Raw genomic sequence first — 110,879 nt, forward strand, 5'->3', positions numbered from 1 at the left:
GATCGACAAGCGCCGCATCCGCGACGTCGAACGGCTGTTCCAGGTCGGGCTCACCTTCTTCTGATGCTGTTCGTCCCGATACCGTTCGTTCTGGTGCCGCTCGTGGAGATGGCGGTCTTCAAGAGGGTATTTGCGATCTCTTCACACCGGTCGCGGCGGCCGTTCGTGAGCGTGTGCGCATGAATCTGTTCGTGACCCTGCGCATCGTCGGGCTGCTGCTGATGTTGTTCAGCCTGACCATGGTGCCGCCGATGGTGATCGCGCGGATCTTCCATGATGGCAACTGGCACGCCTTCGCCATCGGCATGGCGATCTCGGTGGTCACCGGCGCCCTGCTCTACTGGCCCAACCGGCGCGCCCGGCGCGAGCTGCGCACCCGCGACGGCTTCATCATCACGGTGCTGTTCTGGGGCGTGCTGGGGCTGTTCGGTACCGTACCCTTCATGGTCTCCGAAGCACCGGCGATGAGCTTCACCGATGCGGCGTTCGAATCCTTCTCCGGGCTCACCACCACCGGCGCCACGGTGCTCCACGGCATCGATCAACTGCCCGCCTCGATCCGCTTCTACCGCCAGCAGCTCCAGTGGCTCGGCGGCATGGGGATCGTGGTCCTGGCGGTGGCGATCCTGCCCACCCTGGGCATCGGTGGCATGCAGCTCTACCGCACCGAGATCCCCGGGCCGCTGAAGGACTCCAAGCTGACCCCGCGGATCACCGAGACCGCCAAGGCGCTGTGGTACATCTATGTGATCCTCACCGTGGTCTGCGCGTTGGCCTACTGGCTGGCCGGCATGGACTGGTTCGATGCCATCGGCCACAGCTTCTCGACCATTGCGGTGGGCGGCTTTTCCACCCATGACGCCAGCATCGCCTACTTCGACAGTCCCACCATCGAGCTGATCTGCGTGCTGTTCATGATCGTCTCGTCGATCAGCTTCGGCCTGCACTTCGCGGTATGGCGTGAAAAGCGGCTGCTGCAGTACATCCGCGATCCGGAGTTCTGCTTCTTCGTCTCTTTCCTCGGCCTGCTGGTGCTGATCACCGTGATCACGCTGTTCGCCACCGGCACCTACCACGACGCCACCGGCCTGCGCCACGGGCTGTTCGAGTCGGTCTCGGTGGCCACCACCTCCGGCTTCAGCGTCGCCGACTTCACCCTGTGGCCCGGGGTACTGCCGATCATGCTGTTCATGGCGGCCTTCGTCGGCGCCTGCTCCGGCTCCGCCGGCGGCGGGATGAAAGTGATCCGTATCCTGCTGATCCTCAAGCAGGGCATCCGCGAGGTGCACCGCCTGATCCATCCCAACGCGGTGTTCGCGGTCAAGGTGGGCAAGATGCGCATCTCCGAAGGGGTGGCCGAGGCGGTGTGGGGCTTCTTCTCGGTCTATCTGATGCTCTTCGTGCTGATGCTGCTGGCGCTCTCGGCCACCGGGCTCGACCAGGTCACCGCGTGGTCGGCAGTGGGCTCGGCGCTCAACAACCTGGGCCCCGGGCTGGGCGCGGTCTCCACCGATTACGGCGACATCCCCGATCTGGCCAAGTGGATTCTGGTGCTGGCGATGATGCTGGGGCGCCTGGAGATCTTCACCGTGCTGGTGCTGTTCACCCCGGCGTTCTGGCGCCGCTGAGATCGCCGCCCCGCGGTCACCGATACGGTCTTCCACTAAAGGATGACAAGCGCGCCTCCGCCAGGGGGGCAGCCCGGCGGGTGGCGGTGATAGAATGCGCGGCTTTCCGGCGCCGCCAAGAGGCTCACGAGGCAGCGGTAGTGCCGTCCCCTACCTTTCGCATCACGAGAGAGTCATGTCCGTCAATTCGCAACGCAGCGCTTCCTCCCGGCCGTTCCCGCGGCTGGGGCTGATCCCGCAGATCGTCATCGGTATTCTCCTCGGCCTGCTGGTCGCCCAGCTGGCGCCGGCGCTGGCGCAGTCGTTCGAGATTCTGGGGCAGGTGTTCATCAGCGCGCTCAAGGCGATCGCACCGATCCTGGTGTTCGTGCTGGTGATGGCCGCCATCGCCAGCCATGAGCGCGGCCAGCCGACCCAGATCCGCGGCGTACTGGCGCTCTATCTGATCGGCACCCTGGTGGCGGCGCTGGTGGCGGTGAGCGCGAGCTTTCTGTTCCCGGCCACGCTGATCATCGATGCGCCCCAAGCCGACGGCACGCCGCCTTCGGGGATCGCCGAGATCCTGCGCAACCTGCTACTGAACGCGGTGGACAACCCCGTGGCGGCCCTGACCAACGCCAACTTCATCGGCATTCTGGCCTGGGCGGTGGGCCTGGGGCTGTTGCTGCGGCGCGCCAGCGACACCACCCGGCGCGGCCTCGCCGATATCTCCGACGCCGTCTCGGGGCTGGTGCGCTGGGTGATCCGGCTCGCCCCGCTGGGTATCTTCGGGCTGGTCGCCAACACCTTCGCCACCACCGGCATGAGCGCGCTGGCCGACTACGCCCATCTGCTCGGACTGATCGTCGGCTGCATGGCGTTCGTGGCGCTGGTGACCAACCCGCTGATCGTGTTCCTGTATACCCGTCGCAACCCCTATCCGCTGGTCTTCACCTGTCTGCGCGGCAGTGCCATCACCGCCTTCTTCACCCGCAGCAGTGCCGCCAACATCCCGGTCAACATGGAGCTGTGCAAGCGCCTCGACCTGCACGCCGACACCTACTCGGTGTCGATACCGCTGGGCGCGACGATCAACATGTCCGGCGCCGCGGTGACCATCACCGTGATGACCCTGGCCGCCGCCCACACCCTGGGCCTGAGCGTCGACTTTTCCACCGCGCTGCTGCTGTGCATCGTTTCCGCCCTCGCCGCCTGCGGCGTCTCCGGGGTGGCCGGCGGCTCGCTGCTGCTGATTCCGATGGCGGCGAGTCTGTTCGGCATCTCTGCCGATGTCGCCATGCAGGTGGTGGCGATCGGCTTCGTCATCAGCGTGCTGCAGGACTCCACCGAGACCGCGCTCAACTCCTCCACCGACGTGCTGTTCACCGCCGCCGCCTGCCGTTCGCCCAAGGCTCGCGCAGCGCAGAAGACAGCCAGCCCAGCGGACGAGACAGCCCGCACCGCAAGCGAGGCGAACTAGCCAGGCTCGGCGCGACAGCCGACTTGCCAGTCTCCGGCCGACCGGTTTTTCACCGGTCGGCTTGGCATCGCCGCCGTGACGTGCAATATGGGGCGATGACTTTTCTCTAGCCTTGGAATATCCCCCCGATGTCTGACTCCACAGCCGGCCCCCGCGAGGTCGTCGCGCTCGCCGAGCACGAGCTGACCCTGCTCGGCACCGCCCATGTCTCCCAGGCCAGCGCCGACGAAGTGCGCGAGCTGATCGACTCCGGCGAGTTCGACGCCGTGGCGATCGAGCTCTGCACCTCGCGCCACCAGAGCCTGACCCAGCCCGACGCCATGGCCAAGCTCGACCTGTTTCAGGTGCTCAAGCAGGGCAAGGCGGGCATGGTTGCGGCAAGCCTGGCGCTCGGCGCCTTCCAGCAGCGGGTGGCGGCCCACTCCGGCATCGAGCCGGGGGCGGAGATGCGAGCCGCGGTCAAGGGTGCCGAACGTGCCGGCCTGCCGCTCTACCTGATCGATCGTGAGATCGGCGTCACCCTCAAGCGGATCTACCAGAACGTGCCCTGGTACAAGCGCTTCGGGCTGATCTCGGGGCTGCTCGGCAGCGTGCTGTCGCGGCAGACGGTCTCCAGCGAAGAGATCGAGAAGCTCAAGCAGGGCGACGTGCTCGAATCCACCTTCGCCGAGTTCGCCGAGCAGTCGGAATCCCTCTATGTGCCGCTGATCGCCGAGCGCGACCGTTTCATGGCGCTCAAGCTGGTGGAGTCGCTGCCCGACGGCGCCGCCCGCCGGGTGCTGGTGGTAATCGGCGCCGGCCACCTCAAGGGCATGGGCGAGCATCTGCAGGCGCTGGACGCCCAGCCGCCGGCCGCGCAGACGCTGCGCGAAGAGCGCACAGCGCTGGAGTCGACCGCGCCACGCGCGCGCTGGTGGAAGGCGCTGCCCTGGATCATCGTCGCGCTGGTGCTCACCGGCTTCGCCATCGGCTTCAGCCGCGACACCGCCTTCGGCTGGTCGCTGGTGGCCGAGTGGGTGCTGATCAACGGCAGCTTCTCGGCGCTGGGGGCGCTGATCGCCCTGGGCCATCCGCTGACCATCGCCGCCGCCTTCTTCGGCGCCCCGCTCACCTCGCTCAACCCCACCATCGGTGTCGGCTTCGTCACCGCCGGGGTCGAGCTCTACTTCCGCCGCCCCACGGTGGGTGACTTCTCGCGCCTGCGCGGCGATGTCAGCCACTGGCGCGGCTGGTGGCGCAACCGGGTCGCACGCACCCTGCTGGTGTTCCTGCTCTCGAGCCTCGGCTCGGCGATCGCCACCTGGGTGGCCGGCCTGCGCATCGCCGGGCAGCTATTCGGATAGCCCAGAGCCCTCGGCTGATTCAGAGCCCTCAGCTGATTAAGAGCCCTCAGCTGATTCAGAGCCCTCAGCTGATTCAGAGCCCTCAGCTGATTCAGAGCCCTCGGTTCGCCATGCGCGAGCCGAGGGCGCGTGTTCAAGGGAAGCCGTTCGGCTGTCGTTAGATGGCTGATTCGGGCCTGCGCCCATAACCGCTTTCACGCACTCCCTGACTTTCTCATCCCGCCTCTTGAAAGCCCTCCAACTGCCACCATTGTCTGCTCCGGGTACCGCCGAGGCCGCTGATAGCAGGGCTGAGAGCCGGGGATGAAAAAAATCGCGGCGTGATTCACTTCCCCTCTTGAAAGCTGCTTGAACGACCCTATTTAACATAACGTCGAGAGAGCGCCAGTTGGCAGACGGCATCTTGCATGCGTCATCTCCTCGACAGCGGACGCCGCCAAGCGGGTCCGTGACCGGTGACCCGGGGTGGGCCCGGGCACCTCAAGACTTCGCTGTCATTCAGGAGGTTGCACCATGAATACTCTGTCCCTTTCTCCGCTGTTCCGCCGTTCCATCGGTTTCGACCGGCTCAACGATCTGTTCGAGACCGCGATGCAGAACGACGTACCCAGCTATCCGCCCTACAACGTCGAGAAGTATGGCGAGAACGACTACCGCATCGCCGTCGCAGCCGCCGGCTTCAGCGAGGGCGAGCTCGATGTCAACGTCGAGAAGCGCGTGCTGACCATCAGCGCCGGCAAGGGTGAGCGCGATGGCCAGCAGCAGATTCAGTACCTGCACCAGGGTATCGCCCAGCGCGCGTTCAAGCTCTCGTTCCGTCTCGACGAAAACATCGAGGTCCAGGGCGCACGGCTGGAAAACGGCCTGCTGATCGTCGACCTGCTGCGCGTGGTGCCCGAAGAGCAGCGTCCGCGCCAGATTCCGATCAACGGCCAGCAGCAGCGCCTGAGCGACACCTCTCTGAGCGGTGCCGACCAGCACGACACCACTCAGGCCGAGACGCTCGAGACCACCCACGCCTGAGCATGAGCCAGGCACCATGACGGCCGCGATGGCCGCCAAGCACCGTCGCCCTGGCAGCCCGCGCTGCCGGGAGGGCGGGTAGCAAAAGGCCCGGCGGGGTAACCCGCCGGGCCTTCTTTCGTCTGGGCGTCGACTTTGTAAACACCCTCTGACGTTGGGTCTCAGAGCACACCCTGCTCCCTGGCCATGGCATACGCCGCCCGCGGCCCGTGCCACAGGGTGGGAATCAGCAGGAAGGCCACCGGCACCGCCGGGATCACCAGGAACTGCTGCAGTACGCTGACCTGGCCCGAACCCATGTAGAGCAGGATCGCCGCCATCAGCGCGAAGGTGACACCCCAGAAGGCGCGCAGCGCCACGCCCGGGTCGTCGTGCCCCGCGCACACCACCGAGACCGCATAGCTCATCGAGTCGCCGGTGGTGGCGACGAAGATAGTGGTGAGCACCAGCACCGCCAGCGCCATCCAGGTACCGCCGGGCAGCGCCTGCGCCACCGTCAGCGTGGCCACGTCGAACTGGAAGTTCTTGAGCGGCTCGGCCAGATCGATCACCCCATGCAGCTGGTAGAAGATGCCGGAGCCGCCGAGCAGGGTGAACCACACGGTGGTCACGATCGGCGCCAGCACCGCGGTGGCGATGATCATCTCGCGGATGGTACGCCCGCGGGAGATACGGGTGACGAAGATCGCCATCGGCGGCGCAAAGCCGACGAACCAGGCGAAGAAGAACACCGTCCACCACTTCAGCCAGCCCAGCGGCGCGGTGACCGTGGTCAGGGTCGAGAGCTCGAAGAAGTGGCTGAGATAGGATCCGAAGCCCTGGAACCAGCTATTGACCAAGAACAGGGTCGGCCCCAGCACCAGGATCACGCCCCCCAGGACCATGGCCCAGATCACATTGAAGCGGCTGAGAAACTGGATACCGCGGTCGATCCCGGTCACCGCCGAGGTGACGTAGATCGCCCCCAGGCCGACGAGGATCATCAGCTGCACCTCGTAACCGCGGGGAAAGCCGAACAGATCGTGGAGCCCGAAACTGACCTGGGTCGCCAGGAAGCCTAGCGGCCCCACCGTGCCGGCGGTCACCGCGATGGCGCAGATGGCATCGATGACGCCACCGAGGACACCTTTCATCCGCTTGTCGCCGATCACCGGCGCCAGCAGCGTGCGCGGCTGCAGCGGCAAGCCACGCTGATAGTGCTGGTGCGAGAGAATACACACCGGCAGCGTGCCGAGAATGGCCCAGCCGGTGAAGCCCCAGTGGAAGAAGGCCTGGGCCAGCGCGTTCGGCACCGCCGCCGGCGTACCCGCCTGGGTATCGAACGCTGGCGGCGTGACCACGAAGTGATAGATCGGCTCGCCGGCGGCGAAGAAGACCCCGCCCCCCGCCAGCAGCGTGCACAGGATGATCGACACCCAGCGGAAGGTGCTCATGTCCGGCTTGTCGAGCCCGCCGATGCGCGCGCGGCCAGCCGGAGAGAGCGCCACACCGATGGCGATGAAGAAGGTCAACAGCATCAAGAGCTGGAAGGTGCTACCGAACAGCCGCGCGGACTGGGTGAAGCCGACGTCGATCAGATGCGCCACGGTGTCCGGAGCAATCGCCGAAGCGGCGACGAACAGCACGATGAAACCCACAGTGAGCACGAGTACGACGGGGTCGCCAAAACGGCCACCTTTGGACGATGGCGCGTTGGGATCGGAAGTCATATGAGGGGAGCGTTCGTTAGGCATGAAGCGCGCCACCCTACCGATCCGCGCTACGGACGGCAAGCGCCAAATACTCCGACGTGCTCGCTATATCCCCGTATTCGCCTGCGTCTTCACCGGCTTGCGCTCAACCTTGCAGCGCCCGGCGATAGCGCTTGAAACGCTTGCCCAGGGCCTTGGGCGACTCCGCCGCCAGCCGCGTGCCGAGCGGCATGGCGGCACCCTGCAGTCTCAGGCGGCGACGCGCCACCAGTGAGCCCAGCGCCTGGCGCCGCTCGGCAGAGAGGCGCTGCATGTCGTCGTCGTCCAGCGCCGCCGCCAGCATCGCCAAATCGTGATCCTCGCCGAGCAGATCCGACAGCCGATGCGCCTCCTCTGCTCTCACCGTCAGCTCTGCCCGCCACAGCGGACGCAGCAGCTCGCAGTGGTAGCGGTGGTACTTCACCCGCTTGCGCCACTCGTGGAACGCCGCCACGCTGCCCTCCTCCGCGGCGCTCTCGCCCGCCTGCCCCAGGCGCTGATAGGTTGCCACGAGCCCAGCCTGCCAGGCGGCCAGATCCACCCCCTGTAGACGCCAACTGGTCACCGCCTGGCTCGCCTCGTCGAGGGCGGCTTCCAACGCGACGTTATCCACTGCGCCCTCACCGGCCAGGGTGCGTTCGCGGCGCGCCTTCAGCCGCCCTCGAATCGCTGAGTAGTGGCGGCGGTCGACATCGCTACGGTAGTGCGCCAGCAGCGCATCGAAGGTCTCGAGCAAGACCTGCTCGTCACGCCGGCCCGAAACCTGCCGTGCCAGATCGCGAAAGCGCCGATTCTCGCGGGCGTAGCGCTTGCCCAGCGCCGGGCGCACCAGACGCAGCAGTGCACGAATCTTCTTGCAGCGCTTGCGCAGCTCGTGGATCGCCTCCACCGGCGGCTCCTCGGCCAGCGCACGGCGCGCCCGGGCTATCTGCTCGAGGGCAACCCGGCGGATTTCGTCTTCCAGCGGCTGGGAGAGATCGAGGCGATAAGGCATGGAGATCTCCACTTCTGGCAGTCACGAGATACATCGCCTCATAGCCTAGACCAGGTGGGCGCGACGGGGGAGGCGGGTCGCAGAACAAGGGGCGGCAGGTGTGACAGGGCTTCTATTCGCCCAAATGGTAATGGAGAGAAGTTCTCACTCGGTTCTAGTCTCAAGGTGGACCTGACCGAGGGGGATCGATCCCGTGAAGAGTACACCGTTCATCACCGAAAGCCTGCTGACCCGCTGCCGCAAGGAGCAGATCCTGCAGCAGCAGCGTGCCCGGCAACCCTTCGACCCCGCGTCACTGAACGACCGCAAGGAGCTGTCGCTGATGGTCGAGGAGGCAATCCGCGAGGGCGAGACCTATGTCTCCATCGCCCGCGGGCATACCCATATTGGCCTGACGGAAAGCGACCTCACCGATCTGGTCGGCCCCGAAGTCGCGATCCGCGATCGTATCGAGCGCTTCCAGCAGATTTGAACCGCACCTCCGCCCGGCCGCCGCTGTGGCCGGGCGAGTCGGCAGTCAGGCGGCGCGTCAGCGCACCGTGATACGGTTAGGTGTCTGCGCGACGATATCGAGCGACGTGCCCGCCAGCGCCTTCTCCAGCGCCTGTCGAATGCTCATGGCCTCGCTGACAGCGTGGACACGGACCGCCCCGGTGCGGGCCAGATCGGTGTCGATGAAACACCCTGTGGCGTGCGCCAGTTGCTGTACGGTCTCATCGAAGCGCTGAGACGGGATGGGGTTTGCCGCCGGCTTGTCGCAGGCGCCCCTCGGCGTAGCTGCCGCCGATGCCTCCGGCGCAGCCGAGGCCGACGAAGCCGTTGGCGCCGGGGCGCAGCCGCCGAGTAGCGTCGCGCTCACCAAACCGGCTGCCAGTACCGCAAGACGTCTGCGCATCGTGATCTCCATGACTTGAACTGCACCTCTCGATATCCGCTTCTCGATTTACATCTCTCGATCCCGATCTCTCGCTTCGGGTCTTTCGATCCACGCTTCTCGACCGGCAATGCGACAGAGCCATTGGGTCATCAGCTATCGCCATGTTCTCCGCACTGGGCTCAGCGGCTGCAGTACTTCTGGTAAGACTTGGCCTGGGTGTCGAGCGTGACCCGATCATCCACCTGGCTGTAGTAGAACGGCGCATAGGCCGTCTCCCCCGCTACCCGGTACTGGCCGCACAGGCCGTAGCCTTTCTGCACCGAGTCGAGATCCTTCACCTCGACCTTCTCCACCCCGCGTTGGGTGGCGATCAGTTGCGCCACGTTGTCATCGACCTGGCTATCGTTAAAGGCCTGATAACCGAAGATGGCACCAAAGACGAGGAGGATCCCCACCACGGGAACGTAGACGTTATGCATATCCGCTGCCTGTCAGAGAAAGAGAAGAACGCAAGAAAGCGCGACGATGATACCGGATCGGCGCTGACGAACGTAGGCGGGTGACTCGCCCAGATAACGGCAGGTCGCTGAGGCGTCATGGGACAGTCTCGTCCTGGCGATGCCATGGCTACAGGAACGGGGGCGCCGCTGATGGCAATCCCATCCCTGCAGACTCACCGGCTGGACTCGCCTGCTGGACTCACCTACACAGCTATGTGATAACATAACACTATTGGATCAGTGACCCAGATCTCATTGACCCAGCCATCATCGCTACAGGAGAAAGAGCATGAAAGACGGTATCCATCCCGAATACCGCACGGTGATCTTCCACGACACCAGCGTCGACAAGTACTTCAAGATCGGCTCGACCATGAGCTCGGACGAAACCATGGAGTGGGAAGACGGCAACACCTACCCGGTGGTCCGTCTGGATATCTCCTCCGCCTCGCACCCCTTCTACACCGGCAAGCAGCGCGAAGTCGGCAGCGAAGGCCGCGCCGCCCAGTTCCAGCGCCGCTTCGGCAGCATCGCCGCCGCCCGTCGCAAGTGATGTCGAGCCCGGCCATCGCGCCGGGCTTTTCATTGCGCCCGCTCAGCGCGAGGCGTTGTCCGCCTGGCGCACCGGAACGCCCGCCAGCGCCGGCTCCGCCAGCCGCGCATTGAGCGCGATCAGCGGATCGGGATCACCGGGCAGCGTGCGGTAGTGGCTGACACAACCGCAACGGGCGCAGCGCACGAACTCGATCTCGCGGTCACCGCGCTGCCACAGGGCAACCCCCGCCTCGTCGACCTGGAGGGTGACCTCGCCGGGGGAGTAGTAGGCCCAGAGCGCAGCGTAGCGACGGCAGATCCCGCAGTTGCAGACGGTCACCTGCGCCGGTATCGGCGCAGTGATCTCGAGATTGCCGCAGTCGCAGCGCAGCGTCAGTTGCCCTGGCGTGGTCATGAGCCCTTCTCGGGGGAGCCGATCAGCGCCTGCAGCGAATCGATCGGCGAGGTGACGATATTCCCCAGCGACTCAGAGATCGCCTGCCAGATCACCACGCTCATATCCACCTGACTGCCGTTGACGGTGGTATCGATCGGGATGTTCAGATTGATCACCCCGTTCTCTGCCTGCAGCAGCGCCACCAGATTCTTCAGCGGCAGCGAGCTGGCGTCCGGGTCGATCTCACGACCGAGGTCGAGCTGCTTGAGGATAATGTGGTTGCGCGCTGTCAGCGCGCCATCCTCCAAGCGATAGTGGAGATCGAGATCGGCGCTGCCATGCTCGATACGATAGCCCGCGAAGCGCCGGATATAGGGAGCGAACTGGGACAGCGCCAGCCGCTCGGTGGTCAAATGCATACGCGCGCCGAGGGTGTCGCCAAAGCTCACGTCCCCTTCGATCATCACCGGGGTACCATCGCTCACGCTGCCGTTGACATGGTACTGGGCGGGCTTGGCGGTGCGGGTATCGAAGCCCGTCAGTTGGCCCTGCAACTGGCCGATATCCAGCGACACCACCGGCGACATGCGGCGATCCTCGAACGTCATCTCGCCCTGCTCGATATGCATCTGGTTCAGCGCCAGCGCCATACCGCCGGATTGACGATCAGCTTGGCTATTTGGGTTCTGATGCCCGTTGCTTGGGTCCTGGCCGCCCTGTTTCTGGCTGCTCTGGCTCTGGCCCCCATCGCTTGGGTTCTGGCTAGTCCGAGTCTGTTCCTGGTTGCTCTGAGTCTGGGCCTGCCCCGCCTGTGCCTGCTGGCCGCCGAACTGCGCCGTCAGATTGAAGCGCCCCTGATCATCCACCAGCGCATTCAACTTGGGCGCCGTGAGTGCCAGCGAGCCGACGACGAGGTGGTCGCCGCTGGCGAAATCGACCTGCTTGGCCACGCCCTGTTGCACCGAGAACAGCGGCTGGCCCTGCGACCCCTGGGTCTCGAAGCCATTCAGCGTCACCCCGCCCTGATAGGCCACGGCGGTAGCCACCGCCTGCCCGAAGCGCAGCCTGCCATCGAGCGAGAACTGACCGCCCACCACTCGCGCCGGCAACGCCCGGGTCAACCAAGGGTCGAGCGCGGCGGCGTTGACCTGCCGCGCCTTCAGCGTGAGATCGCCGCTCAGCGGCAGCAGGCCGAAACTCCCCTCGAGATCGAGCTGGCCACCACCCAGGGACGCCGTGGCCTGCCCCTGCATCGGGCCGCCACCCGGCCGCTGAAATCCATGGAGCGTGAGATCGACCTCGTCCGCCTGAGTCTTGGGCTGCCCCGTGGCCGCCTGATCGACCCAGGCGATCCGCCCATGCTCGGCGCTGATCCGATCGATGGTCAGCGGCATCGGCTGCCCGGCACCGGCCGATCCAGACGTCGCTCCCAGCGTCGTCACGTTGAGCGGCCCGGAAGGGGGCGAGACCAGATGCAGATGCGGCGAGCCCAGGATGACGGAATCGATATGAATACCCGGCTGCCACAGGCTATCCCAGGCGAACGCCACCCGGCCCGACGCGGCCGAGAGCATCGGCGTCTTGTCGCTGCCGATACGCAGTGACGAGAACGACGCCGTGGCGGTGAAAGGATTGAAAGAGAGGCGCTCCAGCGTGACCGACTCACCCAGCGAACGGGAAAAGTGACTCTCCGCCCACTTCGTCAACGCCCAGGGCCCGACCACGATGGCAAGAAACAGCAGCACGAGCGCCACGGTAAAAACGCCGACCCAGCGGCGTCGAGTCGCGCTAGCCATGAACACGCTCCCTTGCGTCGGTGAAACCACTCGATTGCCTATTGAGCGTAGCAACCCACAGCGGAAGCGCCGGAGAGGATTTCACACAGCCCGGCGGCAGGGAGATCAGAGGGGATAGACTTTCTCGAACTGCTCCAACAACAGCAGATCCTGCGGGCTGAAGGAGATACCGAGCTGGCTGGCCGCACGCTCGAAATAGCGGCGGTGGGTCTCCCGCCACTGCGCGAGCGAGCGGTCACCCTCTCCCTCGAGATAAGCGAACTCGGCGGAGACCTGATCGAAAGGCGCGATCTCCACCTGGGTCGTCACGATCACGCATACCGGGTTCTGGGCCCAATCGACCACCAGCGTGAAGGCGCCGGGCGCTGGTCTATCGACACCCTCGATCTCGTAGGCCGCCAACAGACTACAGCTCGCACGCTTGATCCCTTGATCGACCAGACGCGCGCACTCATCCGCGTCGGCCCGATTGTCACAGAACATATCGGGCTGAATCGCAGATGCCCGGCGCCGCTCCGGTTCCTCAAGCGTGGCCAGAAAAGCCGCCACGAACGCCTGCTGACGTGGTGTCATCTCCAAAGTCTCATCGTATTGCCTTGCTGCCATGCCCTTTGCCAGGCCAACGCCATCCACAACCCGTTATGCCACCGGCCGCTTCATCGCCACGATGCCCACGCTGAACGCCAGCATCAAAGCGCCGCTGACCCGGTTGAACCACTGCAAGGTGCGCCCACCGCGCAGATAGCGGCCGATGCGGCTACCCAGGATGGCATAGACCGCCACGGCGACCAGTTCCATCAGCAAGAAGAGCGCGCCCAGCAGAGTGAAGCTCGCCGCATAGTGCTCTGCCACCACGAACTGCGGCAGAAAGGCGGTGAAGATCAGAATCGCCTTGGGGTTACCGGCCGCCACCAGGAACTCCTGGCGCATGAGCCGCCAGAGCGACTGCGGCGCCCCACTCGCGACCTCGACCGTCTGCGGCCGGCTCATCAGCAGCTTGATCCCGAGCCAGGCCAGATAGGCGGCGCCGGCCCATTTGACGATCAGAAAGAACCATATCGAGGTCGTCAGCAGCGTCCCCATTCCGACCCCGGCCACAGCGATCATCGGGATGAACGCCGCGATCCGCCCCAATGAGGCCAACACCGCCTTCAACGGCCCGACCCGTGCGGCATTGGTCGTTGCCAGCAGATTGTTGGGACCAAAGGCCATATTCAGCGCGAAGCAGGCCGGGAGAAAGAGCCAGAGTTGGTGGAGGTTCATGGGAAGCTGCCCTACGGATATGGGTTCGAGCCGCTGGGTGTCGAAGCGGCCTACTGGGACAAGTCGTGATAGCGGCTGATTTGGCCCAGGCTATCGCTTTTGAAGCGAATGCAATACTGCCCGACACCACCGCAACGCCTATGTTGGTTTCAGCTTTCTCGAGACGGTAACCCACCAGACCAATGCGACAGCCCCGCTGGCGCTGCGGTAAGCTCGATTCGAAGGCCTGCTACGCGGCCCGCCTCAATCGATGCCAAGAGGAAGAGACCCGGTGGACGTCGCCATCTGCTAACGATGGCTGTGGCGGTGCTGGCCACCCAACTGGTGAGGCATTGGCAGCCCAGGAGTACTGACATTGGGTCCGTTCGCGTGCTGTAGTCTCTATCCCCATCGCCCCATGTGCATTATAACGCGAGGACCTATGCCCCCGACCGTCAGACAGGCGTCCGAACAAGACATCGATGTGTTGGCTGCCATTGGTAGAGCCACCTACACCGAGACGTTTGCGCCTCACTACCCGGCCCAGGTCATCGCGCAGTACCTCGAATCCGCCTTCGCGTCTTCGAACCTGGCGACCGAAATCGCGAACGGCCAGTCCGAATTCTGGCTGCTGGAAGTCGACGGCGTATGCGGCGGCTACCTCAAGGTGAACTGGGGTGAGGCGCAAACCGAGCATCACGATAAGGATGCGCTGGAGATAGAGCGAATCTACCTGCTCGCGTCACTACAGGGGCAAGGCTACGGCCGAATTCTTTACGACAAGGCGCAGGAGATCGCCGCGCGGCGTGACGCCACCCTCCTGTGGCTGGGGGTGTGGGAGCACAATCTCACCGCGATCGCGTTCTATAAGAAACTCGGTTTCGTGATCGATGGCGTTCACGAATTTCGCATGGGCGATGTGGTGGATAACGACTACATCATGAAGCGCCGCCTGAACGGCGCTGTCGCGTCTTAGCGCCAGCCCGCACTTATCGAGACGATCACTCAGGTAGCGCTTGGCGCACGTTTTCAAGACAAGGAATCACACGATGGACCTCGCCCTCTGGATCACCTATCTCGGCGTCATCACCGCGCTGATTCTGTTCCCCGGGCCGGTCGCCCTGCTCTGCATGCATCACGGGCTACGTCACGGGCGCCGCCGTGCCCTGGCCACCGTGGTGGGTGGCGCGCTGGCATCGCTCGCCTTGATGGCGCTCTCGTCGCTGGGCCTCGGGGCCATTCTGGCCACCTCGGAAACGGCTTTCCTGGTGCTCAAGGTCGTCGGTGCGGCCTACCTGATCTATCTCGGCGTGCAGGCGTGGCGGGCCCCGGCGGCAGCGCCCGCGGTACCACCCGGAGACAGCGCGTCACCCACGCTTGGGCAGAGCCCAGGGCGTCTGTTCACCAAGGGTTTTACCGTGGGCATCAGCAATCCCAAGGATCTATTGTTCTTCGGCGCGCTCTTTCCCAACTTCATCGACCTTGGCCAGCCACAGTGGTCGCAGTTCGCGATCCTGGCGTTGACCTGGCTCGTCGTCGATCTAGCCACCATGACCACCTACGCCTCGGTCGGCTCCAGCGTGAGCCGCTGGTTCGCCACACCGCGTCGCGTGCGGCTGTTCAATCGCACCACCGGTAGCCTGTTCGTCGCCGCCGGGGGAGCCCTGGCCGTGTCGCACCGCTGAATTCATCGTTATGGGAACCGTTCCATGCCAGAGAGCGCCTTGAATCGCCCTATCGCCGTCTTCGATGCCGGTATCGGCAGCTATGCCATCGTCGCGGAGATTCAGCGCCGCCTGCCCCGGCAGGACGTGATCTACTTCGCCGACCGCGCCAGCTTTCCCTACGGCAGTAAAGAGCCAGACGAACTCGCCGAGGTGATGGCACGCACCCTGCGCTTTCTGGAAGGCTTCTCCCCTTCGGCCATCGTGATGGCGTCGAATGCACCCTCAATCACGGTATTGGAGCGAGTGCGACCGCTCACTACGCTGCCGCTCTTCGGCGTTTTTCCGCCCCTGGCCGAGGCATTGGCGCTCGCCCCGCATGGCAAGGTCGGCATCATGGGTGTGCGCTCGCTGATCGAGAGTGACGAACTGCGCAGCTTCGTGGCCAGGCAGACGTCGGCGCCGGAGGCCGTGAGCCTGATCGATGCCTCAGCGATGGTGGAACTGGTGGAGAGTGGCGCCTTTCTGTTCGACCCCGAGGGGACGCAGGCGCAGGTGAACGAGTTCGTCACAACGCTGCATCGCCGGGTGCCGGGGCTCGAGGTGCTGACACTATCGAGCACGCACCTGCCCTGGCTCAAGGGGTTCTTCGAGACCGCCAGTCCCGGCTGCCGCTTCCTCGATCCCGCCGAGACGATTGTCGCCGGTCTGGGCGAAGGCACGCCGGGCAGCGGCCGCATCCGCGCCCTGGTAACCGAGGATGAACGCTACAGCCTGGCGGATTTTCAACGCATGCTGGCCCGCCTGGGCGTCGAGCTACCGCTCGAGAAGGTGGCGTGAGTACGTCTCGAGTGCCCGGATCAAGGAGGCGAGGCAGGTAACGCGGAAGGAATGGCGCCCGAAGCAGGACTCGAACCTGCAACCCACGGCTTCGAAGGCCGGTACTCTATCCAATTGAGCTATTCGGGCGCACGGCGGAGACGATAACACCCAAGCCCCCCTCAAGCGAGCCGCCTGCCGGCTCGAGCCGAAGGCGGCGGGCTCAGCCGCGCGGATTGACGAGGTGGGCGCTGCCGGCCATGCGGCGGTCGAGCAGCCGCTGCATGGGGGCGCTGGGCTTGTCGATCTTGTGGTAGAAGCGGCTCGCGGCGTAGCTTTCGTTGAAGGCGTCGAAGTAGTCGTCGAGCACGTCGGCGGCTACCCCGTCACCGGTCTTGCGCAGCAGCTCGGCGGCAACCTCGGCGGTGCACAGATGCGAAGCAGAGGCGGGCTTGCGCAGGCGGTAGCGGGTCAGGCGGTCGGTGTGCAGCGGTAACACCGGCAGGCCGTCCAGATAGGGGCTCTTGCGGAAGATCCGCCGCGCCTGGCGCCAGGTGCCGTCGAGCAGGATGAAAACGGGAATGAAGCCATCCTGCTTGACGCCGACCACGGCGCGCTCGTCGACCACCCGGTGCTGGTAGTCCGGCTGGTCGTCGGGAAAGATCACGAAGGGCACGTAGCGGCGGTCGGCGAGCAGTGCGAGCAGCCCCGCGTCCGGCGCCGTACGGTGCCAGTCGAACACCTGGGTCTGCGGCAGCACGTCGGCGATCAGCCGGCCGGTGTTGGTCGGCTTGTTGTGCTCCAGCGGGTGCGTGAGCAGCCACACCTCGGCCTCGCTGGTGGTGCTCACCCGGTAGGGGCAGAGACAGTTGAGCACCGGCAGGCGGCAACCGTCACAGCGCTCGACGAAACTGCCACGGGCCTTGAACTCGCGCCGCGGCGGGCGCGGGTGGCCGGTCGCCGGGTCCTGCGCCGCGTGGGTCGTCTCGGGATCGCGCGCTTGGGGCGCCATCATCGTGTCGGCATCGTCTCGCATCGGGTGCCGCTCTCCAGCCAGTCTGAAAGGCCGCGCAGTCTATCACTTTGCGCGGCGTACCAAGCGCAGCAATCAAGGAAAGTTATGCGACCACAGGTGATGCCATCACCCCGTCCTGGGTGCAGCGGGATAGCTCAGGGTGTCGGGATGTCGAGCCCTTCGCGTGCCAGAGCGCGGCCGACGGCGGGTCGGGCGAGCATGCGCCGGGCGTGCTGGCTCCAGGCGGGGAAGTCGCTGGCCATGTCGTAGCCGAGCACGGCGCCGGCGCCCCACTGCCAGAAGACAAAGAGGTAGGCATCGGCGACGCTGTAGCGCTCCCCGAGTGCCCAGGCGTCCGGGCGCTCGGCCAGGCGCGCCTCGATCATCTCGAACAGCTCGCGGGTGCTGCGGCGGGCGGTCTCGACCACATCGGCCTTGGCCGCGTCACCCGTGGCGTAGCGCTCGGGACGGCGCACGTGGGCGTAGATGGGGTGCACGCCGGAAGCGAGAAAGGCGAGCCACTCGGCACAGCGGGCATCTTCCAGCAGCGTGCTCGGCCACAGCACCGACTCGGGAAAGCGCTGCGACACATAGCGCAGGATCGCCGGGTTCTCGGTGATCACCGTCTCCCCCACCGCCAGCGCGGGCACCCGCCCCTTGGGGTTGATGCGCAGATAGTCCGCCGAGCGCTGCTCGCCCGCGGCGGTGTCGATGCGCACCGCCTCGAACTCGGCGCCCACTTCCTCCAGTGCAATGTGCGAGGCGAGCGAACAAGCGCCAGGTGCGTAGAAGAGTTTCAGATCCGCCATCTCGAGTATCTCCTTGGGTGAGCCCTCGCCCCGAGCCGGAGGGCCCGGGGCTTTGGTTATGAGTACGAAACCGCGTGGGGACGAACTCGCGCGAGTATGAAGCCGCGCGAGGACGAGACCGTATCAGGCGCTCAGCCCTGTGTGCGCTCGGCCTCTGGCTGCTTCGCCGCGGGCACGCCGCGCTGTTTCCAGTAGCCGGCCAGCAGCGAGCCGGAGACGTTGTGCCAGACCGAGAAGAGCGCCCCGGGGAGTGCCGCGCCAGCGGTGAAGAACTGGTTGGCCAGGGCCACCGCGAGGCCGGAGTTCTGCAGCCCGACCTCGAAGGCGATGGTGCGCGCGGTGCGGATATCGAAGCCCAGCGCGCGGCTGAGCCAGTAGCCGCCCGCCAGCCCGATGGCGTTATGGGCGATCACCGCCAGCGCCACGATCGGCCCCAGGGTCGCCAGATTGCCGGCGTTGAGCGCGACCACGATGGCGATGATCATCACGATCGCCGCCATGGCCAGCGTCGCCAGGGCCGATTCGATCTTGCGGATACGCGCGCCCAGCAGATGGTGGAACACCACGCCGAGGGCGATCGGGGCGATGACCAGCTGGGCGATGCTCAGCAGCATGCCGAGTACCGGCACATCGATGCTCTGGCCGACCAGCAGCCAGGTGATGAAGGGAGTGGCCACCACCGAGATCACCGTGGAGACCATGGTCATGGTCACCGAGAGTGCCACGTGCCCACCCGAGAGCCAGGTCATGACATTGGACGAGGTGCCGCCGGCGGTGGCGCCGACCAGCACCATGCCGGTGGTGAGTTCCGGCCCCAGGCCGAGCACCCGGGAGACCAGCAGCGCGGCGAGCGGCATGATCAAGAACTGCAGGACGACCCCGACGGCGACCGGCTTGGGTGCCTTGACCACGCGGGCGAAGTCCTCGCGGGTCAGGGTCAGACCCATGGCGAACATGATCACCACCAGCAGCATCTTGATATCGGCCTTGAAGCCGACGAAGAGCTGCGGCTGGAAGGCAGCGAGGGTGGCCAGCAGGATGGCCCAGACCGGGAACAGCCGGTTGATGCGTTCGAACATGACGATGTGTCCTGGCGTTGAATGATCGTGGTGGCCGCTTCGCACGGCTCTTGGCGTCTGTTTTGGCGCCTATTCCTTAGCCGGCTATCATGCCGCAAGGCCCGGGCCGGCGAAAGCCGAACCCGCTCGGCGGGCGCCGATGCCAGGCATCGCTGGCCTCAGCGCTTCGGGAAAGCGCTCATCGAAGCGTCTCGTCGACATGCCTGCTCGAAGTCCTCATTCAAAGCCCTCAGTCGAAGCTTCTCATCGAGAGCCGCGACTCGGCCCCACTACTCGAACCCGCCCTGGGCCTTCCAATGCGCCACCAGGGTCGGCACGCCCTGGCTGGCGGGTTCAGCGATGGGCGCTACGCCCGGCGGGGCGAGGTCTCGCGCCTGGGGGTCGACCAGCCAGCAGGGGGCGTCCAGCGGTGCCTGTTCGAGCAGCAGCGCCGCCGGCATCACTGCCAGCGAGGTGCCGACCACCAGCAGCGCATCGGCCTCGGCGACGATATCGCAGGCTTCGGCGTAGCGCGGCACCGACTCGCCGAACCAGACCACGTCCGGGCGCAGCTGGCTGCCCTTGTCGCAGAGATCGCCCAGGGCGATGCCGCCGCGGGTGAGCGGATAGCGCAGGCCATCATCGACCGAGGAGCGCGCCAGCAGAATCTCGCCATGCAGATGCAGCACCTGGGTCGAGCCCGCGCGCTCGTGCAGGTCGTCGATGTTCTGGGTGATCACGTCGACCCGGAAGCCGGCCGCTTCCAGCTCGGCCAGTGCGCGGTGGGCGGGATTGGGCCGGGCCCGGCGGGTCTGCTCGCGACGCTCGTCGTAGAAGCGCAGCACGCTGGCCGGATCGCGCGCCCACGCCTGGGGCGTGGCGACATCCTCGACCCGATGGTTCTCCCACAGGCCGTCGCCGTCACGAAAGGTCTTGAGCCCGCTCTCGGCGCTGATGCCGGCACCGGTGAGCACGACGAGGTGAAGGGAGCGAGTGTCGGTCATGGAAGATCCCTGGGTTGGCGCATCGCTTGTCTGGGCACCCTAGCACGGCACCGCCGTGGCGACACTTGAGATCGCCCTGCCCAGCCCCGACAATAGCGCCCCACGCCACGACCCCGACAATTTCGATGACCGCCGCCACGCCGCCCCTTCGAGTGATCTATCGCGACGCCCAGCTGATCGCGGTGGCCAAGCCGCCGGGGATGCTGGTGCATCGCACTGCCCTGGCCCGCGGCGAGACGCGTTTCGTGATGCAGACCCTGCGCGACCAGATCGGCCAGCACGTCTTTCCGGTGCACCGGCTCGACCGCCCCACCGGCGGCGTGCTGGTGTTCGCGCTCGACTCCCAGGCCGCCGCTGCACTGACCCAGGCGTTCACCGACAAACTGGTGACCAAGCGCTATCTGGCGGTGGTGCGCGGCTGGGGGCCGGAGGCGCTGAGCGTCGACGCCCCGCTGCGCGAGGAGGATGGCATCCGGCCCAAGGCGGAAATGCCGGCCCAGCCGGCGCTGACTCACCTGCGCCGGCTCGCCTGCGTCGAGATTCCAGTGGCGATCGAACGTTATCCGCAGTCGCGCTACGCGCTGATGGAGGCGCGCCCGGAGACCGGCCGGCGCCACCAGATCCGCCGCCATCTGGCGCGCTGCGGGCATCCGATCATCAACGATGCCAAGCATGGCAAGGGTATCCACAATCGCTATTTTCGCGATCATCTAGGCTGCCCGCATCTGCTGCTGCACGCTGCCGAGCTGCGCCTGTGGCACCCTTATGCCGAGCGCTGGCTGACGCTGACCGCGGCGCCGGATGCCGCCTTCGCCGCGCTGCTGGCGCGCTTCGGCTGGCAGGCCCACACCGGTAGCGACAGCGCCCGCTTCGACCCGCCCAGCGTCGCCCAGGCCGCCACCGCGACGCTGGCAGAACCGAACCCCGAGAGCCCATGACCGACGACTACGACTTCCGCTTCGGCGGTATCCGCCGCCTCTATGGCACCCGCGCCGCCCACGCCTTTCGCTACGCCCATGTGGTAGTGGTCGGGGTCGGCGGCGTGGGTAGCTGGAGCGCCGAGGCGCTGGCGCGCTCGGGCATCGGCAAGCTCACCCTGATCGATCTCGACGATGTCTGCGTCTCCAACGTCAACCGCCAGCTCCACGCCCTCGACGGCGAGATCGGCAAGCCCAAGGTGGCGGTGCTGGCGGAGCGCTGCCGCGCGATCTGGCCAGGTATCCAGGTGGTCGCCGATGAAGCCTTCATCACCCCGACCAATCTGGCCGAGCGCATCCCTGCCGACGCCGACCACGTGATCGATGCCATCGACCACGTCGGCGCCAAGGCGGCGCTGATTCACTACTGCCAGCGGCGCAAGCTGGCAATCACGGTGACCGGCGGCGCCGGTGGCCAGAGCGATCCGAGCCGTATCCAGGTGGCGGATCTCACCCGCACCGAGCACGATCCGCTGCTGGCCAAGGTGCGCTCGAAGCTGCGCCGGGATTACGGCTTCTCGCGCAATCCCAAGCGCCGCTTCGGCATCGAGTGCGTCTACTCCGACGAACAACTGGTCTACCCTGGCAGCGATGGCGAGGTGTGTCAGCACAAGCCGGCACCGGGTCAGGCCACCCGGCTCGACTGTGCCGCCGGTTTCGGCGCGGTGAGCGTGGTCACCGGCAGCTTCGGCTTCACCGCCGCCGCGCGGGTACTCAGCCGGCTGGCGCGGCGCGCCCAGGCGGCGCCCGAAGCTGGCGCCGAGAGCCCCCCGGTAGCCGAGCCGGACGCCACCTCGCCCGCTGCTTCCCCCACGCAGGAGTCCGCATCGCATGAGTGATTCGAGCCGCCCGGTTCCGGGCATCTACCGCCACTACAAGGGCCAGCTCTACGAGGTGCTGGATGTCGCCCAGCACAGCGAGAGCGAAGAGCGTCTGGTGATCTACCGCGCGCTCTACGGCGACTACGGTCTCTGGGCCCGGCCGCTGGAGATGTTCTGCGAACAGGTCGACGTGAGCGGCGAACCGGTGCCGCGCTTCGCCCTGGAGAAGGCGTTCCGCTGACCGATCGGTCAAGTCCTGCCCGCATTTCTCCGCCCGAGAGTGGCTGTCTGCGCGGCCCCATGACGGGTATAATGCGCCGCTTTCCAAACCGTATCTCGACGCCGCCTGACAACCCACAAGCCGCGGCGGTCGAGCCTTTCCCCCGGGAGGAAGCATGAGCGTACGCGTCGGCGTCATCATGGGGTCCAAGTCGGACTGGTCGACCCTTTGCCATACCGTCGAGACCCTGGAACAGCTCGGCATCGAGCATGAAACCCAGGTGGTCTCCGCCCACCGCACCCCGGATTTGCTGTTCGAGTACGCTGAGACCGCGGCCGAACGTGGGCTCGAAGTGATCATCGCCGGCGCCGGCGGCGCCGCGCACCTGCCCGGCATGTGCGCGGCCAAGACCCGCCTGCCGGTGCTGGGCGTGCCGGTCAAGTCGAGCACGCTTTCCGGGGTCGACTCGCTGCTCTCGATCGTGCAGATGCCGGCGGGTATCCCCACCGCCACGCTGGCGATCGGCCGTGCCGGGGCGATCAATGCCGCGCTGCTCGCCGCCGCCATGCTGGCCAACCACGACCCGCAAGTCCGCACCGCGCTGGAAGCCTACCGCGCCGAGCAGACGCGCAAGGTGCTCGAGTCTCCCGATCCGCGCCCCAGCACCCCCGACCACGACCAGAGCGAGAGCTGATCATGCGAATCGGAATCGTCGGTGGCGGCCAGCTCGGCCGCATGCTCGCCCAGGCCGGCGCCCCGCTCGACCTGCGCTTCACCTTTCTCGATCCGGGCAGCGAACCCTGCGCAGCGGTGCATGGTGAGCATCTGCAGGCCGACTGGCAGGACCCGACGGCCCTCGAAGCGCTGATCGCCAGCTGCGATGCCATTACCTTCGAGTTCGAGAACGTGCCGGCCGAGGCGGTCGCCCGTCTCGCCGAGCAGCGCCCGGCCTTCCCCCCGGCCCAGGCGCTCTCCACCGCCCGCGATCGCTGGCTGGAGAAGTCGCTGTTCCGCGAGCTGGATATCGCCGTGCCGCCGATCGCACGCATCGACAGCCAGGCCGATCTCGACGCCGCGGTGGCCGAGATCGGCCTGCCCGCAGTGGTCAAGACCCGTACCCTGGGCTACGACGGCAAGGGCCAGAAGGTGATGCGCGACCCCGCCGATGTCACCGGTACCTTCGCCGAGCTCGGCGGCGTGCCGCTGATTCTCGAGGGCTTCATCGACTTCGATCACGAGATCTCGGTGATCGCGGTGCGCGCCCGTGACGGCGAGATCCGCCACTGGCCGGTGGTACGCAACGCGCATCGCCAGGGCATCCTGCACTGTTCGGTACCCCAGGTGTCGCACCCGCTGCAGGCCCAGGCAGAGGATTACGCCAGCCGGGTGATGCGTGAGCTCGACTATGTCGGAGTGATGGCGTTCGAGTTCTTCGTCACCGACGCCGGCCTGCTGGCCAACGAGATCGCCCCGCGGGTGCACAACTCCGGCCACTGGAGCATCGAGGGCGCGGTCACCAGCCAGTTCGAGAACCACGTGCGCGCGGTGGCCGGACTGCCGCTGGGCGAAACCGCACGTCTGGCGCCCTGCGCCATGCTCAACGTGATCGGCGCCTTCCCCGAGCGTGACGCGGTGCTCGCGCTGCCCGGCACGCGCTGGCACGACTACGGCAAGGCGCCCCGGCCGGGCCGCAAGATCGGCCATATCACGGTGCTCGCCGCCGACGACGAGACGCTGGCCGGACGTGTCGCCGCGGTGGAGGCGCTGCTGGTCAACGATCTGGGCTAGCCACACTCCTGAGGTGGCTGGCGCGCGCTGCGCCCACGTCAGCTACCGCGCCCTTGCCCGCAGCCAAGACGTGAGCAAGCAGAATGAAAAAGGCCCCGCTGTNNACAGCGGGGCCTTTTAGGTTCCAGCCTCTTGCTGGCGCTGGCGGGGTCAGCTCAGACCCGGCCCGCGGAGCGCGTGCAGACTGCGCTCACTCCTTCTCGTCGCCGAACATGTGCTTCTGCAGATAGTTCTGGATACCGACCTTGTCGATCAGGCCCAGCTCCGCTTCGAGCTTGTCGATGTGCTCTTCTTCGTCGTCGAGGATCTTGATGAACAGATCGCGGCTGACGTAGTCACGCACGGATTCGCAGTAGGGGATCGCTTCCTGCAGGTCGGCACGCGCCTTGTGCTCGATCTTGAGATCGCTCTCCAGCATCTCCTTGGCATTCTCACCGATGTTGAGCTTGCCCAGATCCTGCAGGTTGGGGATGCCTTCGAGGAACAGGATGCGCTCGATCAGCTTGTCGGCGTGCTGCATCTCCTCGATGGATTCGTCGTACTCCCACTTGGCGAGCACGTTGAAGCCCCAGTCCTTGTACATCTTGCTGTGCAGGAAGTACTGGTTGATCGCCACCAGCTCGTTGCCGAGGACGGTGTTCAGATAGCTGATGACCTTCGGGTCGCCTTTCATTGTCGTGTTCTCCTCATGGGTAACTGGCGAGGGGAGGCAGCTTCGCGCGCTCCCTGACGGAGTACGCTACCACAGGGTGGCGCTGGTCCGATGGTGGCAGTATCCACAAGGCATCGAGAAATTACAACTATTACAGTAACTTACGAAATTTTCTCATCTGCCAGCGATTGGCAGGTGATAACGCGGCTGATAACGAGTCGCGCTGCGCCCGGCGCGCATCGCAGACACACCGGCTCGCCTACTCTTAGGGGATAGCCGGCAACTTGGACTACTTAGCGGAATTTCAGCAGCAGGAAGCGTTGGCATCACATGGAAAGGCAGGAATAAAGACTACCCGTGATGCGGAAAGGCAAAAGCGCGAAGGCGGGGAAAGCTGTCGATACGACCTGTCGTGGAGACGCAAAAAGTGGATACGCAAAAAGAGGAGGCGAACAACAGGCGACACACGCGGCGAGGCTGGCGCCCGAGAGGTCACACCGCGTAGGCGAGGTCCGGGTCGAAGCTCAACTGCTCGCTGATCGCGTCACGCATCACCCGTTTGCCGGTGCAGGCGCACTTGCCACACTGGCCGGCGCAGCCGGTGACTTCGCGCACTTCGCGCCAGCTGCGGGCGCCATCGCTCACGGCGTTCTCGATATCGCGGTCGGTGACACCCTGGCAGAGACAGACGTACACGGCAGATCCTCGCACTCAACGTAGGAGTGAATGTAAATGATTCGCATAGGCACTTTCAAGTCCGAATCACAATCATCTCGCTCACGTTAGCGCCGCTTCCTTAGCGCAGACTTAGCACAGGTATCAGCCGCCCTCTTCCGCCCTCTCTCTCGCTCGGACCGACCACCGCATCCCGGGACTCAGATGCCATCCGACGCCCCCGAACCCACGCTAAACGACCCAACGTGAAACGCCCTCACGTGAAACGCCCCAACGCAAGACGCCGCACTCCAGGAGTGCGGCGTCGTCTTGTGCGATGAGCGGGGAAGCGAAGCGCTCGGGCAGGATCAGCCGGTGCGGCGCAGCAGCCAGAAGCCGAGCAGATAGCAGACCGCGGTAGGCACCACCACCGCCAGCGACGGGGAGAAGCCGAACAGCACCGAGGCGGGCGCCAGCAGATCCTGCAGGTACTTGAACGACAGCCCCACGATCACGCCGTAGAAGATCCGCGTGCCGGCAGCGACACTGCGCAGCGGGCCGAACACGAACGACGCCGCCAGCAGCACCAGCCCCGCCAGGGTGACCGGGAGCAGGCTCTTCTGCCAGAAGTAGAGCAGCGGCTGGGTCGCCTCCTGCCCCTGGGAGCGCAGATAGCTGGCGTACTGCCACAGGCTGCTCATGCGCTGACTGTTGAGCGGGCGCAGCAGGCGGTTGAGCTGGGCCGGCGTGAGATCGGTGTGCCAGATGGCGGTGGGCTGGGACTCGACCCGGGTGCCGTTGGCGTCGAAGTAGGTGGTCTTGACGTTCTCCAGCGTCCACGCCTTGCCGTTCCACACCGCGCGTTGGGCCTCGGAAGCTTCCACCAGACGCTGGCCGTCGTACTCGTAGCGGCGCACGTTGATCACGGTGTCGTCGGCGCGGATGGTGCCGAAGCGGTAGAAGTTGTCACCTTCACGCTGCCAGCCACCGCCACGTTCGAGCACCGCATCGGCGCCCTCGGACTGTTCCAGGCGCCAGGCCGCGGCGTGCTGCTCGGTGGCCGGGCTGACGAACTCGCCGATGCCCATGGTGATCAGGATCACCAGCAGCAGCGGCTTGAGCACCCCGATCAGAATGCGTCCGAGCGAGCGCCCGGCGGCGCGCATCACGGTGAGCTCGTTGCTCGAGGCCATCGACCCCAGCCCCACCAGCGCACCGATCAGCACCGCCACTGGGGCGTATTCGTAGAAGCGCCACGGCAGCCGCATCAATAGATAGAGCAGCACGTCGAAGGCGGAGTAGTTGCCGGAGACATCACCGAGGTCGTTGATGTAGGAGATCACCAGGTCGAGCCCCAGCACCATCACCTGCACCACCAGCATGGCGCCGAGGACATTGCGCGCGATGTAACGGTCGAGACGATCGAGCAGCATCAGCGGCCTCCTTGGCGCTGGTCGCGGCGCAGCAGAATCAGGCCGAGCAGCAGATAGACGCCGTGGATCGGCCACATGCCGACGCCCGCCGGCAGGCTGCCACGGGCGATCGCGTCCTGGGCCGCGAGCAGCAGACTCAGATAGCTGACATGCAGGAACAGCGCCGGCAGCAGCTTGGCGAAGCGCCCCTGACGCGGATTGACCCGCGATAGCGGCAGTGCCAGCAGGGTCAGGATCGGCACCATCAGCGGCATCGACAGGCGCCACTGCAGCTGGGCCATCGACTCGTCGTCGCCCTGATCGATCAGCTTCGCGGTGCTCATCAGCTCGGTGTCGTCGCCGATATCGGTCTCGCCGTCGGTGGAGAGACGCACCGCATAGCTGCCGAAGGCGAGCCGCTCGGCCACCGGGCTACCCGGGTCGACGCTGTAGCGGGTACCGTTGGAGAGCACCAGAAAACGGCTGCCGGTCTTGGGATCGACGGTCTGGTAGCCGCTCTCGGCGCGGGTCACCACCTGCTGGCCGCCATCACTGCCCTTGCCCTGTTCGCTGATGAAGACATCCTCCATGCGCGAATGGTCGTCATTGAGTGACTGGGTGTAGGCGGTACGGCCGCTGCCGAAATCCTGGAAGCGCCCGGGGGTGAGCAGCGAGAAGTCGAGCTGGCTCTTCTGCTGCTCGATCAGACGCTCGTTGTGCAGCGCACCGTAGGGGGTCAGCCACAGGCTGCAGGCGCCGACCACCGCGGCGATCAGCAGTGCCGGCAGCAGCGTGACCTGGAGCAGGCGGTTGGGGCTCATGCCGCAGGCCACCAGCACGGTGATCTCGCTGTTGAGATAGAGCTGTCCGTAGGCGAGGAGGATGGCGATGAAGAACGCCAGCGGCAGTACCAGCTCCATGAAGCTGGGCATGTGGAACAGCATCAGCGAACCCAGGGCGCTGAGCGGCAGCTCGCCCTGGGCGGCGTCGGTGAAGTAGCGGATGAACCGGCTGCCCATGATCACCAGCAGCAATACGCCGGCGACTGCTGACATCGTCAGCAGGATCTCGCGGGTCAAATAGCGGAATACAATCAACATCGACTCCTGATCTGGCTTCCTGCCAGCGCACGGCGTGCGTTCCGGCGGCGGGTGGGCTTGTGCATCGCCCCCCCGCTTTGCGTAAACTGAGGCGTCTTGCGGGCTGCGCCTGCAACACCGGGCGCTGCGCCGGGCACTGGCGCGGCCCCGGCCATTATCCCGATTCCCCGCGCACTTGTCTCGTTGCCGAGACCTGTGACGCGAAGCCAGCGCAATCGTTCATTGGAGACGACATGGAATTTTCCGTACTCAGCGTCAACCCGGCCAAGGTCGAGACTGCCTGTCTGGTGGTGCCGCTGTTCCAGGATGGCGAGTTGCTGCCCACCGCGGCCAAGCTGGATGACGCCAGCGAGCGGTTGATCGCGCAGCTGCTGGAGCGCGGCGACTTCACCCCCAACCTGGGCGACGTGCAACTGATACCGTTCGCCCCGGGACTCTCCGCCGAGCGCCTGCTGCTGGTGGGTCTGGGCGAGCGCGCCAAGTTCAACGAAGGTGGCTTGCGCAAGGCGCTGGATGCAGCCTTCGCCGCCGTTGCCAAGCTGCCGGCGGACAGTGTCGCGGTGGGCTTCAGCGATGCCGTCATCGCCGACCGCGATATCGCCTGGAACACCCAGATGACCCTGGATGCCGCGACCCAGGCGGTCTACCGCTTCAACGCGTGCAAATCCACCCCGAGCCCGCTGCCGGCCCTCGCCCGGGTCGAGCTGCTGATCGCCGACAGCGGCCAGAGCGAAGCCGCCGAGCGCGGCGCGCGTATCGGTGCCGCTCTCGGCGACGGGGTCAACCTGGCGCGGACCCTGGGCAACCTGCCAGGCAATATCTGCACCCCCAGCTATCTCGCCGACCAGGCCGAGACGCTGGCCGGTGAAGCCGGTGGCAGCCTCGGGGTCGAGGTGCTCGACGAAGCCGAACTCGAAGCGCTCGGCGCGCATTCCCTGCTCGCCGTGGGCCGTGGCAGCGCCGAACCCTCCAAGCTGATCGTGATGAAGTATCTGGGCGCGGAGGACGCCGAAGAGGCGCCCCACGTGCTGGTGGGCAAGGGCATCACCTTCGATACCGGCGGCATCTCGCTCAAGCCGGGCGCCGGCATGGACGAGATGAAGTTCGACATGTGTGGCGCGGCGAGCGTGTTCGGCACCATGAAGAGCGTGATCGCGCTCAAGCCCAAGCTCAACGTGATCGCCATCGTCGCCAGCGCCGAGAACATGCCGGATGGCCGCGCGATCAAGCCGGGCGATATCGTCAAGACGCTCAAGGGGCTTACCGTCGAGATCCTCAACACCGACGCCGAGGGGCGCCTGGTGCTGTGCGACGCCCTGGCCTACGCCGAGCGCTTCCAGCCGGCCAGCGTGGTCGATATCGCCACCCTCACCGGTGCCTGCGTGATCGCCCTGGGCGACCACGCCAGCGGGCTCTTCTCCAACGACGACGACCTTGCCCTCGACCTGCTCGAAGCCGGCGAAACCGCCTGGGACCGCGCCTGGCACATGCCGATGTGGGACGACTACCAGGCCCAGTTGGAGTCCAACTTCGCCGATCTGGCCAATATCGGTGGGCGTCCGGCGGGCAGCATCACCGCCGCCTGCTTCCTCTCGCGCTTCGCCGACAGCTACCCCTGGGCGCATCTGGACATCGCCGGTACCGCCTGGCACAGCGGCAAGCAGAAAGGCGCCAGCGGGCGTCCGGTGGGCCTGCTCACACGCTATCTGCTCGACCGCGAGAGCGAGCACGTGGTGACCGACGAGACCTGAGCGCGGTGTCTTTGAGCCACAAAGGCGCCCAGCCGCCGCTCACCGGTCGTGATTGACCGATGACGCCGGACCGGTGGTGACCCACCGCTGCAAACCAGAGCCCGTCGAGACGCCCCGCCCGGGGCGTCGCGGCGGGTTCTTTTTGATTTCCCCCTCTCGGGGGCTCATGACCCGTATCGACAAACCGACAAGGAGTGCCGCGGCATGTTCATCGTCTCACTCACCTACAAGGTGCCTCTCGAGCGTATCGAGGCGCATATCGAAGGCCACATGGCGTGGCTCGAGGACGCCTACGCCCGCGGGCTGCTGATCGCCTCCGGGCGCAAGGTGCCGCGCAGTGGCGGCGTGCTGCTCTCCCACGCCGAGCGCCCGGCGCTGGAGGCGTGCCTGGCCACCGATCCGTTCCACAGCCACGATCTCGCTGACTACGAGATCATCGAGTGTGCCATCACACTGACCGCCCCCGGCTTCGAAGCGCTCAAGGGCTGAGCCGATGATGCCTTGGCCGCCCCGGCGGCACGGCCAAGGCCCCTCTTCGCAGAATACGCTTTGCATGCTAATTTGACCTTTCCGCCAGCGCCGCCCCGCGTTGACGCAGCCTTGCCGGCGCGTCTTCGCCCGAGCGCGTCGTGCGGACCCACCGTCACCGATCGTATGCCCGTCGGCCGGCGCGCGAATGCCACCGCGCCGCCATCATTCGGGGCCGCCAGGAGAAGTCGCAGTGTCCACGTCAGGATTCGAAGTTCGCCTCTCGTCCAACCCGCTCGATGCCAACCTGCGCAACGAGATTCTTGCCAATCCGGGCTTCGGCCGCTTCTTCACCGATCACATGGTGCACGTACGCTGGACCAAGCAGGGCGGTTGGCAGCGCGGCGAGATTCGCCCCTACGGGCCGCTGCTGATCGACCCCGCCTCGCCGGTACTGCACTACGGCCAGGAGATCTTCGAGGGCATCAAGGCCTACCGCCACGCCGACGGCTCGGTGTGGACCTTCCGCCCGCAGAAGAACGCCGCGCGCTTCCGCGCCTCGGCGCGTCGCCTGGCCCTGCCGGAGCTGGACGACGAGACCTTCCTCGGCTCGCTCGAAGCGCTGGTGTCCCAGGACGCCGCCTGGGTGCCGACGCCGCAGAACGATAGCGAAGAGTGCAGCCTCTACCTGCGCCCGTTCATGATCGGCAACGGCAAGTCGCTGGGCGTGAAGCCGGCCGCCGAGGTCGACTACTACCTGATCGCCTCGCCGGCGGCCTCCTACTTCAAGGGCGGCGGCAAGCCGGTCTCGATCTGGCTCTCCTCCCACTACAAGCGCGCCGCCCCCGGCGGGACCGGCTTCGCCAAGTGCGGTGGCAACTATGCCGCCTCGCTGCTGGCCCAGGCCGAAGCCGAGGAGCACGGCTGCGCCCAGGTCGCCTTCCTCGACGCCGCCGAGAACAAGTGGATCGAAGAGCTGGGCGGCATGAACCTGTTCTTCGTCTACCGTGACGGCCGCCTGGTCACCCCGGCGCTGAGCGGCACGATCCTCGAGGGCGTGACCCGCGACTCGATCCTCGAACTGGCCCGCGATGCCGGCCTCACCCCGGAAGAGCGTCAGATCAGCATCGACGAGTGGCGTGACGGCGTCGCCAGCGGCGAGATCACCGAAGTGTTCGCCTGCGGCACCGCCGCCGTGATCACCCAGATCGGCGAGCTGGTGAGCGAAGACGAGCGTATCGCCACACCACCGGTGGCAGGTGAAGCGGTCAGCGCCCAGCTGCGCAAGCGCCTGCTCGATATCCAGTACGGCCGCAGCGAGGACACCCGCGGCTGGCTGATGCGTCTGGCCTGATCGCGTCCTGACGCGAAGCGGGCTCGGTATCCATTTTCACTATCGACAAGGTCCTCAAGGGGAGCCCCTATGTTCAGCCACATCATGATCGGCAGTAACGATATCGAGCGCGCCAAGCGCTTCTACGACGAGGTGCTCGGCGTACTCGGCGCGCAAGCCGGCCAGCGCTTCGAGTACGACGGCCTCCAGCGTCTCTCCTATCGTCATGACGGCAACGCCTTCGTCGTCACCGAGCCGATCAACGGCGAACCCGCCACCGTGGGCAACGGCGACACCCTGGGCTTTACCTGCAGCTCCCAGGAGCAGGCCCAGCGCTTCCACGATACCGCGGTCGCCCAGGGCGCCACCTCGATCGAGGACGAGCCGGGCGTGCGCCATACGCCGATGGGCGACCTCTTCCTGGCCTATGTGCGCGATCCCGACGGCCACAAGCTCTGTGCCGTGTATCCGCTCGAACCCGCAGCCTGATAGGCTGCCTGTCGACGCCGCGCGCCTGCGTGGCGTCGACTCTCTCACCCCGCTATCGGAGGAGTGCATGAAACCAGTCATGATCGTGACCGGTGCCGGCCGCGGCATCGGCGCCGCCACCGCCCGCATGGCGGCCCAGAAGGGTTACGCCGTGGCCGTCAACTACCGCAGCGACAAGGCCTCTGCCGACAAGGTGGTCGCCGAGATCGAGGCCGCCGGCGGCCGCGCCATCGCGGTTCAGGCCGATGTGGTCGATGAAGGCGCCATCGTCGCCATGTTCGAGACCGTCGACCGCGAGCTGGGTCGGGTCGACGTGCTGGTCAACAACGCCGGGGTGGTCGACCAGATCAGCCGCGTCGACGAGATGAGCTTCGAGCGTGTCGATCGGATGATGAAGATCAACGTGGTCGGCCCCTTCGTCTGCGCCCGCGAGGCAGTCAAGCGCATGTCCACCCGCCACGGCGGCAACGGTGGTGCAATCATCAACGTCGGCTCCGCCGCCTCACACCTCGGCGGTGCCGGTGAGTATGTCGACTACGCCGCCTCCAAGGGCGCCATCGACACCATGACCGAGGGTCTGGCCAAGGAAGTCGCCGGCGAGGGCATCCGCGTCAACACCGTGCGCCCCGGGGTGATCCGCACCACCATTCACGCCAGCGGTGGCAACCCGGACAAGCCCGATGTCGCCGGCGAGGTGATTCCGATGGGGCGTATCGGCGAGCCGGAAGAGATCGCCAACGCGGTACTGTGGCTGGCCGAAGCCGGGTTCACCACCGGCGCCCTGATCGATGTCGACGGCGGCGTCTGAGCCCGTATCGACAGGTACCGCGCCTGGTGCAGGCGCGAATGCCGAGCGCGGCGTCAGGCCTGTCGCAGGGGGAGCGGTCGCGGTTTGACAGCCGCGTCGATCCCGTGGATGACTAGAGAGCCATGGCACTGGCAGGAGACGCCCCCATGCCTCTCGAAATGTGGCTCGCCTTCGTGGCGGCATCGACCCTCATGTTGGCGATTCCCGGCCCGACCATCCTGCTGGTGATCTCTCACGCACTGAATCACGGACGTCGCGCCGGCGCCGCCACCGTGGGCGGCGTGGCGCTGGGTGATCTCACCGCCATGACCGCCTCCATGGCAGGCCTGGGGGCACTGCTGGCCACCTCGGCCACGCTATTCAGCGTGTTGAAATGGATCGGCGCCGCCTACCTGATCTACCTGGGCGTCAAGGCGTGGCGTACGCCGACGATGCCGATCGCCGACGAGGTGACGAGTGCCGCGCCAGACACCTCCCCAGCCAGCGCCAACCATCGGCTCTTCTGGCACGCCTACGTGGTCACCGCACTCAACCCCAAAAGCCTCATTTTCTTCGTCGCGTTCGTGCCGCAGTTCCTCACCCCGCATGCCCCGCTGCTCCCGCAGATTGCGCTGATGGAGGCGACCTTCGTCATCCTGGCCACGCTGAATGCGGCGCTCTATGGGTTACTCGCAGCGACGGCGCGTGACAGAATCCGCAGCCCACGCGTTCAGCGGGTCGCCAATCGCATCGGTGGCACTCTGCTGATCGGCGCAGGCGGTGTCACCGGCATCTACCAACGGACCCAATGACAGACGGGCGCTCATGACCAAAGTCGACTTCTACATCCTTCAGGACACCACGCTGGAGGCGCGCTTCGATTTCGCCTGCCGCCTGGCGGAGACGATCTACCGCAAGGGGTATCGCCTGCATGTCCATACCCAGGACGAGGCGATGGCGCGCCAGTTCGACGAGCATCTGTGGAAATTCCGCGACGAAAGCTATGTGCCACATGCGGTGGTGGGCGACGCGGTGGAACCGGCACCGCCGGTGAGCATCGGCTGGCAGGCCGCCCCGGAACCCGGGGTGCAGGCGATGCTCAATCTCCACGACGACATTCCCGAGTGGTTCTCCCGGGTCGAGCGCGTCGCCGAGATCATCAACCAGCACCAGGACGTGCTGCGCTGCAAGCGCGCCTGCTGGAAGACCTACAAGGATCGCGGCTACCGGGTCGAAGCGCACAAGCTGTGAGGGTCACGCCCGCCCCCCCTCGCCCGACGCGAACCTGACGCGCTCCGCCCTCAGCAGGTATAATCCTCGCCATTTTCGTCACGCCGCCCGCCTCCACAGGCGCCGCGTGCCCGCCATCGTTTGCCGAGTCAAGAAGCCGCCATGGACAAGACGTACCAACCCGATCAGATCGAAACCCGCTGGTATCAACGCTGGGAAACGGACGGCCACTTCGCCCCCAGCGGCCAGGGCGAGCCGTTCTCGATCATGATCCCGCCGCCCAACGTCACCGGCAGCCTGCACATGGGCCACGCCTTCCAGGACACCATCATGGATACGCTGACCCGCTGGCGGCGGATGCGCGGCAACAACACGCTGTGGCAGGTGGGCACAGACCACGCCGGCATCGCTACCCAGATGCTGGTGGAGCGCAAGCTGGCGGCGGAGACCGGCCAGTCGCGCCACGACCTGGGCCGCGAGGCGTTCACCGACAAGATCTGGGAGTGGAAGGCAGAGTCCGGCGGACATATCACCCGCCAGCTGCGGCGCATGGGCGCCAGTGTCGACTGGAGCCGCGAACGCTTCACCATGGATGACGGCTTCTACCAGGCGGTCCAGGAAGTCTTCGTGCGCCTGTTCGACGAGGGGCTGATCTATCGCGGCAAGCGCCTGGTCAACTGGGACCCGACCCTGCACACCGCGATCTCCGATCTGGAGGTGGAGAACCGCGAGCAACAGGGCCAGTTCTGGCACTTCCGCTACCCGCTCGCCGACGGTGTCACCACCGCCGACGGCAAGGATTACCTGGTCGTCGCCACGACCCGCCCGGAGACCCTGCTGGGTGACACCGGCGTGGCGGTCAATCCGGAAGATCCGCGCTACGCCTCGCTGGTCGGCAAGTTCATCGAGCTGCCGCTGGTCGGCCGCCGCATCCCGGTGATCGCCGACGAGCACGCCGACATGGAGAAGGGCTCGGGCTGCGTCAAGATCACCCCGGCCCATGACTTCAATGACTATGAGGTGGGCAAGCGCCACAACCATGCGCTGATCAACGTCTTCTCCCAGGACGCCACCATCCTCGAACGCGCCGAGGCATTCGATCTCCAGGGCCAGCCGCTGGACGACATCGATGTCAGCCTGCCCGCCGCCTACGCCGGGCTCGGCCGCTTCGAGGCGCGCGAGCGCATCGTCGCCGACATGGAGGCCGCCGGGCTGCTCGAGCAGATCGAGACGATCAGCAACACCCTGCCCTACGGCGACCGCTCCGGCGATGTCATCGAGCCGCTGCTCACCGATCAGTGGTTCGTCGCCGTGGAGCAGCTGGCCAAGCCGGCCATCGCCGCGGTGGAGAACGGCGATATCCAGTTCGTGCCCAAGAACTACGAGAACATGTACTTCGCCTGGATGCGCGACCTGCAGGACTGGTGCATCTCGCGTCAGCTGTGGTGGGGCCACCGTATTCCGGCCTGGTACGATGCCGAGGGCAACGTCTACGTGGCGCGCACCGAAGCGGAGGCCCGCGACAAGTACGCCCTCGGCGCCGAGGTCGCGCTCACCCAGGACGAGGACGTGCTGGATACCTGGTTCAGCTCGGGCCTGTGGACCTTCGCCACCCTGGGCTGGCCGGAACAGACGCCGGCGCTTTCGACCTTCCACCCCACCAGCGTGCTGGTGACCGGCTTCGACATCATCTTCTTCTGGGTCGCCCGAATGATCATGATGACGCTGAAGTTCACCGACGAAGTGCCGTTCAAGACCGTCTACGTTCACGGCCTGGTGCGTGACAGCCAGGGCCAGAAGATGTCGAAGTCCAAGGGCAACGTGCTCGATCCGATCGACCTGATCGACGGTATCGACCTCGAAACCCTGGTGGCCAAGCGCACCGGCAACATGATGCAGCCGCAGAAGGCACGCGCCATCGAGAAGGCCACCCGTGCCGAGTTCCCGGAGGGCATCGAGGCCCACGGCACCGACGCCCTGCGCTACACCTTCCTCTCGCTGGCCACCACCGGCCGTGACATCAAGTTCGACATGGGCCGCCTGGATGGCTACCGCAACTTCTGCAACAAGCTGTGGAACGCCTCGCGCTACGTGCTGATGAACGCCGAAGGCGAGGATGTCGGTCTCGACGACGCACCGGTGGCGCTGTCGCTGGCCGACCGCTGGATCGTCTCGCGCCTGCAGCAGACCGAGACCCAGGTCACCAACGCCCTCGACGAGTACCGCTTCGACCACGCCTCCCAGGCGCTCTACGACTTCGTCTGGAACGAGTACTGCGACTGGTACCTGGAGCTCTCCAAGCCGGTACTGTGGGACGACGCCGCGACGCCGGAAGCCAAGCGCGGAACTCGCCGTACCCTGGTTCGCGTGCTGGAGACAGTGCTGCGTCTGGCGCATCCGATGATGCCGTTCATCAGTGAAGAGATCTGGCAGCGCGTGGCACCGCTGGCCGGCACCGTGTCCGGCGAGAGCGCCAGCCTGATGACCCAGCCGTGGCCGGAGGCCGACGCCTCGCGCATCGACGAACAGTCGATCCGCGACATCGAGTGGCTCAAGGGCGTGATCGTCGCCGTGCGCAATATTCGCGCCGAGATGAATATCGCCCCCGGCAAGCCGCTGGAGGTGCTGCTGACCAAGGGCGACGCCGGCGACCGCGAGCGTCTCGAGGCCAACCGCCTGTTCCTGGCCAAGCTGGCTAAGCTGGCGAGCGCCGACTGGCTCGACGATCCGGCACAGGCGCCGCTGGCCGCGACCCAGCTGGTGGGCGACATGGAAGTGCTGGTGCCGATGGCCGATCTGATCGACAAGGAGGCCGAACTGGCACGGCTGGCCAAGGAGATCGACAAGCAGGACAAGCTGATCGTCGGCATCGAGAAGAAGCTCTCCAACGACAGCTTCGTAGCCAAGGCGCCGGAGGCGGTGGTCGAGAAGGAGCGCGGCAAGCTCAAGGAGTATCTGGCGGCGCGCCAGCACCTGGTCGAACAGCGCAACAAGATCGCCGAACTCGACGGCTGATCGCCTCGCCCTGACCGCCGCCCTCGCCGGCGGCCTGCGGTGACACCAGCGGCCCCGTCAGATGACGGGGCCGCTGGCTGTATAGCGGTGCTATACGTCGCCTGACACCGACGTCTGCCATAGAAAGATGTCAGGGGTGAGTCTGCGAAGTTAAGAAACATTGTTTCTTATGTCCAGCTTAACTTAAAATGGCGCCTTACCGTCTCTTGCAACGCCGTTCGGCAAGGCTCCTTATGACCCGCCCCCGTCTCGATCTCAAGCGTATCGTCGCTTTCAACGTTACCGGCCTGCTGCTGCTGTTGAGCTGGGCCTGGCCCCACGACGTGCTGTGGAGCGATCTCGACGATCGTATCTTCTGGTTCTTCAACGCCCTGATCACGCCCGAGCCCAACTGGTGGGACGATACTCTGGCGATTCTCAACCATCGCGCCTTCGACATGATCTCGCTGGCGATCATGGGCCTGCTGTTCCTGTGGGCGATGCTTCGCGATCCGCATCCCGAGCGCCTGACCCGCTGGATCGGTATCGGTGTGACCATGGTGCTCACCGCCGGCGTGCTGGCGCTGTTCACGACCAAGGGCATCAGCTATGGCCACCCCAGCCCGACCCGCTTCTTCGCCAACGCCATGCGCCTGACCGACGTGGTCTCGATTCCGACCAAGGATTCGGCATCGAACAGCTTCCCCGGCGATCACGGCCTGATGCTGATGGTGTTCGCCGGCTTCATGCTGCGCTTCGCCGCGCGCCGCATCGCCCTGCTCAGCATGGCCTTCGTGGTGCTGCTGAGCGCCCCGCGCATCATGGTCGGCGCGCACTGGTTCAGCGATGTCTACATGGGCGCGCTGAGCATCGCCCTGATCGCCCTGCCCTGGGTGCTGTGCACGCCGCTGGCGGCGGCTGCCGCCGGCGGCATCCAGCGCGCGCTGGCACGCTGGATGCCGCAACGTCTGCACCGGGGCTGAGCAGCCTGGGCTGCGCACGCCAGGCCCGTCGGGACGCCCCGCGCTGGGCTTCTCGACAGTGACTTCTCGGCAGCCCCTAGCCACCTTCCGACTGCAGCGCATCCTTCACCCCGCGCGACAGCCGCCCGGCGTTGCGCGAGTTGGCGCTCTCGACATGCCCTTCGGCCACCACCTGATTGCGCCCGGCCGACTTGGCGGCATACAGCCGCCGGTCGGCGAGTTCGATGATGCTCTGCAGCTTGTCGCCCTCGTCGGCACAGGCGATCCCCATCGACAGCGTCACCGGCATCAGCTGACCGCCGAACTGACACGGGCGCCGGGCCAGCCGCACGCGGATACGTTCGGAAACCGTCACCGCCTCTGAGATGCTGGTTTCCGGCAACAGCAGCAGGAACTCCTCACCGCCGACGCGACCGACGTCATCCTCGCCGCGCAGCGCATCCCTGAGCACGCCGGCCAGATGGTGCAGCACCGCATCCCCCGCGGTATGGCCGAAGTTGTCGTTGATCTCCTTGAAGTGGTCGGCGTCCACCAGGATCATCGCGAACGCTGTCTGCTGACGCCAGTAGGCCGAAGCTTTGTCGAAAATGGCACGGCGATTGAGGACCAGGGTCAGGGAGTCATGCATGGCATCGCGGCGGTAACGGTACTCGTGACGGTCGGTGATCGTGAGCATGCGCAAGATCACCATGCACAGCATGACGAAAACCGCCACCAGCACGAAATTCTCCAGCAGATGCGCCTCGAACCCCAGCGGCGGCGAGTTCAGCCTGGGCAGGTCCGCCAGGCCCAGGGCGAGCGTCGCCAGTCCGGCCGTCAACAGCAGCTTGGTGCGTCGACGCAGATCGGCGAGCATCAGCTCCACCTCGGCGAACAGCAAGCAGTAGACGACCCCGCTGTCGCTGCCCAGTACCAAGGCGCCATAGATCAACAGCAGGAGAAAGGCGCCCAGCTTCACCCCCAGGGCCAGCGCCACCCATAGGTGCCGGTGCAGGCGCAGCGCCACCGCGTAAGCAAGCACACAGACGAGATTCAGATGTCCCATCACGCTATAGCCAAGCAGATACAGGACAGGGGCGATGAAAATCTGCAGGCAGAGGGCCAGCAGATAGATTTCGGCCATGATCTCGAAACTGCGGCGACGCTCCACCGATAGCCTATCGGGGGGACGCGTAACGCGCCGCCAGAGATGAAAGAGATAGCGGCTAGGCATGGTGATCGGCTCGCAATCTTGTTATTACCTCGGCGCGGGCACGGCGCGCCCTCAGGCGTCGGTATCGGCCGAGTTTGAGGCGCGCTGAGGTGACAGCACAAGAGTATCGCTTGTTTTAACTTCAAATAACATTCAAATTTGCCGATTTACTTTGTAAGCCCATGACGACACTGACTTTCTATTAACAAACTCTGATAATCTCGGCGCACGACGTATAATGTCGCCGTCCCGAAGAAACGTCATACGCCCGAGGGAAGTGTCATCCATCCTCGTATCCGTCACCCACTCCACCCCCTTATCGACCCAACCACAAGGACGCGCTGGCTCATGCGTTTCATGCACAACGACGACTTAGGCAAACTGCTGCTGCGACTCTGCGTGGGGATTCTGATCCTGCTGCACGGTCTGCACAAGCTGATGGACCCCGCCAGTCTCAACGGTATCGCCCATCAGCTCGCACAGATGGGCGTCCCCTCCTTCGTCGCCTACGGCGTGCTGGTGGGCGAGATCATCGCCCCGCTGATGGCGATCCTCGGCTGGCAGGCCCGCCTGGGCGGACTACTGATGGCGATCAACATGCTGGTGGCCATCGTCCTGGTGCACCTATCACAGCTGTCGAGCCTGAACGGCCAGGGCGGCTGGACGCTGGAGCTGCAGGGCATGTTCCTCGGCGCGGCGCTGGCGGTGATGTTCCTGGGCAGCGGGCGGATGGCGGTCAAGCCAGACTAGCCCGCCACAGCGAGCGCCTGGACTGGCAGGCGCTCGGGCGGATCTGATTGCCGGACTTTTTAGTTAAATTTTTACTAATATTAAATAAGGGCTCGCTTTCATCCCCCGTCGAGGGCCTCCAGACGCTGGGCCATGAGCTCGGGAAAGCGCTTGAACCAGCGCTGATTGAGCGGTGAAGGATGCGGCAGCGGCGCCAGCGTGAAGGTGCGTTCCCGGCCATCCGGCAGGCGCAGCCGGGTAGCGTGCAGCGCCGCGAAGCGATCCTCCCGGGCCCAGAACGCGTCGAGCGCCGCGCGAACCTCGCGCGGCTGATCGATACCGAACCATAGAAACGCTTCCCGCCCCAGGGTGATGATCCGCTCGCCCTGCCAGCAGGCGTCGAGCAGTTGCGCCACCAGCGGCTGAAAGCGACGCTTGACCGCCATCGACCAAGCCTTGTTGCCCTGGGGCTTGTAGGGCACGGTATTGATCCAGAACAGCTCACGCCCGATCGCGAGGGCGGCATCGAAGTCCGGCGGCGGTTTCTGGTGGCGGTGCCGGTAGAGCTCGGTCCGCACCTTCTGCCCCCCGGCGCCGACGAATGGCTCCCCGGTCTCGACCTCGCGGGTGCCTGGATCGCGGCCGAAGATCGCAAGCCGGGCGCTGCGCGGGCCGAGCCCTACGATCGGCTCGCAGGGATCGCGTCCAAAGCGCGCATAGGTATCGCGATCCAGGCGTTCCAGCCCAGCCGCTTCCCGACGCAGGGCAGCCTCGAGGGTCGCCGGCAGCGATACTGGCCGATCGTTATCTCCCATGCAGTCTCCTGGCTCGTTCCTGTCTGTGCCCCGGCGGGTTCAATGCTCAACCGGTGGAAAAATTGAGCACCAACAACCCGGCGTTGAGATAACCCGCGAAGCTGACCCAGACCAGATAGGGCAGCAACAGCAGCACCGCCAGTCGCGAGTAGCGCGAGAACGTGACCAGCGTCCACACGATCAGCCCCCACATCAGCAGAAGATCGAGCAGCCCCACCAGCATCCAGTGGGCAGCGAAGAACAGCCACGACCACAGCGCGTTGGCGAGCAGTTGAGCGAAGAAGGGGGTCAAGGCCCGGCGTCGCTGCCCAGGTGGTGCCACCAGCGTGACTCGCCAGGCGGCCACCGCCATCAGCAGATAGAGCAGTGTCCAGGCCACCGGAAAGAGCCAGTCCGGAGGCGTCAGCGGCGGTTTGGTGAGCGCGGCGTACCAGGGCCCCGGTGGCGCCAGGATGCCGCTGCTGGCGGCGAGCGCCACCAGCAGCAGCCAGCCGAGAAAGATCGCGAACGAGCGATTCATGCGACTTACCAGGAGCCGGTGTTTTCCATCGACGCCCAGGGCTCCTGCGCCGGCTTCGGCTCGCCCTTCTGCAGCAGTTCGATGGAGATACCGTCAGGCGAACGCACGAAGGCCATATGGCCATCCCGCGGCGGGCGATTGATGGTCACGCCATTGCTCTGGAGCTTGTCGCACAGCGCATAGATGTCGTCGACACGGTAGGCCAGGTGGCCGAAATTGCGCCCACCGGTGTAGGTCTCCGGGTCCCAGTTGTAGGTCAGCTCGACCATCGGGGACTGTTCCGCTTCGGCGCGCGGCCGGTCGTTGGGGGTGGCGAGGAAGACCAGCGTGAAACGGCCCTTTTCGCTCTCCTTGCGCGATACCTCCTCGAGGCCGAGCAGGTCGCAATAGAAGTGCAGCGACGCATCGAGATCCGACACGCGCACCATCGTGTGCAGGTATTCCATGGGAATCTTCCTGATTCGTCAGTGAGTTGAACCGTTTCATGGTAGACCAGGAACGCGCGACGGTGAATGTCGGCTAGCACGGGTGGTCGATCTGCGGGTGGCACCGCCCCCCTGCCATCACGAGAATCGCCCGCCACCTGTCGGTGGCGGGCGATTTTCGTCGCTACGGCTGTAGAGCTTCGGCAGCAAGCGCCGGCAGGCTCAGTCGGGCTTGAGCGCCAAACGCCCGCTGCCCAGGAACATCACCGCCAGCGCGGCAAACAGATACATGCCTTGCAGTTCGAGCGCCCAGCCACCCTGGCTGGTGAGCGACCAGAACTGCGGCAGATGCACCAACAGCACCGCGACGACCATGTTGCCAGCCATCAGCAAGCCGCCAATACGGGCCCGCCAGCCCACGATCGCCATCAGCGGACCGACGATCTCGCCCAGCAGCACGCCATAGGCGATGAAAGTCGGCAAGCCGACGCCGGACAACGTCTGCGCCAGCCAGTCGAAAGCGGCCGGATGGAGCACCTTGTTGATGCCGTGGAACAGCATGAGCACACCGACACACAGGCGCAGGACCAGCTTGCCCATATCGTCGTTATGGAAAAACCTTGGCATGGGATCGTCTCCCGCCCTCGATATCAAGTGCCGGCATCCGGCGTGGCCGCGTCAGCGCAGCGGGAAATCAGCAGTGGTTGGCCACGTACTCGGCAATCGCCTGCTGGGCTTCAGTCATGGCCGCCTGCTTCTGGGCGTCGCCCATGTTGAGCCCTTCGGCGTAGATGGCATGGACATCCTTGATCCCGATCAGCCCCAGCATGTGGCGCAGATGCGGCGTCTGCGAGTCGAGTTCAGTACCGGCGTACTGGCCACCGCGCGCCGCCAGGATCAGCCCGGACTTGCCCTCGAGCAGGCCGACCGGACCGTTTTCGGTGTACTTGAAGGTCTTGCCCGCACGCAGGATACGGTCGAACCACGCCTTGAGCTGGCTGGGGATGCCGAGATTGTAGAGCGGCACCGCGAGCACGATCAGATCGGCGGCCTCGACCTCGGCCAGCAGCGCTTCGGAGTGGCTCGCGAGTGCGACCTGCTCCGGAGTGCGCGCGCTGGGCTCGGTCATCCAGCTCCCCATCTCTGCACCGCTCAAGTGCGGCAGCTCGCTTGCGACCACGTCACGCTCGACCAGCGCGACGTCGCGCCCGGCGAGTTCGGACTTGAAAGCCGCGGCGAGAGCGCGGGACTGGCCATTCTCGCCGAACAGCGAGCTGGTGATCAGCAGGATGCGTTGTGTCATGGACGAAGCTTCCCTTGCAGAGGGTGAAGGTTGGAGCGTAGAGGTGAAGCCCGCCGCCCAAGGCGGCGGGTGAACGCTGACTGCCATTATTCGTTGTGGTTTTTGAAATAAAAACCGCGAATATTGGCACAAACCATTCGATAGATTCGTTTGAATATCAGCGTTTGGCCTCCACCCCCTGCCCGCAGCCGTGCCAATCGTGGCGCCCGTAGCGCAGGGTCACCTTCACCGGCCACGGCTGCCCGCTCATGTCGTCGAAACAGGCGCCGGCGCGCAGATCCATCTCCAGCGGCTGGCGCCCGCTGTCGCTGACCAGCACCATGCGCGCATCGCTGCCGTTCTTCACCGAGGCCACGCGGTAGCGGAAGGTGTCGATCGCCTGACCGTAGTCGGAGACCAGCGTCAGGGTGGTGGTCTGGCGGTCGAGCGAGACGTTCCAGCCCGGCTCGTTGCCGCTGGCGTAGAAGATGCTCTGTGGATGCGCCTGGCGCGTGGTGGTGGCGCGCTCGCTGGCCAGCGCGCAGACCAGCTGGCCATTGTCGCTCTCGACCCGGGCGTCGCGGCCGTGGCGCTCGAAGGCGACACCGCCGAGCACATAGCGGTCACCGTCGGCGGCCACTGCACGCTGCAGTTCCGTGCTGCCGAGCGCGGTCCACAGGCGCAGGCGCTTGGCGTCCGGCGTCGTGGTCACCAGATTCTGCGACGGCGTGCAGCGCCAGGCGCTGAAGCGCTCGCCGCCATCGGCGAAGAAGGCACTCGGCAGCAGCGGCGACTGCGGCGCGCCGGCCGCCTTCGGGCTATCGCCACCGGTCCCCCCGCCAGCGCCTGACCCGCCCGAGGTCGGCTGGGCACCACCGGCACAGCCGGCGACCAGCGAGGCGAGCAGAAGCGTGGCGGCGAGCCTGGGCGCGCGGGGCGACGTCAGAGCACGACGAAGAGCGGCAAGAGGCACGGAAGACATGAGCGAGTTCCCGAATGTTGTTGGCTGACAGCAGCTTGCGGTTGGACGACAAAACGTGCGGTTGGACGACAAAAAAGCGCCGCGAGCGAACTCGTGGCGCGTGACGAAGACTACCATGTGCAGCGCGGCCGACGCAGGCTCGGGCGCGCGCCGCGCTGCGCCGCTCAGACAAGACTCAGGCGAAGCGCTGGCGCAGCAGTCGCGCGGCCTCGACCAGGTTGGCGAGCGCCGGCTCGACCTCGGCCCAGCCGCGCGTCTTGAGCCCGCAGTCCGGATTGACCCACAACCGTTCGGCCGGAATCTTCTCCGCCGCCTTGTCCATCAGGTCGACCATCCACGTCACCGTGGGGATGTTGGGCGAGTGGATGTCGTAGACCCCCGGCCCGATCTCGTTGGGATAGTCGAAGTCGTGGAACGCATCCAGCAGCTCCATGTCCGAGCGCGAGGTCTCGATGGTGATGACATCGGCATCCATGGCCGCGATCGCGCCAATGATGTCGTTGAACTCCGAGTAGCACATGTGGGTATGGATCTGGGTCTCGTCGCGCACCACCGCGGCACTCAGCTGGAAACACGCCACCGCCCAGTCGAGGTAGTGCTGCCACTCGGCCTGGCGCAGCGGCAACCCCTCCCGGAAGGCCGGCTCGTCGATCTGAATGATCGAGATACCCGCGCGTTCGAGATCGGCAACCTCGTCGCGCAGGGCCAGCGCGATCTGGCGGCAGCTCACCTCGCGTGGCTGGTCATCACGCACGAACGACCACTGCAGAATGGTCACCGGCCCGGTGAGCATGCCCTTCATCGGCTTGTCGGTCAGCGACTGGGCGTATTCGCTCCAGCGCACCGTCATCGCCTGCGGACGCTCGACGTCACCGAAGATCACCGGTGGCTTGACGCAGCGCGAGCCGTAGCTCTGCACCCAGCCGTTCTGGGTGAAGGCAAAGCCATCCAACTGCTCGCCGAAGTACTCCACCATGTCGTTACGCTCGGCCTCGCCGTGCACCGGCACATCGAGGCCGAGGGCTGCCTGGCGTGCGACCACCTGGGCGATCTCCTCGCGCATGCGTGCTTCGTACGCCTCGCGGCTCAGGCTGCCCTGCTTGAACTCGCGCCGGGTCTGGCGGATCGCCTGGGTCTGCGGAAAGGAGCCAATGGTCGTGGTCGGGAACAGTGGCAGCTGCAGATGGCGGCGCTGGGCCACAGCGCGCACGGCATAGGCGCTATCGCGCCGGGTGTCGGCGGCCTCGAGCCGCGCGAGCCGTTCGCCGACCCGGGGGTTATGGATGCGCCGGGAGGCCCGCCGGGCGGCGAGAGCGCTGTCGGCCTCTTCGAGACGCTGACGATCGGCGGCACCTTCGCTGCCATCCACCACCCGTGCCAGGGTGGCCACCTCGTCGAGCTTCTGGCGAGCGAAGGCGAGCCAGCGCTTGAGCGCCGGATCGAGCCAGGTCTCGTGCGCCAGGTCCACCGGCACGTGCAGCAGCGAACAGCTGGGCGCGATCCACAGGCGCTCGCCGAGACGCGCCTTGGCCGGCGCCAGCGCAGCAGCCAGCGCACGCAGATCGGCACGCCAGACGTTGCGCCCGTCGATGGCGCCGAGTGACAGCACCTTGTCCTGCGGCAGGCGCTCGAGCACCGGGTCGAGCTGCTGCGGGGCCCGTGCCAGATCGATGTGCAGCCCAGCCACGGGCAACGCCAGCGCCAGTTCCAGGTTGTCGCCGAGCGCCCCGAAGTAGGTCGCCACCAGCAGCTTCACCGGGGCCGATTGCAGCTGGCGATAGGCGGCCTGGAAGGCACGCTGCCAGGCGCTGGGCAGATCCTGCACCAGCGCCGGCTCGTCGAGCTGGACCCACGCCACCCCAAGCGCCCCCAGGCGTGCCAGAATCTCGCCATAGGTGGCGACCAGCGCGTCGAGCAGCGCCAGCCGCTCGAGCCCTTCACTCTTCACCTTGGCCAGCCACAGCCAGGTCAGCGGCCCGGTCAGCACGACCTTGACCGGGTGCCCGGCGTCGTGGGCCTCCTGCACCTCGTCGAACAGCCGCTGGCTGGCGATGCGGAAACGCTGCCCGGTATGGAGTTCCGGCACCAGATAGTGGTAATTGGTGTCGAAGTACTTGGTCATCTCGCAGGCCGCCGCGGGTTCACCGCTGGGGGCGCGGCCCCGGGCCATGCGGAAGCCGGTATCCAGGTCGACATCGCCTGCCACCTGGCCGAAGCGTGGCGGTACGGCACCGACCAGCACAGAGACATCGAGGACCTGATCGTAGAAGGAGAAGTCACCCACGGTGACCACATCGAGCCCGGCATCGCGCTGCTCCTGCCAATGCGTCAGACGCAGGCGCTTGCCCGCCTGCTCGAGCGCATCGCGGTCGAGTTCGCCTTGCCAATAGGCCTCGACGGCCTTCTTCAACTCGCGGTGGGCGCCGATACGCGGATAGCCGAGCGTGTGAACCAGGGTCGTCATAGGTAGGGTCTCTGTGCATTAGCGGGTAACATCGGGGCCGACGGCCAGACGAGCAGTCTCGCCACGCCCTTTCCCTGAATCAAACGCGTTTTCCTAATCCCTGACGTGAACAACATTCATAGCATGCTCGAACTTCGCCATCTTCGTACGCTGATCGCCCTGCGAGACACCGGCTCGCTGGTCGAGGCGGCGGAGCGTGTTCATCTCACCCAGTCGGCGCTGTCGCACCAGATCAAGGATCTGGAGTCGCGTCTGGGCATGCCGCTGTTCGCGCGCAAGACGCGCCCGGTCGCCTTCACCCGCGCCGGAGAGCGGCTGCTGGCCCTGGCCGAGCAGGTACTGCCGCAGCTGCGCCTGGCGGAACGCGATCTCGCCCGCCTCGCCGGGCACGAGCAGGGGCGCCTGCACATGGCGATCGAGTGCCATAGCTGCTTCCAGTGGCTGATGCCCACGGTCGACCACTTCCGCGATCACTGGCCCGAGGTGGAGGTGGACATTCCCAGCGGCCAGAACTTCGACCTGCTGCCGGCGCTGGTGCGCGAAGCGCTCGATCTGGTGATCACCGACAATCCCGAGCCGCTGCCCGGCATCCACTACGCCCCGCTGTTCCGCTACGAAGGGCTGCTGGCGGTGGCCAAGCAGCACGCCCTGGCGGGACAGAGCTGGGTCGAGCCGCCGGATCTGGTCGAGGAGACGCTGATCGTCTACCCCATCGACCACTCGCGGCTGGATATCTTCACCCAGTTCCTGGAGCCGGCGGAGATTCGCCCGCGCGAGATTCGCAGCGCCGAGCTGACGGTGATGATGATGCAGCTGGTGGCCAGCGGGCGTGGCGTCTGCGCCCTGCCCAACTGGGCTCTGACCGAGTATCTGGAGCGCGACTACGTCAAGGCGCTGCCGCTGGGCAAGGAGGGGGTGTGGAGCACGCTCTACGCGGCGATCCGCGACAACGACCGGGCGCTGCCGTGGATGGAGGATTTCATTCGCACCGCGCGGGATACCTCTTTTGCGGTACTGAGCGGCATCAAGCCGGCCTGAGCGCCAGCGACGGCGCTCAGTGGGCGCCGCCGTCGAAGTTGAGCGGGCTGATCGATTCGCGCGCGTGCAGCGGCAGCAGCAGGCTGAAGCGTGCCCCGCCCAGGCGCTCGCTGCGATCCACCACCACGTTGCCGCCGTGCCACACCATGATCTTCTGCACGATCGACAGCCCCAGACCATAGCCGCCTGAGCGCCGCGTGCGGCTGTCGTCGAGCCGGGCGAAAGGCTTGAAGATGGCGATGCGATCCTTCTCCGGCACGCCGGGGCCGTCGTCCTCGACATCGATACGGATCGCCCGCGGCTCGCGGTGGATGGTGATGCAGACCTGGGTCTCGGCGTGGCGGCAGGCGTTGGCGACCAGGTTCTGCACCGCACGCTGCAGATAACGCGGCTCCGCCTCGACTTCCAGCTCTTCGCCGTCGGCCACCGTCAGCGTCAGATGCGGATGCAGCGGGCTGAGGATCTCCAGCACTCGCCACGCCAGCGCGCGACACTCCAGGCTTTCGGTCTTGAGCGTGACGCCCTGGGCGTTCTCGCTGTCGAGCTTGGCGTACGTGAGGATCTCGTCGATCAGACGATCGAGCTCGGAGATATCTTCGTCGATGCCCTCCAGCTGCTTGCGCGCATGGCCCTCGCCGTAGAGATCCTCGAGCATCTGCACCGCGAAGCGGATACGCGCCACCGGCGTGCGCAGTTCGTGGGAGACCGCGCGGATCATCTCCTGCTGGCTGCGCAGCAGCGACTGCACCTGCGCCGCCATGCCGTTGAGCGCCATGCCCAGGCGGCCTAGGAAGTCGTTGCCGTCGACCCGCACACGGGCATTGAGATGGCCGGCGGCGATCCGCGTCGCCGCACGCTCGAGCCGGCCGACCCGCCCCTCGACGCTCCAGACGATCAGATAGATCGCCCCCGCCAGCGTGATCAGCACGATGATCAGCAGCGCCAGCGCCAGTGACAGCGGCATCGCCTCGAAGCTGGGCAGCGGGCCGATACGCAGCCAGCGATCGGGGCCGACCCGGGCGTGGATGTAGAGCGCACTCAGGCTGGAGTCGAGACGCACGACCACCTCGCCGGCATCGAGCCGGGTCGCCTGGATCGGGTCAACGTGGGACGGCGGCTCGGCGTAGAGGCCCACCGGCACCTGGAACTGCTGCTGCACCCGATGCAGGCGCTTGGCCTGGACCTTGTCCGACTCACCGCTGAGCCAGCTGCGCAGAACCTCGGTGATGCCGCGCAGCTGCATCTCGTTGAGCGAGTTGATGCGCGCCGCCAGCACCCAGTCGGACTGCGGTACCTTATAGAGCGAGCGCCAGCCGTCGTCGGCGGCCTCGATCACCGGGCGCTTCTCCTCCAACCGGGCGCGCTCGAAATAGTCGAGCGACAGATCCTCGAGCCGAAACAGCCCCAGGGGCATGCCCAGGGTCGAGGCCATCGAGGCGAGCCAGTCGTCGCGCCTGTCCAGCGGCTGCCGTGAGACCAGATCGGCGAGCAGCGCCAAGGGGCCGCTGACCAGGCTTTCGCGATAGTGCTCCTGACGCACCTTGTCGACCATCAGAAAGCCGAATAGCGCCAACCCGAAGGTGATCACCAGTGCGGCCAGCAGCGCCAGGTAGAAGCGCAGAAACGTGCTGTCGGTAAGCGAACGCCGCATCGCTGCTCTCGCGGGGAATAAGGGGGTGGGTCGGCAAACGAAGGCGACCGCGAGCGCGGTCGCCGTCGTGGCTCAGCTATCCCTGACGAACAGGTAGCCTTTGCTGCGCACCGTCTTGATGCGGTGGGGATGATTGGGATCGTCGCCGATCTTGGGACGAATACGCGATACGCGCACGTCGATCGAGCGATCCTGGCCGTCGTACTTGATCCCGCGCAGCTGCGAGAAGATCTCCTCGCGGGTGAGCACGCGCCCGGCGTTGTCGGCCAGCAGCCAGAGCAGATCGAATTCGGCACTGGTGAGGTCGATACGCTGCTCCTCGAGCCAGGCTTCGCGGGTGGCGCTGTCGATCACCAGGTTGTCGAAGGTCAGACGCGTGGCACCGCTCGACGACACCAGACTGTCGGCGCGACGCATCAGCGCGCGCATGCGTGCCAGCAGCACCCGCGGCTGCACCGGCTTGGGCACGTAGTCGTCAGCGCCCATCTCCAGCCCCAGCACCTGGTCCATGTCGTCGGTGCGCGCGGTCAGCATCAGAATGGGACCGGCATAGTGTGGCCGCGCCCGGCGGCAGATGGAGAGTCCATCCTCACCGGGCAGCATCAGGTCGAGGATGACCATGTCCGGCTGCTCCTCGATGATCCGCTCCACGCCGTGGGCGCCATCATGCTCCAGTCCGACCTGGAAACCATTGGCTTCCAGATATTCGCGAGTCAGATGCGCCAGCCGCTCGTCGTCTTCGATGATCAGTACGCGATCTTGATGTGCAGTGCTGTCCAAGCTGTCTTCCATCCCTTTGAGTTGGCCTCGAAACCCGGCCCTGCATACCACCGATTCATTTATTGTGTGACGCGCTAAGGCATCGACCGATTGATAGTGAACGGTGAACCAAGGTGGCGCATAACGCAACGAAATCTTTAGAGACGCTATGCTACGCCAAGTTCAATCAACGCCGATGGTATCCGAGCGATCATGATACCTCATATGACACCTTTGTAACCCACTAACCCATCTGGATAATCTGGTGTTACTCACTATCCATCACACTTTCTCGAGATAGGCTTCAGAGCGGATGTGCGAGATAACTCGCCACCCTTTCACTCATTAGACTTAGGAAAAACCGATCCCACTGGGCGACCTGCGCCCCCGCTCGGCCGCTTCATTGCACCGCGATCAGCGGCTCAGCTCGACCTCACGGGTCTTGCCATCGCGCAGCGTCACCTGCTTGATGATGATCGGGCTGCGCGACTCTCCGCCGGGCAGCAGCACGCTGCCGGCCACGTAGAAGACCCCGGCGGGAATGCCGCGCACCACGAAGTAGCCATTGGCATCGGTCTTGGCATAGTGGGTGTAGTCGCGCGCCCGCGGGTCGGCGGGCTCGATCCGGCGCCCGGAGAGCGCGACATCGGCTGCCTCCGCAGCGTAGCGCGTCGCCGGCGCCACCGAGATCGTCTCGTTGGCGCCGACGATCGTCCGCCCACCCGGCATGGTGTAGCTCAGCCGCCCCTGCACCGCCGCCGTACCGTGCTTTTCGAGCTTGGCGTACTCCTCCGCCGGAAACGCGATCTGACGCTTGACCACATTCTCGTCCCGGGACTGGCTGCCGAAGATGTCAGGCATCTCGAAGCTGCTGGTGGAGAGGTTTTCACATCCCGCCAGCCCCAGCGTGATCAAAAAGGGCAGCAGCCAAGGCCGCCAGCGTGTCAGCGTCATCTTCGACTCCTTGAATGCAACCACGCGTTCATGGCCGACCGGGCCTGACACGCGACAATTCCCTGCAGTGCACTGCGGCGAGAGCTCATATTAGGTCACGCAGCGCTGTCGAGCTGTCCGACAGTGTCAGCGTGAGTCACCCGAGAGAACAATTGTAAACGACAATCACGCAGAGATTACGCAAGTGTTGTCGCTACCGGGCGACACTTCTTTAGATATATCCGTGTCAGGGCTTGCGTGGACTCAGCGTCAGGTGATCGGCGCGGATCTGAATATCGAAGCGGCCGAGAAAGCTCATGCCGAGCAGCACCATGTCATCGCCGATACCGGCATGTATCGACCCCGCCACCCGACGCGCAGAGAGACCACCCAGGCGCACGCTGTCGAGGGTGGTGAGGCGCCCTTCGACGCGTCCATTGGCGGTGGTGAAGGTGGCCGCAGGGCCGGGTTGCAGACCCAGGCGCTCGGCCAGCCCACGCGACAGTGAGACATAGGTGGCGCCGGTGTCGAGCAGGAAGGTGACCGGCTGGCCGTCGATCTCGCCCGGCGCGACGAAGTGGCCTGCGGCATTGCGCGCCAGGGTGACCGGCGCCCCGGGGGCGGCGTGGCGGGAGAGCTCGAGATTGGGATTGGCGCGACGGCTCTCGACGCCGCGAAACCACCACACCGCCAGCGCCAGCATCACTACCCAGCACAGCAGCATCATGCCGAGGCCGAGACGCCGGGTAGTGCGTTGCGTATCAGCCATCGGCTCGGCCACCGTGCGAATTCACCCCGTCGGCGGCGGCGCTCAGCGCAGCGCCAGGTCGAGGGTGTAAGTGCCGGTCACGCTGGCCTCGGCCAGCACGTGGCCGCGCATCGCCTCGCGCACCTGGCCACCGGTGAAATCGCCCTCCAGCTCGAGCGACGGCACGTCGAGGGCGAACACGCTATAGATGTAGCGGTGGACGATCTCATCGTTCCACGGCGGGCAGGGACCGTCGTAGCCGCCGTAGGTGCCGGCCAGGTCCGGGTCACCGGCGAGAAAGCCGGTATAGCCGTTGATGCCCTCGATGCCCTTGCGGCGCTTGCCCGGGGTCTTGCCCCGCGGCACCACGCCATCGGCGAACTCACCCTCCTCGAGCAGGGTGACATCGGCGGGAATATCGATCAGCACCCAGTGGTAGAAGTCGACCCGTGGGAGATCGGCGGGCACACGCTTGCCCTCCTGATTGACGTCGTCAGCCACGCTGGGCACGTCCGGGTCCATCACCAGCACCACGAAACTCTGGGTGCCCTGCGGCGCGTCGAGCCAGCGCAGCTCTGGATTGCGGTTGTCACTGAAACGCATGTGCTGTTCGGGATCGGGCACCGCGAAGGCGAATTCGGCCGGGACCGGCTGGCCCTCGGCGATACCCTTGACGCTGAAACGCATGACTCTCTCCTGTCTCTCCGATGGGATCTTCCGTTGACCCGGGGTGCTGCGAGCGCATCCGCGACCCACTGCGCAAGCGCATCGCAGGGTGCTACAGTCGCCGTCACGACGCACCCACGCTGTACTCTCGACGCACCCACTACCGTTCACCGATAACCTTAGGGTTCCCGCAGGCGTTTGTCATGACCGATCTCGCTCCCCCCTCCCAGACGCCCGCCCAGTTGGGCTTTCGCATGCCGGCGGAGTTCGCTCCCCATGACGCCTGCTGGATGCTGTGGCCACAGCGTCCGGACAACTGGCGCCTGGGTGCCAAGCCGGCGCAGCGCGCCTTCGTCGAGGTCGCCCGCGCCATCGCCGAGAGCGAGACCGTGATCGTCGGGGTCAACGACGAGCAGTACGAGAACGCCCGCCACCAGCTGCCGGAGCACGTCCGGGTGGTCGAGCTCTCGAGCAACGACGCCTGGATGCGCGACGTCGGCCCGACCTTCGTCACCCACCCCGACGGCCGCATCGCCCTGGTCGATTGGGACTTCAACGCCTGGGGCGGGCTCAAGGGCGGGCTCTACTTCCCCTGGGACAAGGATCGGCGCATTCGGCGCAAGATCGCCGAGATGCTGGGCATCCCCTGCTTTGCCGCGCCGATGGTGCTCGAGGGCGGCGCCATCCATGTGGATGGCGAGGGCACGCTGATCACCACCGAAGAGTGCCTGCTCAACCCCAATCGCAATCCGGAGCTCAGCCGCGAGGCCCAGACTCGACTGCTGGCCGACTACCTGGGCATCGACAAGGTGATCTGGCTGCCGGCGGGCTGCTATCAGGACGAGACCGATGGCCACGTCGACAACCTCTGCTGCTTCATCGCCCCCGGGGTGGTGGCGCTGACCTGGACCGACGACGAGCGCGACCCGCAGTACGCCATCTCGCGGCAGGCGCTGGAGATTCTGGAAAGCGCCACCGATGCCCGCGGCCGCCGCTTCGTGGTGCACAGACTGCCGCAGCCGGGCCCGCTCTATCTGGGCGAAGAGGAAGCCAGTGGCGTCGACCGCCTGTCGAGCTCGCGTCCGCGGCGCCCGGGGGATCGCATGGCGGCTTCCTACGTCAACTTCTATATCGGCACCCGCGTGGTGGTGATGCCGCTGCTCGATCCCAGCCACGACGACAGCGTGCGCGAGACGCTGGCAGAGCTCTTCCCGGGGCGCCGGGTGATCGGAGTACCGGCGCGGGAGATTCTGCTCGGCGGTGGCAACATCCACTGCATCACCCAGCAGCAGCCCAGACCCTGAGCGCCCCGTGGCCCTACCTCATCGGCATCGCACATCCCGGGGGCGCTGGCGCCTGTCATCACCCGGGCTATGCTGAAGTCATGGCCTTTGGCGCCAAGGAACCCGATGTCGATTCAGGAGATTGATCATGCTACGTACGATTCCCTTCATGATGGCCACCGCTCTGCTGCTCAGCGCTTGCGGCACCACTACCGGTGAACGCGCGGTCAGCGGTGCCGGTGTGGGTGCCGCAGTGGGCGCCGGCGCCGCCGCGGCCACCGGCGGCGATGTCTCCGACGGTGCCGTGATCGGCGGTGGCGTGGGTGCGGCCACCGGGGCAGCGACCGACTCGAACGACATCAACCTCGGCAACTGAGCGCATCGCAACCGCTATCTGCCGTCAGCGGCAGAAGGCAACGCCGCGCATCCCCAGATGAAAGTGATTGGCGTGCGCGGCGTTGTAATCGGGGCCGATCACGGTCCCGAAATAGCCACAGGCCGCCGCCTGGACCTGGCGCAAGAAACCCGCCCGCACCCCGTCGCCCTTCCAATCCTCGAGTAGATCGATGCGCTCGCCATTGGCCAGTGTGAAGCTCGCCACGTCCAGCGCCGACGCCGTGGCGTGCTCGCTGCGTCTGGCGTTTTTCCGGTGGTAGATATTACGGCAGGCGAAGGAGCCGAAGTGGCGCACCGCGGCGACGCGGCTGCCGAAGCTACGCTCGGCCAGGGGCTGAAGCTCGTGGCGTTCGAACATCGTCCACGCCAGGGCCAGCGGGCAGGTGGCGACGAAGCTGGAACTGAAGCGCACTCCGGTGCCCTGGAGGCGTACCACATCGGTCAGCGGACAGCCCGCCGCCGGGGTGTAGTCCGCCAGCGGCGTGAAGCGCACCTCCGGGGCCGTGCGCAGCGCCGCGCGGCACGCCTCGGGGTCGCGTTCGACGCGGGCGTGCTTGAGCCGGGTGACCGGCGTCACCGGATCGCCCACCACCAGCGGCGCGAACGGATTCCACGCCCGCGGCACCTCGATGCCACCCTTGTCGAGCGCAACACCCAGCGCGATCAGCGCCAGCCATCCCAGCGTCGTTGCGCGCATGCGCCTCCCTGCCTCATGCCACCGAATCCAGCTCTTAGCTTAGGTGGCTGCGTCACATTCCGCCCCTGACGATGGCGCCATGCGGGCATCTCGCCGCCACGGCGATAACATCGCGACTATTCGTCGGCGCCGATCTCTTCTAGTCTGGATGCATGGGGCATGCTGGGTGCTGCGTCGACGCCGCCCAACCGCTCCATCACCTCGATTACCCCAGATTGTCGCGTCAGGGAGGACCACAATGCCGGGATGCGCGAGACACGAATCGGTATGCCGGCGCTGCGATGCTCCGCTGCCGTTCGACTTCACCATGGCTTTCCAACCGCTCGTGGATCTCGAGCATGGCGAGATCTACGGCTATGAGGCGCTGGTACGCGGCAGCGACGGCGGCTCGGCGTTCAGCGTGCTGAGTCGGGTCGACGACGACAACCTCTACCGCTTCGATCAGGCGTGCCGGGTCAAGGCGCTGGAGCTGGCCCATCGGCTCGGCAACCAGGGCCTGCTCTCGATCAACTTCCTGCCCAACGCCGTCTACGAACCCGAAGCCTGCATCCAGGCCACACTGGTCACCGCCGAGCGGCTTGGCTGGCCGGTGGACCGGCTCTGTTTCGAGATCATCGAGACCGAGCATGTCCGGGATCGACGCCATCTGCAGAACATCGTCGACACCTATCGCGACATGGGCATGACCGTGGCGCTGGATGATTTCGGCAGCGGCCACGCCAATCTCGATCTACTGGTGGATATCACGCCCGATCTGCTCAAGATCGACCGCCGTCTGGTGGATGGCGTCGACAGGGCCCCGCGTCAGCAGATCCTCATCGACCAGATCGTGAACCTGGCTGAGAAGCTCGATATCGCGCTGGTCGCAGAAGGCGTGGAGACCCTGGAAGAGGCGCGTTGGCTCTACGGGCGCGGTATCACGCGTCAGCAGGGCTACTGGTACGCACGCCCGGAAACCGAACGTCTGCCCCAGTGTCAGCCGGCCCAGCTCGCGCTGGTCCGTGGTCAGCACTGAGCGCCAGCGTCTCTTGTCATCTTACCTGGCTGCTCTCCCCATGGACGCTCCGCAGGCACTTCCCGACGGCGACGCCGGCCAGCCGCCGCGTCAGCCGACCCTACAGGCCACCCTGGATGGGCTCGACCAGCTCGGCATTGCCGCGCTGGTCTACCGCGTCGAAGGCGACGAAAACTGGGTTGCCGGCGCTAACGCGCTGGCGTGCCAGCAGCTCGCGCTGGATGCTCGACCGCCCCTCGCCGATCCCTGGCAGTGGCTCGATGATCAGCACCAGCCGCTGGCGGCCGACGATCATCCCGCGCGACGGCGGGCAGACAGCGCCCCCCAGGGCTGGCGCCGCTGCCATCTGCGCGACCGTCACGGATCGCTGCGCGCACTGTGGCTGCGCTGCCGCCGGATCGAGGCCGACGCCGGCCGCCAGGTGCTGGTCGCCCTCGATGAGATCACCCCGCTCGATCCGCATCCAGCCGATCTGCCGGCGCCCACACCCCGGCTGCCGGCATCGCTGCACCAGTGGATCGGCAGCCTGCCGATCAGCGCCTGCGTGATCGACGCCAAGGGCTACCTGCGCCTGGTCAATCCGACGCTCTGCACGCTCGTCGGTTACGCGGCCAGCGAGCTGCTGGGGCGCCCCTATGGCGAACTGCTCGCCCCCGCCTCGCGCGAGCGCGGCGAGCGCCACCACCAGGCGGTGCTCGCCGACGGCGGCGGGCAGCACCGTGTGGAAGTGGTGCGTCGCGACGGCTCGCTGTGCTCGGTGCAGGTGGCGGATAGCCTGGTGAACGACGCCGATGGCCAGCCGCTGCGCCTCGCGTGTCTGGTCGACCTCACCGCCCAGCGCGAACAGACGCGCCAGCTCGAGGCACGCAACCGCCGGCTGGAGTATCTGGCCACGCGTGACGAGATGACCGGGCTGCACAATCGGCGTTACGGCCAGCAACTGCTGGAGCAGGCGATCCGGCGCAGCCGCCGCTATGGCGAGCCGCTGGCCGTGGCCATGCTCGATCTGGATCACTTCAAGACGGTCAACGACGAACACGGCCATGCGGTCGGCGACGAGGTGCTGCGAGAGTTCAGCGATCTGGTCGGCACCATGCTGCGTCAGAGCGACACCCTGATCCGCTGGGGCGGCGAGGAGTTTCTGCTGCTGTTGCCGGGAGTTGACCGCTTCTCCGCTCATGCCACCCTGGGCCGGGTCCTGGCGCGCCTGGTACAGCAGCCACTGAGCGCGTGCGAGCTGCAGCTATCGTTCTCGGCGGGAATCGCCGAGCCGCGCCAGACCAGTTCGCACAGGCTGCTCGAACAGGTGGATACCGCACTCTATCAGGCCAAGCAGGCCGGCCGCGGCTGTATCACCATGGCCGAGGAGACGCCGCAGCTGCCGGCCCTGCGCGAAGACACGGCACGGCCCGGAAACTCGGCGAGCCCTACAGGCCCGGCGCCCCCCGAAGGCCCGGCGCTGCCGCTGTAGCTAGCAGGCGCACCGCCGGGTCTGCGTCGCGCCACCGCGGGTTCAGAAGAGCGCGCGCACGGCCAGGAACAGCACCGTCGGTGCCAGCAGAATGCCCAGGCCGGTATAGAAGGTCGCGGTCATCGCGCCATACGGCACCAGCCGTGCGTCGGTGGCGGCGAGCCCTGCCGCGACCCCGCTGGTGGTGCCGATCAGGCCGCCGAAGATCATTGCCGAGCGCGGGTTGTCGAGCCCGATCAGCCGCGCCGTGGCCGGGGTCGCGATCATGGTCAGGATCGACTTGACCAGCCCGGCGGCGATCGACAGCGCGATCACTTCCGAACTCGCCCCGAGGGTGGCGCCGGTCACCGGCCCGACGATATAGGTCACCGCACCGGCGGCGATGGTGGTGATGTCCACCGGGTCGGTGTAGCCGAAGCCCACCGCGACCACGGCACCGGCGACGAACGAGACCAGCACACCGAGAAACAGCGCGATCACGCCGCGCAGCCCGGCTTTCTTGATCTCCTGGAAGCGCACGCCATAGGCGGTGGCGATGATCGCCAGATCGCGCAGCATGCCGCCGCCCATCAGGCCCAGCCCCGAAAACAGGGTGACATCGGAGAGCCCCTTGCTGCCCCCGGTGGAGATACCGCCCACGTAGGCCAGCACAAGGCCGATAATGATCGCGATCGCCGAGCCGTGCAGACGACCGGCGGTGAGATGGCGGCTGAGCCAATAGGCCACATACATGGTCAGGCCGACCACGGCGAAGGCCGCGATCAGATGGTATTTGTCGACCAGCGACACGATGGAGTCGTTCATGCGGGCACTCCCCCTGTTGTTGTTAAAATTCGTTGTTAAGAAACGTTGTCAAAAGATTCAGTAGCCGCGCGGTCAGGAACGATCGGAAGTGGTCGCCCGGGAGGGCGGCATGGCGGCGCTGGCAGGCGGGTCCAGCGGGCGCGCATCATCCCCCTTCTTGCCGGTGAGCACCGGCACCAGCGCCAGCCCCAGGGCTACTGCCAGAACCCCGGCGACGATCGCCACCAGGCCACCGCTGAAGGCCGCCGCCACGTTCTGGCTGGCAGCCATGGCGACCACGATCGGAATGTACATCGCATTCCAGAAATTGATGCCGCTCTCGGTCGCCTCCGGCAGCTTGCCGCGGTCCTTGAGATAGCCGGTCACGAAGATCAGCAGCAGCATGGCGATACCCACGCCGCCAAGGTTGGCGCTGATGCCGAGCAGCTGGCCCAGCACGTCGCCGATGATCAGCCCCACCAGCATGCAGCCGGCGAGTAGTGCAACACCGTAGATCACCATCGTCATTCACCTCATCGGGGCATTGTTGTTGCGCCGGCGAGCCCCTGATCACCAGCGCTTGTGATGGCATGAACGGAGGTAGTGCCTCAGCGCGACGCCGCGGCGGGTGCCTGATAGATGTCGGCGTAACGCTCGCGCAGGGCGTTCTTCTGAACCTTGCCCATCACGTTGCGCGGCAGGCTATCGATGAAGAACACCCGCTTGGGCTGCTTGTAGCGCGCCACCTTGTCGCTGAGCGCGGCGAGAACCTGTGCCTCGTCGAGCGTGGCACCCGGCTTGAGCACCACCGCGGCGGTGACGCCTTCGCCCAGATCCGGATGGTTGACGCCGATCACCGCCGACTCGACCACCTCCGGCAATTCGTCGATCCACTGCTCGATCTCCTTGGGATAGACGTTGTAGCCGCCGGAGATCACCAGATCCTTGTCGCGTCCGACGATCGACAGATAGCCGTCGGAATCGATCACCCCCAGATCACCGGTGATGAAGAAGCCATCCTCGCGGAATTCGGCGGCGGTCTTCTCCGGCATGCGCCAATACCCCTTGAACACATTGGGGCCGCGTACCTCGACCAGCCCGGTCTCCCCCGGCGCCAGTACCGTGCCGCTGTCGCGATCAGTGATCCGCACCTCGCTGCCGGGCAGCGCGAAGCCGACCGTACCGGGGCGGCGCTCGCCGTCGTAGGGGTTGGAGGTGTTCATGTTGGTCTCGGTCATGCCGTAGCGCTCGAGGATGGCGTGACCGGTGCGCTCGAAGAAGTCGTGGTGGGTCTCCGCCAGCAGCGGCGCCGAGCCGGAGACGAACAGGCGCATGTTGCGCACCGCCTCGCGATCGAGACGCGGACTGGCGAGCAGACGGGTGTAGAAGGTCGGCACCCCCATCAGCACGGTCGCCTGCGGCATCAGCGTGATCAGCTGCTCCGGATCGAGCTTGGGCAGGAAGGTCATCGAGGCGCCGACGGTCAGGATGATGTTGCACGCCACGAACAAGCCGTGGGTATGGAAGATCGGCAGCGCGTGGAGCAGATGGTCATCGCTGCTGAAGCGCCAGGTCTCGGCCAGCGCTTGGCTGTTGGCAGAGAGGTTGGCGTGGGTCAGCATCGCCCCCTTGGAGCGGCCGGTGGTGCCCGAGGTGTAGAGAATCGCGGCCAGGTCGTCTCCCGCCAGCTCGGCGATCTCCGCATCCGCCTCGGCCGCCTCGGCGAGGGCCATCAGCGAACCGTCGGCCGCCGCCCCCAAGGTCTCGACCGCGGCCACGCCGCAGCGCTCGGCCAGCCGCTCGGCGCTGTCGCGGTCCGCCGGCCGGCAGACGTAGAGGCGCGGCTCGGCATCACCGAGGAAGTATTCGATCTCGGCCTCGGTGTAGGCGGTGTTGAGCGGTAGATAGACGGCGCCGACCTGCAGGCAGGCGAGATAGAGCATCACCGTCTGCGGGCTCTTGTCGACCTGCACCACCACCCGCTCGCCGGGGGTCACTCCGCGCTCGCGCAGCACCCGGGCCAGACGCCGCGAGGTGTCGAGCACATCGCGGTAGCGGTAGCTCGTCCCCTCGGCGGTATCGATCAGCACCTTCTCCGGCTGACGTGAAAAGTTGTCGAAGAACTGAAGGTAAAGATTTTGGTTCATGCCACTCTCCTGCGATTCATGCCACGCGCCATGCCACTGCTCATGACACGCGCCCACCGCGGCGGGGTCGCCCGCCGGGGCTCATGCGTTGGCCTTGGGATTGCTCTTGGGGTCGGTCTTGGACGGGTTCTTCGACGCGCCGCGCAGACGACCACGCGCCTGCTTGGCGTCGCGCCGGATCTCCTGGGTACACACCACGCTGCCCTCGCGGCTGAACGCTTCGTGGTTCTGCTCGATCCGCTCGAGCTCATAGAGGTAGTTGACCATAAGCGCGTGCGACTGCTTGAGCCCTTTCTCCGACACGTCACCCGGCCAGTTGAGGCGATGCAGGCTGGCGCCGTTGCCGAGGTGGAAGCGTGCCACCGGGTCGAGCGGCATGCCGCTGCCGCCACGCTTGACGTCGATCAGGTAGTGGGCGGCCAGCGCACGCACTTCGGGGGCGAGCTTGTCGCGCGCCTTGCCCGGCTCGCGCCAGTGCCCGGCGTCGAGCTCGGCGACGAGATCGTCGCTGAGGTTGAGTTCGCCCTGGTCGCGGGTCTGCTGCAGCCAGGCGGCGAACCCCGGCACCGGCGACAGGGTGACGAAGTTCTCCAGATTGGGCAGCTCGCGCTTGAGCTCCTGCACCACCTGCTTGATCAGGAAGTTGCCGAAGGAGATGCCCTTGAGTCCGGACTGGCAGTTGCTGATGCTGTAGAAGGCGGCGGTGTCCGCCTCCTGAGGCGGCACCTCGTCGCCGCTCTCGAGGATGGTCTGGATGTTGTCGGGAATGCCGCGGCACAGCGCCACCTCGACGAAGATCAGCGGCTCGTCGCCGGTGGCCGGGTGGAAGAAGGCGTAGCAGTGGCGGTCATCGGGATCGAGCCGCCGACGCAGATCGCCCCAGTCACGAATCGCGTGTACCGCCTCGTAGCGGATCAGTTTTTCGAGCACCGCCGCCGAGGTGTTCCAGTCGATGCTCTCCAGCATCAGAAAACCGCGGTTGAACCAGGAGGCGAACAGGTGCGCGAAATCCGCATCCAGCGGCGCCAGCTCCGGATGGGCCTTGAGCAGGCCGAGCAGATCGGCGCGCATCTTCACCAGCTCGTAGGTGCCACCGGGGCAGAGATTGAGCCGCCGCAGCAGATGCTGACGCCGCGGTTCGCACACCGCGAACAGCTGCGCCAGGCTGGCGTTGTCTTCCGCCTCCTGATAGGCCGCATAGGCGGCATGGATCCGCTCGGGCTCGGCGGCGTAGTGCTCGGCGAGCAGCTGAAAGAAAGCCAGGCGGCCGGCGTCATCGAGGGAGGCGTAGCGCTCCAGCGCCTCCTGGGCGATCAATATCTGCGACGCCTCGCCACCGGGCTGCATCAGCGTCTCGCACACCGAGGTCAGGCGCGCGAGACTGCTCGGGGTGTCGCGCTTGTCGGCGTGACCGGTCTGCCCGCGGGTGCGGCGGCCGATGCTCGACAGGAGTTCCTGCAGAAAATTCATGTTGACGTTCATGCCGGCCCTCTCGGGTATGGAGTGTGGGTGCGCTCGCCGACGTGTCAGACCCGACGTTCAGACCTGATTTTTAGACAAGGCCTAGCGAGATCACTCGGACACGGGTGTTAACATACATGTCACCGTTCTGTTATATACAACAGTCACGGCTAGCGGGTTGACTGTCAACTTGGGAAAAAGTCTAAGAAGGCGCGGCAGCATAGCTGCCTGGATAGGCCTGGAAGACTGAAAAGACAGGGAAATCTGGACAGATCACGGAAGCGGAAAGCAGAGGAGAATATCGAGCATGGCCAGCGTCCCCCAGGCCCAGCGACTGCGCGACCTACTCGAGGACGCGATCGTCGAGGGCCACTTCGCCCCCGGTGACCGACTCGACCCCGAGGCGCTGGCACGCGACTACGCCTGCTCGCGCACGCCGATCCGCGAAGCGCTGCAGCAGTTGGCCGCCTCTGGCATGGTCAAGGTGCTGCCCAAGCGCGGCACCTTCGTAGCCCAGCTCGGGGTAACCGAACTGGTGGAGCGGTTCGAGGTGATGGCAGAACTGGAGGGCATGTGCGCACGCCTGGCGGCGCGGCGTGCCACCCCCGAGGAGCTGGCAGGCCTGCGCCGGGCGCATCAGGCCTGCCACGCCTGCCTCGAAGCGGGGGACGTCGATGGCTACTACTACGAGAACGGCGCCTTTCATCATCGGATCTACGCCGCCGGCCACAACGATTTCCTGACCCAGGAGGCGACGCGACTGCACGCCATCCTCAAACCCTACCGGCGCCTGCAGCTGCACGTGCGCCAGCGCATGCAGAGCAGCTACGCCGAGCATCAGGCGATCATCGCCGCGCTGGAGGCCGGCGATGCCGCACGTGCCGAACAGGCGATCCGCGATCATGTGCAGATTCAGGGCGAGCGTTTCAACGACCTGGTGGCCTCGATGCAGCGGCTACAGGCCATGCGCCGCTGATGGCACACAGCAAGACGGCGTGAGCACTGCGGTAATATCCGCCTGTCAGCGCACCAGTAGCGTCAGCAGCAGAGCCACGGCGCCCACCACCAGCGCCACCGACACGCTCACGCTGACCAGCCGGTTGAGCCAGCGGTCGAAGCGTGACAGCGCCATCGGCGCGGCTCGCCGGGTGGCGCCCTGCGGGGCACGATGGGAAGATCGGTCAGGCATGGGCAGTCGGCAATCGGTTAAAGGTGGGTGATACCAAGGTTAACGGCCGTGACTCCCGTTACATTAGGCCCCGCGGGGATTTTTCTCCACTGCCACGCGATCTTGCCACGCACCACCTCTCTCCCACGCTATCTTTCGCCTCGACCTCCCCTTCCCGGTCTGATCACACTCGCTGGCTATCGGCGCCCGGAGACGAAAAAGGGCCCCGCCGAAGCGGGGCCCGATAGCGTACCTCGCCCGCCAGCGATGGCGGGCGGAGCGGTTCAGCGCGGATTGATGCGGCGGTTCTTGACGTCCGGCGCACGGCGGTAGCGGTCCTCGTCGACCAGCTCCTCGGCCTCGAACGCATCCGCCCCCACCGGGGTCTCGCTGTGACGGCGGTAGAGCGCGGTGAGCATCGCCTTGCGGTCGCTTCTGAGCTCCTTGATCATCACCGAGATCATGCCGTAGAGGATGAAGGTGAACGGCAACGCCGACAGCACTGCCGCCGACTGCAACCCCTTGAGGCCACTCTCGCCGCCGGCGGAGAGCAAGGTCAGGCAGATCGCGGCAATCAGCACACCCCAGATCACACGCTTGAGCAGCGGCGGATTGAGCGAGCCGTTATCGGTCATCTGCGACACGATGTAGGTCGCCGAGTCCGCCGAGGTCACCAGGAAGATGAAGATCAGGCACAGCGCCACCACCGACAGCACGTTGGAGAACGGCATCAGGTCGAACATGCGGAACAGCGCCGAGGTGATGTTGTCCGCGGTGGCCTGGGCAAGACCTGCGTCGCTGTGCAGCTCCATCTGAATCGCCGCGCCACCGAATACCCCAATCCACAGACACGCCAGCAGCGGCGGCACGACCAGCACGCCGAACACGTACTGCTTGATCGTGCGCCCGCGGGAGATGCGCGCCACGAAGGTGCCGACGAACGGCGACCAGGCGATCACCCAGGCCCAGTAGAAGATGGTCCAGCCGGCGGCCCAGTCGCTGCCGTTGTAGGGCGACATGCGCAGGCTCATGCCGATGAAGTTCTGCAGATAGTCACCGATCCCCAGGGTGATCGTCTCCAGGATCTGGACCGTGGGCCCGGTGAGCAGGACGTAGAACATCAGCGCGAAGCAGATGATCAGGTTGAGGTTGGAGAGGTTCTTGATCCCCTTGTCCAGCCCGGAGGTGGCCGAGATCATGTAGCAGACGAACATCGCCCCCATGATGATGAACTGCCAGGTCATGCCCTCGTCGACCCCGAACACTGCGTGCAGGCCGCCGTTGATCTGCAGCACCGCCAGGCCGATCGAGGTGGCCACCCCCATCACCGTGGCGACCACCGCGAAGATATCCAGCACCGGCCCCAGACGGCGTAGCTTGGGGCGCTTGGCGGTGACCGTCGAGAGCACGTTGGAGACCATGCCCGCCTGCCCCTTGCGGAACTGGTAGTAGGCGATGATCAGGCCGACCACCGAGAACGCCGCCCACTGGTGAATGCCCCAGTTGAAGAAGCTGTACTGGATGGCGTAGCGCGCCGCCTCGGGGGTACCACCCTGGACGTCGCCGAACGGCGGATTGAGATAGTGGGTCATGGGTTCGGCCATGCCGTAGAACACCAGCCCTACGCCGAAGCCGGCGGCCAGCAGCATGCTGACCCAGGAGAAGAAGCCATAGGTCGGCTTGCTGTCCTGCGGCCCGAGCCGGATCTTGCCGTACTTGCTGAAGGCCAGCACTACCAGAAAGGTCACGAACCCGAACACCGAGATCAGATAGAACCAGCCGAAGTAGTGGGTGGTGGCACTGAGTGCGGTATTGGCGATATCGCCGAAGCGGGTGGGAAAGATGGCCCCGATGGCCACGATCGCGGCGATCAGCACCGCGGATACGATGAATACACCTTGCTTGCCAAGTCTGGCCATAAAGACTCTCCGGTCGTTGTGTCTCTTCCTTGAATCATGCCGACGCCGCAACGCAGGGCTGGCACCAGTATAGACGACGCGTTTTTCACCCTGCCTCGAGGCACCCGGTTCGACGGGCATGAAGCAAACTTAATATACGTAAGACTTCGTTAAGCCCATCCACGGCACCCTACCCTCGACATCCTCTCCTTCAGACCCCTAGGAGCTGTCTGAAAAGTCGACGAGCGAAGACCAGGCAAGGCAAAAATCGGTGAGAACGGACCGGGCTGGCGCTCCAGTTTACTGGTGTAAATGAGCATATTACTCGCTCCGCTCGCCCTTCGGGCCGTCCTACGGACGTTCTGAACGAGGTTCAGTGAGCCGATTTTTAACGCCGCATGGGCGAGCGCAGTCCTTTTCAGATAGTGCCTAGAGGCATGCAGGAGACCGACCACGAGGGAAAACCCAATGCCCGGTTTACCGCTGACCTCTCCCACCCCCGCGCTGCACTGGCGCGAGTGCCAGCAGGCGTCGGAGCGCACCCAGCTCGAAGCCTTCATCGCCGAGACCTACCGACGTCAGCACGGCGCCGAGCTGAGCCAGTTCGCGCCGCGCCTCTATGGGCTGTGGGATGCCGACCAGCTGCAGGCCGCTGTCGGCGTGCGTCTGGCTGGCGACGCCCCGCTGTACCTGGAGCGCTACCTGGGCGAGCCGGTCGAGCACCTGCTGGCCCGCGAGCTGGGCGTGCCGGTCGAGCGCCACGCGCTGGCCGAAATCGCCAACCTGGCCACGCTGCGCCCGGGCCTGGCGGTTCCACTCATCCGCCACCTGATCGACTCGTTGGTGGCCGAGGGCTGCGGCTGGCTCACCTTCACCGCCACCGCGGCGGTGCGCAACGGCTTCCGCCGGCTGGGGCTCGACGTGCGCCGCCTGGGTGACGCCGACCCCGCCCATCTCGACAGCCGCGAACGCGAGCGCTGGGGCAACTACTACCTGCACCGCCCGTGGGTCATGGGCGGCGACCTGATCAAGGCGTGGCGGCGGCTAGATCCCAACCGCGAGCTTACCTCTCCCGATAGCCCTACCCCACTCACCGTGACAGCCCAGGGCTGCCATCACAAGGCCGTCCACCATGCGTGAACGTTTCCTCGACCATCTCAGCGCGCTGGCCGTGAGCCAGCCGGGTCAGGTCGCCCTGAGCGCCAATGACGTGGCGCTGAACTACGCCGATCTACCCGGCGAGATCGCCCGGCGCAGCCAACAGCTGGCAGCGTTCGGCGGGCGCCGCGTGGCGCTGATGCTCGACAACGGCCTCGACTGGGCGCTGTGGGATCTGGCGCTGATGCAGAGCGAGGCGGTCAACGTGCCGCTGCCGGCGTTCTTCTCCCCCGCCCAGTTGGCCCATGTGGTCGACCAGGCCGGGATCGACACCCTGATCGGTCCGGGCGCGGCCGCCGCAGCGCTGGGCTTTGCCGCCAGCGACGATCCGCTGCTGTGGCGGCGCGAGGTCGCCACACCGCCGGTACTGCCGCCGGGAACCCACAAGATCACCTTTACCTCCGGCACCAGCGGCACGCCCAAGGGGGTCTGCCTCGACAGCGATACCCAACTGACGGTGGCGGACAGTCTGGCCGAAGTGGCGCGCAGCGTGGGCGTGACGCGGCATCTGGCGATGCTGCCACTGGCCACGCTGCTGGAAAACATCGGCGGCCTCTATGCCCCACTGTGGCTGGGCGGCAGCGTCGCCCTGCCGGGTCTGGGCGAGCTCGGCTGGCGCGGTGCCAGCGGCTTCGACAGCGCCCAGGCGTGGCGTGTGATCCGCGCCGAGGCTCCGGACAGTCTGATCCTGGTGCCACAGCTGCTCAGCGCACTGCTGATGCAGCAGGGTGAGGCGCCGCTCGGCTTCGGGCGCTTCTTCGCGGTGGGCGGGGCCACGGTCTCACCGGCGCTGCTGACACGTGCGGCGCAGGCCGGCTGGCCGGTCTTCGAAGGCTACGGGCTCTCCGAGTGCGCCTCGGTGGTGACGCTCAACCGCCCCGGCGAGGTGCAGCCGGGTAGCGTCGGCCGCCCGCTGCCCCATGCCCGGATCACCCTCGCCGAGGATGGCGAAGTGGTGGTCGAAGGCAGCCTGATGCTCGGCTATCTCGGTGACGCAGAGCCGCGCCCGACCCGCTGGCCCACCGGGGATCTCGGCACCTGGGAGGGCGAAGCGCTGGTGCTCAAGGGCCGCCGGCGTCAAGTCTTCATCACCGCTTACGGGCGTAACGTCGACCCCGCCTGGGTCGAGGCCGAGCTCACCGCCGAACCGGCGATCGCCCAGGCCTGGGTCAGTGGCGAGGCTCAGCCGAGCAACCGCGCACTGCTGGTACCCCGCGGCGAGTGGGTCAACGACCAGCAGCTCGAAGAGGCCGTGGCCCGCGCCAACCAGCGTCTGCCCGACTACGCCCGTGTGACGTGCTGGCAGCGCGGCGGCCCCTTCACCCCGGACAACGGCCTGGCGACGGCCAATGGCCGGCTGCGCCGCGAGGCGCTGGCCGAGCGCTACCACCACTGGCTGGAGACCCCGGTCAGCGCGTGACACGCCCGCGGACAGCACCAGGAGAGCACCGCATGCCCCATCAAGATTCGACGCACACGAAGTCGACGTACACAGACCCGACGCATCAAGACTCGACACCCGTTCGATCGACGCACGACGCCTCGACTCGGACACCCCCTGCACATCGTGCGGCCGGCAAGGCCGCCCTGGAGAACGCCATGACCCCGTATCAGACCCTGCAGCAGCAAACCGCAGAACAGCGCCAGTGGCTGCTGGACACCCCGGTGATCCGCCGCGCCCTGGCCGGTGACATCGACCGCGCCACCTACCAGGCCTTCCTCACCCAGGCCTACCACCACGTCAAGTACACGGTGCCGCTGATGATGGCCTGCGGCGCGCGCCTGCCCGAGCGCCTGGAGTGGCTGCGCGGCGCGCTGGTCGAGTACATCGAGGAAGAGTACGGCCATCAGGCGTGGATTCTCGATGACATTCGCGCCCTCGGCGGCGACGCCGAGGCGGTCGCCGCGGGTCGCCCAGCGCCGGCCACCGAGCTGATGGTGAGCTACGTGCGCGACGTGATCGAACACGGCAACCCGATCGGCTTCTTCGGCATGGTCCAGGTGCTCGAAGGCACCAGCACCGCCATCGCCACCCAGGCGGCGGAGAAGATGCGCGACGGTGCTGGCCTGCCCGCCGATGCCTTCCGCTACCTGGAGTCCCACGGCGCCCTCGATATCGGCCACCTGGCGTTCTTCGAAGAGCAGATCAACCGCATCGAATCGGCCCAGGAACTGCAGGCGGTGATCGATACCGCCAACATGGTCTATCGCCTCTATGGCGCCATGTTCCGCACCCTCGGCCAGGCCGCGGGCGACGCCCACACCAGCGAGGTACTCGCCGATGCGCTGGTCTGATCGCCGTATCCTGGTCACCGGTGCCAGCGGCGGCATCGGCGGCGCGCTGGTGGCCGAACTCGCCGAGGCCGGCGCCACGCTGCTGATCGTCGGCCGTAACCAGCCGAGTCTGGACCGCCTGGCAGCACTGGCGCCGGAGCGCATCTACGTGCTGAAAGCGGATCTCGCCCAGGCCGAGGATCGCCGCCGGGTCGTCGACGCCGCCAACGAGGCGCGCATCGACATGCTGATCAACGCCGCCGGCAGCAACCAGTTCGGCCTGTTCGAGGAGCAGGCCGCGACGGCCATCAGCGCCATGGTCGAGCTCAACGTCACCGCCACCCTGCTGCTGACCCAAGCGCTGCTGCCGCGCCTGCTGCACCACGACCGCGCCTGGATCGTCAACGTCGGTTCGGCCTTCGGCGCCATCGGGCACCCGGGTTACGCCACCTACTGCGCCACCAAGTTCGCCCTGCGCGGCTTCAGCCAGGCGCTGCGCCGCGAGCTCGCCGACACCCCGGTGGCGGTGCTGCACATCGCCCCGCGGGCGACTCGCACCGGCATGAACAGCGCCGCCGCGGACTCGCTCAACGCCGCGCTCGGCAACGCCGTCGACGCTCCGGAGGCGGTGGCCGCGGCGATCGTCTCGAGCATCGAGAAGCGCACCCGCGAGCGCCAGCTGGGCTGGCCCGAGTGCCTGCTGGTCCGTCTCAACGGCCTGCTGCCCGGGGTGGTCGACCGCGCGCTCAAGAAGCGTCTGCCGATCATCCAGCGCCATGCGCGTCACGTCTCGACGCACACCCCCTGATTCGAGAGATCCCCATGACATTCTCTTCGCGCACCCCTGTCGTCGATCACGCCAGCGTCCGTTCTCGCACCCCGGGCTGGCGCCCGCTGGTCCTGGCGCTGGCCCTCGGCCTGAGCACCAGCGGCACCCTGCTGGCCACGCCCATGGCCCAGGCCCAGGCGGCCCCCGCCGCCAGTGCCACCTCGGTGGCCGCCGGCCTGCACGAGCTGCAGAACCGCTGGGCCAACATCAACTATCAGCTGCCGGAATCGCGCCGCGAGGATGCCTTCGACCAGCTCTATCAACGTGCCACCGCCCTGGTCGCCGCACATCCGCAGAGCGCAGAGCTGCATACCTGGGCCGGGATCATCCGCGCCTCCGAAGCCGGCGCCGGCGGCGGGCTCAGCGCGCTCTCCCAGGTCAAGGAGGCACGCCAGCAGCTAGAGAAGGCACTGGCCATCGATCCCAAGGTGCTGGATGGCTCCGCCTATACCAGTCTGGGCACGCTCTATCACAAGGTACCCGGCTGGCCGATCGCCTTCGGAGACGACGACAAGGCGCGCGAGCTGCTGCAGAAAGGGCTGGCGATCAACCCCAACGGCATCGACAGCAACTACTTCTGGGCCGACTTCCTGCACGATCAGGGCGATGACGCCCAGGCCCGCCAGGCGCTGCAGAAAGCCCTGGCCGCCGCCCCCCGACCCGGCCGCGAAAGCGCCGATGCCGGCCGGCGTCAAGATATTCAGAAGCTGATGAGTCAGTTGAAGAGCTGAGCCCTGCCTGAGCGAGCCGCCCGCACGGATCGCTCAGGCCGCGCTTGCAATCGTGATGGGCGCCCTCATGATATGAATCATGAGGGCGCTAAGGAAACTCGCCCGCCGTTTACGATCGAGGAGCCTCATGTCACGATTGGCCGACATTCCCCTTTCGGTGCTGGACCTGGCACCGATCACCCTCGACGGCACCCCGGCGGAGACCTTCCGCCATACCGTCGATCTCGCCCAGCAGACCGAGCGCCTGGGCTACAACCGCTACTGGCTCGCCGAGCACCACAATATCGACGGTATCGCCAGCGCCGCGACCAGCCTGCTGATCGGCCATGTCGCCGGCGCCACCTCGACGATCCGGGTGGGTAGCGGCGGCATCATGCTGCCCAACCATCCGCCGCTGGTGGTGGCGGAGCAGTTCGGCACCCTGGAGACGCTCTACCCCGGCCGTATCGACCTGGGTCTGGGCCGTGCGCCGGGTTCGGATGGCGTCACCATGCAGGCAATGCGCCGCGATCCCTACGCCGGGGTCAACGACTTCCCCGACCGCCTCGACGAGCTGCGCCGCTATCTCGGCGACGCCACCCCGGGCCAGCGCGTGCGCGCGATCCCCGGCGAAGGCACCCACATACCCATCTGGCTGCTCGGCTCCAGCGGCTACAGCGCACAGCTCGCCGCACGGCTGGGGCTGCCGTTCGCTTTTGCCGGCCAGTTCGCCCCCGGCTACATGCTCGAAGCCCTGCACCTCTACCGCGAAGGGTTTCAGCCGGGCGTGCTCGACGCTCCCCATGCCATGATCGGCATTCCGCTGATCGCCGCGGAGAGCGACGAGCGTGCGCGCTTCCTCGCCACCACCCAGCAGCAGAAGTTCCTCAACCTGATCCGCGGCAAGAGCACCCGCACGCGGCCGCCGGTCGAGCGTCTCGACTGGCTACCCCAGGAAGAGGCCGCTGTCTCGCAGAACCTCGGCGCCGCGGTGGTCGGTGGCCCGGAGAGCGTACGCCGTCAGCTCGACGAGCTGCTCGACGCCACCGGCGCCGACGAGATCATGGTCAACACCGACTGCTACGACCACGCCGACCGGGTGCGCTCCTACGAGATTCTGGCCGAGGTGTGGAAAGGCGCCTGAAGCCTCGACCCGGGGCCCGTCTCGCGCCCATGGCGTCTGTTGGGTAGTATCTTCTGGCCGTCTCCACGTCCTGCATCCGGGAGACAGGGCGATACGATATCCATGCAACGATGGCCGGGCGTCATGACCAAGCTCACAGATAGGGTCTACACGACCCTCAGAAGACAAATCATGTCGGGCGAACTCTCCTCGGATATGCAGATCAAGGAGGCTCACCTTGCCGACATGCTCGCGGTCAGCCGCACGCCGGTGCGGGCGGCGATCCAGCGGCTCGCGGACGATGGCCTGATCTACCACGAGAAGGGTCGCGGCTCGTTCGTCTCGCCCTGGCAGCAGGACGATATCGTCGATATCTACGAGCTGCGCATCCTGCTGGAATCGCGTGCCGCCAGGCTGGCGGCGGCGCGCGCGACGCCTGAGCAGATCACGCGGTTGCGCCATCACGCCAGCGTCATCGAAGAGCTCTACCGGGAACAGCCGGACAAGTACCTGTTCAGCATCCAGACGGAGAACCAGCTGTTCCATCAGGTCATCCTGACCGCCGCGGGCTCGGTTCAGCTCAAGCAGATGGTGAGGATGCTGGTGGACTCGCCGATCACGGTGGGCTCTTACTATCTCTATTCCGAGACACAGATGCAGCGTTCGATGCAGCAGCACCGCGATCTCGTCGATGCGATCGAGCGCCGGGAGGAGAGCTACGCCGAGGATCTGATGCGCGTGCACCTGCGCATGGCCTACTGCGCCTTCATGGCCCGACAGTCGGCCCGGGAGAAGGGAGAGCCCTGGAATATGGCGGACGAGGCGTAGCGCGCCGCCGGTTCCCCGACGCCGCGCTATGCGGCCGTATCCCGAACCGGAAGCGCTCAGGACTCCATGTGGCGACGCGCCCGCTCCGGGTCGGCCGCCAGGGCCAGCTTCGACGGCCGTCCGCGGTAGTGCGCCAGCAGGCGCCTGACCAGCGGCACGAGTATCGTCAGCACGATGAGCGTGACCATGACGATGGCGATGGTGCTGGAGAACAGATATCCCATCTGATGATGTCCGATCAGCATCGCCCGGCGCAGGCTGGACTCCGCCACCGGCCCCAGAATGACCGCCAGGACCGCCGGCGCCAGCGGGATGCCTAGCCGCTCCATGCCCCACCCCATGACCCCGAACGCCAGCATGAGCCAGACATCGAACAGGCTGTTGTTGATGGCATAGACGCCGATGGTGGTCAGGGCAATGATGATCGGTGCCAACAGCAGCGGCGGCATGTACATCACGTTGATGAACAGCCGCGCCCCGAGTCGACCGATCACGAACAGCATGACCGACGTCACCAGCATGGCAAGGATGAAGCCGTAGGTCACTGGCGCGGAGCGGGTGAAGAGTTCCGGCCCCGGCAGCATGCCGTGCACCAGTAGCCCGCCCAGGATCACCGCCGACACACTGCTGCCAGGAATGCCCAGGGTCAGGGCGGGAATCAGCGAAGCGGCGTTGTCGGCGTTGTTGGCGCACTCCGCCGCCGCTACGCCTTCCGGCGCCCCCTTGCCGAAGCGTGACTTGTCCTTGGCCACGCGCCGGGTCTCGTTCCACGACAGCATGGCGGCGATGTTGCCACCGGTGCCGGGAATGATGCCGACGACGACACCGATGATCGAGGCCCGGCCCCAGGTCGGCAGCAGGCGGCGCCAGCCGATACCGCTGCGTGTTCGTCCACTGCTGCCGAGGCCGCCGCGACCCAGCAGCAGCGCCTCCTGCGCCAGGGTCAACGCCGGAGGGATGGCATAAAGACCGGTCAGCAGCACCAGGATGTCGATACCGCCCATCAGCTCCATGACATCGAAGGTGAAGCGCTCGTTGCCGGTCATCGAGTCGATGCCCACCATGCCGATCACCAGGCCGATGCAGGCACTGATCAGCCCCTTGATAGGGGCATCGCTCAGCAGTACGGCGATCGCCGCCAGCCCGAAGATCGCCAGCCAGAAGATCTCCACCGGCCCGAACTTGAGCGCCATGGCGGCCAGCGGCGGGCTGAGAAAGAGCAGCGCCAGCGCGCTGACCGAACCGCCGATCGCCGACGATGTCAGGGCGATCTTCATCGCCTCGAGCCCCTGCCCCTTCTGCGCCATGGGGTGACCATCGAAAACCGTGGCGATACCCGCGGGCGTACCGGGAATGCGCAGCAGAATGGCGGGGATCGCCCCACCGTACATGGCACCGTTGTAGATCCCGGCCATCATCCCCAGCGCCACCAGCGGTTGCATGGTGAAGGTCAGCGGAATCAGCACGGCGATCCCCATGGTGGCGGAAAGCCCGGGCAGCGCACCGATCAGCACGCCAATGGTGGTGCCGCCGGCCATCGCCAGCAGCACCGCTGGCGAGAACAGCAGCGGCAAGGCGGCAAGAATCGAATCCCACATGGCTTAGCTCCCGGTCACCAGACGTAGCGCCATCTCCGGCGGCAGCGGTCTGTCGAGCACGATCTGAAAGATCAGATAGATCAGCAGTGAAAAGAGGATCGCGGTCACCACCAGCCATTTGCCCTGGCGATAGCCGAGCAGCCACCCGCTCAACGGCACGAACAATAGGAAGGTGGTGGCGAAACCCAGGCTGGGGGCGATGGCAATCATGGCGATGGAGGTCGCCAGCAGGGTGAGAAAGCGCCGGGCATGGCCCGGTGCAAAGCGCAGCGTGTCGCTACCGGCCTGGCGCAGCGCCCAGGCCGAGCGAATCCCCCACACCAGCAGCAGCAACGTCAGCAGGCCCATGACCGCCGTGGGCAGATAGGCCGAGTCCCGGGTGAAGCTCAGCGCGTGCCACAGCCCCCAGCCGCTGAGCACCGCCCCGGCCAGGGCGACACTCGTCTCCAGCGTGGCTTGACGCATGGTGTGCTCTCCTCTCTAACGTGAAGACTCCCGACCCAGGGTCGAGCCCAGACCGGGAGGCAGGCAGCGGAGCGACTGCTCCGCCGGTGGCGTCAATCACTCCAGGGTGACTCTTTCCATAGCGCCTGGAAGCGCACCTGCAGTTCCTCGAGGGTCTGCTGATAGGTGGCCGGATCCTGATAATCGAGCGGCAGCGACTGCTGCGCAGCCGCCTGGCGGAAGGACTCGTCCTGCATGGCCGTCTCGATGGCGCTGGAGAGCTTCTCGACGATCGGCGCCGGCACCCCGGCGGGGACGGCGATCCCGCGGTTGGAACCGATGGTCAGCGGATAGCCCGCCTCGGCGGTCGTCGGCACCTCGGGCAGCTCCTTCGAGCGTTGCGCCGCGGCCTGCGCGAGCATTCTGACCCGTCCGGCCTTCACATCGGACGCCGCCTCCCCGATGTTGAAGATGCCCAGGTCGATATGTCCGCCCATCAGTGCCTGGCGTACATCGGCCGCGCCGGGGAAAGGGACGTGGGTCATCTCGATCCCTGCCAGACGCTGCAGTGCCAGGGCCGCCAGGTGATCGTCCGAGCCGACCCCGGTGGTGCCATAGGTGATCGCACCGGGATGCTGCTTGGCGTAGTCGACCAGATCCGCCAGCGATGCGAACGGGCTCTCCGGCCCGACGTTGAAGCCGTCGGGATCGTCGACGACGCTCGCCACCGGCTGGAAGTCGGACAACGTATAGCGCGTCTTGCGCTCGATCGGGATGGTCAAGACGTTGGGCGTATTGATGAAGCCAATGGTGTAGCCGTCGGGCTGGGCGTGGGCCAGGGCCGTGAAACCGACCTCACCACCGGCACCCGGTCGGTTGATCACGGTGATGTCGGTGCCCAGGGCTTTCTCGATGTAGGGCACCAGGGTGCGGGCGGCGATATCGGTACCGCCCCCGGCGGAATAGGCCACGATCATCTGAACCGCACGCTCGGGGTAGTCCGCCATGGCCGACAGCGGTGTCAGCATGAGGGCAGCGATCGCAAGGGTTCTGGTCTTCTTCCCGGGCTTCATTGGCTTCTCCTGGTTGGCCGCCAGCACCGCTCNNCGAGCGGTGCTGGCGCGGAGCGGGAAAAATTGCCCGCCCCTTATTGTTCTTTCATAAAAACAAAATCATCGAACCATAGCGGACTCCCCGGCTCAAGCGCCGATTCGACCGCGCTGGCAACAGCACTCAAAAATGACTTTAACTCTTTATTTTTTATGAAATAAACTAGATTTAATACTTTTGTCTCATTCGAAAATGCGCTTTATCGGATGGACAGAAAAACATTATTGTTTTTTTATTGTACTAACAAAGGGAGAGTCACGCCGTCGGCACCACGCCCATGACTACGCGGTGCAACAGACGCCTTTCACTCGCACAGAGAGACAACGATATGCCTTCGCAAGCCACGTTAGAGACGCTGCAAACGCTGGGTAGCGCGACGCTCCACGAAGCCCAGGGCCAGCGCGGTGCCATGGACCACGGCATCAAGCCGCTCGATCCCACCCTGAGACTGGCCGGCAGAGCGCTGACCGTCGACTGCTCCCCCGGCGACAACCTGTTGATCCACTACGCCATCTCCAAGGCACAACCCGGCGACGTGCTGGTGGTCGACGCCAAGGGCTTCACCGAAGGCGGCCCCTGGGGAGACATCCTGACCCTCGCCGCCAGCCTGGCGGGCATCCGTGGCCTGATCATCGACGGCATGGTGCGCGACGCCGATACCATCATCGAGTCCCGGTTTCCGGTGTTCTGCCGCGGTCTCTCGATCAAGGGCACGCACAAGCAGCAGTCGGGCAAGGTCAACGACACCATCGTCTGCGGCGGCGTTTCGATTCGCCCCGGTGACGTCGTGGTCGGCGATCGCGACGGCGTGGTGGTGGTGGCCGCCGAGGCGCTCGATGAGGTCATCACCGCCGCCCAGGCCCGCGAAGACAAGGAGCAGGCATTTCGCCGCGAGCTGGAACGGAGCGCCAGTACCCTCGATCTACTCGACCTGCGCGACACCCTCGCACGTCTCGGCTTGCAGTGAGGCCGGTCGTGACCACCGACGCCCAGGAGAGCTCGATGTCGATCTCAGCGCGCGCCCGTCACGCTTGGGTCAAGAGGCGGCTGGCGCCGCTGTACAACCTGCACGACTTCGAGGCGGCCGCCCGGCGCTACCTGCCGCGCGCGATCTTTGCCTATATCGCCGGCGCGGCGGAAGACGGGCACTCGTTCCAGGCCAACCGTGACGCCTTCGACGACTACGGCTTCGTGCCCCGGGTGCTGGTGGACGTTTCCCGGGTCGATCAGACGACGACACTACTGGGCCTGCCGATGGCATCGCCCTTCGGTATCGCACCGATGGGGCTGGGGGCGCTATGGGCCTACCGGGCCGATGTGGTGCTGGCCGAGGCGGCGCGGGCCGCGGGTATCCCCATGATCATGAGCGGCTCGTCGCTGATCCGCATGGAAACGCTCGGCGGCAGCGGTGAGTCGACCTGGTTCCAGGCCTATCTCCCCGCCGGCCGGGAGGGCATCCAGGCGCTGGTGTCACGGGTCCAGGCGGCGGGGTTCACCACGCTGTTGATCACCCTGGATACGCCGGTGGCCACCAATCCGGACAACCGCCGTCGGGCCGGCTTCTCCTCACCGCTGAAGCCCTCGCTCGGGCTCGCCTGGGACGGGCTCTCGCATCCCGGATGGCTGTTCGGCACCTTCCTGCGCACGCTGGCGCGGCACGGCATGCCCCACTTCGAGAACAACTACGCCTCGCGCGGCGCGCCGATCTTCTCACCCCGCGTCAATCGCGACATCTCCGACCGTGGCCACCTGAACTGGGACGATCTGGCGTTCATCCGTCAGCACTGGCCGGGCCGCCTGGTGCTCAAGAGCGTGCTGCATCCGGCGGATGCTGCCCGGGCCAAGGCGCTCGGGGTGGATGCCCTGATCGTCTCCAACCACGGCGGGCGTCAACTGGATGGCGCCCTCTCACCGCTGCGCGCGCTGCCGGGCATCATCGCCGCGGTCGGTGACCTGCCGGTCATGATCGACAGCGGCTTCCGGCGCGGCACCGATGTGCTCAAGGCCCTGGCGCTGGGGGCACGCTTCGTGTTCATCGGCCGTCCTTTCGCCTACGCCGCCGCCGTGGGGGGGGCTCCGGGCGTGACCCACGCCATCGATCTCATGGCGGCCGAGATCCGGCGCGACATGGCTCTGCTGGGCATCACCCGGCTGGATCAGCTGCACAAGGATCACCTGGTCGCGCTGACTGCACTGGGCGAACGAGGCCTGGCACAGCCCATCGATCCGGCCACTTGCGATCACCCCACCCATCACACGCCTTATCGCCAGCCACAGAGGAACGAGCCTTGACCCAGCACCCTGCCCTCACGCCGCTCACGCACGCGACACATGGACACCCAGGCCACAAGTCGGTCTTCCGGCTCGACGTGTGGTACGACGTCTCGATGCAGCAGCGCTACGACGACCGCCCGGATATCCACCTGACCACGCTCCCGGTGACCAGCGCCCCGGAAGATCACGCCGCGACCCTGCAGCAGGCCCACGCCTACCAGATCTCCTCGGCCAAGGATGAAACCCCCGCCCGCTGGTTCGCCGACGAACGGCTGCTGGCCCACATGCCCGACCTGCTCTGTGTCTCGACCTCCGGCTCCGGCTACGACACCGTGGACGTCGAGGCCTGCACCCGGGCCGGCGTACTGGTCATGAACCAGGCGGGGGCCAACGCACGCTCGGTCGCCGAGCACACGCTCGGGCTGATGCTCGGGCTCAACAAGCGTCTCGCCGAGAGCGATCATCGCCTGCGGCGCGGGGGCGACTTCTCGCGCGAGGATCTGATGGGTCGTGAGCTCCACGGCAAGACCCTGGGGCTGGTGGGAATCGGTCATATCGGGCGTCGCGTCGCCGAGCTGGCACGCGCCTTCGGCATGCACGTGATCGCCCACGATCCGCTGCTCGACGCCGAGACGATTGGCCAACGCGGCGCGCGCCCGGTGACACTGCCGGTGCTGCTGGGCGAGGCGGACATCGTCTCGCTGCACTGCCCGCGCCAGGCCGACACGCTCGATCTCTTCGACGCACAGGCCTTCGCCGCGATGAAGCCGGGGGCGCTGTTCATCACCACCGCCCGCGGCGGCATCCATTCGGAAGCGGCGTTGACGGCAGCCCTGCAGAGCGGGCACCTGGCCGGCGCCGGCATCGACGTGTGGGATGTCGAGCCACCGCCGCAGGAGCACCCGCTATTGCAGATGTCCAACGTCATGGCGACCTACCACACCGCCGGCGTCACCCATGAGGCACGGCGCAACATCGCCACCTGGGCGGCGGATCAGCTGCTCGCGACCCTGGATGGCCAGGTGCCGCCGCGCCTGCTCAACCCCGAGGCCTGGCCGCGCTATGCCGAGCGCTTTCAGCGCCTGCTGGGCGCATGAACGTGAACGAGACCCGGTATCGACCTGGATAGCAAAACACCCGGCGCAGGGCCGGGTGTCTTGGGTATCGAAGGCGGGAGAGCGTATCAGCCGAGGCGCTTGGCCAGCAGCCCTTCGAGCTTCTTCTGGTCGGCGGCGAAGTTACGAATGCCTTCGGCGAGCTTCTCGGTCGCCATGGCGTCTTCGTTGTGCTCCCAGCGGAACTGGGCTTCGCCGATCCGGCCCGGATGCTCGGCGCTGTCGCTCTGGTCGCTGATCTTGCGCGTCACCTCGCCCTCGGTGGAGGAGAGCTCTTCCAGCAGTGCCGGCGAAATGGTCAGGCGGTTGCAGCCTGCCAGTGCCAGGATCTGGTCGGTGTTGCGGAAGCTGGCGCCCATCACCACGGTCTGGTAGCCGTAGCGGCTGGCGTAGTCGCACACCCCGCGCACGAACTTGACCCCCGGATCTTCGTCCGGCGCATAGGACTCGGTGCCGGTGGCCTTCTTGTACCAGTCGGTGACGCGCCCCACGAAGGGCGAGATCAAGAACACCCCGGCCTCGAAGCAGGCGCGCGCCTGGGCATCCGAGAAGAGCAGCGTCAGGTTGCAGTTGATGCCCTCCTTCTCGAGCTTCTCGGCGGCGCGGATGCCCTCCCAGGTGGAGGCGAGCTTGATCAGCACGCGATCCTTGGAGACCCCCTGCTTCTCGTAGAGCGAGATCAGGTGGTGCGCCTTCTCGATGCTGGCCGCCTCATCGAAGGAGAGCTTGGCCGCGACTTCGGTGGAGACGCGCCCCGGCACGATCTTGGTGATCTCGGTGCCCATCGCCACCGACAGCCGGTCGACCGCCTCTTCGATGCGCGCATCGGGGTCGGAGACCTCGGACTTCACCGCAGCCAGGGTTTCGTCGATCAGGTCCTGGTAGCCGTCGAGATCGAAGGCCTTGAGAATCAAAGACGGATTGGTCGTGGCGTCATGCGGCTGATAGCGCCGAATGGCGTCGAGATCGCCGGTGTCGGCCACGACCATGGAAAGCTGTTTGAGAGAGTCGAGCTGCTGTGTCATGAATCGCTCCATCGTCTTGATGTGTGGATTGCACCCCTTCGCAATCCCAATCCCTAAAGGATAACACTGATCCGCCGGGCTCGCCGGGCGATCACGCCTCGATCCGGCAGGCTCAGAGGGTGTTTACAAATTCGGCGAGCGAAGGCCAGACCGGGGCGCGTAGCCAAGGCGAAATCGGCCGAAAAAAGGACCGGGCTGGCGCTCCAGTTTACAAGGGGTAAATGGGCATTTTGAGGTCGATTTCAACGCCGTATTGCCGAGCGCAGACATTTTGTAAACACCCTATCAGTCGGCGACCGCGTACTGGGCCGCCAGGGTCTCGCGATAGTGGCGATAGATCGTGTGATAGCGCGCCACCACCTCGGGGCGTGGCCGCGTCAGCGTGCTCTCGTCCAGCGCCACCCAGTCCTGGCACAGCACCGCGAGATCGACCTCACCCTGGCGCCGATCGCACCAGCGCGCCTGGATCGCACCGCCGAAGGCGGCGGCCTCGGTCACCACCGGACACACCACCTCGACATCCAGCACGTCAGCGACGATCTGGCGCCATACCGCGCTCTTGGCGCCGCCGCCGACCAGACGCACCTGAGTCGCTTGATCGGCCAGCGGCCCCAGCAGTTCAAGCCCGTAGCGCAGGCCGAAGGTGGCGCTCTCCACCGCCGCGCGGCACAGGTTGGCGGGGTGCGTGTTGAGGCTGGTGAGGCCGTGCAGGCTGGCGTGGGCCTGGGGCAGCGCCGGCACCCGTTCGCCGCTGAAGAACGGCAGCAGGGTGACACCGCCGGCACCCGGCTCCGCACTCTCCACCGCACGATTGAAGCCGGCGATGTCGAGCCCCACCAGCTCCCGCATGGTGGTGGTGGCGGAGGTCACGTTCATGGTGCAGATCAGCGGCAGCCAGCCGGCGTGGCTGGCGCAGAAGTTGGCCACCATGGCGTTGTCGGGCACCACCGGCTCCGGCGAATGGACGGCGATGGTGCCCGAGGTGCCGAGACTGATGGTCACCCGGCCGGGCACGATGTTGCCGGTGCCGATCGCGCCCATCATGTTGTCGCCGCCGCCGCTGGCGACCAGCACGTCGTCGCCCAGGCCCAGTTCGCGGGCGAGCTCGGGGCGCACCGTGCCGGCCGCCTCGCGGGAGTCGATCAGCCGCGGCAGCACCTGCGCAGGGTCGAGCTCCGGGGCGATGGCGGCGAACACGTCGTGGCGCCACTGGCGGGTGCGGGTGTCGAAGTAGCCGGTGCCGGAGGCATCTCCGGCCTCGGCCACGCGCTCGCCGGTGAGCCAGAAGTTGAGATAGTCATGCGGCAAGAGCAGCGTGGCGATGCGCGCATAGGCCTCGGGATGGGTCTCCCGCAGCCAGGCGATCTTGGAGGCGGTATAGCCGGTCTGCAGCACCAGACCCAGCTTGTCGAGACAGCCCGCCTCGCCGCCGAGCCGTTCGATCAGATCCGCGTTCCAGGCCGCGGTCTCGGTATCGTTCCACAGCTTGGCCGGATGCACCGCCACGCCCTCGGCATCCAGCGCCACCATACCGTGCTGCTGGCCGGAGATGCCGATCGCACGTACCGCACGGCCATCGACCCCGGCCTGCGCCAGGGCTTCGTCGAGGGCACCACGAAAGGCCTCGGTCCAGCTCTCGACTCGCTGCTCACGGCGCCCGTTGTCGCCCTGATCCAGCGCGTGAGGCCGCGATGCTTCACCGATGATCCGCCCGTCCGCACCGTCGACCAGCACCACCTTGGTGCTCTGAGTGCCGCAATCCACGCCGATGTACATGCTGGTTTCCTTGTCTCTGGTCTCGGATATCGCGTGTCACGCCCAGAATGCCGGAGTGCCGACATCAGGCGCCGATCAGATGCTCGACGCAGGCGCGGGCGCCGTCGCGATGCAACCGCTCCAATGCGTCGAGGTAAGCCGCGCGAAAGCGCTCGTCGTCGGCCAGGTCGCCGAACAGCTGGCGGTTTTCGATGAACGCCGTGGGCTCGTCGCGGTTGCGCTGGGCGATCGCCATCAGCGACGCCTTGAGCCGGTCGACCACTTCGATCGGCTCGCCCTGCTCGTCGACCCCTTCGGCATAGCGCGCCCAGCTGGCGACCACCGCGGCGCTGAGACGGACGTCGCCATCCTGGGCCAGCCGCTCACGGATCACCGGTACCAGCCACTTGGGGATGCGATCCGAACTCTCCGCACAGAGCCGCGCCAGGGTGTCCTTGATCTCCGGATTGGCGAAACGCGCGATCAGGGTGTGCTTGTAGGCGTCGAGGTCGACCCCCGGCACCGGTGAGAGCGTCGGCGTTGCCTCGTGGTCCATGTAGGCGAGCAGAAAATCGACGAAGGTTCGATCCTGACACACCTCGTGGGCGTAGCGGTAGCCTGCCAGATAGCCGAAGTAGGTCAGCGCCTGATGGCTGGCGTTGAGCAGGCGCAGCTTCATCAATTCATAGGGAATGACGTCCTCGACCACCTGCACCTCGACCGTCTCGAAGGCCGGCCGGCCAAGGCTGAAGTGATCCTCCAGCACCCACTGGGTGAAGGGCTCGCACACCACCGGCCAGCGATCCTCGAGGCCGAAGCGCTCGGCGATCTCGTCGATGTCGGCGGCGGTGGTGACCGGTGTGATGCGGTCGACCATCGAATTGGGAAAACGCACCTCGGCCTCGACCCAGGCGCCGAGCTCGGGGTCGCGGGCGCGGGCATAGGCGACGAACATCTTGTGCGCGACCTCGCCGTTGCCCTGGATGTTGTCGCAGGACATCAGCGTGAACGGCGGGATGTCGCGTGCCCGGCGCCGCGCCAGCGCCTCGATGACGATGCCGAAGGTGGTCCGCGGCGTCTGCGGTGATGCCAGGTCATGCTGCACATCGGCGTTGTCGAGATCGAACTCACCGGTGACATGGTGGAAGTTGTAGCCACCCTCGGTGACTGTCAGCGACACGATGCGGATGCGCGGATCGGCCAGGGTCTCGAGTACCGCGTCGATATCGTCCGGGGCATAGAGATAGTCGATGATCGAGCCGATCACCCGCGGCTGGTACTCGCCGTCGGGATGTTTGACCACCAGCGTATAGAGGTGATCCTGTGCCGCCAGCGCCTCCTGCATGCGCTTGTCGCCCGGCATCACGCCGACCCCGACGATGCCCCAGTCGAGCGCGTCGCCGCGATTCATCAGGGTGTCCAGATACATCGCCTGGTGGGCGCGGTGAAAGCCGCCGACGCCGAAGTGGACGATCCCCGGCGTGATCCGATCACGCGAATAGCTCGGGGTCGCGACGGCGGCATCGAGCTGCGTCAGATTGGCTTGGTTGAGTGCGGTCATCGGGGCCTCCTTGAGCCGGCCATGGCCGGTATCCGTGTTGCCGCGCGCCCGGCGGCGCAGGGGCTTGAGCGTGCGTGTGACCCGCGCGGCGCGGGGTCAGGGTGAATCGGCGGCACAGGATCAGTCCGAGGTGCCGGGTGAATCCAGATGTCCGGACGAATCCGTGATAGCGGGCGGATCTGGGATAGCGGACGAACCCGAGTTCGCGGGAACGTCCGACGTTCCGGCTAGAAAGCGCCAGTGCCAGTCCGGCGCCACCGAGTGGGTCTTGATCAGCTGGGCGTTGAGCATGTCCTTGTCGTGGGTCCGTGTGGCCGCCCCCGCCGCGTCCTGGCCGAGGTCATACCAGCGCTGCAACAGCCGCTCGACGAGCACCGCATCGGGCACATCGATGAACAGCGTGAGGTCGAAGAACGGGCGCAGCGCACGCCAGGGCGCGCGGTCGAGCAACAGATAGTTGCCTTCGACCAGCACCAGGCGATGGCTGGGCTGGATCAGCCGCGCACCGGCCCGGGCGAGATCGAGCGGGCGATCGAACAGCGGTACCGCCACCGCGGCATCGTCACGGCGCAGCCTGGCGAGATCGTGGCTCAGCCCGGCGACATCGAACGTCTCCGGCGCGCCCTTGAGCGCCAGCTTGCCCTGGGGAATCAGGACCGCGTTGTCGAAGTGGTAGCCATCCATCGGCACCAGCGCGACATAGCCCGGGCGCAGCGCATCGATACGCGCACACAGCGCCTCCGCGAGGGTCGACTTGCCCGCCGCCGGAGGCCCGGCAATGGCGACCAGAGTGCGCCTTTCGGCGCGGGAAGCCGCCAGCACGCGCTCGGCCATCACCTCGAGCGGTGGCGACATGGGCAGCCCCGGACAAGTGGCATCAGGTGCGCTCGACATGCGTCTCTCCTCTCATTAGGCGATGCCTCAGCAGGCAAAGTACCGACAGGCAATGACGCTGCAGGGGCTGAATCCGCAGGCGCCGCATCAGGGCGCGAGGTATCAGCACGCGGTGTAGCCGCCGTCGATGCGCAGATCGGCACCGTTGATCATCGCCGCCTCTCTGGAGGCCAGGAACATCACCCCATGGGCAATCTCGGCCGGCGTGGCGAAGCGCCGGGTCGGGATCAGTGCCTTCATCCGCTCGCCCTTCTCACCGGCCCAGCCGTAGCGCCCCAGCTCGGTGTCGACCACGGTCGGCGACACCGCATTGACGGTAATGCCGCGCGGCCCCCACTCCAGCGCCAGGGTGCGGGTCAGCCCCAGCACGCCGGACTTGCTGGTGCAGTAGGCGAGATGCCCCTCGAGCCCGACGCTGGCGGCCTGGGAGGCGAGGTTGACGATGCGCCCGTAGCCCGCCGCCAGCATCTGCCGCCCCACCGCACGGCAGCCGAAGAAGACCCCGCGCAGGTTGACCGCCTGGGTCGCATCCCACAGCGCGGTCTCCATCGCTTCTGCCGCCGCCAGCGGGCCGATACCCGCGTTGTTGACCAGCACGTCAATACGCCCGAAGTGCGCCACGGCGCGTTCGACCAGCGCCTCGACGCCGGCCTCGTCGGTAATGTCGAGCACCGCGGCCAGGGACTCCCCTGCCAGCCCCGAGGCCACGGCCTCGACCTCGGCGCTCTTGTCGACGAGCACCAGACTGGCGCCGGCGGCGGCGAAACGCTGGGCCAGCTCGCGCCCGATACCGTTGGCCGCGCCGGTGATCATCACCACGCTGGCGCTGAAGTCGAACTGCACCTGGGTCATGGCGTCATCCTCACAGTGAAGTGCGCTCGGGGGCATCGGCGGCCGTGTCCTGGCAAGCCCGGGCGTAGGCGTCGAGCACGCCCTCGATATGCCAGCGCACCAGCGCGCGCGGCTCGGGGGCGAGCTGGCCGGCGCGGACCGCCCGATGCGCATCGGGCAGATACTGGCTGATCAGCGGCAGCGGCAGCGGGCGCGCCTCCAGCGTCGTGAACAGCGTCTCGAGCGTGGCTGCGACCGCGGGCACGCCCCAGTAGTAGCGGATGCGATCGCTCAGGCTATAGCGCCGGGCGAAACGCTGCTCGGCAGGGTCACCGGGGTAGTAGGCACGCCAGTAGCGCGGGTCTTCGAGCATGGCCCGTTCGACCGCGGCGTCCAGATCCGGCGCCTCGACACCCGGGGTCTCGGCGGCGATCGCGGCCAGCGCGAACAGCGCCTCGCGCAGGGCGAAGGTCAGCGCGGGGCCGACCTTGAGAATGGCAAAGTGCCCCGCGACCAGGGCGCGGTAGGCCTCCGGGGTCTGGTAGTCGGTGGAGTGTGCCTCGAACACCAGATCCGGCCAGTCGAGGATCGCCTGACTCAGCGCCTGGGCGCCTGCCGGATCGAAATCGACCACCTCGGCGTGGCCGAACTCCACCCCGGGCTGCACCACCACGCCGCGCACCCGGCGCCAGGCGTCGTCGAGCCCCTCGTCGGCGAAGCGCTTGGCGTGGACCGTGAGGGTACGCTCGAGATCGTCAACGGTGGTGACCGCCACGCCCTCGAGCCGCTCATGGGCACCGCCGGGGGTGGGCACCTCGGTCCCGATCACATAGCGCAGCTCGCCGCGGCGTTCACCGGCGGCGGCCTCGGCGGCGTGACACAGCCTGGCCGCGCGCGCCGCGATCTCGGCGTCATCGAGCGCGGCCGGGTCGTCGGCGCAGCCCATGCTGGCGTCCAGGTGCAGCTTGGTGAAGCCCGCCGCCGCGTAAGCAGCAACCAGGGCCTCGGCGCGCGCCATCGCCTCGGCGGCGGGCAGATGCTGCCACGGCGACGGGCCCAGGTGGTCGCCCCCCAGGATCAGGCGTGCCGGGTCGAACCCGCACCGGTTGGCGATCTCCACCACCCGCAGGCGAAAGTCGTCGGGGGTCTGGCCGGTATAGCCGCCCTCCTGATTGACCTGGTTGCAGGTCGCCTCGATCAGCAGCGGCGAGCCATCGGCGAGTGCGCGGTCGAAGGCCGCCTCGAGCACCAGCGGATGCGCCGAGCAGACCGAGTAGATGCCGCTGGGCCGCCCGGCGCGGTTGGCGGCGACGATGTCGTCGAGCAGATGGCCACTCATGTGAAATCTCCAGGGGATGCGATCAGGGCGTCGAGGGTGATGCGGTCACTGGCTCCCTCCATGGGGCCGATCCGGGTCACCGCGTGGGCACCGGCGGCGCTGGCCAGGGTCAAGGCGCGGGCGAGCGTCTCACCCCCGGCGAGCGCGGCGATCAGCGCGCCGCCGAAGCAGTCTCCGGCGCCGGTGGGGTCGCGCTCGGTCACTTTGAAGGCGCCCACGCGCTGGTGCTCGCCAGCACCGAAGGCTTCGCTGCCGCGCTCGGCGCGCTTGAGCACCAGCAGCGACAGGCGCTTGGTCGCCAGCAGCCGGGCCACGGTGTCGGCTTCCGCCTCGCCCTCCCCCAGCCAGGCAATGTCGGCCTCGCTGGGCAGGAAGATGTCGCAGTCATCGACCCGACGCAGAACCGCATCGCGGCTGGCCGGATCACGCATCAGCTCCGGGCGGATATTGGGGTCGAAGCTGACCTGCCCGCCGCGGGCCTGGACCCGCGCAACCAGGGCATCGATCAGCGCGATTGCCGCCGGCGAGGTGAGCGAGGAGCCCATCACGTGCAGATAGCGGGTATCGGCGAGCCGGGCGAGCCCGGCCTCGTCGAGCGCCAGCCGCGCCGCGGCGCTGTGCGCCAGGTTGAACACGAAGTCGCGCTCGCCGTCGTCGCGGTAGCGTACGAAGGCGGTGCCGGTGGGCCGCTCGGGGTCGCAGGCGACCGCACCGATATCGATGCCGTCGGCGGTCAGGCGCTCACGGATCAGCTCGCCGAAGCCATCCTCACCGACGCAGCCGACGTAGGCGACACGCGCCCCCATGCGCGCCGCCTGGGAGGCGAAGATCGCCGGCGCCCCGCTGGGAAAGGGGCCGAGAAAGCGCCCCGCCTCGGTGAAGCGCTGGCCGCGACGCTCGGCGACGAACTCGGCGAGCAGCTCCCCGGCGGTGACGATGTCAAAGGTGGGTTGGGCGTCAGACATATCAGCTCATCCAGTTGCCGCCGTCGACATTGAGGGTCTGCGCCACCACGTAGTCGCTATCGGCGCTGGCCAGGAACAGCGCCGCCCCCACGTGATCCTCCGGGCGCCCCATGCGACCGTAGGGCACCGCCTCGCCGACCAGGCGCTTCTTCTCTCCCGGCGGGCGCCCCTCGTAGCGCGCGAACAGCGCATCGACCTCGTCCCACATCGGCGTGTCGACCACCCCGGGGGCGATGCCATTGACGTTGATGCCGTGCTGGATCAGGTCGAGCCCGCAGGACTGGGTCAGGCTGATCACTGCGGCCTTGGTGGCGCAGTACATGCTCACCAGGGCCTCGCCGCGGCGCCCGGCCTGGGACGCCATATTGATGATCTTGCCGCCCTCGCCGCGGGCGACCATGTGCGCCGCCACCGCCTGCAGGGTGAAGAAGGTGCCCTTGACGTTGACCGCGAACTGCTTGTCGTAGCTCGCTTCGCTGACCTCGAGCACCGGCGCCATGTCGAACACCGCGGCGTTGTTGACCAGGATGTCGATCGGCCCCAGACGGGCCTGGACCGCCTCGATCATCGCCGTGCGCGATTCGCTGCTGCAGATATCCAGCCGTACCGCCATCACCGCATCGCCGTGACGCGCGGCAAGCGCCTCTGCGGCCTGCTCGGCGGCGGCGAGATCGATATCGGCGATCGCCACCCGCGCGCCCTCCTCCAGATAGCGGCTGACGATCGCCAGTCCGATACCGCGGGCCCCGCCGGTCACTACTGCCGTACGCCTGTCGAGTTTCATCGCCATGTTCCTGTGTTGATCACGCAGTCGTTGATAGCCAGATTTTTCATAGCTAAGTCTTTGATAGCCAGGTCCTTGATACCCAAATCCTTGATAGAAGGCCTTCGATGAAGCGGTCGTGGATGTCCTGCTCAGGCGGCGCGCCAGCGCCGCCAGCGGGCAACCAGCTCGCCGAGCCCGGCCATATGATCGAGCGTCGCCCAGGCCCCGGCGTCGCGCAGCCGCCCGGCGTGCCCGGCGGCGATATGGCTGGCGCCGGTGAAGCCGATCACCGTCATCCCGGCGGCACAGGCGGCGCGGGTGCCGGAGACGCTGTCCTCCACCACCAGGCAGTCGGCCGGCGCGGTCTCCAGCGTTTCCGCCGCCAGCAGATAGACATCCGGCGCCGGCTTGGGCCGCGCCACCTGCTCGGCGGTGAACAGCGGCGCCGTCCCCAGCCGCGTATTGAGTCCGGTGTGGGAGAGCGAGGCGAGCACCCGCGCGCGGCGGCTGTTGGAGACGATCGCCAGCGGCAGATCGAGGGCGTCGATCGCCTCGCTGATACCGGCAATGGCCTTGAGTTCGACGGCCAGCCTGCGTTCGATGGCCGCATCGATGCTGAGCAGCGCATCCGGCGGTAGCTGGTGCACGCTGAGTCCTTCGAGATGGGCAAGGATCGCCGCCGTGGTCATGCCCAGCGCACCGCTCAGCTCCCGCTCGGCGGCCAGATCCGGCAACCACGCCGCGAGCTGGTCGTGCAGCACGCCTTCGGCGATGGTCTCGCTGTCGACCAGCACGCCATCGCAATCGAAAATCAGTAACTCCATGCCACGCTCCTCAGGACGCATCGGCAGCGGTCGAGGCGCGGTTCTGACGCCGCTCGACATCGACCAGGGGATGGCGTTCGAGGTGGGTCAGGGCCAGGCCATCTTCCGCGAACAAGTGCGCGCGGGCGGGGGCGAAGCCGAAGCGCACGTTATCGCGCACGCGGTGGGAGACCTCACCGTCGGTGACCAGGATCCACTCCTCACCGTGGCACTGCACGTAGAGCGAGGTGACCCCACCGAGGCGTTCGATCACCGTGATGCCGCCCTCCAGCGGGCCGTTGTCATCGAGGGTCAGATGCTCCGGCCGGATGCCCAGACTCAGGGTATCGCCGGCCTGGCAACCGCTGCCGTCCACCGGCACCGAGTACTCACCGCCGCCGGGCAGGCGCACCGAGACGCCCTCGCCACGGGCCTCGCGCACCTCGACATCGATGAAGTTCATCTTCGGCGAACCGATGAAGCCGGCGACGAAGCGGTTGCGCGGATGGTGGTAGAGCTCCATCGGCGACCCCACCTGCTCGACGATGCCGCCCTGCAGCACCACGATCTTGTCGGCCATGGTCATGGCCTCGATCTGATCGTGGGTGACATAGATCATGGTGGCGTCGAGCTCTTCGTGCAGGCGCGCCAGCTCGATGCGCATCTGCACCCGCAGGGCGGCGTCGAGGTTCGACAGCGGCTCGTCGAACAGGAAGATGCTGGGGTTGCGCACGATCGCGCGGCCGATCGCCACGCGCTGGCGCTGGCCGCCGGAGAGCGCCTTGGGCTTGCGCTCGAGCAGGTTCTCGAGCTGCAGGATGCGCGCCGCCTCGAGCACCTTCTCGCGCCGCTCGGCCTTGGGCACCTTGGCCAGGCGCAGGCTGAAGCCCATGTTGTCCTCGACGGTCATATGCGGGTAGAGCGCATAGCTCTGGAACACCATCGACAGCCCGCGCTCGGCCGGGCCGACCTCGTTCATGCGCTGGCCATCGATCAGGATGTCGCCGCTGGAGACGCTCTCCAGCCCGGCGATCATCCGCAACAGGGTCGACTTGCCACAACCGGAGGGGCCGACGAAGACCACGAACTCGCGATCCTTGACCTCCAGGTCGACGCCCTTGATGACCTGCGTGCCGGCGAAGTCCTTGACGATATTGTTGAGTTCGAGCGTTGCCATGGTGAATTCCTTATTTGACGGCGCCGAAGGTCAGACCGCGGACCATCTGTTTCTGGGTCATCCAGCCCAGGATCAGAATCGGCGCGATGGCCATCGTCGAGGCGGCGGAGAGCTTGGCCCAGAACAGCCCCTCGGGGCTCGAGAACGAAGCGATGAAGGCGGTCAGCGGGGCCGCGCTGGAGGTGGTCAGGTTGAGACTCCAGAACGCCTCGTTCCAGCTCAGGATCACCGACAACAGGCCGGTGGAGGCGATCCCCGGCAGGGTCAGCGGCACCAGCAGGTAGAGCACCTCCTGCAGGGTGCCGGCACCATCCATGCGCCCCGCCTCGAGGATGTCCTTGGGCACATCCTTGAAGAAGGTGTAGAGCATCCACACCACGATCGGCAGGTTCATCAGCATGTAGATCACGATCAACCCGCTCAGGCTGTCGAGCAGCCCCATATCGCGGAACAGCAGATAGACCGGCATCAGCACGCCCACCGGCGGCAGCATCTTGGTCGAGAGCATCCACAGCAGCGTGCCGCGGGTGCGCGGCGTGGGCAGGAACGCCATCGAGTAGGCCGCCGGCACCGCAATCAGCAGCGCCAGCAGGGTCGAGCCGAGCGACACCACCACGCTGTTGATGGCGAACTTGACGTAGTCGGCCCGCGCCATGACCTCGTGGTAGCCGCTCAGGGTGGGCTCGAAGAACAGGCTTGGCGGTGTCGCCACCGCTTCGCCCTCTGTCTTGAAGCCGGTGAGAATCATCCAGAAGATAGGGAAGAACACGACCAGCGCAATGGCCCAGGCCAGCAGCGTGATCGCCAGTTTCTTGGTGATGGAAGAGTGCATGCGCTACCTCGCCTCAGGTCTCGAGATGCCGGGCCACGGTGCGGATCAGGAAGATCGCCACGATGTTGGCCAGAACGATGGCGATCACGCCGCCGGCGGACGCCCCGCCGACATCGAAGTCGAGCAGCGCGCGGATGTAGATCAGGTAGGCCAGATTGGTCGACGCCAGCCCCGGACCGCCGGAGGTGGTGACGAAAATCTCGGCGAAGATCGTGAGCAGGAAGATCATCTCGATCATGATCACCACGCTGATCGCCCGCTTCAGGTGCGGCAGGGTGATGAACCAGAAGATCGCGATGGGCCCGGCACCATCCATGCGCGCCGCCTCGACCTGATCGTCGTCGAGGGACTGGATCGCGGTGAGCAGGATCAGCAGCGCGAACGGCAGCCACTCCCACGACACGATGAGGATGATCGAGGTCAGCGGCAGCGACGAGAACCAGTCCACCGCCTGGAAGCCGAACAGATTGAACAGCCACGCCAGCACCCCGTTGACCGGGTGCATCATCATGTTCTTCCAGATCAGCGCACTGACCGTGGGCATGACGAAGAACGGCGCGATCACCAGCAGACGGGCGATGCCACGACCGAAGAACTCCTGCTGGAACAGCACCGCCAGCAGCGTGCCGCCGGCCACGGTGATCGCCAGCACCCAGCCGACCAGCAGCAGGGTATTGCCCATCGCCGTCCACAACGCCGGATCGGTGAGCAGGTAGGTGTAGTTGTCGACCCCGGCGAAGCCGGAGATGAACGGGTTGAGCAGATTGTAACGCTGGAACGAGAACCACAGCGTCATGCACAGCGGTACCAGCATCCACAACAGCAGCAGGGAGACAGCGGGCGCCTGCAGCAGGAACGAACGCATTCCGCCTACGGTGCGACCGGAAGCTCTATGACGCATGGCTAGGCCCATCGGTAAGCGTGGGAGGGAAGCGCAGCCGAGCGAGAACCGGCCGCGCCCTGGTGTCGGGGTCACCACGATGCCGAGAGAGCTGTCGCGGTGGGCCCGGGGGCGTCACTCCGAGCGGATTCTCACCGTTCGGAGCCGCCCCCTTCACGATCAATCCTTGTAGTAGCCGGCCTGACGCATGGTGCGATCGGCGGAGCGCTGGGCGGCGCTCAGCGCCTGGTCGACCGTCTGCTGCCCGGCCAGGGCGGCGGCGATCATCTGGCCGACCTGGGTGCCGATGGCCTGGAACTCGGGGATATCGGCGTACTGCACCCCGGTGTAGGGCACCGGCTTGATGCTCGGGTCGGTGGGATCGGCACTCTCGATCGCCTTGAGCACGAAGTCGGCGAAGGGTGCGGCCTGCTGATACTTGGGATTGTCATAGGTCGACTTGCGGGTGCCCGGGGGGACGCTGGTCCAGCCCTTCTTCTCGCCGACCAGGTCGACATAACCCTTGGAGGTCGCCCAGGTGATGAAGGTCTTGGCGGCGTCCTTGGACTGCGACGACTCAGGGATGGCCAGGGCCCAGGACCACAGCCAGTGCGAGCCCTTGGGTGTCTTGGCGATCGGCGCCGGAGCGAAGCCGAGCTCGTCGGCGACCTTGGACTCGCTGGGGTCGAAGATGCGCCCCGCCGCCGAGGTGGCGTCGACCCAGATGCCGCACTTGCCGCTGGAGAACAGCGCCTGGTTCTCGTTGAAACCATTGGAGGTGGCGCCCGGGGGGCCATCTTTCTTCATCATGTCGACATAGAAGGAGACCGCTTCCTTCCACGCCGGCGAGTCGATCTCCGGGTGCCACTTCTCGTCGAACCAGCGCCCGCCGTAGGTGTTCACCAGGGTGGAGAGGAACGCCATGTTCTCACCCCAGCCCGGCTTGCCGCGCAGGCAGATGCCGTAGACGCCGTTGTCCGGGTCGTTGAGCTTGTCGGCCCAGCCGCGCACCTCTTTCCAGGTCGGCTGCTCGGTCATCTGGATGCCGGCCTTGTCGAACAGATCCTTGCGGTAGTACATCATCGAGCTTTCGCCGTAGAACGGCAGCGCATAGAGCTTGCCCTTCTGGCTCAGGCCATCGCGGATCGGCTTGAGCAGGTCGCCCTCGTCGTAATCCTTGGGCAGATCGTCGAGCGCGGTCAGCCAGCCCTGCCGGGCCCAGATCGGCACCTCGTAGGTGCCGATGGTCATGACGTCGAACTGGCCGCCGTTGGTGGCGATATCGGTGGTCAGGCGCTGACGCAGCACGTTCTCTTCCAGCACCACCCAGTCGAGCTTGATATCGGGGTGGGCCTTCTCGAACTCGTCGGTCAGCCCCTGCATGATGATCATGTCGTTGTTGTTGACCGTCGCCACCGTGATGGTCTCGGCGTGGGCGGCCAGCGAGGTCAGCAGCGCGACACCGGCGGCGGGTATCAGGGAGATCGGGCGCATGGGGGCTCCTTCAGCGAGGACTGGCGTTGTTTTGATCAATCTACTCACAGCGTAGTCAAATGATCATTTCGCCTGCCGCGAAAAGCAAACCCCTGGCCCTTAGACTTTGGCCAAAGACGCCAAGAAAATATCACAACTCATTGATTTCAATGGATCTACATCAAGCGCACGCGCCAGATCGGGGCTATCGACCATGGTCTATAGCCTCGTCGAGCACAGGCTTGAGGATAGCGGTAGTGGACGGTGACGGTACCGAGGTCAGGCCTCGAGCAGATAACGCGCCGCCGCCTCATCGGTCACCAGCCCCTTGAGCCAGCCGCCACGCAGAGCGCTCAGGATCGCCGGGCCCTTGTCGCGGCCACCAGCCAGGCCGATCAGCGGCTGGGCACCGAGCTCGGCCAGCGGCAGACTGGTGATGCGCCGGGTCAGCGGGCAGTCGATCAGCTCGCCGGCCAGGTTCATCGGCCAGCCCAGCAGCTCGCCCACGGCCCCCGCCTCGAGCAGCTCCTCGAGTTCGCCCCGGCTGATGAAGTGGTCCTGGAACAGCGTCGCCTGCGGGTCGATACGACCGATCCCGATCACCCCGGCCTGGGCCTGACGGGCCACCGAAAACACCGCCTGCACCAGCGGCTGCGCCAGCAGCACCGACTTCTCCTCGACCGAGGCAGCGACCACCGGGGCCGGCAGCAGAAAGCGACTGGCGCCGACCTTGTCGGCCAGCATCATCACCCCATCGTAGCGGTTGGAGGAGCCATCACGCGCGACGTTGCCCACCAGAGAAACGATGCGGTGCTGCGGGCGTGCCATCACCCCCAGCGCTTCCACCGCGGCGCGCACCGAGCGCCCGGTGCCGAGGCACAGCGTCAGCGGCTCCTGGCGTTCGAGCAGCCCGGCCAGGCGCTCCGCCCCGGAGGGGGCGAGGAAAGCGGCGTTGCCGCCGATCGCATCGGGGCCGCTGGGCACCACATCGCAGAAGGCCAGATCGAAGCGCGCGCGAATGGCATCGCCCATCGCCATGCAGCCGGAGATCGGATGGTCGATGCGGATCTTGACCAACCCCTCCTCCCGGGCCAGCGCCAGCAGCCGCTGCACGCCGGGACGCGACACCCCCAGCTGGGCGGCGATCTCGTCCTGGGTGCGCCCGCCGACGTAGGAGAGCCACGCCGCACGGGCCGCCTGTTCACGCTTCAGTTCGTGTTTGTCCATGATCCGTCTTACCTGTGCCCGAGCCGGGTGCGTCGCAAGGGATCATCTCAACCTCGCCTCACCGGTGGCAAATGCGATACCCGTGGCGCCCGCTCAGTCGGACTTCTCCAGCTGCGCCGAGACCGGCGATGCCGGCAGCCAGACATCGGCGGCGAGGCCGCCCAGAGGGGCGCGATCCAGGGTCAGCTCGCCGCCGTAGAGCGCCATCAGATCCTCGACGATCGCCAGACCCAGCCCCGAGCCGGCGGCACTGGTGTCGAGTCGCACCCCACGCGCCAATGCCGATTCGCTCTGCGCCCGGGTCATCCCGGGGCCGTCGTCCTCGACCCGCAGACGCACGCCGTGCTCGACCTGGCGCACCACCAGGCTGACCCGCGCCCCGGCCCAGCGCAGCGCGTTCTCGAGCAGATTGCCGACCAGCTCCTGCAGGTCCTGGGGATCGATGCGCGCCGTCGCGGTGGGATCGATCTGCGCCTCGAAGCCGACGCCGCGGCGCTCGGCGAGGCGCGACAGCCCCTGCACCACCGGCGCCACCGCTTCAGCGATGGTGACCCGCCCGGCGAAGGCCAGCCCGCCGGCGGCGGAGGCGCGCGCCAGATGGTGACGCACGGCGTCGTCGATCCGCGAAAGCTCGGTGTTGATCGGCTGGCGCTGCTCGGCGGGGAAGCGCTCGGCCAGGGTCTTGAGCACGCTCACCGGGGTCTTCAACGCATGCGCCAGATTGCCCGCGGCGGCGCGGCCACGCTCGATCAGGCGGCGGTCGCGCTCGAGCACGCTGTTCATCGCCAGCGCCAGCTCTTCGAGCTCGACGGGTAGCTGGGTGTCCAGCCGCTCGGCCTCGCCCTCCTCCACCGCGCGCAGGTTGGCCGACATGCGCCGCAGTGGCGCCAGGCCCCAGCGCATCTGCAGCGCCAATCCGGCCAGCAGCAGCACGGCAAAGGTGGCCAGCGAGATGATCAACAGGCGCTCGAAGCGCCCCACTTCCCGGTCGAGTTCGCGGGTGGAGCCGGCCAGGGCGACACGGATCACCTTGGGGTGGCCGGGCACGCGGATATCACGCTCGATCATGCGCAGAGGCTCGTCGCGCGGGCCGGTGATGGCGAACACGTTGACGCCATTCTCCGGCTTGGGAGTGGGCAGGCGCTGATCCCACAACGAGCGCGAGGTGAGGGTCAGATCCCCCTCGTCGGTCACCTGCCAGTACCAGCCGGAGTAGACCCGCTCGAAGCGCGCATCCCCCAGCGAGCGATTGAGCCGCAGATGCTGGCCCATCCCATAGACCTGAATGCCCGCCAGCAGTGCATTGAGCTGGGACTCCAGGCGGCTGTCGAAGGAGGCCGTGGCCGACTCGCGGAAGTTGTAGGTGAGGCCGAAACCGGCCAGCGGCAGCAGCACCACCACCAGCACCAGTGACGCCAGCAGCAAGCGGGTGCCGAGGGGCGCGCAGCGCAGCCGGTGCTTGCTCCGAATCAGACGCGAGAGCCGGCTGGCGCTCAAGCCTCGGCCTCGAGGTCGACCAGCCGGTAGCCCTGACCGCGCAGCGTCTCGATCCGCGCGCGGCCGAACTTGCGCCGCAGACGGCTGATCTGCACGTCGATGACGTTGGAGTCAGGCTCGTGGTCGCGGTTGTAGACGTGTTCGGAGAGTTCGGCGCGGCTGACGATGCGCGGCGAGGCGTGCATCAGGTAGGAGAGCAGGCGCGACTCCTGGGCGGTCAGGGTGATCGGCCGCCCGGCCAGGGTGACGCTGCCGGTATGGGTATCCAGGGTCAGCTCACCGACCCTTAGCACCGGATGCGAGTGGCCGTGGCTGCGCCGCACCAGGGCGCGCAGGCGGAACAGGATCTCGGCGGTCTCGAACGGTTTGACCACGTAGTCGTCGGCGCCGGCGGAGAAGCCCGCGGCCTTGTCCGACCAGCGCTCGCGGGCGGTCAGTACCAGCACCGGGAGGTCGATCTCATCCTCGCGCCACTGCGACAGCCAGCGGGTGCCATCACCGTCCGGCAAACCGAGATCGAGAATCAGCGCATCGTAGCGTTCGGTACGCACCAGATAGTCGGCCTCGCTGCCGGTGGTGGTCGACTCCATCAACAGACCGGCCTCCTCCAGCGCCGACACCAGCGCGTCGGCGAGCGCCGCGTCATCCTCGACCAGCAGTACCTTCATACATCGACTCCCATCCCACGACTCCCTTCACTGGCTCACGGCGTCTTCTTCATGGCCTCGATATTAACGCCTTCGATGCTGAGTAGCTCGCCGGTCGTGGCATCGAACTCGAACTCCACCACCTGGCCCTGGGGGCCGATCATCTCCACCTCGTACTCGATGCTGCCGTGGCCATGGTCCTGCTCCAGCTCGACTTCGAGGATCTGCCCCTCGAAACGCGCCTCGAGCCAGTCCATGATCGTGGTCATCGGCACCAGATGGCCGGCCTTGACCTCCTTGTGGAGATCGTGCCAGTCCTGGTTCGCCGTATCGGCATCGTCATCCGCCGCCGACACGGGCACCAGCGCGCCGCTGGCCAGGCACGGCAGGATGATCAGGAGAGCGATAACGTTGCGCATTTTCATGCCCGCAGTCTGCCCCATCGGCGATGAACCAAGAATGAACGCCAGCCGCGCCGGCGTGGGCCTGAGGCGATGAACCGCAGATGAACGGCACTGTCAGTCCCGGGCAAGGTCGCCCGGCGTATAACGAGAGTACAGGGCGTTCGCTGCGCGGCGCCCGCTGCCAGATAGACAGGGAGAACTGCCATGAAATATCGTCTCTGGATGTTGCCCGCTGTCGCCATGGGTTGCGGCCTGAGTACCGGCGCCATGGCCAACGATGGCACCCTTTCCTACGCTGAACTCGATGGGCTGCTCGGCAAGGCCGAACAGTACGGTTTCAGCCGCTACGAAAAACTCGACATCGACCGCGACGACAATGTGCTGGAAGTCGAGGGCTGGCGCAACGATGGCTGGGAGCTGGATATCTCGATGCAGCTCGACGACGCCAGCCTGACCCGCGAGAGTCAGCGCCGTTCCAGCGTGCCCGACTGGAGCCTCACCGGCGACCAGCTGCGTCAGGCGCTGAGCCTGGCCCAGGCCCGCGGGATGCAACGCTTCGACGAACTCGAGGTCGATAGTAATGGGCACGTCGAGATCGAAGGCTACGACGCCAATCGTCACGACCTCGATCTCGACCTGCGCCGCGACGCACTGAACGCCACCGGAGAGACCCGATGACCGATCATCGCCAACAGCAGCAAAACGCCGCCTGGCGCGCCGCGCAGCAGTGGCGCGAGCGGGTCAACCAGACACGCCCCGGCCAGGGCGCGAGCGGCCTGAGAATGCTCTTCACCTGGCTGCTCTTCGGGATCATGCTGTTCGTCGGCACCCTGCTGGGGCTGTTCTTCCTGATCGTCGGCTGGGCCATGCTGCCTTTCCTGCGCCACCGCATGAAAAAACGCGCCGAGCAGGTGCGCGCCTCCCGCGCCCAGTACGCCGGCGGCAGCGCCGACCATACCGAGCCCGGCGGCGAGCCCCGCAGCCAGCGTGTGCTGGAGGGCGAGTACGAGGTGCGCTCCGAGCGCTGAGGCGACCCTTGCCGTAGCCCCCACCTTCCGCTCCGGCCGCGCCGACGTCACGAGTCTCACGGCGTTGGCGCGGTCGCGCCACCTCCCGCGGCCGCCCATGGGCTGTGCCACTCCCTCCCCTGCCCCGTCAGCCAGCAAGCCTGCCGTATCCCCCTTACTACACCCCCACACAAGACCTCCACACGACACGCCCCGGACCACGACGAGCGCGAGCAGCGTGACGTGCGACATCTTTCATACCTGCAAGTACTAGACTTTTGCGCTATTTACAAAAAGTCACACTGCCAGCCAAATCGACAACATCCCGTAGCGTATCAAGCCGCTTGGCATGCCAGAGCGGCAATTCCGGGATGGAGCAACCCAACTCGATCGCGACGCAGGTGTTCTCAATGAAAAAAATCTGGATCCAATCTCTGGCGTACTGTGGCGCGATGGGTGCCGCACTCCTCGCTTCGCCCGCCTTTGCCAAGGATGTCAGCGCGTGTCTGATCACCAAGACCGATACCAACCCCTATTTCGTGACCATGAAGAAGGGGGCCGAACAGAAGGCGAATGAACTGGGGGTGGCGCTGAAAACCTATGCCGGCAAGTACGACGGTGACAACCAGGGACAAGTCGACGCCATTGAAACCTGCATCGCCGATGGCGTCGACGGCATCTTGATCACCCCGTCGGACACCAAGGCGATCCTACCCGCCATCCAGAGAGCGCGTCAGGCCGGCCTGATGATTGTCGCCCTCGATACCAAGCTGCAGCCGGCCAGCGCCGCCGATGCGACCTTCGCCACCGACAACTTCGAGGCCGGCAAGCTGATCGGCGAGTGGGCCAAGCAGCACATGGGCGATGAGCAAGCGCATATCGCATTCCTGGATCTGGCGGTCAGTCAACCCTCCGTGGGCGTACAGCGCGATCAGGGGTTCATGCAGGGCTTCGGCATCGATATCAAGGACCCCAACCGTTGGGGTGACGAGGACGATCCGCGCATCGTCGGCCACGACCTGAGCTACGGTGCCGAAGATCGCGGACGCACGGCGATGGAAAACCTGTTGCAGAAGGAGCCGAACATCAACCTGGTCTACACCATCAACGAACCCGCAGCGGCCGGCGCCTATCAGGCACTCAAGTCGGTGGGATTGCAGGATCAGGCGACTATCGTCTCCATCGATGGCGGCTGCCCGGGGGTGAAGAACGTTCAGGAAGGCATCATCGGCGCCACGTCGCAGCAGTACCCGCTACTGATGGCGTCGAAAGGTATCGAGGCGGTCAAGACCTACGTGGAAACCGGCGAGAAACCTCAGAACAGCCCGGGCCTGGACTTCACCAATACCGGAGTCAACCTGGTCACCGACCAACCGGTCGAGGGCGTCGAGTCCATCAGTACGGAAGAAGGTCTGAAGCGCTGCTGGGGCTGAAGCCATCGCAAGACAGGATGCGCCACCGCTGAGATGCGCGCCATCTCCTACCCCCTACCATGATCGGGCAGCGCAGCGGCAGCCTGTCACCAGGGCGTCGCTGCGCTCACGCAGACCAACCACGCCACATCAGGGTGACCCGCTCACCGCGGTAATCGAGCGCCTCCTGCGCCTGCCAGCCCTGGCGGGCATAGAGCGCCTGCTGGTCGGGGGTATAGAGATAGCAGCCGGAGCAGCCCGCCGCGCGCGCTTCCTCGGCCACGCGCTCGACCAGCGCTGAGGCAATCCCCCGTCCGCGCCACGCCGACGGCACGAACACCGACGCCAGCCACGGCGTCAGCTCGGGGCGCGTATCCAGATCGCTGGCGGTGAGGCTGGCGGTGCCCACCGGGATCTCACGCCCCGCCTCCTCGGCGAGCGCGACGAACACCGAGGGCACGCCCTGCTCCCCACACTGTCGCCGCATGTCATCACGCCACTGCGGCCAGCTCTCCTCCGGGTAGCGCGCCCCCCAGGCGGTGTAGGTCCAGCGCGCCAGCGTCTCGAGATGGGGGGAGTCGGGGCGCAGGCGGCGCAGCACGGGCAGTGACGAGGGCATCTGAGATTCCTGAAGACGTTAGCGGTGCGACGCCCCCAACCCTAGGGTTGGTACGGAAAGTCCGCGAGCGTAGGCCGTTTTCGTATCCAGCCTATCACGGCGAGCGGCAGCGACTGGCCTCGTCTCACGCCTTCTTGACGAATTCCGACTTGAGCTTCATGGCACCGATGCCATCGATCTTGCAGTCGATGTCGTGGTCGCCGTCGACCAGGCGAATACTCTTGACCTTGGTCCCCACTTTCACCACCAGCGAGGAACCCTTGACCTTGAGGTCCTTGATCACGGTGACGCTGTCGCCATCGGCCAGCGGCGTACCATTGGCATCCACGATCGCGGGGGTATCGCCGGCGCTCTCCGCCTCGGCTTCGCCGGACCATTCGTGACCACACTCGGGGCAGACATAGAGGTTCATGTCGGCGTAAGTGTAGGTCGAGGCGCACTGCGGGCAGGGGGGCAACTCACTCATATCAAGATCCATGGCGATGGCGACGACCCCACGACACCGGGCTAGGGAGCCAGCAGGTGTACGCCGGGTGCTGTCTGACGATTGGGGGCGCGATTGTAATCCCCTCACACGCCCCTGCCCAGCGCCTGGCGGCTGGCAGCGACGCTTTGTCGCGCGGCCGACGTGACCTCAGTGCCCCGCACGCCCGAGCCCACACAGGTTATGCTGGGCACGCCGCTCGCCCGCGACCGGCACCCTTTTTTGGCATCTGCCGCGTCGTCATCCGTCCACAGGAGCCCCCATGCTGACCTTCCATACCGCCGACACCCAGCTCCGCCATCCCCGCAGCGAACTCCACGGCGGCCAGTTGGTGACCCCGTTCGAGTGCCCCGAACGGGTGGAGATCATTCTCGCTCGGATTCGCGCCGCGGCCCTTGGCGAGGTGCGCGACCCGGAACGCCGCGGGCTGGCGGGTGTGCTCGAGATCCATGACGCCGCTTATGTCGAGTTCCTGGAGAACCTGTGGGACAACTGGCAGGCCGAAGGCCACGGCGGAGAGCCGATCCCCAGCATCTGGCCGGCGCGCACCCTGCGCGGCGACCGTATTCCCGACAATCTCGAGGGGCGTCTCGGCTACTACGCCCTGGCGGCGGAAACCTCGGTCTGCGCCGGCACCTTCCGTGCCGCGCTGGCGAGCAAGGATATCGCGCTGGCCGCCACCGACCAGGTGCTCGCCCACGGCGGCGGCGCCTTCGGACTGTGCCGCCCCCCCGGCCACCACGCCGCCCGCGATCAGTTCGGTGGCTACTGCTTCTTCAACAATGCCGCAATCGCTGCCCAGCACGCCCGTGACCACGGTGTCGCGCGGGTCGCCATCCTCGATGTCGACTTCCACCACGGCAACGGCACCCAGGAGATCTTCTACACCCGCGACGACGTGCTGTTCGCCTCGATCCATGGCGACCCGGCGCTGGAGTTCCCCTACTACCTGGGCTATGCCGACGAGACCGGCAGCGGCCGCGGCGCCGGCTTCACCCTCAACTACCCGCTGCCGCCGGGCACCGGCTACCCGCGCTGGCGCCAGGCGCTGGAGGACGCCCTGGCGCGTATCCAGACGTTCGGCGCCGAGTTGCTGATCGTCTCCCTGGGGGTCGATACCTTCGCCCAGGATCCGATCAGCTCGTTCACCCTAGAAAGCGACGACTTCAGCGACTACGGCGGCCTGCTCAAGCGCACCGGCCTGCCTACGGTGTTCCTGCTCGAAGGTGGCTATGCCGTGGAGGAGATCGGGGTCAATGTGGTCAATGTGCTGAGCGGCTTCGACGCCGGCTGATACGCCGCCCCGAAGTGCTCCATTCAAGACTGGCGGGCACCCTTCAGACCAAAAAAAGCCCGCGCAAGAGGGGGGATGCGCGGGCGAGGCGGGGTGTTACCTAGGAGATGCGTCTCAGACGCGACTCGAACGACGACTACCAAGGAATGTGCAATCAGTGCTTCATTCGATAGGGAATAGATTAGCACCCTTATATTTCACACGCAACACAACGCCCGCCTCCCAACATCATCGCCGTTTCGGCCCCGGGAACGCATCCTCCCCTGACGGTGTATCTTGCGCTGACGGAGCATCGTGCGCTGATTGAACATCTTGCGCTGATTGAGCGTCGTGCGCTGGACCGGCACTCTCTCTGGCCGCCTCGACAGGTACATGATGCGTCTCCAGCTCCTGGCGATGCGTGCGCAGCTCGGCGCGCAGCGCCTCGATCTCCGTCTGCAGCTCACTGACCTGTTCGATCATGTGGCGCATCATGCGCCGGTTGGCCTTGTGCTGGCGCGACTCTGACTCCCCCTGATCCTCGACGAACAGCGAGCTGACATAGGCCGCGAAACTCCCGAACAGACCCACGCCACAGACCATCAGCAGGACAGCGACGATCCTCCCCAGGGTGGTCACCGGGTAGTAGTCGCCGTAGCCCACGGTGGTCACCGTGACGATCGCCCACCACAGCGCATCCTCGGCCGTATTGATCGGACTGTGCGGATCGGGGGCCTCGACCAGCAGCACCGTCACCGCACTCACCACCACCAGCAGCACGGTCGCCGTGGCGACGGAGGCAAGCACACCTTCGGCGCGGTTGCGAAACAGCAGCTGCCAGATCAGCTCCATCGAACGCAGCGCGCGCAGCACCCGCAGCACCTGCACCACACGCGCCAGCCGCGCCGCCTGGAACCAGCCGGCAGGGATACACGAGAGCAGATCGAGCCAGCCCCAGCGCATGTAGCGCCACTTGCTCGGCGCGCGGTAGAAGCGCAGACAGAAATCGATGAAGAAGACCACGCAGACCAGATAGTCGAGGTAGCCGATCAGCCGCTCGATCTCCGGTGGCAGGTGCAGGAAGGCGCTCGCGAACAGCGCCGCGAGTACGTAGAACGAGATTGCCAGCACGAAGAGCTGAAAGGGAGAGACATGCTGTTTCATGGGCCATCCGCAGACGATGACGACGAGGATGTCGGTGCCGCGCACGCGTCAGCCGACGTCGACAGGCTCGGGACAGCGCTGCACCGCCCGAGCCGCCTCACTCGACCAGTGCCACGCGGCCTAGATCAGGCAGGCCCCACCCGTCAGGCAGAGCAGGGGTTGGCGGCCTTGAGCTGGGTGAAGTTGGTGACGAAGGTCTCCATCTTCTCCGCGTCGTAGGCTTGCAAGCCGCTGATCACCAGCTTCTTGGAGCCGGTACCCACCGCGCGCCCCTGGCAGCGCATGCGAAACTCCAGCAGTGCCTCGCCGCGCTTGCCCTTGACGTCGAGCTCGGCCCCGGCGAATTCGAGATCGAGATCGCAGGGGTCGTGATCTTCGAGGCTGAAGCCCATGCTGTCGTAGATCACCAGCGGACGCTGGGGGTTGAACATGACCCCCTTGTCTTCGAGCAGCGGCTTCAGATAGTGCGGGAAGTTGCGCCCGGAAAACGCCACGTAACGCCGGGTAAACGTCTCCACCGTGGCCGGGTCGCGCAGCGTCCAGCCCTCGCGCTCGACGCGCAGGTACTGCTTGCCGGCGGCGTCCTCGACGCTCACCGTGCCGGCACCATCCTCGACGAAGTGCAGCGGCACGCGGTCGCCGACCATGCCACAGAAGTGGAAGGTCATCCGCTGCGACAGCCCGTAGTGCGACAGCACCAGTGCGAACAGCAGATCGCCGGGCACGCAGAAGCGCCGCGCACAGGGGTCGTGGATCGGATTGTAATCGCCGGCGATTTCGCGGGCGAACCGGCTGGCCTGCTCCGCAGAGATGCAAAAGTGGCCGGCGTCGGTAGAATGAAACTCGTCGAGAAACATGGGCAATCGACCTGCAAGTCGAGTGACTGGCTCCGGAGCATTGATCAAGACGCGCTTTTTACCACAAGCCATCTCCAAGTTCAGCGCCGCATTAACGTTTTGCGACAAATAATAGCTCAGGGTCCGTCGAGATTCCCATCGCGACCGCGACATCGTGTCGTTTCCGCAGCAGGAGGCGGCGCAGCGAATGAAGTTGTCGGAGGCCTGCAGCATGCGCCTCGAGGGCCCGGCACCTCTGACGCTCAGCGTCTCGACAGGCCCCCGATTCGCCCATCGAACCCGCCAGGATGCCGCCATGTCCCAGACCATGCCGCCCGCGACGTCGCCCTGCCCCTGTGGCAGCGGCCGCAACTACGCCGACTGCTGCCAGCCGCATCATCTCGGTGAGACCCTGCCGGCCACGCCCGAGGCACTGATGCGTTCGCGTTACTCAGCCTTTGCACTCGGCAACCTGGGATACTACCTGTATCACACCTGGGACCCGGATACCCGTGACAAGGCGCTGACCCCCGAGCTGCTCGACCAGCGCGACTGCGACTGGCTGGGCCTGGAGATCATCGAGAGCAGCGCCCGCGGCAGTCAGGGCACGGTGACGTTCAAGGCGTACTACCGTCCGCTGAATCCGGCACCGGGTGCCAAGCAGGCCATGCTTCACGAGCGCTCGCGCTTCCGCCGCCGCCAGGGGCGCTGGCGCTATCTGGACGGTGAGATCGACCCCGCACCCGCCAGCGCAAGCCCCCAGCGCAACGCCCCCTGCCCCTGCGGCAGCGGCAAGAAGGCCAAGCGCTGCTGCCACCCCTGAACCCAGGCGCGACCATACCAACGGCCCTGTCAGCGACCCTGCCAGCGGCAGATGGCGAGCTGGCAGGCGGGCCAAGGCGCGACTAGGCTGCTTACTCGTTACCCGACGCCGCCCCGCCCTGGACCCATGTGGCCCTGGCCGGCAGACACGATGGCAGATACAGCAGGCAGATGAAGATTCTGGACGACGCGACACAGACGCTCTCGACACAGACCCTGGCGCACCTGCAGCAGCGGCTGGGCGACTGGCTCGGCCTGCCCGGATGGATCCTGCTGCCGGCCGCCATCGTGATCCTCGCCGCGGTCATCGACCTGGTGCTCTACTTCGTGCTCGGCCGGCTGGAGCAGCGCCTGGTGCGCTCGCCGCGGCGCTGGGACGATCCTTTCCTGCACGCCCTGCGACTGCCACTGCGCTGGTGGATCTGGATCAGCGCGCTGATGATCAGCGCCGGGGTGATCGGTTCGCACCTCGGGGTGACCGAGCTCACCGGTTTCCTGTTCAAGAGCGGCGCCCTGATCACCCTGCTGCTGCTGGCCTGGAGCGGCATCCGCCTGATCCGGCGGCTCGAGCAACGCCTGGTGTTCCCGCCGGTCAACTGCCGCGCGCGGCCGGTCGACCAGACCTCGGCGTCGGCGCTGACCAAGATCGTCGGCGCGGTACTGATCGTCACCCTGATCCTGATCGGGCTGCAGATTCTGGGCGTGTCGATGTCGAGCATCCTCGCCATGGGCGGCTTCGGCGGCCTGGTGATCGGCTTCGCTGCCCGCGACGTCATGGCCAACTTCTTCGGCGGCATGGTGGTTCACCTGGACAAGCCGTTCGTGGTCGGCGACTGGATTCGCTCCCCCGACCGCGAGATCGAAGGCATGGTCGAGGACATCGGCTGGCGTCTGACCACCATTCGCACCTTCGCCGGGCCGCCGCTCTACGTGCCCAACGCCTGGTTCAGCCAGATTTCGGTGGAGACCCCCACACGCATGGTCAACCGCCGGCTGTGGGAGACCGTAGGTCTGCGCTATCAGGATGCCGGCGCCATCGAAGCGATCACCGGCGACATCCGCCAGCTGCTCAAGAACCACGAAGAGATCGACCAGAACGAGCTGATCACGGTCAACTTCACCACCTTCGGCCAGTACGCGCTCGAACTCATGATCTATGCCTTCACCCGCGAGACCGACTGGCAACGCTTCCATGAGATCAAGCAGGAGATCCTGCTGCGGGTGCGCGACATCATCGAGGCGCGCGGCGCCGAGCTGGCCCTGCCCGCCTCCCGGCTCTATCTGCCCGAGGGCGTCGGCGTGCGCCGCGATGGCGACGCCGACGTGTCGTCGACGACAGAGCAAGAGCATGAGAGCGACCGTCAGCCTGAGAGTGAACGTGGCCAGACGGATGATGCACCCCACGGCGAGCGTGCGTCGTCTGGCACGACAAGAGGCCGCGCGACAGGCAAGGAGACACGGAGCGACGAGACGCCGGGCAAGGAGGCGCAGGATTACGAGAAGCGTCGCGACACCACCGCCAAGGGTGCCCGTGCCCGCCCGGGCCCGAGCGATGATGACACCGGCTCCGGCGACGCCGACGCCTGAATCGGCGTTGGTACCTCATCGCAGCCGGGGCGTCAGGCCTCCCCGCGCAGGGCCAGCCAGCGCTGGGCCAACCACCCACCCGCCCGCGCGATCTCGGCCGGCGTCGCCCCGGCGTAGCCGAGTACCAGCCCCGCCTCGACGGGCGGTCGCAGATAATAGTGCGACAGCGGCGAGAGCAGAATGTCTGCCGCCGCGGCCTGCTCGACCAGGGCGCGCTCCTCGGCGAGGGTGTCGAGCCGCGCCACCAGATGCATGCCCGCCTGCCCCGCCGACAGCACCAGGCCGCGTGCCACCGCCGGCGCCAACGCTTCGCGCAGCGCGGCCTGGCGGTGCCGATAGCATTCACGCATCTGCGCCACATGGCGCGCGAAGTGCCCTTCGTGGATGAAGTCGGCCAGTGCCGCCTGTACCAGGTACTGCCCTTCCCGGTGCAGCCGCGCGTTGGCGCGCCGGAACGGCTCGACCAGCGCCTCCGGCAGCACCAGATAGCCCAGCCGCATGCCCGGATAGAGCACCTTGCTGAAGGTGCCCACATAGATCACCGGTGACGCCTCGATCAGCCCCTGCAGCGAAGCGATCGGCGCACTGGCGTAGCGGAACTCGCTGTCATAGTCGTCTTCGATGATCCAGGCCCGGTGGCGCCGAGCCAGTGCCAGCAGCGCCATGCGCCGGGCCAGCGGCAGCGTCACCCCGCAGGGGTACTGGTGCGACGGTGTCACGTAGATCAGTCGCGGCGCGGGGGTCTGCGCCGGCAGCGCCGCCACGTTCATCCCCTCGGCGTCGACCGGCACCGGTTCTAGCGCGAGCCCGGCCGAGACGAAGCAGGATTGCGCCCCGCCATAGCCGGGCTCCTCCATCCACAGCGTATCGCCGACATCCGCCAGCAGCCTGGCCACCAGCTCGAACCCCTGCTGGGCGCCCTGGGTGATCAGGATCTGCCCGGGGTGGCAGCGCACCGAGCGCGACAGCCGCAGGTAGTCGCACAGCGCATCGCGCAGCGCGCTCACCCCGCCCTGGCTCTGATAGTCGAACCACGCCGTCGGCGCGCGCTGCTGGTGCCGCCGCAGCAGCCGCTGCCAGCGCTCCCGCGGGAAACGGTCCAGCGCCGGGACACCGGGCGCGAAAGCGCTATGGCGGCCACTCAGGGTGCGGTCGAAATCGAGAATGCGGGTGCCGCGGGCGGAGAGTGGCGGCGGCGCCTCGACCTCGCGGCAAGGGGGCAACGGCGGCGGTGACTGCCACTCGGCGACGAACACCCCCGAGCCCGGTTGCGCCTGGAGAAAACCCTCGGCCACGAGACGCTCCACCGCCCCCAGCACCGTATTGCGCCCGATCCCCAACGCCGCCGCCAGCCGCCGCGAGGCCGGCAACTGACTGCCCGGCGCCAGCGCGCCGTCCTGGATCGACTCGCGCAGCGCCGCATAAAGCCGCTGGCCCAGGGTGGGCGAGGAGAGCGACGACACGCCTTGTGCCGCGACGGGTGAATCGGTGTGAGGCGCAGACCCGGCGAGCTTCAAGCCGAGCGCTTCGATGATCCACAGCTGATGCGCCTGGGATGCGGACATTGGTTCCCTCACTCTGGTAATAACTGGCTCTTACCAAGGAACCACTATGCCGCCACACTCCGTTCAAGTCACTGCCCGGAGCCGCAGCATGCCAACGTTCGCCTTCTCGACCTCGATCGACCTCGCCACCGCCGCGGAGATCCCCGAGCTGACGCCCCTGGTCGACGCCTACCGACGCTTCTATCGCCAGCCCGGCGACCTGGAGGGCGCCCGCGCCTTTCTCGCCCAGCGCTTCGCCAAGGGGGACGCCCATCTGCTGCTGGCGCGCGATACCCCTGGCCGCGCCCGCGGCTTCGTGCAGCTGTTCCCGGTGCCCTCGACCACCAGCCTGGCGATCCGCTGGATACTCAACGACCTGTTCGTCGATCCCGAGGCGCGCGGCCAGGGGATGGGCAGCGATCTGCTGCGCGCGGCACGCCAGCTTGCCCGTGACCATGGCGTGACCCAGTTGATGCTGCGGACCCAGGTCGAGAACCACACCGCGCAGTCGCGCTACCACGACCTCGGCTGGCAGCGGGACGAGGCGTTCTTCACTTATTTGTTGAATACGGACTGTTGAATACGGGCTGTTGAATACGGACTGTCGCATACCAACTGCTGAACACCGGATACCCTGCCGACGGAGAGACACGGCCATGAACGACATCACGACGCCCCCAGCGACCTCCCGGGTGCTGGAAGTCCCGCCCTCGGAGCCCGCGATCTCCGCTGCGGCCATGCGCGACAAGCTCGGCCTGCACACCGATGCCTGGGATCTGGCCCAGGATCTCGCCAACGCCATCGAGACGCTGGTGGTGATCGATACCCGCTCGCGGTCGCACTACCTGGCCGGGCACATCCCCGGGGCCATCAGCCTGCCGCACGTCGAGATGAGCGACACGAGCCTGGCAGCGCTGGCGCGGGATCGGGTCTACGTCTGCTACTGCGATGGGATCGGCTGCAACGGCTCGACCTGGGGCACGCTCAAGCTGGCCACGGCGGGCTTCACGGTCAAGGAGCTGCTGGGCGGCCTGGACTTCTGGCAGCGCGACGGGCATCCCCTGGCCAGCGGCCCCGAGCCCGGTTCCCTGGCCGCCGCCAAGCTCGCTGCCTGCGGCTGCTGAGGAGAGTCCCCACAATGTCGCCCTCCTGCACCGAGAACCGCCACGGCCAGCCGATCGGTCTGCCGGTGGCCGCCTGGCAACCTGCGCGCCGCCCCGACCACGCCGTGCTGACGGGGCGCTACTGCCGGCTCGAGCCGCTCGACGCGCAGCAACACGCGGCGTCGCTGTGGCAGGCGTGGCGCCATCCCGATCCGGCGCTCGCCGATGACCGCGAGGGCGAAGCGCGCTGGACCTATCTCGGCGGCCGCCCGTTCGCCGACGAGACCGGCTGTCAGGGCTGGCTGCGGACGATGAGTGCGGGCCAGGATCACTGTTGCTACGCAATCATCGATCTCCAGGATGACCAGGTCGTGGGCATGGCCACCTATCTCAACATCGTGCCCGACGACGGCCGGATCGAGATCGGCCATCTCAACTTCTCGCCGCGCATGGCACGCAGCCGCCTCTCCAGCGAAGCGCTGATGCTGCTGATGGCGCACGCCTTCGCCCTGGGCTATCGGCGCCTCGAGTGGAAGTGCGACGCCCTCAATGCCCCCTCGCGCCGGGCAGCCGAGCGGCTCGGCTTTCGCTTCGAGGGGATCTTCCGCCAGCACCGGGTGGTCCAGGGGCGTAACCGCGATACCGCCTGGTTCTCGGTGGTCGATCATGAGTGGCCCGCGCTTCACGCCGTGCACCGGCAGTGGCTCGACCCGGACAACTTCACCGCCGCGGGAGCGCAGCGTCAGCCACTGGCGACCCACCGCCCGCTGCCTGACACATCCGCGGGAGCCTGAGCATGCATCGCCCTGCCCCTTTTCGGCTCGAAGACGGCGACGCCCTGGCGCAAGCCATGGCGCGCGCCCCCTTCGCCACCCTGATCACCCAGGATGCCGATGGCTGGCTGGCCGACCATCTGCCGCTACTGCGGGAGTGCGAGGGCGCGCCTCTAGGCGTGCTGCGTGGCCACATCGCACGAGCCAACCCGCTGGTCGCCGGCGCCACGACCCGCCCGGCGCTGGCGATCTTCCACGGCCCCCAGGCCTACATCACACCGAGCTGGTATCCGGCCAAGCAAGAGCACGGCCGCGTGGTGCCGACCTGGAACTATCAGGTCGTCCACGCCCACGGCACCCTGCGACTGATCGACGATCCGGGCTGGCTGCGCCAGGTCGTGGCCGCACTGAGCGAGCGCTTCGAGCGCGACCGCCACACCCCCTGGTCGATCGACGATGCGCCGGAGGCCTATATCGACGGCATGTGTCGCGGCCTCGTCGGGATCGAGCTGCGCATCGAGCGGCTCGAAGGCCAGCGCAAGGCGAGCCAGCACAAACCCTACGCCGAGCGCGCCGCGATCCAGCGCGGCCTGGTCGAAGAGCGTGGCCTCGACGAGGCCACGGCACGCTGCCTGAGTGGCATGGAGGAGAGCGATGAACGCCACTGATCGGAGTCCGAAGCAACCGCCCCAGCTACCCTGGTCCGAGATCGCCGCCCGGCTGGCCGCAGCGGAGCGCCCGTTCGTAGAGGTCTTCGCCCGCCACGAATTGGTCCTGGAACTGTTCTCTCCCCGCGATATCGACACCCAGACACCCCATGCGCGCGACGAGCTCTATCTGATCGCCAGTGGCAGCGCCGTGCTGAACCGTGATGGCGAGCGGCTGGCAGCGAGCGTCGGCGACGTGCTCTTCGTGCCCAAGGGCATGCCGCATCGCTTCGACACCTTCTCCGCCGACTTCTCGACCTGGGTGCTGTTCTTCGGCCCCGAGTGAGCCGCACCGCTGGACCTCGCCGATCAGCGGCGTAAAATGCGCGGCGTTCATTCCGGTGTCGCGCTGGCCTGCCATCCGCGCCACCCCTTCACGACCCGGTCCGCCCTTTACGTGGGCGACTACCAGGAGTTATCGCATGTCCTCTACCGATCGACCGATCGTGGTCGCGGCGTTGTATCGCTTCGTCACGCTCGACGACTTCGAAGCCCTGCGCGAACCGCTGCTCGCCGAAATGCAGCGTCTCGACGTCAGGGGCACCCTGCTGCTCGCCGCCGAAGGCATCAACGGCACCGTCTCCGGCAGCCGTGCGGGGATCGATGCATTGCTCGCCTGGCTAAAGCGCGACCCACGCCTGGCGGCGCTCGAGCACAAGGAGTCCTACTGCGACACGCAGCCCTTCTACCGCACCAAGGTCAAGCTCAAGCGCGAGATCGTCACCCTGGGGGTGGATGGCGTCGATCCCAATGCGTGTGTCGGCACCTATGTCGAACCGGAAGCCTGGAACGATCTGATCGACGATCCCGAGGTGCTGGTGATCGATACCCGCAACGACTACGAAGTGGCGATCGGCAGCTTCGAGGGCGCGGTGGACCCGCAGACCAAGTCGTTTCGTGAGTTTCCCGACCATGTGCGCCAGCACTACGATCCCAGCCGGCACAAGAAGGTAGCGATGTTCTGCACCGGCGGCATCCGCTGCGAGAAGGCGTCGAGCTTCATGCTGGGCGAGGGCTTCGAGGAGGTCTTCCACCTCAAGGGCGGGATTCTCAACTATCTGGAGAAGGTGCCGGAAGCGCAGACGCGCTGGCGCGGCGACTGCTTCGTGTTCGACAACCGGGTCACGGTGCGCCACGACCTGAGCGAGGGCGAGTACGCCCAGTGCCACGCCTGCCGCATGCCGATCTCCGCCGAGGATCAGGAATCCGAGCATTACGTCCCGGGGATCAGCTGTCCGCACTGCTGGGATTCGCTGCCCGAGAAGACCCGTGCCGGCGCGCGCGAGCGTCAGCGCCAGATCGAGCTGGCCAAGGCGCGCAACGAGCCGCACCCCATCGGCCGTGATCCGCGCCAGCCGAGCTGAGCCGCTCCGAACACCGGAACGCAAAACGCCCTCCATGCGGAGGGCGTTTTATCGGGTGCCCGATGCCGAATCCTCGAGCCTGTCGGCTGCTTTGGCTGAGATTTCCCGACCGCTGAATCAGGCGTTCAATTGCAGATGCAGTAGCGGATAGGGCTTGCCCTGACCATCCAACGGCGAGCGGCCGCCTATGCCGAAGCCTCGAGCTCGATAAAAGCTCAACGCCGCGTGGTTCTGCTCATTGACATCGACGCTCGTCGCGCCCTGCTGATCGATCGCCTGTCTCAGTAACCGCGTCCCGATGCCTTGCCCCCGGTAGTCGGGCGCGATGAACAACATCTCGATATTGTCGTCAGCCACGCCCGAAAAGCCGGTGATGTCGCCTTGCTCACTGCAGGCTAGCGTCAAGCACACCGCGTCAAAATACTGATTGAAAATCAGCGGTTTCAACGCCTGCAAATCCTGCTCGGCCAGGAAGTCATGGGTTGTGCGTACCGACGCCTCCCACACCTCGATAAGGCGCGGATAATCAGCGACAGTCGCGCTCCTCAAAGATATCGTCGACATGACTATA

115 protein-coding genes and 1 tRNA gene (1 of these 116 only partly in view) are annotated in these 110,879 nt (G+C 66.5%); 53 read left to right on the forward strand and 63 right to left on the reverse strand.

Annotated elements, in window-relative coordinates; all coding sequences use genetic code 11:
- The 5 genes from trkA to DOM67_RS06445 form a co-directional block, all read left to right on the forward strand.
- On the forward strand, positions 1-64 hold the end of the coding sequence (gene trkA / locus DOM67_RS06425) for a Trk system potassium transporter TrkA (protein ID WP_110674825.1). The gene continues 1,310 nt to the left of window position 1, outside the view; the window shows 64 of its 1,374 coding nt (coding positions 1,311-1,374); the start codon falls outside the window, past its left edge; it ends in the stop codon at positions 62-64.
- A gap of 115 nt (positions 65-179) precedes the next feature.
- Positions 180-1,628, forward strand: coding sequence for a TrkH family potassium uptake protein (locus tag DOM67_RS06430; protein ID WP_110674826.1), 1,449 nt, complete (start codon positions 180-182; stop codon positions 1,626-1,628).
- Between the two features lie 175 nt (positions 1,629-1,803).
- On the forward strand, positions 1,804-3,087 hold the full coding sequence (gene sstT / locus DOM67_RS06435; protein ID WP_110674827.1) for a serine/threonine transporter SstT: 1,284 nt from the start codon (positions 1,804-1,806) through the stop codon (positions 3,085-3,087).
- Between the two features lie 128 nt (positions 3,088-3,215).
- Positions 3,216-4,430, forward strand: coding sequence for a TraB/GumN family protein (locus DOM67_RS06440; RefSeq protein WP_110674828.1), 1,215 nt, complete (start codon positions 3,216-3,218; stop codon positions 4,428-4,430).
- A gap of 513 nt (positions 4,431-4,943) precedes the next feature.
- A complete protein-coding gene (locus tag DOM67_RS06445) occupies positions 4,944-5,453 on the forward strand; it encodes an Hsp20 family protein (RefSeq protein ID WP_110674829.1) in 510 nt (169 codons plus the stop codon).
- Positions 5,454-5,614: 161 nt separating this feature from the next.
- Here the strand turns inward: DOM67_RS06445 and DOM67_RS06450 are convergent, their stop codons facing one another.
- Positions 5,615-7,162 (reverse strand): BCCT family transporter, encoded by a 1,548-nt coding sequence (locus tag DOM67_RS06450; protein WP_110674830.1) that lies wholly within the window; start codon positions 7,160-7,162, stop codon positions 5,615-5,617.
- 127 nt (positions 7,163-7,289) lie between these two features.
- Positions 7,290-8,177 (reverse strand): CHAD domain-containing protein, encoded by an 888-nt coding sequence (locus DOM67_RS06455; protein WP_110674831.1) that lies wholly within the window; start codon positions 8,175-8,177, stop codon positions 7,290-7,292.
- Positions 8,178-8,370: 193 nt separating this feature from the next.
- Between DOM67_RS06455 and DOM67_RS06460 the strand changes: the two genes are divergently transcribed.
- A complete protein-coding gene (locus tag DOM67_RS06460) occupies positions 8,371-8,649 on the forward strand; it encodes a hypothetical protein (RefSeq protein WP_110674832.1) in 279 nt (92 codons plus the stop codon).
- 57 nt (positions 8,650-8,706) lie between these two features.
- Here the strand turns inward: DOM67_RS06460 and DOM67_RS06465 are convergent, their stop codons facing one another.
- Entirely contained in the window at positions 8,707-9,072 is a 366-nt protein-coding gene (locus DOM67_RS06465; protein WP_157958801.1) for an STN domain-containing protein, read from the reverse strand.
- Positions 9,073-9,233: 161 nt separating this feature from the next.
- Positions 9,234-9,533 carry a hypothetical protein gene (locus DOM67_RS06470; RefSeq protein WP_110674834.1) on the reverse strand — a complete coding sequence of 100 codons (300 nt, stop codon included), beginning with the start codon at positions 9,531-9,533 and terminating at the stop codon, positions 9,234-9,236.
- 310 nt (positions 9,534-9,843) lie between these two features.
- Between DOM67_RS06470 and DOM67_RS06475 the strand changes: the two genes are divergently transcribed.
- Positions 9,844-10,107 (forward strand): type B 50S ribosomal protein L31, encoded by a 264-nt coding sequence (locus DOM67_RS06475; RefSeq protein ID WP_110674835.1) that lies wholly within the window; start codon positions 9,844-9,846, stop codon positions 10,105-10,107.
- A gap of 42 nt (positions 10,108-10,149) precedes the next feature.
- On the opposite strand, the gene DOM67_RS06480 is transcribed toward DOM67_RS06475, so the two are convergent.
- The 4 genes from DOM67_RS06480 to DOM67_RS06495 form a co-directional block, all read right to left on the reverse strand.
- The gene (locus tag DOM67_RS06480) at positions 10,150-10,503 is read right to left on the reverse strand and encodes an aldehyde-activating protein (RefSeq protein WP_198651739.1); all 354 of its coding nucleotides are present in this window, start codon (positions 10,501-10,503) and stop codon (positions 10,150-10,152) included.
- The gene (locus DOM67_RS06485) at positions 10,500-12,281 is read right to left on the reverse strand and encodes a DUF748 domain-containing protein (RefSeq protein ID WP_110674836.1); all 1,782 of its coding nucleotides are present in this window, start codon (positions 12,279-12,281) and stop codon (positions 10,500-10,502) included. Before DOM67_RS06485 ends, DOM67_RS06480 begins: the two co-directional genes overlap by 4 nt.
- A 105-nt stretch (positions 12,282-12,386) precedes the next feature.
- Positions 12,387-12,854, reverse strand: a complete 468-nt coding sequence (locus tag DOM67_RS06490; RefSeq protein ID WP_157958802.1) for an ASCH domain-containing protein — start codon at positions 12,852-12,854, stop codon at positions 12,387-12,389.
- Between the two features lie 66 nt (positions 12,855-12,920).
- Complete coding sequence (locus DOM67_RS06495; protein WP_110674838.1) at positions 12,921-13,544, reverse strand: LysE family translocator; 624 nt, start codon at positions 13,542-13,544, stop codon at positions 12,921-12,923.
- A gap of 421 nt (positions 13,545-13,965) precedes the next feature.
- On the opposite strand from DOM67_RS06495, the gene DOM67_RS06500 reads away from it, so the two are divergent.
- From DOM67_RS06500 to DOM67_RS06510, 3 genes are all read left to right on the forward strand, one after another.
- Positions 13,966-14,499 (forward strand): N-acetyltransferase, encoded by a 534-nt coding sequence (locus tag DOM67_RS06500; protein ID WP_157958803.1) that lies wholly within the window; start codon positions 13,966-13,968, stop codon positions 14,497-14,499.
- 73 nt (positions 14,500-14,572) lie between these two features.
- Entirely contained in the window at positions 14,573-15,208 is a 636-nt protein-coding gene (locus DOM67_RS06505; RefSeq protein WP_110674840.1) for a LysE family transporter, read from the forward strand.
- A 24-nt stretch (positions 15,209-15,232) separates the two neighbouring features.
- Positions 15,233-16,027, forward strand: coding sequence for an aspartate/glutamate racemase family protein (locus DOM67_RS06510; RefSeq protein WP_110674841.1), 795 nt, complete (start codon positions 15,233-15,235; stop codon positions 16,025-16,027).
- A gap of 52 nt (positions 16,028-16,079) precedes the next feature.
- Here the strand turns inward: DOM67_RS06510 and DOM67_RS06515 are convergent.
- From DOM67_RS06515 to DOM67_RS06535, 5 genes are all read right to left on the reverse strand, one after another.
- Positions 16,080-16,156 (reverse strand) — tRNA-Arg (locus tag DOM67_RS06515).
- Between the two features lie 73 nt (positions 16,157-16,229).
- Positions 16,230-17,018, reverse strand: coding sequence for a tRNA-uridine aminocarboxypropyltransferase (locus tag DOM67_RS06520; protein ID WP_232825193.1), 789 nt, complete (start codon positions 17,016-17,018; stop codon positions 16,230-16,232).
- A 158-nt stretch (positions 17,019-17,176) separates the two neighbouring features.
- Positions 17,177-17,830, reverse strand: a complete 654-nt coding sequence (locus DOM67_RS06525; protein WP_110674842.1) for a glutathione binding-like protein — start codon at positions 17,828-17,830, stop codon at positions 17,177-17,179.
- Between the two features lie 131 nt (positions 17,831-17,961).
- Positions 17,962-18,915, reverse strand: coding sequence for a bile acid:sodium symporter family protein (locus tag DOM67_RS06530; protein ID WP_280951052.1), 954 nt, complete (start codon positions 18,913-18,915; stop codon positions 17,962-17,964).
- 263 nt (positions 18,916-19,178) lie between these two features.
- Entirely contained in the window at positions 19,179-19,892 is a 714-nt protein-coding gene (locus DOM67_RS06535; protein ID WP_110674844.1) for a Sir2 family NAD-dependent protein deacetylase, read from the reverse strand.
- Between the two features lie 125 nt (positions 19,893-20,017).
- On the opposite strand from DOM67_RS06535, the gene DOM67_RS06540 reads away from it, so the two are divergent.
- The 5 genes from DOM67_RS06540 to DOM67_RS06560 all read left to right on the forward strand — a co-directional run bounded on the left by DOM67_RS06540 (position 20,018) and on the right by DOM67_RS06560 (position 23,698).
- Complete coding sequence (locus DOM67_RS06540; RefSeq protein WP_110674845.1) at positions 20,018-20,830, forward strand: pseudouridine synthase; 813 nt, start codon at positions 20,018-20,020, stop codon at positions 20,828-20,830.
- Positions 20,827-21,708, forward strand: a complete 882-nt coding sequence (tcdA, locus tag DOM67_RS06545) for a tRNA cyclic N6-threonylcarbamoyladenosine(37) synthase TcdA (RefSeq protein WP_110674846.1) — start codon at positions 20,827-20,829, stop codon at positions 21,706-21,708. Before DOM67_RS06540 ends, tcdA begins: the two co-directional genes overlap by 4 nt.
- Entirely contained in the window at positions 21,701-21,931 is a 231-nt protein-coding gene (locus DOM67_RS06550) for a DUF1653 domain-containing protein (RefSeq protein WP_035473994.1), read from the forward strand. Before tcdA ends, DOM67_RS06550 begins: the two co-directional genes overlap by 8 nt.
- Before the next feature lie 154 nt (positions 21,932-22,085).
- Positions 22,086-22,604 (forward strand): 5-(carboxyamino)imidazole ribonucleotide mutase, encoded by a 519-nt coding sequence (gene purE / locus DOM67_RS06555; RefSeq protein WP_110674847.1) that lies wholly within the window; start codon positions 22,086-22,088, stop codon positions 22,602-22,604.
- Between the two features lie 2 nt (positions 22,605-22,606).
- Positions 22,607-23,698 carry a 5-(carboxyamino)imidazole ribonucleotide synthase gene (locus tag DOM67_RS06560; RefSeq protein WP_110674848.1) on the forward strand — a complete coding sequence of 364 codons (1,092 nt, stop codon included), beginning with the start codon at positions 22,607-22,609 and terminating at the stop codon, positions 23,696-23,698.
- Between the two features lie 190 nt (positions 23,699-23,888).
- Here DOM67_RS06560 and bfr read toward each other — a convergent pair whose 3' ends face one another.
- The 4 genes from bfr to lptF form a co-directional block, all read right to left on the reverse strand.
- Positions 23,889-24,371 (reverse strand): bacterioferritin, encoded by a 483-nt coding sequence (gene bfr, locus DOM67_RS06565; protein ID WP_110674849.1) that lies wholly within the window; start codon positions 24,369-24,371, stop codon positions 23,889-23,891.
- A gap of 471 nt (positions 24,372-24,842) precedes the next feature.
- A complete protein-coding gene (locus DOM67_RS06570; RefSeq protein ID WP_110674850.1) occupies positions 24,843-25,046 on the reverse strand; it encodes a (2Fe-2S)-binding protein in 204 nt (67 codons plus the stop codon).
- A gap of 326 nt (positions 25,047-25,372) precedes the next feature.
- Entirely contained in the window at positions 25,373-26,437 is a 1,065-nt protein-coding gene (gene lptG, locus DOM67_RS06575) for an LPS export ABC transporter permease LptG (RefSeq protein ID WP_110674851.1), read from the reverse strand.
- Positions 26,437-27,513: an LPS export ABC transporter permease LptF gene (gene lptF, locus DOM67_RS06580; RefSeq protein WP_188115195.1), complete on the reverse strand. Its 1,077-nt coding sequence runs from the start codon at positions 27,511-27,513 to the stop codon at positions 26,437-26,439. The genes lptG and lptF overlap by 1 nt, the downstream gene beginning before the upstream one ends.
- A 236-nt stretch (positions 27,514-27,749) precedes the next feature.
- Here lptF and DOM67_RS06585 point away from each other — a divergent pair, with 236 nt between their 5' ends.
- The 9 genes from DOM67_RS06585 to DOM67_RS06625 all read left to right on the forward strand — a co-directional run bounded on the left by DOM67_RS06585 (position 27,750) and on the right by DOM67_RS06625 (position 37,551).
- Positions 27,750-29,267: a leucyl aminopeptidase gene (locus DOM67_RS06585; protein ID WP_110674853.1), complete on the forward strand. Its 1,518-nt coding sequence runs from the start codon at positions 27,750-27,752 to the stop codon at positions 29,265-29,267.
- A gap of 204 nt (positions 29,268-29,471) precedes the next feature.
- Complete coding sequence (locus DOM67_RS06590; protein WP_110674854.1) at positions 29,472-29,756, forward strand: YciI family protein; 285 nt, start codon at positions 29,472-29,474, stop codon at positions 29,754-29,756.
- 232 nt (positions 29,757-29,988) lie between these two features.
- Positions 29,989-31,089: a branched-chain amino acid aminotransferase gene (locus DOM67_RS06595; RefSeq protein ID WP_232825158.1), complete on the forward strand. Its 1,101-nt coding sequence runs from the start codon at positions 29,989-29,991 to the stop codon at positions 31,087-31,089.
- A 69-nt stretch (positions 31,090-31,158) separates the two neighbouring features.
- The gene (locus tag DOM67_RS06600; RefSeq protein ID WP_110674856.1) at positions 31,159-31,557 is read left to right on the forward strand and encodes a VOC family protein; all 399 of its coding nucleotides are present in this window, start codon (positions 31,159-31,161) and stop codon (positions 31,555-31,557) included.
- 67 nt (positions 31,558-31,624) lie between these two features.
- On the forward strand, positions 31,625-32,365 hold the full coding sequence (locus DOM67_RS06605; RefSeq protein ID WP_110674857.1) for an SDR family oxidoreductase: 741 nt from the start codon (positions 31,625-31,627) through the stop codon (positions 32,363-32,365).
- A 146-nt stretch (positions 32,366-32,511) separates the two neighbouring features.
- A complete protein-coding gene (locus DOM67_RS06610) occupies positions 32,512-33,156 on the forward strand; it encodes a LysE family translocator (RefSeq protein ID WP_110674858.1) in 645 nt (214 codons plus the stop codon).
- A 13-nt stretch (positions 33,157-33,169) separates the two neighbouring features.
- Positions 33,170-33,595, forward strand: coding sequence for a DNA polymerase III subunit chi (locus DOM67_RS06615; protein ID WP_110674859.1), 426 nt, complete (start codon positions 33,170-33,172; stop codon positions 33,593-33,595).
- Positions 33,596-33,736: 141 nt separating this feature from the next.
- A complete protein-coding gene (locus tag DOM67_RS06620; RefSeq protein ID WP_110674860.1) occupies positions 33,737-36,589 on the forward strand; it encodes a valine--tRNA ligase in 2,853 nt (950 codons plus the stop codon).
- 233 nt (positions 36,590-36,822) lie between these two features.
- Positions 36,823-37,551, forward strand: a complete 729-nt coding sequence (locus DOM67_RS06625) for a phosphatase PAP2 family protein (RefSeq protein ID WP_110674861.1) — start codon at positions 36,823-36,825, stop codon at positions 37,549-37,551.
- A gap of 76 nt (positions 37,552-37,627) precedes the next feature.
- Here DOM67_RS06625 and DOM67_RS06630 read toward each other — a convergent pair whose 3' ends face one another.
- Positions 37,628-38,674 carry a GGDEF domain-containing protein gene (locus DOM67_RS06630; RefSeq protein WP_157958804.1) on the reverse strand — a complete coding sequence of 349 codons (1,047 nt, stop codon included), beginning with the start codon at positions 38,672-38,674 and terminating at the stop codon, positions 37,628-37,630.
- 417 nt (positions 38,675-39,091) lie between these two features.
- Here DOM67_RS06630 and DOM67_RS06635 point away from each other — a divergent pair, with 417 nt between their 5' ends.
- Positions 39,092-39,493, forward strand: a complete 402-nt coding sequence (locus DOM67_RS06635) for a DoxX family protein (RefSeq protein WP_345774420.1) — start codon at positions 39,092-39,094, stop codon at positions 39,491-39,493.
- Between the two features lie 98 nt (positions 39,494-39,591).
- On the opposite strand, the gene DOM67_RS06640 is transcribed toward DOM67_RS06635, so the two are convergent.
- The 7 genes from DOM67_RS06640 to metE all read right to left on the reverse strand — a co-directional run bounded on the left by DOM67_RS06640 (position 39,592) and on the right by metE (position 45,960).
- A complete protein-coding gene (locus tag DOM67_RS06640; protein WP_110674863.1) occupies positions 39,592-40,287 on the reverse strand; it encodes a uracil-DNA glycosylase family protein in 696 nt (231 codons plus the stop codon).
- Positions 40,288-40,333: 46 nt separating this feature from the next.
- On the reverse strand, positions 40,334-40,807 hold the full coding sequence (locus tag DOM67_RS06645; RefSeq protein WP_110674864.1) for a TspO/MBR family protein: 474 nt from the start codon (positions 40,805-40,807) through the stop codon (positions 40,334-40,336).
- A 5-nt stretch (positions 40,808-40,812) separates the two neighbouring features.
- The gene (locus DOM67_RS06650; protein ID WP_106419678.1) at positions 40,813-41,253 is read right to left on the reverse strand and encodes a VOC family protein; all 441 of its coding nucleotides are present in this window, start codon (positions 41,251-41,253) and stop codon (positions 40,813-40,815) included.
- Between the two features lie 201 nt (positions 41,254-41,454).
- Positions 41,455-41,859, reverse strand: a complete 405-nt coding sequence (locus DOM67_RS06655) for a DoxX family protein (protein WP_110674865.1) — start codon at positions 41,857-41,859, stop codon at positions 41,455-41,457.
- A 67-nt stretch (positions 41,860-41,926) separates the two neighbouring features.
- Positions 41,927-42,535 carry an NAD(P)H-dependent oxidoreductase gene (locus DOM67_RS06660; protein WP_110674866.1) on the reverse strand — a complete coding sequence of 203 codons (609 nt, stop codon included), beginning with the start codon at positions 42,533-42,535 and terminating at the stop codon, positions 41,927-41,929.
- Positions 42,536-42,692: 157 nt separating this feature from the next.
- On the reverse strand, positions 42,693-43,496 hold the full coding sequence (locus tag DOM67_RS06665; RefSeq protein WP_110674867.1) for a C-type lysozyme, inhibitor: 804 nt from the start codon (positions 43,494-43,496) through the stop codon (positions 42,693-42,695).
- A 175-nt stretch (positions 43,497-43,671) separates the two neighbouring features.
- On the reverse strand, positions 43,672-45,960 hold the full coding sequence (metE, locus tag DOM67_RS06670) for a 5-methyltetrahydropteroyltriglutamate--homocysteine S-methyltransferase (RefSeq protein ID WP_110674868.1): 2,289 nt from the start codon (positions 45,958-45,960) through the stop codon (positions 43,672-43,674).
- A gap of 123 nt (positions 45,961-46,083) precedes the next feature.
- Here metE and DOM67_RS06675 point away from each other — a divergent pair, with 123 nt between their 5' ends.
- The gene (locus tag DOM67_RS06675; RefSeq protein ID WP_110674869.1) at positions 46,084-46,998 is read left to right on the forward strand and encodes a LysR family transcriptional regulator; all 915 of its coding nucleotides are present in this window, start codon (positions 46,084-46,086) and stop codon (positions 46,996-46,998) included.
- Between the two features lie 16 nt (positions 46,999-47,014).
- Here DOM67_RS06675 and DOM67_RS06680 read toward each other — a convergent pair whose 3' ends face one another.
- The 5 genes from DOM67_RS06680 to DOM67_RS06700 form a co-directional block, all read right to left on the reverse strand.
- Positions 47,015-48,649: an ATP-binding protein gene (locus DOM67_RS06680; RefSeq protein ID WP_110674870.1), complete on the reverse strand. Its 1,635-nt coding sequence runs from the start codon at positions 48,647-48,649 to the stop codon at positions 47,015-47,017.
- 72 nt (positions 48,650-48,721) lie between these two features.
- Positions 48,722-49,441, reverse strand: coding sequence for a response regulator transcription factor (locus DOM67_RS06685; protein ID WP_110674871.1), 720 nt, complete (start codon positions 49,439-49,441; stop codon positions 48,722-48,724).
- Positions 49,442-49,822: 381 nt separating this feature from the next.
- Entirely contained in the window at positions 49,823-50,362 is a 540-nt protein-coding gene (locus tag DOM67_RS06690) for a carboxypeptidase-like regulatory domain-containing protein (protein WP_110674872.1), read from the reverse strand.
- Between the two features lie 226 nt (positions 50,363-50,588).
- Entirely contained in the window at positions 50,589-51,110 is a 522-nt protein-coding gene (locus tag DOM67_RS06695) for a retropepsin-like aspartic protease (protein WP_110675290.1), read from the reverse strand.
- Between the two features lie 42 nt (positions 51,111-51,152).
- Positions 51,153-51,776 carry a YbhB/YbcL family Raf kinase inhibitor-like protein gene (locus tag DOM67_RS06700; RefSeq protein ID WP_110674873.1) on the reverse strand — a complete coding sequence of 208 codons (624 nt, stop codon included), beginning with the start codon at positions 51,774-51,776 and terminating at the stop codon, positions 51,153-51,155.
- A gap of 182 nt (positions 51,777-51,958) precedes the next feature.
- Between DOM67_RS06700 and aguA the strand changes: the two genes are divergently transcribed.
- Together aguA and DOM67_RS06710 are read left to right on the forward strand one after the other, a co-directional pair.
- Positions 51,959-53,059 (forward strand): agmatine deiminase, encoded by a 1,101-nt coding sequence (gene aguA / locus DOM67_RS06705; RefSeq protein ID WP_110674874.1) that lies wholly within the window; start codon positions 51,959-51,961, stop codon positions 53,057-53,059.
- A gap of 127 nt (positions 53,060-53,186) precedes the next feature.
- Positions 53,187-53,414: a hypothetical protein gene (locus DOM67_RS06710; protein WP_106419670.1), complete on the forward strand. Its 228-nt coding sequence runs from the start codon at positions 53,187-53,189 to the stop codon at positions 53,412-53,414.
- A 24-nt stretch (positions 53,415-53,438) separates the two neighbouring features.
- Here DOM67_RS06710 and DOM67_RS06715 read toward each other — a convergent pair whose 3' ends face one another.
- A complete protein-coding gene (locus DOM67_RS06715) occupies positions 53,439-54,131 on the reverse strand; it encodes an extensin family protein (RefSeq protein ID WP_110674875.1) in 693 nt (230 codons plus the stop codon).
- A gap of 238 nt (positions 54,132-54,369) precedes the next feature.
- On the opposite strand from DOM67_RS06715, the gene DOM67_RS06720 reads away from it, so the two are divergent.
- Together DOM67_RS06720 and DOM67_RS06725 are read left to right on the forward strand one after the other, a co-directional pair.
- On the forward strand, positions 54,370-55,146 hold the full coding sequence (locus tag DOM67_RS06720; protein WP_110674876.1) for an EAL domain-containing protein: 777 nt from the start codon (positions 54,370-54,372) through the stop codon (positions 55,144-55,146).
- A gap of 40 nt (positions 55,147-55,186) precedes the next feature.
- Positions 55,187-56,617, forward strand: a complete 1,431-nt coding sequence (locus DOM67_RS06725) for a diguanylate cyclase (protein ID WP_110674877.1) — start codon at positions 55,187-55,189, stop codon at positions 56,615-56,617.
- A gap of 42 nt (positions 56,618-56,659) precedes the next feature.
- Here the strand turns inward: DOM67_RS06725 and madM are convergent, their stop codons facing one another.
- From madM to DOM67_RS06745, 4 genes are all read right to left on the reverse strand, one after another.
- Positions 56,660-57,421 (reverse strand): malonate transporter subunit MadM, encoded by a 762-nt coding sequence (gene madM, locus DOM67_RS06730; RefSeq protein ID WP_110674878.1) that lies wholly within the window; start codon positions 57,419-57,421, stop codon positions 56,660-56,662.
- A 72-nt stretch (positions 57,422-57,493) separates the two neighbouring features.
- Complete coding sequence (madL, locus tag DOM67_RS06735) at positions 57,494-57,928, reverse strand: malonate transporter subunit MadL (protein ID WP_232825159.1); 435 nt, start codon at positions 57,926-57,928, stop codon at positions 57,494-57,496.
- Between the two features lie 80 nt (positions 57,929-58,008).
- On the reverse strand, positions 58,009-59,547 hold the full coding sequence (locus DOM67_RS06740; RefSeq protein ID WP_110674879.1) for a malonyl-CoA synthase: 1,539 nt from the start codon (positions 59,545-59,547) through the stop codon (positions 58,009-58,011).
- An 81-nt stretch (positions 59,548-59,628) separates the two neighbouring features.
- A complete protein-coding gene (locus DOM67_RS06745; RefSeq protein ID WP_110675292.1) occupies positions 59,629-61,017 on the reverse strand; it encodes a malonyl-CoA decarboxylase in 1,389 nt (462 codons plus the stop codon).
- Positions 61,018-61,315: 298 nt separating this feature from the next.
- Between DOM67_RS06745 and DOM67_RS06750 the strand changes: the two genes are divergently transcribed.
- Positions 61,316-61,984, forward strand: coding sequence for a GntR family transcriptional regulator (locus DOM67_RS06750; RefSeq protein ID WP_110674880.1), 669 nt, complete (start codon positions 61,316-61,318; stop codon positions 61,982-61,984).
- A gap of 45 nt (positions 61,985-62,029) precedes the next feature.
- Here DOM67_RS06750 and DOM67_RS19765 read toward each other — a convergent pair whose 3' ends face one another.
- Both DOM67_RS19765 and DOM67_RS06755 read right to left on the reverse strand, forming a co-directional pair.
- Complete coding sequence (locus DOM67_RS19765) at positions 62,030-62,197, reverse strand: hypothetical protein (RefSeq protein WP_157958805.1); 168 nt, start codon at positions 62,195-62,197, stop codon at positions 62,030-62,032.
- Between the two features lie 263 nt (positions 62,198-62,460).
- A complete protein-coding gene (locus DOM67_RS06755) occupies positions 62,461-64,095 on the reverse strand; it encodes a BCCT family transporter (protein ID WP_110674881.1) in 1,635 nt (544 codons plus the stop codon).
- A 447-nt stretch (positions 64,096-64,542) separates the two neighbouring features.
- On the opposite strand from DOM67_RS06755, the gene DOM67_RS06760 reads away from it, so the two are divergent.
- The 7 genes from DOM67_RS06760 (at position 64,543) to DOM67_RS06790 (ending at position 70,996) form a co-directional block, all read left to right on the forward strand.
- Entirely contained in the window at positions 64,543-65,214 is a 672-nt protein-coding gene (locus DOM67_RS06760; protein WP_110674882.1) for a thermostable hemolysin, read from the forward strand.
- Positions 65,207-66,652 carry an AMP-binding protein gene (locus tag DOM67_RS06765; RefSeq protein WP_110674883.1) on the forward strand — a complete coding sequence of 482 codons (1,446 nt, stop codon included), beginning with the start codon at positions 65,207-65,209 and terminating at the stop codon, positions 66,650-66,652. The genes DOM67_RS06760 and DOM67_RS06765 overlap by 8 nt, the downstream gene beginning before the upstream one ends.
- Positions 66,653-66,831: 179 nt before the next feature.
- The gene (locus tag DOM67_RS06770) at positions 66,832-67,527 is read left to right on the forward strand and encodes an iron-containing redox enzyme family protein (protein ID WP_110674884.1); all 696 of its coding nucleotides are present in this window, start codon (positions 66,832-66,834) and stop codon (positions 67,525-67,527) included.
- On the forward strand, positions 67,514-68,314 hold the full coding sequence (locus DOM67_RS06775; RefSeq protein WP_110674885.1) for an SDR family oxidoreductase: 801 nt from the start codon (positions 67,514-67,516) through the stop codon (positions 68,312-68,314). Before DOM67_RS06770 ends, DOM67_RS06775 begins: the two co-directional genes overlap by 14 nt.
- 14 nt (positions 68,315-68,328) lie before the next feature.
- Positions 68,329-69,066, forward strand: a complete 738-nt coding sequence (locus tag DOM67_RS06780; RefSeq protein WP_198651740.1) for a hypothetical protein — start codon at positions 68,329-68,331, stop codon at positions 69,064-69,066.
- A gap of 127 nt (positions 69,067-69,193) precedes the next feature.
- Positions 69,194-70,189, forward strand: a complete 996-nt coding sequence (locus DOM67_RS06785) for an LLM class flavin-dependent oxidoreductase (RefSeq protein WP_110674886.1) — start codon at positions 69,194-69,196, stop codon at positions 70,187-70,189.
- A gap of 123 nt (positions 70,190-70,312) precedes the next feature.
- Entirely contained in the window at positions 70,313-70,996 is a 684-nt protein-coding gene (locus DOM67_RS06790; RefSeq protein WP_280951047.1) for a GntR family transcriptional regulator, read from the forward strand.
- Between the two features lie 56 nt (positions 70,997-71,052).
- Here the strand turns inward: DOM67_RS06790 and DOM67_RS06795 are convergent, their stop codons facing one another.
- The 3 genes from DOM67_RS06795 to DOM67_RS06805 all read right to left on the reverse strand — a co-directional run bounded on the left by DOM67_RS06795 (position 71,053) and on the right by DOM67_RS06805 (position 74,111).
- Positions 71,053-72,594 carry a tripartite tricarboxylate transporter permease gene (locus tag DOM67_RS06795; RefSeq protein WP_110674888.1) on the reverse strand — a complete coding sequence of 514 codons (1,542 nt, stop codon included), beginning with the start codon at positions 72,592-72,594 and terminating at the stop codon, positions 71,053-71,055.
- A gap of 3 nt (positions 72,595-72,597) precedes the next feature.
- Positions 72,598-73,059, reverse strand: coding sequence for a tripartite tricarboxylate transporter TctB family protein (locus DOM67_RS06800; protein ID WP_110674889.1), 462 nt, complete (start codon positions 73,057-73,059; stop codon positions 72,598-72,600).
- A gap of 92 nt (positions 73,060-73,151) precedes the next feature.
- Entirely contained in the window at positions 73,152-74,111 is a 960-nt protein-coding gene (locus tag DOM67_RS06805) for a tripartite tricarboxylate transporter substrate binding protein (RefSeq protein ID WP_110674890.1), read from the reverse strand.
- A gap of 314 nt (positions 74,112-74,425) precedes the next feature.
- Between DOM67_RS06805 and DOM67_RS06810 the strand changes: the two genes are divergently transcribed.
- Genes DOM67_RS06810 through DOM67_RS06820 form a run of 3 tightly spaced genes read left to right on the forward strand, consistent with a single transcriptional unit; the run spans position 74,426 to position 77,519 of the window.
- Positions 74,426-75,115, forward strand: coding sequence for a 4-carboxy-4-hydroxy-2-oxoadipate aldolase/oxaloacetate decarboxylase (locus DOM67_RS06810; RefSeq protein ID WP_110674891.1), 690 nt, complete (start codon positions 74,426-74,428; stop codon positions 75,113-75,115).
- A gap of 35 nt (positions 75,116-75,150) precedes the next feature.
- The gene (locus tag DOM67_RS06815) at positions 75,151-76,440 is read left to right on the forward strand and encodes an alpha-hydroxy acid oxidase (RefSeq protein WP_110674892.1); all 1,290 of its coding nucleotides are present in this window, start codon (positions 75,151-75,153) and stop codon (positions 76,438-76,440) included.
- Entirely contained in the window at positions 76,437-77,519 is a 1,083-nt protein-coding gene (locus DOM67_RS06820; RefSeq protein WP_232825161.1) for a hydroxyacid dehydrogenase, read from the forward strand. The genes DOM67_RS06815 and DOM67_RS06820 overlap by 4 nt, the downstream gene beginning before the upstream one ends.
- A gap of 86 nt (positions 77,520-77,605) precedes the next feature.
- On the opposite strand, the gene tal is transcribed toward DOM67_RS06820, so the two are convergent.
- The 17 genes from tal to DOM67_RS06905 form a co-directional block, all read right to left on the reverse strand.
- Positions 77,606-78,562, reverse strand: a complete 957-nt coding sequence (gene tal, locus DOM67_RS06825) for a transaldolase (protein WP_110674894.1) — start codon at positions 78,560-78,562, stop codon at positions 77,606-77,608.
- 285 nt (positions 78,563-78,847) lie between these two features.
- Entirely contained in the window at positions 78,848-80,338 is a 1,491-nt protein-coding gene (xylB, locus tag DOM67_RS06830; protein WP_110674895.1) for a xylulokinase, read from the reverse strand.
- 64 nt (positions 80,339-80,402) lie between these two features.
- Positions 80,403-81,878, reverse strand: a complete 1,476-nt coding sequence (locus tag DOM67_RS06835; protein ID WP_110674896.1) for a mannitol dehydrogenase family protein — start codon at positions 81,876-81,878, stop codon at positions 80,403-80,405.
- 120 nt (positions 81,879-81,998) lie between these two features.
- Positions 81,999-82,772 carry a nucleoside triphosphate hydrolase gene (locus tag DOM67_RS06840; protein WP_348627294.1) on the reverse strand — a complete coding sequence of 258 codons (774 nt, stop codon included), beginning with the start codon at positions 82,770-82,772 and terminating at the stop codon, positions 81,999-82,001.
- 102 nt (positions 82,773-82,874) lie between these two features.
- Positions 82,875-83,624 (reverse strand): GolD/DthD family dehydrogenase, encoded by a 750-nt coding sequence (locus tag DOM67_RS06845; RefSeq protein WP_110674897.1) that lies wholly within the window; start codon positions 83,622-83,624, stop codon positions 82,875-82,877.
- A 10-nt stretch (positions 83,625-83,634) separates the two neighbouring features.
- On the reverse strand, positions 83,635-84,942 hold the full coding sequence (locus DOM67_RS06850; protein WP_110674898.1) for a D-tagatose-bisphosphate aldolase, class II, non-catalytic subunit: 1,308 nt from the start codon (positions 84,940-84,942) through the stop codon (positions 83,635-83,637).
- The gene (locus DOM67_RS06855) at positions 84,939-85,907 is read right to left on the reverse strand and encodes a sugar kinase (RefSeq protein WP_110674899.1); all 969 of its coding nucleotides are present in this window, start codon (positions 85,905-85,907) and stop codon (positions 84,939-84,941) included. The genes DOM67_RS06850 and DOM67_RS06855 overlap by 4 nt, the downstream gene beginning before the upstream one ends.
- A gap of 1 nt (position 85,908) precedes the next feature.
- On the reverse strand, positions 85,909-86,691 hold the full coding sequence (locus DOM67_RS06860) for an L-iditol 2-dehydrogenase (protein ID WP_110674900.1): 783 nt from the start codon (positions 86,689-86,691) through the stop codon (positions 85,909-85,911).
- Positions 86,692-86,822: 131 nt separating this feature from the next.
- Positions 86,823-87,497, reverse strand: a complete 675-nt coding sequence (locus DOM67_RS06865) for an HAD-IA family hydrolase (RefSeq protein WP_110674901.1) — start codon at positions 87,495-87,497, stop codon at positions 86,823-86,825.
- 10 nt (positions 87,498-87,507) lie between these two features.
- Positions 87,508-88,653 (reverse strand): sn-glycerol-3-phosphate ABC transporter ATP-binding protein UgpC, encoded by a 1,146-nt coding sequence (gene ugpC / locus DOM67_RS06870; RefSeq protein WP_110674902.1) that lies wholly within the window; start codon positions 88,651-88,653, stop codon positions 87,508-87,510.
- A 10-nt stretch (positions 88,654-88,663) separates the two neighbouring features.
- Positions 88,664-89,485, reverse strand: coding sequence for a carbohydrate ABC transporter permease (locus DOM67_RS06875; RefSeq protein WP_110674903.1), 822 nt, complete (start codon positions 89,483-89,485; stop codon positions 88,664-88,666).
- A gap of 13 nt (positions 89,486-89,498) precedes the next feature.
- Entirely contained in the window at positions 89,499-90,350 is an 852-nt protein-coding gene (locus DOM67_RS06880; protein ID WP_198651742.1) for a sugar ABC transporter permease, read from the reverse strand.
- Positions 90,351-90,545: 195 nt separating this feature from the next.
- Positions 90,546-91,859 (reverse strand): sugar ABC transporter substrate-binding protein, encoded by a 1,314-nt coding sequence (locus DOM67_RS06885; RefSeq protein ID WP_110674905.1) that lies wholly within the window; start codon positions 91,857-91,859, stop codon positions 90,546-90,548.
- A gap of 258 nt (positions 91,860-92,117) precedes the next feature.
- Positions 92,118-93,065 (reverse strand): sugar-binding transcriptional regulator, encoded by a 948-nt coding sequence (locus tag DOM67_RS06890; protein WP_110674906.1) that lies wholly within the window; start codon positions 93,063-93,065, stop codon positions 92,118-92,120.
- A gap of 93 nt (positions 93,066-93,158) precedes the next feature.
- Positions 93,159-94,562, reverse strand: coding sequence for a HAMP domain-containing sensor histidine kinase (locus DOM67_RS06895; protein WP_232825162.1), 1,404 nt, complete (start codon positions 94,560-94,562; stop codon positions 93,159-93,161).
- Entirely contained in the window at positions 94,559-95,230 is a 672-nt protein-coding gene (locus DOM67_RS06900; protein WP_110674907.1) for a response regulator transcription factor, read from the reverse strand. Before DOM67_RS06900 ends, DOM67_RS06895 begins: the two co-directional genes overlap by 4 nt.
- 35 nt (positions 95,231-95,265) lie before the next feature.
- Positions 95,266-95,634, reverse strand: a complete 369-nt coding sequence (locus DOM67_RS06905) for a PepSY domain-containing protein (RefSeq protein WP_110674908.1) — start codon at positions 95,632-95,634, stop codon at positions 95,266-95,268.
- A gap of 183 nt (positions 95,635-95,817) precedes the next feature.
- Here DOM67_RS06905 and DOM67_RS06910 point away from each other — a divergent pair, with 183 nt between their 5' ends.
- The 3 genes from DOM67_RS06910 (at position 95,818) to DOM67_RS06920 (ending at position 98,053) form a co-directional block, all read left to right on the forward strand.
- Positions 95,818-96,291: a hypothetical protein gene (locus tag DOM67_RS06910; protein ID WP_110674909.1), complete on the forward strand. Its 474-nt coding sequence runs from the start codon at positions 95,818-95,820 to the stop codon at positions 96,289-96,291.
- Positions 96,288-96,641 (forward strand): hypothetical protein, encoded by a 354-nt coding sequence (locus DOM67_RS06915; RefSeq protein ID WP_110674910.1) that lies wholly within the window; start codon positions 96,288-96,290, stop codon positions 96,639-96,641. Before DOM67_RS06910 ends, DOM67_RS06915 begins: the two co-directional genes overlap by 4 nt.
- A gap of 350 nt (positions 96,642-96,991) precedes the next feature.
- Entirely contained in the window at positions 96,992-98,053 is a 1,062-nt protein-coding gene (locus tag DOM67_RS06920) for a sugar ABC transporter substrate-binding protein (RefSeq protein ID WP_232825163.1), read from the forward strand.
- Between the two features lie 106 nt (positions 98,054-98,159).
- Here DOM67_RS06920 and DOM67_RS06925 read toward each other — a convergent pair whose 3' ends face one another.
- Positions 98,160-98,651, reverse strand: coding sequence for a GNAT family N-acetyltransferase (locus DOM67_RS06925; RefSeq protein ID WP_110674911.1), 492 nt, complete (start codon positions 98,649-98,651; stop codon positions 98,160-98,162).
- Positions 98,652-98,775: 124 nt separating this feature from the next.
- On the reverse strand, positions 98,776-99,117 hold the full coding sequence (locus DOM67_RS06930) for a zinc ribbon domain-containing protein YjdM (RefSeq protein WP_110674912.1): 342 nt from the start codon (positions 99,115-99,117) through the stop codon (positions 98,776-98,778).
- Positions 99,118-99,397: 280 nt separating this feature from the next.
- On the opposite strand from DOM67_RS06930, the gene DOM67_RS06935 reads away from it, so the two are divergent.
- Positions 99,398-100,429, forward strand: coding sequence for a histone deacetylase family protein (locus tag DOM67_RS06935; RefSeq protein ID WP_110674913.1), 1,032 nt, complete (start codon positions 99,398-99,400; stop codon positions 100,427-100,429).
- Between the two features lie 228 nt (positions 100,430-100,657).
- Here the strand turns inward: DOM67_RS06935 and DOM67_RS06940 are convergent, their stop codons facing one another.
- Positions 100,658-101,572, reverse strand: coding sequence for an ion transporter (locus DOM67_RS06940; protein ID WP_110674914.1), 915 nt, complete (start codon positions 101,570-101,572; stop codon positions 100,658-100,660).
- Positions 101,573-101,715: 143 nt separating this feature from the next.
- Positions 101,716-102,429: a DUF3581 family protein gene (locus DOM67_RS06945; RefSeq protein WP_035474140.1), complete on the reverse strand. Its 714-nt coding sequence runs from the start codon at positions 102,427-102,429 to the stop codon at positions 101,716-101,718.
- Positions 102,430-102,724: 295 nt separating this feature from the next.
- Between DOM67_RS06945 and DOM67_RS06950 the strand changes: the two genes are divergently transcribed.
- Together DOM67_RS06950 and DOM67_RS06955 are read left to right on the forward strand one after the other, a co-directional pair.
- Positions 102,725-103,231 (forward strand): YchJ family metal-binding protein, encoded by a 507-nt coding sequence (locus DOM67_RS06950; RefSeq protein ID WP_198651743.1) that lies wholly within the window; start codon positions 102,725-102,727, stop codon positions 103,229-103,231.
- Positions 103,232-103,401: 170 nt separating this feature from the next.
- Positions 103,402-104,817, forward strand: a complete 1,416-nt coding sequence (locus DOM67_RS06955) for a mechanosensitive ion channel domain-containing protein (protein WP_110674915.1) — start codon at positions 103,402-103,404, stop codon at positions 104,815-104,817.
- A gap of 32 nt (positions 104,818-104,849) precedes the next feature.
- Here DOM67_RS06955 and DOM67_RS06960 read toward each other — a convergent pair whose 3' ends face one another.
- Positions 104,850-106,382 (reverse strand): PLP-dependent aminotransferase family protein, encoded by a 1,533-nt coding sequence (locus DOM67_RS06960; RefSeq protein WP_110674916.1) that lies wholly within the window; start codon positions 106,380-106,382, stop codon positions 104,850-104,852.
- Positions 106,383-106,470: 88 nt separating this feature from the next.
- On the opposite strand from DOM67_RS06960, the gene DOM67_RS06965 reads away from it, so the two are divergent.
- The 6 genes from DOM67_RS06965 to DOM67_RS06990 all read left to right on the forward strand — a co-directional run bounded on the left by DOM67_RS06965 (position 106,471) and on the right by DOM67_RS06990 (position 110,308).
- Complete coding sequence (locus DOM67_RS06965) at positions 106,471-106,941, forward strand: GNAT family N-acetyltransferase (protein ID WP_110674917.1); 471 nt, start codon at positions 106,471-106,473, stop codon at positions 106,939-106,941.
- Between the two features lie 76 nt (positions 106,942-107,017).
- Positions 107,018-107,485, forward strand: a complete 468-nt coding sequence (locus DOM67_RS06970) for a rhodanese-like domain-containing protein (protein ID WP_110674918.1) — start codon at positions 107,018-107,020, stop codon at positions 107,483-107,485.
- A 14-nt stretch (positions 107,486-107,499) separates the two neighbouring features.
- Complete coding sequence (locus tag DOM67_RS06975) at positions 107,500-108,258, forward strand: GNAT family protein (RefSeq protein ID WP_110674919.1); 759 nt, start codon at positions 107,500-107,502, stop codon at positions 108,256-108,258.
- Between the two features lie 2 nt (positions 108,259-108,260).
- Complete coding sequence (locus tag DOM67_RS06980) at positions 108,261-108,905, forward strand: FMN-binding negative transcriptional regulator (RefSeq protein ID WP_110674920.1); 645 nt, start codon at positions 108,261-108,263, stop codon at positions 108,903-108,905.
- A complete protein-coding gene (locus DOM67_RS06985; protein ID WP_110674921.1) occupies positions 108,892-109,230 on the forward strand; it encodes a cupin domain-containing protein in 339 nt (112 codons plus the stop codon). Before DOM67_RS06980 ends, DOM67_RS06985 begins: the two co-directional genes overlap by 14 nt.
- Positions 109,231-109,366: 136 nt before the next feature.
- Positions 109,367-110,308, forward strand: a complete 942-nt coding sequence (locus tag DOM67_RS06990) for a rhodanese-related sulfurtransferase (RefSeq protein ID WP_110674922.1) — start codon at positions 109,367-109,369, stop codon at positions 110,306-110,308.
- Positions 110,309-110,425: 117 nt separating this feature from the next.
- On the opposite strand, the gene DOM67_RS06995 is transcribed toward DOM67_RS06990, so the two are convergent.
- The gene (locus DOM67_RS06995) at positions 110,426-110,872 is read right to left on the reverse strand and encodes an acetyltransferase (RefSeq protein WP_110674923.1); all 447 of its coding nucleotides are present in this window, start codon (positions 110,870-110,872) and stop codon (positions 110,426-110,428) included.
- Between the last annotated feature and the right edge of the window lie 7 nt (positions 110,873-110,879).

The sequence above is a fragment of the Salinicola sp. RZ23 genome (assembly GCF_003206675.1).
Lineage (GTDB): Bacteria > Pseudomonadota > Gammaproteobacteria > Pseudomonadales > Halomonadaceae > Salinicola > Salinicola endophyticus.

Bases quoted from the DNA above. Each gene is read 5' to 3' on its own strand.
- DOM67_RS06535 (WP_110674844.1), bottom strand. From the start codon at position 19,892: ATGACCGACACTCGCTCCCTTCACCTCGTCGTGCTCACCGGTGCCGGC.
- DOM67_RS06770 (WP_110674884.1), top strand. From the start codon at position 66,832: ATGACCCCGTATCAGACCCTGCAGCAGCAAACCGCAGAACAGCGCCAG.
- DOM67_RS06745 (WP_110675292.1), bottom strand. From the start codon at position 61,017: ATGAATTTTCTGCAGGAACTCCTGTCGAGCATCGGCCGCCGCACCCGC.
- metE (WP_110674868.1), bottom strand. From the start codon at position 45,960: ATGACGACCCTGGTTCACACGCTCGGCTATCCGCGTATCGGCGCCCAC.
- DOM67_RS06950 (WP_198651743.1), top strand. From the start codon at position 102,725: ATGTCCCAGACCATGCCGCCCGCGACGTCGCCCTGCCCCTGTGGCAGC.
- tcdA (WP_110674846.1), top strand. From the start codon at position 20,827: ATGACCGACGACTACGACTTCCGCTTCGGCGGTATCCGCCGCCTCTAT.
- DOM67_RS06685 (WP_110674871.1), bottom strand. From the start codon at position 49,441: ATGGAAGACAGCTTGGACAGCACTGCACATCAAGATCGCGTACTGATC.
- DOM67_RS06885 (WP_110674905.1), bottom strand. From the start codon at position 91,859: ATGCGCCCGATCTCCCTGATACCCGCCGCCGGTGTCGCGCTGCTGACC.
- DOM67_RS06880 (WP_198651742.1), bottom strand. From the start codon at position 90,350: ATGCGTTCGTTCCTGCTGCAGGCGCCCGCTGTCTCCCTGCTGCTGTTG.
- DOM67_RS06475 (WP_110674835.1), top strand. From the start codon at position 9,844: ATGAAAGACGGTATCCATCCCGAATACCGCACGGTGATCTTCCACGAC.
- DOM67_RS06980 (WP_110674920.1), top strand. From the start codon at position 108,261: ATGCATCGCCCTGCCCCTTTTCGGCTCGAAGACGGCGACGCCCTGGCG.
- DOM67_RS06485 (WP_110674836.1), bottom strand. From the start codon at position 12,281: ATGGCTAGCGCGACTCGACGCCGCTGGGTCGGCGTTTTTACCGTGGCG.
- DOM67_RS06540 (WP_110674845.1), top strand. From the start codon at position 20,018: ATGACCGCCGCCACGCCGCCCCTTCGAGTGATCTATCGCGACGCCCAG.
- DOM67_RS06975 (WP_110674919.1), top strand. From the start codon at position 107,500: ATGTCGCCCTCCTGCACCGAGAACCGCCACGGCCAGCCGATCGGTCTG.
- DOM67_RS06900 (WP_110674907.1), bottom strand. From the start codon at position 95,230: ATGAAGGTACTGCTGGTCGAGGATGACGCGGCGCTCGCCGACGCGCTG.
- DOM67_RS06860 (WP_110674900.1), bottom strand. From the start codon at position 86,691: ATGAAACTCGACAGGCGTACGGCAGTAGTGACCGGCGGGGCCCGCGGT.
- ugpC (WP_110674902.1), bottom strand. From the start codon at position 88,653: ATGGCAACGCTCGAACTCAACAATATCGTCAAGGACTTCGCCGGCACG.
- DOM67_RS06755 (WP_110674881.1), bottom strand. From the start codon at position 64,095: ATGGCCAGACTTGGCAAGCAAGGTGTATTCATCGTATCCGCGGTGCTG.
- DOM67_RS06890 (WP_110674906.1), bottom strand. From the start codon at position 93,065: ATGGACAAACACGAACTGAAGCGTGAACAGGCGGCCCGTGCGGCGTGG.
- DOM67_RS06780 (WP_198651740.1), top strand. From the start codon at position 68,329: ATGACATTCTCTTCGCGCACCCCTGTCGTCGATCACGCCAGCGTCCGT.
- DOM67_RS06430 (WP_110674826.1), top strand. From the start codon at position 180: ATGAATCTGTTCGTGACCCTGCGCATCGTCGGGCTGCTGCTGATGTTG.
- DOM67_RS06620 (WP_110674860.1), top strand. From the start codon at position 33,737: ATGGACAAGACGTACCAACCCGATCAGATCGAAACCCGCTGGTATCAA.
- DOM67_RS06955 (WP_110674915.1), top strand. From the start codon at position 103,402: ATGAAGATTCTGGACGACGCGACACAGACGCTCTCGACACAGACCCTG.
- DOM67_RS06600 (WP_110674856.1), top strand. From the start codon at position 31,159: ATGTTCAGCCACATCATGATCGGCAGTAACGATATCGAGCGCGCCAAG.
- DOM67_RS06710 (WP_106419670.1), top strand. From the start codon at position 53,187: ATGCTACGTACGATTCCCTTCATGATGGCCACCGCTCTGCTGCTCAGC.
- DOM67_RS06650 (WP_106419678.1), bottom strand. From the start codon at position 41,253: ATGGAATACCTGCACACGATGGTGCGCGTGTCGGATCTCGATGCGTCG.
- DOM67_RS06915 (WP_110674910.1), top strand. From the start codon at position 96,288: ATGACCGATCATCGCCAACAGCAGCAAAACGCCGCCTGGCGCGCCGCG.
- DOM67_RS06865 (WP_110674901.1), bottom strand. From the start codon at position 87,497: ATGGAGTTACTGATTTTCGATTGCGATGGCGTGCTGGTCGACAGCGAG.
- DOM67_RS06810 (WP_110674891.1), top strand. From the start codon at position 74,426: ATGACTACGCGGTGCAACAGACGCCTTTCACTCGCACAGAGAGACAAC.
- DOM67_RS06495 (WP_110674838.1), bottom strand. From the start codon at position 13,544: ATGAACCTCCACCAACTCTGGCTCTTTCTCCCGGCCTGCTTCGCGCTG.
- tal (WP_110674894.1), bottom strand. From the start codon at position 78,562: ATGACACAGCAGCTCGACTCTCTCAAACAGCTTTCCATGGTCGTGGCC.
- DOM67_RS06630 (WP_157958804.1), bottom strand. From the start codon at position 38,674: ATGGCCGAAATCTATCTGCTGGCCCTCTGCCTGCAGATTTTCATCGCC.
- DOM67_RS06835 (WP_110674896.1), bottom strand. From the start codon at position 81,878: ATGACCGCACTCAACCAAGCCAATCTGACGCAGCTCGATGCCGCCGTC.
- DOM67_RS06905 (WP_110674908.1), bottom strand. From the start codon at position 95,634: ATGAAAATGCGCAACGTTATCGCTCTCCTGATCATCCTGCCGTGCCTG.
- DOM67_RS06715 (WP_110674875.1), bottom strand. From the start codon at position 54,131: ATGCGCGCAACGACGCTGGGATGGCTGGCGCTGATCGCGCTGGGTGTT.
- DOM67_RS06480 (WP_198651739.1), bottom strand. From the start codon at position 10,503: ATGACCACGCCAGGGCAACTGACGCTGCGCTGCGACTGCGGCAATCTC.
- DOM67_RS06690 (WP_110674872.1), bottom strand. From the start codon at position 50,362: ATGACGCTGACACGCTGGCGGCCTTGGCTGCTGCCCTTTTTGATCACG.
- DOM67_RS06675 (WP_110674869.1), top strand. From the start codon at position 46,084: ATGCTCGAACTTCGCCATCTTCGTACGCTGATCGCCCTGCGAGACACC.
- DOM67_RS06760 (WP_110674882.1), top strand. From the start codon at position 64,543: ATGCCCGGTTTACCGCTGACCTCTCCCACCCCCGCGCTGCACTGGCGC.
- DOM67_RS06935 (WP_110674913.1), top strand. From the start codon at position 99,398: ATGCTGACCTTCCATACCGCCGACACCCAGCTCCGCCATCCCCGCAGC.
- DOM67_RS06720 (WP_110674876.1), top strand. From the start codon at position 54,370: ATGCCGGGATGCGCGAGACACGAATCGGTATGCCGGCGCTGCGATGCT.
- DOM67_RS06850 (WP_110674898.1), bottom strand. From the start codon at position 84,942: ATGAGTGGCCATCTGCTCGACGACATCGTCGCCGCCAACCGCGCCGGG.
- DOM67_RS06740 (WP_110674879.1), bottom strand. From the start codon at position 59,547: ATGAACCAAAATCTTTACCTTCAGTTCTTCGACAACTTTTCACGTCAG.
- DOM67_RS06590 (WP_110674854.1), top strand. From the start codon at position 29,472: ATGTTCATCGTCTCACTCACCTACAAGGTGCCTCTCGAGCGTATCGAG.
- DOM67_RS06645 (WP_110674864.1), bottom strand. From the start codon at position 40,807: ATGAATCGCTCGTTCGCGATCTTTCTCGGCTGGCTGCTGCTGGTGGCG.
- DOM67_RS06660 (WP_110674866.1), bottom strand. From the start codon at position 42,535: ATGACACAACGCATCCTGCTGATCACCAGCTCGCTGTTCGGCGAGAAT.
- DOM67_RS06940 (WP_110674914.1), bottom strand. From the start codon at position 101,572: ATGAAACAGCATGTCTCTCCCTTTCAGCTCTTCGTGCTGGCAATCTCG.
- DOM67_RS06960 (WP_110674916.1), bottom strand. From the start codon at position 106,382: ATGTCCGCATCCCAGGCGCATCAGCTGTGGATCATCGAAGCGCTCGGC.
- DOM67_RS06470 (WP_110674834.1), bottom strand. From the start codon at position 9,533: ATGCATAACGTCTACGTTCCCGTGGTGGGGATCCTCCTCGTCTTTGGT.
- DOM67_RS06700 (WP_110674873.1), bottom strand. From the start codon at position 51,776: ATGCGTTTCAGCGTCAAGGGTATCGCCGAGGGCCAGCCGGTCCCGGCC.
- DOM67_RS06605 (WP_110674857.1), top strand. From the start codon at position 31,625: ATGAAACCAGTCATGATCGTGACCGGTGCCGGCCGCGGCATCGGCGCC.
- DOM67_RS06440 (WP_110674828.1), top strand. From the start codon at position 3,216: ATGTCTGACTCCACAGCCGGCCCCCGCGAGGTCGTCGCGCTCGCCGAG.
- DOM67_RS06615 (WP_110674859.1), top strand. From the start codon at position 33,170: ATGACCAAAGTCGACTTCTACATCCTTCAGGACACCACGCTGGAGGCG.
- DOM67_RS06695 (WP_110675290.1), bottom strand. From the start codon at position 51,110: ATGGCTGATACGCAACGCACTACCCGGCGTCTCGGCCTCGGCATGATG.
- DOM67_RS06800 (WP_110674889.1), bottom strand. From the start codon at position 73,059: ATGCGTCAAGCCACGCTGGAGACGAGTGTCGCCCTGGCCGGGGCGGTG.
- DOM67_RS06500 (WP_157958803.1), top strand. From the start codon at position 13,966: ATGCCCCCGACCGTCAGACAGGCGTCCGAACAAGACATCGATGTGTTG.
- DOM67_RS06490 (WP_157958802.1), bottom strand. From the start codon at position 12,854: ATGACACCACGTCAGCAGGCGTTCGTGGCGGCTTTTCTGGCCACGCTT.
- DOM67_RS06680 (WP_110674870.1), bottom strand. From the start codon at position 48,649: ATGCGGCGTTCGCTTACCGACAGCACGTTTCTGCGCTTCTACCTGGCG.
- DOM67_RS06750 (WP_110674880.1), top strand. From the start codon at position 61,316: ATGGCCAGCGTCCCCCAGGCCCAGCGACTGCGCGACCTACTCGAGGAC.
- DOM67_RS06765 (WP_110674883.1), top strand. From the start codon at position 65,207: ATGCGTGAACGTTTCCTCGACCATCTCAGCGCGCTGGCCGTGAGCCAG.
- DOM67_RS06510 (WP_110674841.1), top strand. From the start codon at position 15,233: ATGCCAGAGAGCGCCTTGAATCGCCCTATCGCCGTCTTCGATGCCGGT.
- DOM67_RS06505 (WP_110674840.1), top strand. From the start codon at position 14,573: ATGGACCTCGCCCTCTGGATCACCTATCTCGGCGTCATCACCGCGCTG.
- DOM67_RS06805 (WP_110674890.1), bottom strand. From the start codon at position 74,111: ATGAAGCCCGGGAAGAAGACCAGAACCCTTGCGATCGCTGCCCTCATG.
- purE (WP_110674847.1), top strand. From the start codon at position 22,086: ATGAGCGTACGCGTCGGCGTCATCATGGGGTCCAAGTCGGACTGGTCG.
- bfr (WP_110674849.1), bottom strand. From the start codon at position 24,371: ATGAAAGGCGACCCGAAGGTCATCAGCTATCTGAACACCGTCCTCGGC.
- aguA (WP_110674874.1), top strand. From the start codon at position 51,959: ATGACCGATCTCGCTCCCCCCTCCCAGACGCCCGCCCAGTTGGGCTTT.
- DOM67_RS06455 (WP_110674831.1), bottom strand. From the start codon at position 8,177: ATGCCTTATCGCCTCGATCTCTCCCAGCCGCTGGAAGACGAAATCCGC.
- DOM67_RS06910 (WP_110674909.1), top strand. From the start codon at position 95,818: ATGAAATATCGTCTCTGGATGTTGCCCGCTGTCGCCATGGGTTGCGGC.
- DOM67_RS06585 (WP_110674853.1), top strand. From the start codon at position 27,750: ATGGAATTTTCCGTACTCAGCGTCAACCCGGCCAAGGTCGAGACTGCC.
- DOM67_RS06795 (WP_110674888.1), bottom strand. From the start codon at position 72,594: ATGTGGGATTCGATTCTTGCCGCCTTGCCGCTGCTGTTCTCGCCAGCG.
- DOM67_RS06930 (WP_110674912.1), bottom strand. From the start codon at position 99,117: ATGAGTGAGTTGCCCCCCTGCCCGCAGTGCGCCTCGACCTACACTTAC.
- DOM67_RS06845 (WP_110674897.1), bottom strand. From the start codon at position 83,624: ATGACCCAGGTGCAGTTCGACTTCAGCGCCAGCGTGGTGATGATCACC.
- DOM67_RS06450 (WP_110674830.1), bottom strand. From the start codon at position 7,162: ATGACTTCCGATCCCAACGCGCCATCGTCCAAAGGTGGCCGTTTTGGC.
- DOM67_RS06560 (WP_110674848.1), top strand. From the start codon at position 22,607: ATGCGAATCGGAATCGTCGGTGGCGGCCAGCTCGGCCGCATGCTCGCC.
- DOM67_RS06445 (WP_110674829.1), top strand. From the start codon at position 4,944: ATGAATACTCTGTCCCTTTCTCCGCTGTTCCGCCGTTCCATCGGTTTC.
- DOM67_RS06665 (WP_110674867.1), bottom strand. From the start codon at position 43,496: ATGTCTTCCGTGCCTCTTGCCGCTCTTCGTCGTGCTCTGACGTCGCCC.
- lptG (WP_110674851.1), bottom strand. From the start codon at position 26,437: ATGCTGCTCGATCGTCTCGACCGTTACATCGCGCGCAATGTCCTCGGC.
- DOM67_RS06785 (WP_110674886.1), top strand. From the start codon at position 69,194: ATGTCACGATTGGCCGACATTCCCCTTTCGGTGCTGGACCTGGCACCG.
- DOM67_RS06855 (WP_110674899.1), bottom strand. From the start codon at position 85,907: ATGTCTGACGCCCAACCCACCTTTGACATCGTCACCGCCGGGGAGCTG.
- DOM67_RS06775 (WP_110674885.1), top strand. From the start codon at position 67,514: ATGCGCTGGTCTGATCGCCGTATCCTGGTCACCGGTGCCAGCGGCGGC.
- DOM67_RS06525 (WP_110674842.1), bottom strand. From the start codon at position 17,830: ATGGCGGATCTGAAACTCTTCTACGCACCTGGCGCTTGTTCGCTCGCC.
- sstT (WP_110674827.1), top strand. From the start codon at position 1,804: ATGTCCGTCAATTCGCAACGCAGCGCTTCCTCCCGGCCGTTCCCGCGG.
- DOM67_RS06610 (WP_110674858.1), top strand. From the start codon at position 32,512: ATGCCTCTCGAAATGTGGCTCGCCTTCGTGGCGGCATCGACCCTCATG.
- DOM67_RS06465 (WP_157958801.1), bottom strand. From the start codon at position 9,072: ATGCGCAGACGTCTTGCGGTACTGGCAGCCGGTTTGGTGAGCGCGACG.
- xylB (WP_110674895.1), bottom strand. From the start codon at position 80,338: ATGTACATCGGCGTGGATTGCGGCACTCAGAGCACCAAGGTGGTGCTG.
- DOM67_RS06655 (WP_110674865.1), bottom strand. From the start codon at position 41,859: ATGCCAAGGTTTTTCCATAACGACGATATGGGCAAGCTGGTCCTGCGC.
- DOM67_RS06625 (WP_110674861.1), top strand. From the start codon at position 36,823: ATGACCCGCCCCCGTCTCGATCTCAAGCGTATCGTCGCTTTCAACGTT.
- DOM67_RS06840 (WP_348627294.1), bottom strand. From the start codon at position 82,772: ATGTCGAGCGCACCTGATGCCACTTGTCCGGGGCTGCCCATGTCGCCA.
- DOM67_RS06970 (WP_110674918.1), top strand. From the start codon at position 107,018: ATGAACGACATCACGACGCCCCCAGCGACCTCCCGGGTGCTGGAAGTC.
- DOM67_RS06965 (WP_110674917.1), top strand. From the start codon at position 106,471: ATGCCAACGTTCGCCTTCTCGACCTCGATCGACCTCGCCACCGCCGCG.
- madL (WP_232825159.1), bottom strand. From the start codon at position 57,928: ATGACGATGGTGATCTACGGTGTTGCACTACTCGCCGGCTGCATGCTG.
- DOM67_RS06635 (WP_345774420.1), top strand. From the start codon at position 39,092: ATGCGTTTCATGCACAACGACGACTTAGGCAAACTGCTGCTGCGACTC.
- DOM67_RS19765 (WP_157958805.1), bottom strand. From the start codon at position 62,197: ATGCCTGACCGATCTTCCCATCGTGCCCCGCAGGGCGCCACCCGGCGA.
- DOM67_RS06925 (WP_110674911.1), bottom strand. From the start codon at position 98,651: ATGCCCTCGTCACTGCCCGTGCTGCGCCGCCTGCGCCCCGACTCCCCC.
- DOM67_RS06875 (WP_110674903.1), bottom strand. From the start codon at position 89,485: ATGCACTCTTCCATCACCAAGAAACTGGCGATCACGCTGCTGGCCTGG.
- DOM67_RS06640 (WP_110674863.1), bottom strand. From the start codon at position 40,287: ATGGGAGATAACGATCGGCCAGTATCGCTGCCGGCGACCCTCGAGGCT.
- DOM67_RS06995 (WP_110674923.1), bottom strand. From the start codon at position 110,872: ATGTCGACGATATCTTTGAGGAGCGCGACTGTCGCTGATTATCCGCGC.
- DOM67_RS06945 (WP_035474140.1), bottom strand. From the start codon at position 102,429: ATGTTTCTCGACGAGTTTCATTCTACCGACGCCGGCCACTTTTGCATC.
- DOM67_RS06815 (WP_110674892.1), top strand. From the start codon at position 75,151: ATGTCGATCTCAGCGCGCGCCCGTCACGCTTGGGTCAAGAGGCGGCTG.
- DOM67_RS06520 (WP_232825193.1), bottom strand. From the start codon at position 17,018: ATGGCGCCCCAAGCGCGCGATCCCGAGACGACCCACGCGGCGCAGGAC.
- madM (WP_110674878.1), bottom strand. From the start codon at position 57,421: ATGAACGACTCCATCGTGTCGCTGGTCGACAAATACCATCTGATCGCG.
- DOM67_RS06920 (WP_232825163.1), top strand. From the start codon at position 96,992: ATGGAGCAACCCAACTCGATCGCGACGCAGGTGTTCTCAATGAAAAAA.
- DOM67_RS06725 (WP_110674877.1), top strand. From the start codon at position 55,187: ATGGACGCTCCGCAGGCACTTCCCGACGGCGACGCCGGCCAGCCGCCG.
- DOM67_RS06550 (WP_035473994.1), top strand. From the start codon at position 21,701: ATGAGTGATTCGAGCCGCCCGGTTCCGGGCATCTACCGCCACTACAAG.
- DOM67_RS06985 (WP_110674921.1), top strand. From the start codon at position 108,892: ATGAACGCCACTGATCGGAGTCCGAAGCAACCGCCCCAGCTACCCTGG.
- DOM67_RS06790 (WP_280951047.1), top strand. From the start codon at position 70,313: ATGACCAAGCTCACAGATAGGGTCTACACGACCCTCAGAAGACAAATC.
- DOM67_RS06990 (WP_110674922.1), top strand. From the start codon at position 109,367: ATGTCCTCTACCGATCGACCGATCGTGGTCGCGGCGTTGTATCGCTTC.